This is a genomic window from Streptosporangium sp. NPDC050855 (assembly GCF_044456585.1).
In the GTDB taxonomy this organism is placed as follows: domain Bacteria; phylum Actinomycetota; class Actinomycetes; order Streptosporangiales; family Streptosporangiaceae; genus Streptosporangium; species Streptosporangium longisporum.
The window spans coordinates 1-115343 of sequence record NZ_JBITFY010000003.1 but is presented as its reverse complement, the minus strand read 5'-3'; the positions used below and the strand labels follow the sequence as shown (position 1 = coordinate 115343).

The following is a 115343-nucleotide window of genomic DNA, read 5'->3' as shown; positions in this document are numbered from 1 at the left end:
AACCGGGTACCCCGGCCGGCCGTCGCCAGCACGAGATAGGTCCCGTCCTCACTCACCGCGACGAGTCGGAGCTCCTGCATGCGAGTCCCTTCGTCGTCGTGCTCAATCTTCCCCCGGACCCTTGAGTCTCTCGCGTGTGCCGGTTGCCTGCCAGCACCGTACCCGGCATGTCCGAACATCGCCTTCCTGGATGGGGCTCGCAGCGATGTGACGCCGGTCACATTTGCTCCATTCATCTGATTACAGGGCACCTGTCTGGAGCAGCGACTTCGGGGTCCTGCAGGGATTCTCACGGATAACTCCGGGAACCGCTGCGGACTTCCGCCAATAACCGGGAGACGGCCGTGATGCCGGTCCGCCGATCCGGGCGGGACGGGACGCGGTCGCGGTGTCGCGGCAGGGCCCGTCGTCGCGCTCCGTGACGACGGACCGTGACGGGGACGGCGGGCATGGGCGGGGAGAGGGCGGGCATGGGCGGCGGGAGAGGATCATCTCCAGCGGACTCCCTCGGGGTCGAGTGGCGCGGGCCCCTGCGAATCTGCCCCCCGCGCGGGCCGGGGCAACGACGGACACGCGGACGCGTCGTTCTTCGAGTGAGCCTTTGCGCCGCCCTTTACCGAGACCTTGTGGGAGGGGCCGGTCCGCCCCGGGCGCGAGCACCGGTCCACCTCGGGCGCGAGCACCGGTCCGCCGGAGGTGAACGTGCCGGTCCACCGGGGAGAGCGCCGCTCCACCCGGGGCGGGAGCACAGGTCCGCCGGGGGCCGAGGCGGGGTCCGGACCCCGGCCCCGCTACGCCGCCGGGACCCGTCCCAGGACGGTGTCGAGATGGTCGTTGGCGAACGTGCCCGCCGGGTCCAGGGCGTCCCGTACCGCCAGGAAGCCGGCGAAGCGGGGGTAGACCGTGGCGAGGTAGGCGGCGTCGCGGGTGTGCAGCTTGCCCCAGTGCGGCCGTCCCCCCAGCGCCGTCATGATCTCCTCGACGCCCTCGAAGTAGGCGGGGTTGGGCGTCGGCCGGTAGACGTGGCAGGCGATGTAGGCCGACCGCCTGCCGTAGGCGGTGGACAGCCAGGCGTCCGAGGCCGGGGAGACCCGCACCTCGACCGGGAAACTGATCTTCCAGTCGCGCCGTGCCAGCAGGTCGCGGACCTCGGCGAGGGCCCGGCCGAGGTCCTCGTACGCGATGGCGTACTCCATCTCCAGAAAGCGCACGTCCCGCACGCTGGCGAAGACCCGGTGCGAGGCGTCGGTGTGGGTGGAGGCCGACAGCGCCGCGGCCGAGAGGGCGTTGAGCCGGGGGATGGCGCCGGGGAAGCGTGCGCCGATCCCGCAGAGCGCGCCGAACAGGGTGTTCTCCATGAGGTGGTTGTCGAGCCAGTACTTCAGCGCGCCCGGTGGCCGGGCCGGTCCGGGGCTGCGGTTGTTGCGCTTGGTCAGGCAGGTGTCGGTGTGCGGCAGCCAGAAGAAGTCCAGGTGCTCGTTGCCGTCGGCCAGTTCCTCCAGCGAGGCGAGGATCGAGGTCAGCGTCCTCGGCTCGCGGGTGCTGCGCAGCAGGAAGGACGGCTCGGTCCGGAACGTCACCGAGGTCACCACGCCGAGCGCGCCCAGGCCCACCCTGGCCGCGTCGAACAGGTCCCGCTCGGCCACCCCCCGGATCACGCCGTCGCCGTCGGCGCGGACCGTGACGACCTCCCCGTCGGCCAGCACCAGCTCCAGGGCCAGCACCTGGTCGGCCAGGCCGCCGACGTCCCGCCCGGTGCCGTGGGTGCCGGTCTGGACGGCCCCGGCCACGGTCTGGGCGTCGATGTCGCCCATGTTGGCCAGGGCCAGGCCGCGACGGTGCAGCTCCGCGTTGAGCGCGCGGATCGTGGTGCCCGCCCCGGCCGTCACCCGGCCGTCCCCGGCGGCGTGGATCCCGGCCAGCGCGCCGGGGCGCAGCAGCAGGCCGTCGGTCAGGGCCACCCCGGTGAACGAGTGCCCGCTGCCGATCATCCGCACCCGGCGGCCCGCCGCCGCGGCGTCGCGGACGGCTCGCGAGACCTCCGCGGCGTCGGCGGGGGTGCGGATCTCCGCGGGGGTGGCGGACTGGTTGCGGGCCCAGTTGCGGAAGGTCTCGGGCATGCTCGCTCCTGCCCCGCGGGTCTGGCCGGGCCCGGGGCGCGGGGCTCCCGGATGCGAGACGACCCGCCCGCGGCACGCGGGTCGTCGCCGGTCCACCGGCTCCGTCAGCGAATATGAAGAGTACTCACGATTGACCGTGGACGACAGGGGGACGCGGCCGGACGGGACCCCGGGCCGGCGGGTGATTTTCCCGGCAACGGTCTCTCCGGCGGCGCGCGGGAACTAGTGTGAGCGCAGTGTCACGTCTTCCCGGGTTGCGGTTCTTCGTCCCTGCGATGGTGATCCTGACCGCTCTCGTCGCTCTCGGCGCGGTCCTGCTCCTGCTGATCGTCCCCGGCGTCCCCCCGGCCCCCCGCGCCGCCGACGCCGGTGTCCGGGACCTGGCGGCGATCGAGCCGATCGCCACCGCCGCCCCCTCCACCCCGGCCGCGGAGCCGAGGACCGAGCCCGCCTCCGAGCCCGCCTCCGAGGTCGTCCCCACCCCGCCCCGGCTGATGGTCGTCTCCCGCTCGACGCTGACCGAGCGGACCCGGGCCGGCATCTCCCGGCTCAGGTACGTCCGCAAGATCGACGTCTTCGACGGGGGAGTGGTCAAGGTGGCCGGGGTGGGACTCAACCTCATCGCGGTGGACCCCGCCCGCTTCCGGGCCTGGACCCCCGACGGCGTCGCCGCCCAGCCCGCGCTCTGGAGCGCCCTCGCGGCCGGGGACCTGGTCGCCGACAGCTCGGCGGCACGCCGCCTCGGCCTGGTCCTGGGCTCGCACTACCAGGTGGACGGCGGTCCCCGGCTGCGCGCCGCGGCCGCGGCGTCCTTCGGGCTGCCCGGCGTGGACGGCATCGTGGCCGAGGAGACCGGTCGCCGCCTGGGCCTGCTGCCGGGAGTGGCGATGCTGGTGCACGGGCCGCAGAAGGCCACCGCCCTGCTCAGGAAGCGGGTGGGCAGGCTGCTGGGCCCCGGTTCCCAGGTGGTCGCCGTCGGCCGCGCGACCGGTGCCGCGACCGCCCGCAAGGCCGGTGGTGAGAAGGCCGCGAGCGCCGACGGCGGGACCGGGTCCACCCGCGACGACACGGGCGCGGGCCCGGCCGCGACCGGCGAGAAGGCCAGGCGGGTCGCGGTCGGCAGGCCTACGAGCTACCTGGAGCTCTACCGGAGGTCGGCCGGGGTCTGCCCGGGGCTCTCCTGGACGGTCCTGGCCGCGATCGGGCAGGTGGAGAGCTCGCACGGGCGCAACAACGGCCCGTCGTCGGCGGGCGCGCAGGGCCCCATGCAGTTCATGCCCGCCACCTGGAAGGCCTACGGGGTGGACGGCGACGGGGACGGCGTGGCCGACATCTGGAGCCCCTACGACGCGGTCCCCTCGGCGGCCAACTACCTGTGCGCCAACGGGGCCGGCCAGGGCGGCAAGAAGCTGGAGAAGGCAATCTGGTTCTACAACCACTCCTGGTCCTACGTGGCCAAGGTGATGGCCGTCTCCCGGGGGTACGCGGCCGCGTACCCCTGAGAGGCCGCCCGGGCGCGGAGTCCTCTCGCAGGTCAGCCGGGACGGCGCCGGGGCGCCGGGCAGCAGGTGGCCGGGCAGGCCAGGGGCTCCGGCTCGGCGATCAGCTCGCCGACCATCGAGACGAACCTCGGGTGGACGCCCGCCGTGGCCGCCCGCACCAGCGGCAGGCCGATCCGCTCCGCCGTCTCGGCGGCCTCCACGTCGAGGTCGTAGACGACCTCCATGTGGTCGGAGACGAAACCGATCGGCACCAGCACCACCGCCGGGGCGTCGATCTTCTCCAGGTGGTCGCAGACGTCGGGCTCCAGCCACGGGATGTGCGGCGCGCCGCTGCGGCTCTGCCAGACCAGGTCCCAGGCCCGGTCCCCGCCCACCGCGTCGGTGATCAGCGCGGCCGCCCGGCGCAGCTGCGCCTCGTACAGCCCGCCCTCGGGCCCGGCCGTCCCGGCCATCGAGACCGGGATGCTGTGCGCGGTGAAGACCAGCCGCGCGCCCTCGCGCACCCCGGCCGGAAGGCGGTCCAGCGCCTGGCGGGCGTGGTCGGTCATCGCCGCCAGGAACCCGGGGTGGTCGAAGTAGTGACGGAGCTTGACGATCTCCGGCGCCCCCTCCACCGCGGCCCGGGCACGCGCGATGTCGTCGCGGTACTGACGGCAGGCCGAGTAGGAGCCGTAGGCCGAGGTGACGAAGGCCGCGGCCCTGCGCACACCGTCGTCGGCCATCCGGCGGACCGTGTCCTCCAGGAACGGGTGCCAGTTGCGGTTGCCCCAGTAGATCGGCAGATCGACGGTGGACCGCACGGCCTCGATCAGGTCGCGGCACTGGTCGTTGATCGGGCTGGCGCCGCCGAGGCGCTGGTAGTGCTCCTCGACCTCCAGCAGCCGCTCGCGCGGGACGCCGCGGCCCCGCACCACGTTCTCCAGGAACGGCATCACGTCGTCCGGTTTCTCCGGTCCCCCGAACGAGACGACGAGAAGTGCGTCGTAATTCCCCATGGCATTCATCAAACCGCATGCCGGGGTGTCCTCTCGCATGCTCACCATGGGTAGTTCGTCACCCGGGGCCCGGCGGATGCATGCCGGAGATCCGAGGTTGAAGAACGATCGCCGGGTAGGTTCGAATCCGTGACTCCATTCAATGACATTCATGACTATGTCGGTGTACCGCGGCTGGTGTCCCTGCGGCTCTCCCCCGACGGCACGCGCCTGGCGGGCGTGGTCCAGGCGCTCAACCCCGACGGGAAGTCGTACGGAACCTCGCTGTGGGAGATCCCCCTGGGCGACGGCGCACCGCGCAGGCTGACCCGGTCGGTCAAGGGCGAGGCCGGGGCGGAGTTCACCGGAGCCGGTGACCTGCTCTTCGGCTCCCGCCGGCCCGACCCCACGGTCAAGGACGCGGACGAGGAGGTCCCGGCCCTCTGGGCGCTGCCGGCGGGCGGCGGCGAGGCCCGGCAGATCGCCTCCAGGCCGGGCGGCGTGACCGGGTTCGCCACCGGCGGGCGGACCGTGGTCTTCGGCTCCGACGTGCTCCCCGGCGACGAGGCCGACGAGGCCGGGCGGCGCAAGGCGCGCAAGGAGGGCGGGATCAGCGCGGTCCTGCACGAGGACTACCCGGTGCGCTACTGGGACCACGACCTGGGGCCCGGCGAGACCCGGTTGTTCGCGGGCACCCTGGGGGACGGCGAGCGGCTGACCGAGGTCAGGGACCTCACCCCGCAGCCGGGCCGGGCCCTGACCGACGAGGCCTCCTACGCGGTGACGCCGGACGGCTCCACCGTGGTGACCACCTGGAGCGTGCCCCTGCCGCACGGCGAGCGCCGGTCGGAGCTGGTCGCGATCTCCACGACCGCGGACGGCTCCCGGCGGGTCGTGGCCGGGCAGGACGGCCACGACTTCGAGGGCCCGGTCAGGATCTCCCCCGACGGCCGTATGGTCGCGTGCGTCCGCAGCAACCACGCCACCGTCGACCGCATCCCCGAGACCGTCCTGTGGATCGTCGACCTGGCCACCGGCGAGGGGCGCCCGGCCGCGGGGGCGCTCTGGCCGGGCGACCTCGTCTGGGCCCCCGACTCCCGCTCCCTGTTCGTCACCGCCGACCACCGGGGACGGAGGCCGGTCTTCCGGGTCGCGGCCGACGGCTCCGCGCCGGAACGGCTGACCCTCGACGACGCCGCGTACTCCTCGCTCAACGTCGCGCCCGACGGCGCCGTCTACGCGCTGCGCAGCGCCGTGGACGCGCCCGCCGCCCCGGTCAGGATCACCGCGGACGGCACGATCGGGACGCTGGCCTCTCCCGCCCCGCGGCCGGAGACGCCCGGCACCCTCACCGAGGTCACCGCGACCGCCGACGACGGCGCGGAGATCAGGGCCTGGCTGGTGCTGCCCGAGGGGGCCTCGGGCGAGGACCCGGCCCCGATGCTGCTCTGGATCCACGGCGGCCCGCTGGCCAGCTGGAACGACTGGTCCTGGCGCTGGAACCCGTGGATCATGGCCGCGCACGGGTACGCGGTGCTGCTGCCCGACCCGTGCCTGTCCACCGGGTACGGGCCGGAGATGATCCGGCGCGGCTGGGCCGACTGGGGCCCGCGGACCCACGCCGACCTGATGGCGATCACCGACGCCGCGCTGGAGCGGCCCGAGGTCGACGCCACCAGGACCGGCGCCATGGGCGGTTCCTTCGGCGGCTACATGGCCAACTGGCTGGCCGGGCACACCGACAGGTTCAGGGCCATCGTCACCCACGCCTCGCTGTGGAACCTCGACCAGTTCGCCGGCACCACGGACGCGTCCATGTACTGGCAGCGGGAGTTCGGCGCCCCGGGCGGCGAGCTGTACACCAGGCTCTCCCCGCACCTGTCCCTGGAGAACATCACCACCCCCATGCTCGTCGTGCACGGCGACAGGGACTACCGGGTCCCCATCAGCGAGGCCCTGCGCCTGTGGTGGGACCTGAGGCGCTCGGAGGTGGAGTCGAAGTTCCTCTACTTCCCCGACGAGAACCACTGGGTGCTCAAGCCGGGCAACGCCATCGTCTGGTACGAGACCGTCCTGGCGTTCCTGGGGCAGCACGTCCTGGGCCGCGAGTGGAAACGGCCGGAGTCGCTCTCGTGAGCCTCGCCCCTCGGATCGGGTGGGACGATGGTGATCCGCGGGGCGGGTGTCCCGGCGGGGGGGGGGGGGGGGGGGGGGGGGGGGGGGGGGGGGGGGGGGGGGGGGGGGGGGGGGGGGCCGCGCCCCCCCCCCCCCCCCCCCCCCCCCCCCCCCCCCCCCCCCCGGGGCGGGCGGGAGACGGGACGGCGCGGCGGGTGCCGTGGCGAGCCCGGTGGAACGAGCGAGGAGCGGTGAGCGGATCGTGGACAGTGCCGTGACCTTCGGCCGGCTGGCGGAGGAGATCGCCAGGGAGGCCGGTGAGATGCTGCTGGCCAAGCGGCCTGCCCGGCCCGAGGTGCTGGTCACCAAATCCAGCCCCACCGACGTGGTGACGGCCCTGGACCGGGCCTCGGAGGAGTTGATCAGGGACAGGATCAAGGCGGTCAGGCCCGACGACGCGATCCTGGGCGAGGAGGGCGGCACCACCGGCGACGGCAGGGTCCGCTGGATCGTCGACCCGATCGACGGGACGGTCAACTTCCTGTACGGGGTGCCGGAGTGGGCGGTCAGCATCGCCGTGGAGGTGGACGGCGAGGTGATCGCCGGAGTGGTCAACGTCGTGCCCCGCGCCGAGGTGTTCACCGCGGTCAGGGGCCGGGGGGCGTGGCTGGCGGGGGAGCGGCTGAGCTGCAACACCGGCGTGCCGCTGGAGCGGGCCCTGATCGCCACCGGGTTCGGCTACGGGAGCGGGCGCAGGGCGGTGCAGGCCGAGGTGCTGCGCCACGTGCTGCCCCGGGTGCGCGACATCCGACGGGGCGGCTCGGCCGCCTCGGACCTGTGCGCGGTGGCGGCCGGGCGGCTGGACGGCTACTACGAGCGCGGCCCCCAGGAGTGGGACTACGCGGCCGGGGGCCTGATCGCCGCCGAGGCCGGGGCCCGGGTCGGCGGGCTGGAAGGACGACCGGCCAATCCGGGCCTGACGCTCTGCGCGGCGCCCGGCCTGTTCGAGGAGCTGCACGACCTGCTGCTCGGGCTCGACCCGGAACGCGACGCCTGACCGGAACGGGACGTCCGATCCTGACGCGGCGCCCGATCGGGCCGGGACGCGGCGCCCGATCCGGGCCAGGTGCCCGACCGGGCCGGGCATCGGCCGGGCGTGGGCCGGGCATGGAAGAGCCCCCCGGCCCGGCCGGGGGGCTCTTCCCGCCATCAGCGCTGGAGGGGAACGCCGTTGTCTGTCGCCAGACGCTGGAGATCCTCGATCTCGGCGGTGAAGGTGTCGGCGAGGTAGTCGTCCCCGCTGGACCGGGCCTCCTGCAGGTTCCTGTAGGCCTGGTCGAGGCGGTGTTCGATTGTGGAGGTGAACTCGCCCATCTCACCTTCTTTCTCACGGGCTCAGGGGATGGAAAGTAGCGCGGTAGAGACTGGATCCGGCTGTACCCACGGTGAACAGCGCGCTAAACCTCCGTGTTTCCGACATCACGCGCAGTGCTCACATCGGGGACCCTTACCGTGTGCTTACAGGGGAGGGAGCGACAATGGGGAGCCGTTCCAGCGGCGGTCCGGGAAATGTGACGGGAGGTGCCATAGGCCGTGCGAGTGCTTGTGGTTGAGGACGAGCGGGTGCTCGCCGACGCGATCGCGACCGGGCTCCGGCGCGAGGCGATGGCCGTGGACGTGGCCTACGACGGTGCCGGCGCGCTGGAGCGGACGGGCTACATCGACTACGACGTCATCGTCCTGGACAGGGACCTGCCCAAGGTGCACGGGGACGAGGTCTGCCGCCGGCTGGTGGCCTCCCGTACCGCGTCGCGGATCCTGATGCTGACCGCGTCCGGCGACGTGGACGACAAGGTCGAGGGGCTGGGCCTGGGGGCCGACGACTACCTGGCCAAGCCCTTCGTGTTCATCGAGCTCGTGGCGCGGGTGCGCGCGCTCGGCCGTCGCTCGGCCCCCGCGCTCCCGCCGGTACTGGAGCGCTCCGGGGTACGCCTGGACCCGGGCAAGCGGCTGGTCAGCAGGAACGGTGAGGAGATCGCGCTCACCAAGAAGGAGTTCGCGGTCCTGGAGGAGCTGATGCGCGCCGAGGGGGCGGTCGTCAGCCAGGAGGACCTGCTGGACAAGGCGTGGGACGAGAACATCGACCCGTTCACCAACGTGGTGCGCGTCACCATGATGACCCTGAGGAAGAAACTGGGCGAGCCCCAGGTGATCGAGACGGTTCCCGGGGTCGGGTACAAGCTGTGAGCACTCCGGCAGGCGGGGGAGAGGACCGCCCGACCTTCGTCCCGACGGGCCAGGGCGGCGAGTCCGTGCCGACCCACCCGATGATCAGCCCGCACTCCGAGCGGAGCGGGTGGAAGAGCGAGCAGCTCGGCTCCGGGCCGGTGGACCCGCAGGGCAAGGCGCTCGTCGGCCACCCCCCTCCGCCGACCGGTCCGCCCGCCTGGGACGGGCCGCCCCCGGCCGACGCCTCCATGACGCCGCGCACCCTCCTGGACAGGGCGCGGTCGATCATCGACCGGGTCAGCATCCGCTGGCGGCTGACCATCACCTACGCCGTGCTGTTCTTCACGGCCGGAGCCCTGCTCGTGGTCGTGATCTACCTCGTGGTGGGCTGGTCGCTCTACTCGGCGTGGCCGGATTTCCCCATCACCGACCTGGAACAGCTCACCGGGCCGGAGCTGGCGGCCAACATCAAGCAGGAGTGGCGCTGGCAGCAGCACATCGCGATCACCGGAACCCAGCGGGAGCTGCTGGCCCGCTCGCTGCTGGCCCTGCTCGGCGTGGGCATCCTGGCCGTCATCATCGGCTACATCGTCGCCGACCGGGCGCTCAAGCCGATCCAGCAGATGACCGCCACCGCCCGCAAGCTGTCGGGCAGCACCCTCGCCCACGAGCGGATCGACCTCAAGGGCCCCGACGACGAGCTCAAGGAGCTCGCCGACACCTTCGACGCGATGCTCACCAGGCTCAATGTGGCCTTCGACACACAACGGCGGTTCGTGGCCAACGCCTCGCACGAGCTCCGCACCCCCCTGACCATCAACCGGACGGTCCTGGAGATCGCCCTGGGCGACCCCGAGGCGTCGGGCGACCTCAAGGCGCTGGGCCGCACCCTGCTGGAGGTCAACGCCCGTAACGAGCGCCTGATCGAGGGCCTGCTGCTGCTGGCCCGCAGCGAGCGCGAGCTGAGCGTGCGCAAGCCGGTGGACATGAAGGACGTGGCCGAGACGGCCGTCGACCAGCTCGCCGCGCGGGCCGAGGAGGCCGGGGTCACCGTGACCGCCGAGCTCCGGTCGGCCGAGACCGTCGGTGATCCGGTCCTGCTGGAGCGGTGCGTGGCCAATCTCGTGGAGAACGCCATAAAACACAACCTTCCCGAGTCCGGACGTTTGTGGGTGAGGACGGGAATGGTGGAGGGGGCCCTGGTTGTTCAGGTGGCCAACACGGGGCTGCACGTCCCCGCGTACGAGGTGAACAGCCTTTTCGAGCCGTTCCGGCGGCTCAACGCCGACCGGGTCGACTCGGACAAGGGGGCGGGGCTCGGGCTCTCCATCGTCCGCGCGGTCGTGCGGGCCCACGGGGGCAATGTGACCGCCCTGCCCAGGGACGGAGGAGGGCTGGTGGTCACCGTGCGACTTCGGCCACGTTGATCCGGCGGGGGGCGTCTCGTTCACGCCGTACATGTGGTTGGATGTGCCGTCGAACACGGTGGTGCATGCCGCCGATGCTGTGGTTTACGCCATATTTGGCTAACCGTGGCCATTGGCAGTACGTCCCTCACGTGTAGGGAGGTTCAGTGACCATTCCGGCGGGGTACCCAAGCAGGAATCTCTCTGGCGGATCGGGCACAAGCCGTGCCTCTCGAACGTTACACACGCGCGAGTGAGCGCAGACAGCTAGATGAGGGGGATGGAGCAGACCGATGGCTACCGACTACGACAGTCCACGCAAGACCGACGACGACCTCAGCGAGGACAGCCTGCAGGAACTGCAGGCGCGCCGTACCGACAAGTCCTCGGGCAGCATCGACATCGACGAGACCGATCTCGCCGAATCGCTCGAACTGCCGGGCGCGGACCTGTCCAACGAGGAGCTCTCGCTCCGGGTGATTCCTCGCCAGGCCGACGAGTTCACCTGCGCGCGCTGTTTTCTGGTGCACCACCGCAGCCAGCTCGCCGTGGAGAAGAACAACCAGCAGATCTGCCGGGAGTGCGCGGCCTGACGATGATTCCGACGGCCTGTCCGAGGTGTGTCCCTCCCCTTCGGGGTAGGGCCTTCGGACAGCCTTGAGGAGGTTCCGAGACATGACGTCAGAGAACAGGCAGACCGGTGCCGCGCCGGACGACTTCACGGCCGAGAAGTCGGCCGGCGCGCATGAACGAGAAGTCGCGGAGATCGTCGGCAGGCTCGCAGAACCGGGCGACATGGACGGGGCCGAGCGGCGGAAACTGCTCGGCCGTCTCACGAGATCGCTCGCCCAGGGGGCGAAGAAGGCCAAGGCGTCCGGGGCGGGCCGGGGCCGCTGGCTGACCGACGTCTTCATGGCGGTGGCGCCCCGCATCCCCATCCGCGACCTCGCCACCCTCTCCGACCACCACCACGGCCTCACCTCCGAGGCGCTCGCCGACGACCTGGTACGGACCGCGACCAAGGCCACCATGGCGGTCGGCGCCATCGGCGGGGCCGTCGCCGCGGCCGAGTTCGCCGCGCCGCCCCTGCTGCTGTCGGCCCCCGCCCAGCTGGTCGCCGAGACCCTCGTCGTCGCCGCGATCGAGGTCAAGCTCATCGCCGAGCTGCACGAGGTGTACGGCCTCCAGGTCCCCGGCACCGGCTCCCAGCGCGCCATGGCCTTCGCGATGGCCTGGTCCAAGCAGCGCGGGGTCGACCCCATGGCCCCCGGGACGATGACCGTGGCCCTCGGCACCGCCGCCAAGACCGCGCTCCGCAACCGGCTGATGCGCACCATGGGACGTCACCTCACCACCTTCGGTCCCTTCCTCACCGGAGCCGTGGCCGGCGGGTTCCTCAACCGCGCCGCCACCAACAAGCTCGGCGACGCCGTACGGGCGGACCTGAGGATCCAGCGCGGTGCCCTTCCACCTGGAAAGTCATAGAAGTTCGTTGAACGGGTAGTCCTTTACGTAAGCTCTCGACTACCTGGAGGATTCTGTGCTGGGCCGCAGCGCGTTCGTGATCGTCGCCAACCGTCTTCCCGTCGACCGGGTCGGGGAGGACATGTGGCGGCGCAGCCCCGGCGGCCTCGTCACCGCGATCGCCCCCGTCCTGCAGCGCAGGGAGGGGGCGTGGGTGGGCTGGCACGGCGCCCCGGACGAACGGCTGGAGCCCTTCGAACACGACGGCATGCAGCTCGTGCCCGTCCCGCTGTCGGAGGAGGAGGTCGAGCTCTACTACGAGGGCTTCTCCAACGGCACGCTCTGGCCGCTCTACCACGACGTGGTCGCGGCCCCGATCTACTCGCGCGTGACCTGGGAGTCCTACCGCGCCGTCAACGAGCGCTTCGCCCAGGCCGCCGCCGAGGAGGCCGCGGAGAACGCGGTCGTGTGGGTCCAGGACTACCAGCTCCAGCTGGTCCCGGCCATGCTCCGCAAGCTCCGCCCCGACCTGCGCATCGGGTTCTTCCTGCACATCCCGTTCCCGCCGGTGGAACTGTTCTCCCAGCTGCCGTGGCGGCGTGAGATCGTCGAGGGCCTGCTCGGCGCGGACCTGGTCGGGTTCCAGCGGCCCGGCGGCGCGTCCAACTTCATCCGGCTCTGCCGGATCCTGCTCGGCTACCAGCACCACAAGAACGACATCCAGGTGGGGGACCGGCTGGTACGGGCCGCGGCCTTCCCGATCTCCGTGGACTTCGGCGAGCTCGACTCGCTGGTCAGGGAGCCGCACATCATCGCCCGCGCCAGGGAGATCCGCGCCGAGCTGGGCGACCCGGAGTGCATGCTGCTCGGCGTGGACAGGCTCGACTACACCAAGGGCATCGGCCAGCGCCTCAAGGCGTTCGGCGAGCTGCTCTCGGAAGGGACGATCAAGCCCGGCGAGGCGGCGTTCGTGCAGATCGCCACCCCCAGCCGGGAACGGGTCGAGGAGTACATGCGGCTGCGCGACTCGATCGAGCTGCAGGTCGGGCGGATCAACGGCGAGCAGGGCGAACTGGGGCAGCAGCCGGTGCAGTACATGCACCAGTCCTACGGCCGCGACGAGCTGGCCTCGCTCTACCTGGCCGCGGACGTGATGGTCGTCACGCCGCTGCGCGACGGGATGAACCTGGTCGCCAAGGAGTACATCGCCTGCCGCAACGACCTGCGCGGCGCGCTGGTGCTCAGCGAGTTCGCCGGGGCGGCCGACGAGCTGCGCCAGGCGTTCATGGTCAACCCCTACGACGTCGACGGCCTCAAGCGGGCCATGCTGGCCGCGATGCGGGCCACCCCGCACGACCTGTCGCGCCGGATGCGCTCGCTGCGCCGCAGGGTCTCCACCTACGACGTGGACCGCTGGGCCAAGGAGTTCCTGGCCGCGCTGGAGGCGCGTCCCGCGTCCTGACTCCCGGGCCCGGCGGAGGCCGCGTCCCCGGCGGGGACGCGGCCGATCGTCAGCTCGTGACGTCCTTGGCGGCGGCCTTGACGGCCCTCCAGGCGTCGTAACGCTTCCTGGCGGTGCGGGCCACCACGATCTGCGTCACCTGCATACCGACGCCCATCACCACGGCGTAGCCGATCGCCTCACCGAGGTCGACCTCCAGCGACTCGTTGTCGACCGGGGCCTTCCTGCCCGTCGCCTTCTCCCAGGCGAAGCCGACGATCTTCCTCACGCCCCAGGCCGTGGCCAGGCCCAGCAGGCCGCCGATGGCCTTCCACGCCATGTCCTGTTTCTCGGTTGTGTCGGCCATGTGGTCCTCCCGTTCGCGGTCGCTCAGAACCCTAGTCTCTCCGAGCGCCGCCCTGTTCGAAGCCATACCATAGGGAGGCATGACACAACGGCGACCGCGCCCCGCGCCCATGCCCGAGAAACCCACTCTCGACGGCCTGGAGTCGGTATGGGCGAGCCGCTGGGAGGCCGAGGGGACCTACCGTTTCGACAGGTCGTGCACGCGCGAGGAGATCTACTCGATCGACACCCCGCCGCCGACCGTGTCCGGTTCCCTGCACGTGGGACACGTCTTCTCCTACACCCACACCGACACGATCGCCCGCTTCCGGCGGATGCGCGGGCGCGAGGTCTTCTACCCCATGGGCTGGGACGACAACGGCCTGCCCACCGAGCGCCGGGTGCAGAACCACTTCGGCGTGCGCTGCGACCCCTCCGTCCCCTACGACCCCTCGTTCGCACCGCCCGAGCGGCCCGACGCCAGGCGGCAGGTCCCGATCTCGCGCGGGAACTTCATCGAGCTGTGCGAACGCCTCACCACCGAGGACGAGAAGGCGTTCGAGGAGCTCTGGCGCCGCCTGGGCCTGTCGGTCGACTGGTCGATGACGTACGCCACCATCGGCACCGACGCGCGCGCCGCCTCCCAGCGCGCCTTCCTGCGCAACCTGGCCCGGGGCGAGGCGTACGCGGCGCAGGCGCCCACCCTGTGGGACGTCACCTTCCGCACCGCCGTGGCCCAGGCCGAGCTGGAGGACCGCGAGTGGCCCGGGGCCTTCCACCGGCTGGGCTTCACGCTCTCGCAGGAGCAGCGGGCCAGGGGGTTCGGCGACCGGGTCTGGATCGAGACGACCCGCCCCGAGCTGCTGCCCGCCTGCGTCGCCCTGGTCGCGCACCCCGACGACGAGCGCTACCGGCCGCTGTTCGGCACCACGGTCAGGACGCCGCTGTTCGACGTCGAGGTGCCGGTGCTGGCCCACCACCTGGCCGAGCCCGACAAGGGGTCCGGCATCGCGATGATCTGCACCTTCGGCGACGTGACCGACGTGGTGTGGTGGCGCGAGCTCGGCCTGCCCACCCGCCCGGTCGTCGGCTGGGACGGCAGGCTGCTGCCGGACGCGCCCGAGGGCGTGCCCGCGGAGCCGTACGCCGAGCTGGCCGGCAGGACCGCGCACGGGGCCCGCGAGCGGATCGTGGAGCTGCTGCGGGCCTCGGGCGGCATGGAGGGCGAGCCCAGGCCGGTGCGGCGCGCGGTGAAGTTCTACGAGAAGGGCGACCGCCCGCTGGAGATCGTCACCACCCGGCAGTGGTACCTGCGCAACGGCGGGCGCGACCTCGCGCTGCGCGAGGCGCTCCTGGAGCGGGGCGCCGAGCTGTCCTGGCACCCCTCGTACATGCGGGCCCGCTACGACGCCTGGGTGCGGGGTCTGGCGGGGGACTGGCTGATCTCCCGGCAGCGGTTCTTCGGCGTGCCGATCCCGGTCTGGTACCCGCTGGACGGCGAGGGCGAGCCCGACCACTCCTCGCCCATCACGCCGCCGGAGTCCGCCCTGCCGGTGGACCCCGCGGGCGACGTGCCGCCCGGATACACCGAGGACCAGCGCGGCAAGCCGGGCGGTTTCACCGCCGACCCCGACGTCATGGACACCTGGGCCACCTCCTCGCTCACGCCGCAGATCGCCGGGGGCTGGGAGCGCGACCCCGACCTGTTCGACCGGGTCTTCCCGATGGACCTGCGCCCGCAGGCCCACGAGATCATCCGGACGTGGCTGTTCTCCACCGTGGCCCGCAGTCACCTGGAGCAGGACGCCCTGCCCTGGAGCGACGTCGCGATCTCCGGTTGGATCATCGATCCCGACCGCAAGAAGATGTCCAAGTCCGTGGGCAACGTGGTCACCCCGTTCGGGCTGCTGGAGCAGTACGGCTCCGACGCGGTCCGCTACTGGGCGGCGCACGGCCGTCCGGGCACCGACACCACCTTCGACACCGGCCAGATCAAGATCGGCCGCCGTCTGGCCATCAAGATCCTGAACGCCTCCAGGTTCGTCCTCGGCCTCGGCGAGGGCGGCGGCGAGGTCACCGAGCCGATCGACCTGTCGATGCTGGCCCGTCTGGCGGAGGTGGTCGACGAGGCCACCGAGGCGATGGAGGGCTACGACTACACCCGCGCGCTGGAGCGGACCGAGCGGTTCTTCTGGGAGTTCTGCGACGACTACCTGGAGCTGGTCAAGGCCAGGGCCTACGACGGCGTGACCGGCGCCGGGCGCCCCGGGCGGACGGGACGCGCCGGTGACGCGGGCGAGGGGAACGGCGACGGCACGGCTCCCGGTGGCACGGGGGACGCGGGTCCCGGTGGCGCGGGCCCCGACGGCAGGGCGGACGCGGGTCCCGGTGGCGCCGGGGACGCGGGCGGGGCGACGGGCCCGGGTGAGGCGACGGGCCCGGGTGAGGCGACGGGCCCGGGTGAGGCGACGGGCCCGGGTGAGGCGAGCGAGGCCGCGCGTTCGGCGCACGCGGCCCTGCGCGAGGCCCTCGACGTCATGCTCCGGCTGTTCGCCCCGTTCCTGCCCTTCGTCACCGAGGAGGTCTGGTCCTGGTGGCGGGAGGGCTCGGTGCACCGGGCGTCCTGGCCCGAGCCGGACCGGCGCGGGGGCGATCCCGAGCTGCTGCCCGCGGTGGCCGCGGTCCTCGGCCGGGTCCGCAAGGCCAAGTCCGACGCGCGCCTGTCCATGCGCGCCGAGGTCTCCCGGCTGACCGTCACCGGCGCGGGGGTCGACCTGGTGCGCCAGGCCCAGGACGACCTGTGCGGCGCGGGCGTCATCGACGAGTTCGTGCTCCGCCCCGGCGAGGGCGAACTGCTGGTGGAGGTCGCCCTCACCTGACCGCGGCGCCCGCGACTCTGTCCTTTCCGTCGGGCCGCGCCGTCGTACGGTCGAGACACGACAGGTGAGGGGAGGACGGGTCATGCCGCCAGGATGTGGAAACTGCAGCTGCTACCTCGAGGACAGGGTGATCTCCCGCCCGCCGGCCGAGCGCTGAGCCCGGCCGGGCGGGCGCGGACCGACCGCACGGACCGGCACCCGCCCCACCGGGCGGGTGCCGGCTCCGGGCAGGGGCCCGGCCACGTCGCGGCCGGGCCCCACGTCCCGGCCCGGCCCCGGTCGTCTCCCGGCCAAGCCCCGGTGGCTCCCGGTCAGGCCCCGGCGCGTCCCGGACCGAACCCGGGCGCGTCCCGGACCGAACCCGGGCGCGTCCCGGACCGAACCCGGCCGTGTCCGGGTCGCCGCCGTGTCCGCCCGGTAACCCGCGCGCATTTTCCGTACCGGCGTGACAGGCTTGGATTCGTGATCTCCGACAGGGAACGCCTGACCGGCCTGGTACCCCGCACGCTGCTCCGCCTCGCCCTGTGGAGCCTGTGCCTGATCATCATCGGCTGGGCCGTCTTCTACTTCGCGCAGTTCATCGCGACGCTGCGCATCGTGGTGCTGCCGGTCGCCGTGGCACTGCTGCTGACCGCGTTGCTGTTCCCGATCACCCGGCGGCTGGGCGCGATGGGCCTGCGGCCCATCTACGCCACCTGGATCACCATGCTCATCGCGCTCACCGTGCTCGGCGGCACCGGCTGGATCATCGGGGTCCGCGCGAACGACGAGTTCCCCGGCCTCGTCGACCAGGTGCGCCAGACGGCCAAATCCGTCGAGAACTGGCTCTACACCGGGCCCCTGCACCTGCAGCCGAACCAGCTGACCAGCATGGTCGACGAGGTCAGCAAGCAGGTCACCGCCCAGCGCAACCAGATCACCCAGACGGTCCTGACCGGCGCCACGGTGGCGGTGGAGGTGCTGGCCTCCATCGTGCTGCTGCTGTTCGTGACGTTCTTCCTGCTCAAGGACGGCGACCGGATCTGGTCGTGGTTCCTCAAGGGGTTCGGGAGCATGGCACCGCGCGTCGACCGGGCGGGCCGGACGGCCTGGGTGACGCTCTCGCAGTACGTGCAGGGCACGGTCGCGGTGGCCGCCGTGCACGGCGTGATCATGGGCATCGTGCTCGCGGGCATGGGGGTGCCGCTCTGGGCGCCGCTGGCGGTGCTGATCTTCCTGGCCAGCTTCATCCCGATCGTCGGCATCTTCTTCGCCGGGGCGGTGGCGACGCTGGTCACCCTGGGCGCCAAGGGACCGATCTACGCCCTGATCTTCCTCGGCATCCTGCTGGTGGAGCAGCAGCTGGAGAACCACGTGCTGCAACCCCTGATCGTGGGCCGGGTGCTGCACTTCCACCCCCTGGCCATCATCCTGGCCCTGGCCGTGGGCGGCATCCTGGCGGGCATCGCCGGCGCGGCCGTGGCGGTGCCGGTCGCCGCCGTGATCTACCGGGCACTGCCCGAGCTCAGCGCCTCCCCGCCGCGCGCCCTGCCACCGGCCTCGCCCCACCCCGACCCGGGCCCCGGCGGCCCCGAAGGCCCCGGCGGTCCCGCGGAGCCCGTCCCGGGCCCGGCGGAGCCGCCCGCCGAGGCGGGAAAGCCGGTGAATGAGGAATCACCGCAGTCCAAGGGGTAACGTTCTGCCCCGTGACCCGTTCCACCGTGACCACCCCCCCGCCGGACGCCGTCCGTCCGGGGCCACTTCCCGGCGGGCCCGCCCCCGGTTCCCCGCTCGGTCCCCACTACAGCCGTTGTTTCGGCTGCGGGGACGACCACCCCACCGGCCTGCACCTGACCGCCACCACCCCTGACGGGATCACCGTCCAGGCCAGGTTCGTCGTGGGGGAGAGCCACCAGGGCGCGCCGGGCCTGGCCCACGGCGGCGTGCTCGCCGCCGCGATGGACGAGGTCATCGGCATGTCCGTCTGGCTCTTCCGGAAGCCCTACGTGACCGGGCGGCTGGAGACCGACTACCTCACGCCGGTCCCGGTCGGCACCGAGCTGTATCTGCGCGCCTGGTGCAACGGCATGTCCGGCCGGAAGGCGTACCTTGAAGCTGAGGGCCGGATCGGTTCCGCGGACGGCCCGGTCGCCGTGCGGGCCGCGGCGCTCTTCATCGAAGTGGGCATGGAGCACTTCGTGGAGCACGGCGGCCAGGCGATCATCGACGAGCACCACGAGTACGAGGTGAACCCGTGACCCACACCGTCGAGGTGTTGATCCACCGGCTCGACGCGGACCTGCCGCCGCCGTCGTACGCCCACCCGGGCGACGCGGGCGCGGATCTTCACGCGGCCGAGGACGTCGAGCTCCTGCCCGGCGAGCGGGTCGTGGTCGGCACCGGGGTGGCCATCGCGCTGCCGGACGGGTACGCCGCGTTCGTCCACCCGCGCTCCGGCCTGGCCGCCCGGCACGGGGTGACGCTCGTCAACGCGCCCGGCACCGTGGACGCGGGATACCGGGGCGAGATCAGGGTGACGCTGCTCAACACCGACACCAAGGACGCCGTACGGCTGCGCCGGGGGGACCGCATCGCGCAGCTGGTGATCCAGAAGGTGGAGAGGGCGGTGTTCCACGAGGTGGACCGGCTGCCCGGTTCGGCGCGAGGCGCCGGCGGGTTCGGGTCCACCGGCCGATGAGGGCGCCGACGGTGCCGTCGGCGCCGGGGACGCCGGAGGTGTCCGGGGCGACCGCGGTCCCCCGGGGAGCGAGGCCGGTGCGGTGGGTGCGGCGGATCCGGTGATCCGGACCCGCAAGGGCCCCGGCCCGTGACCGCCCGCCACCCGGCGGGATGAGTGACCAGTGAATCTTCAAGGAGCGTGAGGAAAGTGTTCCGACGTCGCCGTCGTGAGGAGTCCCCGGCCGTCAAGGCCGCGGTGGAGGAGGCTGAGCAGGTCCCGACCCGGGAGTCCGGCCCGTGGGACTCCGAGGAGCCGTACCCGGAGCGGGAGAGGGTCGATCTCGGCGGGATGCGCCTGCCGGTCGACGCCGGTTTCGAGATCCAGCTCAACCTGGCCGGGGACCAGATCGTCGGCGCGGTGGTGCTGTACGACGAGAGCGCCCTGCAGGTGCACGCGTTCGCGGCGCCCAAGCGCAGCGGCATCTGGGACGAGGTCAGGTCCGAGCTGGCCGAGGGCGTCAAGAGCGCCGGTGGCACCGCCGAGGAGCGGGAGGGGCCCTTCGGCGTCGAGCTGGCCGCCAGGATCCCGGCCGAGAGCGGCGGCGACCAGCCGGTCCGCTACATCGGCGTGGACGGGCCGCGCTGGTTCCTGCGCGCGGTGATCAGCGGTCGCGCCGCCCAGGGCGCCGACTCCGCCGCGACGCTGGAAGGTGTCGTCCGGGACATAGTCGTGGTACGCGGGGACGAGCCGATGGCACCCAAGGAGGCGATCGAGCTCCGGCTGCCGCCCGAGGCCAGGCAGGGCACGGAGCAGCAGGGCGGCGGCAGGGACAAGCCCGACCTGAACCCCTTCGGCCGGGGGCCGGAGATCGCCGAGATTCGCTGACGGGCCGGATCGCGTACGCTGATGCGACTCGTATGTGAAGGAGAGGGTCCGTGGGTTCTCAGGAACCGCATAAACAGGGCGGCCTGCGGGGCTTCCTCCGCCGCCTGACCGCCGGTCAGGCGGAGCTGGAGGCCGACGAGCTTCAGCAGGACCTCGACCGTCACGGCGCCACCGCCATCGTCTCGTGCGGCGGGCGCCGCCGGTTCTGCGTCACCGGCACCCTGCGGACGGTGACGCTGCGCCCCCGCGGGGGCGCCCCGGCGCTGGAGGCCGAGCTCTACGACGGCTCCGACGTGATCGACCTGATCTGGCTGGGCCGCAGGAGGATCGCGGGCATCGAACCCGGCCGCCTGGTGCTGGCAGAGGGACTCGTCAGCATGCAGGATGGACGCAAGGTCATGTTCAACCCCAGATACGAGCTGCGCCCGGCCGCCGGTGCGTGAGCGATCGACCACGAGACGGTGAACGAAGAGATGACCACCAGCGAGGAGACCGCCGCGCACGACACGGTGGAAGCCGTGCTCCGCAGCCAGCTCGCCAAGGCGTTCGGCGGGATACGCGGTGTCGTGGAGGCCGCCGTTCCGACCATCGCCTTCACCGGCATGTGGATCACCACCTCGGACCTGAGAAGCTCCCTCATGGTCAGCATCGGGACGGCGGTGCTGCTGCTCGTCGTGCGGCTGGTGCAGCGCTCAACGCCCCAGTTCGTGATCAACAGCTTGATCGGCATCGGCATCGGCGCGTTCTTCGCCTCGAGGACCGGCCAGGCCGAGGACGTCTTCCTGCCCGGCATCCTCTACAACGCGGGCTACTCGGTGGCCATGCTGCTGTCGATCGTCACCCGCTGGCCGGTGGTGGGCTTCATGATCGGGTCCGTCACCGGTGACCCGACCGCCTGGCGCTCCGACCCGGCCGTGGTGAAGCTCTGCACCAAGCTGACCTGGCTGCTGATGATCCCGTGCGTGGTCCGGGTGGCGGTGCAGCTGCCCGTCTACCTGATCGGCCGGGACCAGGCCGTCGCCGAGCTGGGCATCCTCAAGATCGTGATGGGCTGGCCGCTCCAGATCGCGGCACTGGCCGCCATGGTGTGGCTGCTGGCCCGCGGCCGGACCCCGGTGCAGCCCACCACCTCCTGACCGGGCCTTCCGGCACCGTCCCGAGAGCACCGTCCCGAGAGCACCGTCCCGAGCGCCTTCCCCGCACGGTTCTCCGCGGGGTCCCTCGCGGCTCTTCCGGTCCCCGGTTCTCCCGCGCGAGGGCCCGGGCCGGGGTCCGGCACCGCCCGGAGCGGCCCTTCCCCGGCACGGGGCCGGGGGGCGGCCCGGGGCTCAGCGCGGCGTGCGGTGCGGGTGCGGGGACAGCAGCTCCGCCAGCTCCTCCTCGACCTCCTGGCTGGCGACGAACATCAGCTCGTCCCCGGCCTCCAGGGGGTCGTCGGCGGTGGGCACCAGCACCCGTCCCTCGCGCAGGATCGCCACCAGGGCGGTGTCGTTGGGCCAGGGCACCGAACCGGCGCGCTGGCCGACGACCGGCGCGTCCTCGGGCAGGGTGAGCTCGACCAGGTTGGCCTGGCCCTGGCGGAAGGTCATCAGGCGCACCAGGTCGCCGACGCTGACCGCCTCCTCGACCAGGGCGCTGAGCAGGCGCGGGGTCGAGACGGCCACGTCCACCCCCCACGACTCGTTGAACAGCCACTCGTTCTTGGGGTGGTTGATCCTGGCCACCACCCGGGGCACCCCGTACTCGGTCTTGGCCAGCAGCGAGACCACGAGGTTGACCTTGTCGTCACCGCTGGCGGCGACGACCACGTGGCAGTCGGCCAGGCCCGCCTCGTCCAGCGAGGAGATCTCGCAGGCGTCCGCGAGCAGCCACTCCGCCCTCGGTACGGTGTCGATCTTGATGGCCTTGGGGTCGATGTCGACCAGCAGGACCTGGTGGCCGTTCTCCAGGAGCTCGGCGGCGATCGAGCGGCCGACCGCTCCCGCACCGGCGATGGTGACGCGCATCAGTGCTCCTCTTCGGGGCCCGAGGACAGCACCTTGTTGATGCGGTCCATGTCGGTCTCGACCGCCAGGACGTGCAGCACGTCGCCCTCCTGCACCACCGAGTCGGTCCGGGGCAGCAGGGTCTCGCCCATCCGGTTGACGAACGCCAGGCGGGTTCCCGCGGCCGCCTCCAGGGCCCGTGCGGGCGTACCGACCCAGCCCGGATGATAGGCCACCTCGGCCAGCACCACACGCCCGCTGGGGTCGCGCCAGAGCGGCTCGGCGCCCTCCGGCAGGACGCGGCGCAGGATCTGGTCGGCGGTCCAGCGGACCGTGGCCACGGTGGGGATGCCCAGCCGCTGGTAGACCTCGGCGCGCCGGGAGTCGTAGATCCTGGCCACCACGTTGTCCACGCCGAACGTCTCGCGGGCCACCCGGGCGGAGATGATGTTGGAGTTGTCGCCGCTGCTGACCGCCACGTAGGCGCCGGCGGCCTCGATGCCGGCCTCCTCCAGGACGTCCCGGTCGAAACCGATCCCGGTCACCCTGCGCCCGCGGAACCCCGCCCGCAGCCGACGGAACGCCTGCGGGTCACGGTCGATGATCGCGACCGAGTGGCCACTGTCCTCCAGGATGTGCGCCAGAGTCGAACCCACCCGGCCACAGCCCATGATCACGATATGCATGCTCCCCCGCCGGTCGCCGTAGGCGGATCTTGCTCCGATGTATTCAGCCAGTATGGCCCGCTCCGGGAGTGCCGCGTCAGCCGCCCCGAGATTAGGGGCTAGCATCGGCAGACGTGTCGAAGGTGACGGACCTTGTCAAACGCCTTTTCATCGGGCGAGCGCTGCGCAGCACGCAGCTGCACGAGCAACTGCTGCCCAAGCGCATCGCGCTGCCGGTCTTCGCGAGCGACGCGCTCTCCTCGGTGGCCTACGCCCCCCAGGAGATCCTCGTCATCCTCTCGCTCGCGGGGGTCTCCTTCTACCACTTCAGCCCCTGGGTCGCCCTGGCCGTCGTGGTGGTCATGCTCACCGTGGTGGCGTCGTACCGGCAGAACGTGCACGCCTACCCCAGCGGGGGCGGCGACTACGAGGTCGCCACCGTCAACCTCGGCCCCAACGCCGGCCTGACCGTCGCCAGCGCCCTGATGGTCGACTACGTGCTGACCGTCGCGGTGTCGGTCGCCAACGGCGTCGACTACGTGGGCGCCACCATCCCCTACGTCGCCGAGCACAAGCCGCTGGTCGCGATCGTGATCGTGGTGCTGCTGACGCTGGTGAACCTGCGCGGCATCCGGGAGTCGGGGGCGGCCTTCGCCATCCCCACCTACGCCTTCATGTTCTCCGTCCTCGGCCTGGTCCTCTGGGGCGGCTTCCGGGTGCTCGTCCTGGGCGACGAGCTGCACGCCCCCACCGCCGACTACGAGATCATCGCCGAGCAGTCCGACCTCACCGCCTTCGCCGCGGCCTTCCTGATCCTGCGCGCGTTCTCCTCGGGCTGTGCCGCGCTCACCGGCGTCGAGGCGATCAGCAACGGCGTGCCCGCCTTCCGCAAGCCGAAGAGCAAGAACGCCGCGAGCACGCTGCTGATGATGGGCCTGGTGTCGGTGACGATGTTCATCGGCATCATCACCCTCGGGCTGGCCTCGGGGGTGAAGGTCGCCGAACCCTCGGTGGCCTTCCGGGACGTGCTCATCGAGGGGCGGCCGGCCGGGCCCGACTACTACCAGCAGCCGATCATCGCCCAGGTGGCCGACGCGGTCTTCGGCGGCGGCTCGCTCCCCTTCTTCGCCATCTCCGCCGTCACCGCGCTGATCCTGTTCCTGGCGGCCAACACCGCCTTCAACGGCTTCCCGGTGCTCGGCTCGATCCTGGCCCAGGACCGCTACCTGCCCCGCCAGCTGCACACCCGGGGCGACCGGCTCGCCTTCTCCAACGGCATCGTGATCCTCGCCGCCACGGCCTGCCTGCTTCTGTGGGGGTTCGACGCGGACGTCAGCCGCCTGCTCAACCTCTACATCGTGGGCGTCTTCGTGTCGTTCACGCTGAGCCAGATCGGCATGGTCCGGCACTGGACCCGGCACCTGGCGACCGAGGAGGACCCCAGGGTCCGGCACCGGATGCACCGCTCGCGGACCATCAACTTCTTCGGCGGCGTGATGACCGGCGTGGTGCTGGTGGTGGTGCTGGTCACCAAGTTCACCCACGGGGCCTGGATCGTCTGCGTGGCCATGCCGGTGCTGTTCCTGATGATGAAGGGCATCCACGGGCACTACGAGAACGTCGCCGAGGAGCTCTCCGTCGACGAGGACGCCGAGCTGAGCGAGTCGATGCTGCCCGCCCGCAACCACGCGATCGTGCTCGTCTCCAAGATCCACAAGCCGACCCTGCGCGCCCTCGCCTACGCCCGCGCCACCCGCCCCTCCAAGCTGGAGGCGATCACCGTGGGGGTGGAGGGGCCCGAGGCCAGGGCGCTGCAGGAGGAGTGGGAGCGCCGCGGCATCCAGGTCCCGCTGAAGATGCTCGACTCGCCCTACCGCGAGATCACCCGGCCGATCCTGGAGTACGTCAAGTCGCTGCGCCGCCGCTCCCCGCGCGACGTGGTGAGCGTCTACATCCCCGAGTACGTCGTGGGCCACTGGTGGGAGCACCTGCTGCACAACCAGAGCGCGCTCCGGCTGAAGGGCCGCCTGCTCTTCCAGCCCGGCGTCATGGTCATCAGCGTGCCCTGGCAGCTGCACTCCTCCGACCGGCTCAAGGGCCGTCCGGAGCCCTTCGCGCCCGGTGCGGCCCGCCGACCGGCGCGAGGGGCTCAGGACGAGGACGTCAAGGCATAACCTTTCGTATGCGCTCTCGGGCGCGAGGAGGACCGACCGACGACGAATTCTGGGGGCAGCGGCCAATGGCGATCGAACTGACGGTGGGACCGGTTGCGCACGGTGGCTGGTGCGTCGCCCGTCACGACGGCCGGGTCGTCTTCGTACGGCACGCCCTGCCCGGCGAGCGCGTCATGGCCGAGATCACCGAGGAGACCTCCCGGTTCCTGCGGGCCGACGCGGTGGAGATCCTGGAGCCCTCCGCGGACCGGGTGACCCCGCCGTGCCCGTTCGCCGGCCCGGGCCTGTGCGGCGGCTGCGACTGGCAGCACGCCTCCCTGGACGCCCAGCGCCGCCTCAAGACCGACGTGGTGGCCGAGCAGCTCTCGCGCCTGGCCGGGATCGACTGGAAGGGGACCGTCGAGGAGGTCCCCGGGGCCCCCGACGGGCTCGGCTGGCGTACCCGGGTCCAGTTCGCCGTCGACCGCGAGGGCGGCCTGGGCCTGCGCCGCCACCGCTCCCACGACATCCAGCCGGTGGACCTGTGCCTGATCGCCCACCCCGAGGTGGAGAACGTCGGCGCCGAGGTCATGAACTGGCGCAACGCCTCCTCGGTCGAGGTCATCGCCTCCTCCACCGGCGACCAGGCCGTCGTGATCGCCCCCAAGCCCCGGCGCACGGTGGCCGTACCCGACCTCGACACGAGCGTGGCGGTCTTCGTCGACGAGGGCAAGGGCCGCAGCCGCGTCGTCCACGGCCGCAACCACCTGGTGGAACGCGTCGGCGAGCGGGACTTCCAGGTGACCGGCAGCGGTTTCTGGCAGGTGCACCCCGGGACGGCGGCCACCCTGCTGGACGCCGTCCTGGAGTTCGCCGCCCCGCAGCCGGGGGAGTGGGCGCTCGACCTCTACTGCGGCGTCGGCCTGTTCGCCGCCGGGCTGGCCGAGGCGGTCGGCCCCGAGGGGGCGGTCTTCGGCGTCGAGTCCGAGTCCGTCGCCGTCCGCGACGCCGAGCGCAACCTGCGCGACCTGCCCCAGGTCCGCTTCGCCAGGGGCCGGGTGGAGAACGCCCTGGAGCGCTTCGGGATCGAGCGCGCCGACCTGGTCGTGGTCGACCCGCCCCGGGCGGGGCTCGGCCGCGACGTCATCGCCGGCCTGACCGGCCTGCAGGCCACCCGGATCGTGTACGTCTCCTGCGACCCGGCCACCCTCGCCCGGGACCTGGCCTGGTTCGCCGAGCGCGGCTACTCCCTCGCCGACCTGCGCGCCTTCGACGCCTTCCCGATGACCCACCACGTGGAGTGCGTGGCGCACCTGGTCAAGGAGCCGGTCCAGGGTCCGACCAGCAGGGATGCTGTGGATGGTGTTTCGTCAAACCCCGGGACACACCCCGTCGAACCAAGATCATGACGCATGATCATGGAAACGCCCTGCCGCCGATCCGGCGCCCGCGGGGATGGTTCCCGAAAGAGGTCCGGGGTGCGCTTCGATCCGGCCCGCCCTGCGCCCTACGGGGCATCGTACGACCGCATGATGGCGGCCGCCCGCCAGGCGCTGCGCCGGGGTCGCGCGCAGGACCTCGAGCTGTCGCCGGCCGCGCTGGAACCCGCGGCCGAGACGGACATCGACCCGGCGGCGATCCGCACGCACATCCTGCTCACGCTCCACAGGGAGCTGATCCGCAGGCGGTGAGCTTCCGCCGGACATGCGCGCCCAGCGTCATCTGAGGTCCGGTGGAGCGGTGACCTCGCCCCTCGGAGGGGAGTGGGGGCGCAGAACACGAAGGGCCCCGTCCTGTGGGCGGGGCCCTTCCGTATGAGCGTGGAGGGACTACGAGTCGATGCCCTCGAGGCGGGCTACGACGCGGGCGAGCAGGTCACGGATCTCGATCTGGCCGGCCTTCAGGTCGGCGACGTCCTCGGTGACCCGGTTGAGCTTGGGCTCCATGGTGCCGAGGGTCCGCTCGATCACGCCGAGCCGGTCCTTGATCTCGGCGATGCCGGTCTCGACGGTGTCGATGCGCTCCTCGATGTACGGCATGAGGCCGGATAGGACGATCCCCCGCGTTCGCGGGCAGGCTTGCTGCCGATCGCCTGCCGGTGGGCCGGGCTAACACGGGCCGGACACTTCGACCAGTCGCCAGGGCGGGCGGGATCCGCCCCCCGGATGCGACCCGATCAGCACTCCTGCGCCACAAGAAGCCGCCGGGAGTGACATCTACCGTCAGGTGATGGCGAGGAAGAGACACCGAGTAAGCGAACACCCGCGGAGGCTTCCCAGCGGGAGGGTCATCAGGGTCCGTGCTCACAAGCGGGGCGGCAAAATCATGATCGCCGCCATCGCCATCGCAGCGGCGGTAGGAGCGGTGCTCGCCGTGCGCTCCGAGAGTCCCCCTCCGGAGCCCGCCCCGCCCCCGCCGGCCACCTCAACCGAATGACCCGTTCACCAGGAGATCCACGCCGCCGTCGCGTCGTCATGCCGCTTCGCGAAGGACGGTGCGCCCCGGCCCTGCTCCTCCCGTCGCACCCAGCGGATCAACTCCCCAGGGCCGTCGGTGGCGGCCGTGTCCACCAGCTGCTCCCAGGGGTGGCCGTACCACTCCATCAGTCGCGTGACGCCGTCCGTGAGGAGCAGGGCGCCGCTCACGGTGGACGCCTCCACCGAGCCCGACAGCGCCTCGTACGCGGCCTCCGGCTCGGTGGAGGCCACCCAGAACCCGCCCGGCCGGTTCCGGGACCGCCGCACCAGGTCGAGGCTGTACGGCCGGCCGCCGGGCAGGTGGCCGGTCCGGTCGTCGTCGACCACGGTGAGCGTGCCGTCCGTACGCCGGAGCGCGATGGGGGAGTCGCACAGCACCAGGTAGTCCACCAGGTCGTCACGCCGGCGCAGGACGGCCATCGTGGACGACGGGCTGTCAGGGTCGGTCAGGTCGCAGGTGTCGGCGTGGGCGGCCATCGTGGCCCGGATGGCGGCGGCGACGAGATCGGGCAGGCTCTCGCCCGGCCGGGTGGCGAGCCGGTGGGTCAGCGCGCTGCCGAGCTGTGCGACCAGCCAGGGCACGTCGTGCTCGCATCCCGAGTCCACCCCGGCCGGGGCGGTAGCCCCATCGAGCACGGCCACCCAGGTCGGCCCTGCGATGACGTGATCCTCGTTGTGCGGTCGACCGGGTGCCGCCACCGTCTCGTAGCTGATGCGCACTGAACGTCCTGGTCGGTCATGCTTCACGTCAGTCCATCGAGATTGTCGGCCGGTACCGCAGCTCATACGCATGTGCCCCCTTGGCCAGCACCGACACCTCCACCGGCCGTTCGCCGTCGGAGTGGACCACCCGGAACCGTCGCAACACGGTCACATCCAGCGGCAGCTCCAGCAGCTCCGCCTCCTCCGTCGTCGGCACCCACGACGACACCTGGTCCACGAACTCCCGCTCCGGGTATCCCCGCTTCAGCCGACACCGCCGGCGCGCCGCCCCGGATCTTCCCCGCCGAGCGCCTGGGCGACCTCGGAGGGCGCTTCCAGGTCGGGTACGACGTCCAGCAGGCGGTAGGTGACGCCAAGGTCGGCGGGGGCCTACTCAATCCTCGGCATGCGAGATCGCGACAACATCGTATTGATCATGATTGCCGGGCGGATCGTCAGTCCACAATCGAACCAACACGCGGAGCCCTTCGCGGAGCTTGAACACCGTGATGGTCGTATCGATAGCGTCTTTTTCCCACTTGAACCGACCTTTCATCGAGGACAGATCTTCGATTGCCTTGAGAAGGGCTGCGGCAGGAGCCGTCCGGAGATGCGGGGACCGGGGGTGAGGACGAGCGGGGCGTCGATGACGGCGGTGCTCAGAGCCGGCGCCCGGCGGGTGCGGTGATGCCCCGTATGAGGGAGATGATCGATGATCCGACCACCCTTCGTGAAGCATTGACCACCCAAGGCGGATGTCCCGGTATTCCTCGCATGGCTCGATCTACCTGTGAGAAGTCACCTTCTGGGAGGTGATCGACGCCCGGTCAGGGGCTGGGTCCATGGCGCAGGGTGGTCGGGGAATGCGGGAAGACGGCGGGCGGTAGGTGGGGCCGGTCAAGGTGATCGTGCGGCAAAGCGGATAATTTCCTCAGAGGGCATGAGGAAAATGAAGGGTCGGGGAAGATGAGTGAGCGCATGTCGGCGGTAGCGCAGCCGTGACCGCCTGCCCCGGCCCTGAGCGGATGCTGGTGGGGCTGTTGCAGGCCGGTCACCTGGCGGCTTTGGAGCGGTTGCCGGATCTGGTCGCCGAGCACGCCACGTCCGCGGGCCTGGACGAGGTGCTGATCTACCTGGCGGATCTGCAGCACAACGTGCTGCGCCTGCTGACCGGCGAGGGGCTGAGCGGCGGGGAGGGCGCGGACAGGGAGATCGCCGAGTTGAGCGTCGATGCCACCTTGGCCGGGCGGGCCTTTCAGGAGATCCGGGTCCTGGCCGCCCACGGCGGCGATGCCGAGACCGAGGCCGAGACCGGGGAGAGCGCGCGGCGGTGGTGGGTGCCGTTGCTGGACGGCATCGAACGCCTGGGAGTGCTGCGGGTCAGCACCAAGGCCGGCGCTGAGGCGCAGGTCCAGGACAACATGCGCGACCTGGCGTCGCTGGTGGCGCTGCTGGTGATCGACAAGCGCCCCTACAGCGATTCCTACGCCCGTCTGGTGCGCACCCGGCCGATGCACGTGGCCGCGGAGATGCAGTGGACGCTGATGCCGCCGCTGACCTTCGCCGACCACCGGGTGAGCATCGCCGCGGCGCTGGAGCCGGCCTACCAGGTCGGCGGGGACGCCTTCGACTACGCCCTGGCCGGCGACGTCGTCCATCTGGGGATCTTCGACGCGATGGGCCACGACGTCTCGGCCGGGCTGACCGCCGGCCTCGCGGTGGCCGCCTGCCGCAACAACCGCCGCCAGGGCGCCGACCTGGCAGCGGCCAGCGAGGCCGCCGAGCAGCTTTTGATCACCGAGTTCGGCCGGGCCACCCGTTTCGTCACCGCGATCCTGGCCGATCTCGACACCCGCACCGGGGTGATCTCCTGGGTCAACCGCGGCCACCACCCGCCGGTGGTGATCCGCGGCGGCCGCTGGGTCAGCACGCTGGAGTGCCGGCCCGCTCATCCGATGGGCCTGGATCTGGACCTGGCGATCACGACGTGCCACACGCAGCTGGAACCCGGGGATCGGGTGGTGTTCTACAGCGACGGCATCACCGAGGCCCGCAACGCCGCCGGCCAGGAGTTCGGCCTGAGCCGTTTCGTCGACTTCATCATCCGCCACACCGCAGACGGCCTGCCGGCGCCCGAGACCCTGCGCCGCCTGGTGCGCAGCCTGCTGAACCACCACGACGATCATCTCCAGGACGACGGCGCGGTGGTGCTGGTGCAATGGCACGGCAACCCCCACGAGCGGCCGCATCCGGCACAGGCGGCCCCCGAGTCGGCGACGCCGGTTCTTCGCTGACAGATCGCCGGGCCGCCGGGGGCATCGGGGCGGTTGACGGCCGTCCGCAGCGCCCGGTGGAATCACGCCGACGGCCAAGAGGGTCTCGCCGGATGCTTCGCAGGTGATCCGGACGCCCCTGGGGCGATGGCGAAGCGGATACGGCGGACGGCACCGGGGAGCGGACCGGAACACCGGGAGTCGTCTGAGATCGCACTCAAGGATCTGCACCGGTCGCCCCGGAGTGACTCTGCGCCGCGCCCGGGTTCTGACCGCTCACCCCGACCTGCAGACTGGGCTCTCATCGGTCCTGCATGAGACTCGCGAAATGGACGCGGCATGCAATAACCGGAACAATGGTCCCGGCAGAGCAGTGCGCGACCTCAAGGAGCTGGCGTCGTGCCAGGTGATCGGAGCATGGCACAGGTGCAAAGCCTGCGTGCGGGGCCGGTGCGGGTGCTGCGCGTCATCGGTGAGCTGGACGCCGTGACGGTCCCGGACGTGGCGGAAAAGCTCGATGAGGCGCTGCTCACCTTCGAGGAGGTGTTACTGGTCGTCGACCTCACCCAGGTGACCTTCATCGCCTCGGCCGGAGTGGGCGCCCTGGTGCGGATCCGCCAGAAGGTCCAGCAGCGCCAAGGACGCTTGATCATGATCCTCCCTCTGCAGGGACGCGCGCGCCGCCTGTTCGAGCTGACCCGCATGATCGATCACTTCGAGGTTCACCTGACGCTGCCCGGGGCGATGAGCGCCCTGCGACCGCATGAGGCCCACCGCCTTCTCTCTGAGAAGCCGGAGCCGACACCATCTCCTACTCCTACGCCGACCCCCCCGAGGCCCTGAGGGTGCCTGATCGACGAACCACCGTTCCGGTAAGCGCCCTGCCCGTTTTCCGCCTCTTCACCGAAGGCCCCTCCTGATGCCCTCCGCCGTTCGGCTCGCCTCCCACCTCGATCCCACCGTGCCCGACACCCTGATCATGGAGCTGGGCGGTGAGCTGGACTACACCAACACCGAGCATCTTCGCCAGCAGGTCCTGGACCTGCTGAAGGGCGGCCATCGTCATCTGGTGCTGGACGTGGGCGCTTTGAGCTTCTGCGACTCCACGGGCATCAGGATCTTCCTGATGCTGCGTACCCTGATCACCGACCGCGGCGGCATCATCGTCCTGAGCGACCTGCCCCCTGGGCTCGAGCGGACGTTCGCGATGACGGGGCTGGACTCGTACTTCACCTTCAAGCCCACCCGCAGCGACGCCCTGGCCCTGCTGCGCACCTCGTCTTCCTCCCCGTGAAGGTGCCTCATCCCGGTGCGGTGGTCGAAGCCGCGCCCCACCTTCGGCCGTCCACCTGCAGCGCTCCCACCGATCGGAATGATCACACCATTGCAGGAACGGTTCGGCGGACGAGCGCCGGATCGGGCAGCTCGTCCGCTCGCCGTCCAACGTCGTGCCACCACTCGCTCGACGCGGGTATCGGGTGATCGCGGTCGACCTCATCGGCATGGGCCGGTCAGGTCCGTCCGGACGCGGGTATCTGCTGGCGGACCACCTCGCCTACCTCGCCGCGTTCCTGGATGCTCCCGACGTACGCGAACTCACTCTGGTCGGCCACGACTGGGGCGGCGTGACGGCGCTCGCCCTGGCACGCCGGTACCCGGATCGCGTGAAGGGCGTGGCAGTCCTCGAGGCACACCTCCATCCGATCGAGAGCTGGTCCGATATGAGCGACGCCGACCGCGAGATGTTCTCGCGGTTGTGAGCCGGCGGGCCGGGGGAGCGAGCGATGTCCCTCGCGCCGATCGGGGACGGAACACACTTCCTGCCGGAGGATCGCCCCGGCGAGATCGTCGGCGCCCTCGCCGAATGGCTTACCGCCACCGGACCCATGCCGGGGCCGCCACACCTACCGGCAGAGCCCGGAGCAGATCACTGGACACCCGCCCGATGGGCCGGTGACGCGTTGAGCTTCACCGGCACCGGCCTCCTGCGAGTTCAGGACGGCCGCGTTGTGGAACACGAGCGGCATCCCTGCCGGGCTTCCGAGGGGGCGAGCGCACCTGCGGCCGGCGACACGTCTGCCTCGTCGAGTGCCGCGAGAACTGCGCCGACATGGAGCGTGCCCGAAGTCCTGTGCCACCGGCCGTGACGAACACCGCGAGCGTGGCGCCGCTGTCGGAGCGGTTGCCGACCATGTTCATCGACCTCACCGTGCCCCAGCCGCCCGCCGTTCCCGATCCCGTCCAGAACGGCATCCCGCTCACTTGCGGACCGTCCGTTCGCCGGCCGGGGCGGCATGTCCTGATGTCCGGCTCCTGTGAACCGTGAGACCGGGTTTGACCTTGACGCGACGTCAAGGTCTTGACTGTGGGCATGCGAATCGGAGAACTCGTCGATCTCGGGCTGAGTCCGGAGGCACGACATCACCAGGGACGACCGGGCCAGGATGTGCCCGAGATCATGCGGGAGGACAGATGACCCTGCTCATCGCCGGGGGAAAGGTGCCCGCATGACGACCACGACGCCGACCCTGCCGTTCGACCGGCCCGACCCCATGGAGCCGCCACCGGCCTATGCGCGGCTGCGCGCCATGACGCCCGTCGCGCGGGTCCTCACCCCGGCCGGGCAACCTGCCTGGCTGGTCACCTCCTACGACGCCGTCGCAGCGGTCCTGTCCGACCGCCGGTTCGGGCTGGCGCCACCCGGCGCCGACCTCCCCGGCAACGACACGTTGTTCCAGGACGGCGAGGCCCACGCCAGGCTCCGTCGCCTGGTGTCGAAGGCCTTCGGCTCCCGCGGTCTCGCCGTACTGCGCCCGCGCATCGAGCGGCTGGCCGCCGACCATGTGTCGGCGATCGCCGATGGCGGCCCGCCCGCCGATCTTGTCGCGGACGTCGCCACCCCGCTGTCGATCACGGTGATCAGCGAGCTGCTCGGCGTGGGGATCGACGAGCGCGAGCGATTCCGAGCCCTGGCCGACGCCGCGAGCGCCGTGGATTTCCTCTTCGGCGCGGAGGAGGACATGGCCGCGGCCGCACGGGCGTGGGAGGCGCTCGGCGGTTACGCCGCCGGACTGGTCGCGGCCAAACGCAAGGAACCCGGTGACGACCTGCTCAGCGGTCTGATCGCGGTACGCGACACCGACGACGGGCGGCTCAGCGACCCCGAGCTCATCGCCATGACCACCACGATCGTCTCCGCAGGCTACCTCTCGGCCACGAACGCCATCTCCGTCGGCACGATCCGGCTCCTTACCGAGGGGCGACTCGCCACGCTGGCCACCGCCGGCTCCGACCAGGCCGACGCGACCGTGGCGGAGGTCCTGCGCATGCAGGCCGGACTGACCGGCGAACCGTTTCCCCGCCATGCCCACGAAGATCTCGAGCTGGCCGGTGTCCCGATCAGCGCCGGCGACCTGGTCCTCGTCCGGCTCGAAGCCGCCCACCGGGACCCCGGGCACTTCCCCGAACCCGACCGGTTCCTCCCCGGACGAAAGTCCAGCCCGCCCTTGGTGTTCGGTCACGGCCTGCACTACTGCCTGGGCGCACCGTTGGCCCGCCTGGAGGTAGGCGCCGCCCTCGGCGCGCTCGCCCGTCGGCTGCCCGGCCTTCGGCTTCAGGATCCGGTCGACCACATCGAATGGACCCGTAACGCGGTCGACGTCGGGCCCGTAGCGCTCCGCGTCACCTGGTGAACGCCCGCGACGAACCTACGCCTGGAAACAACGCGGCGCAGGGACCGACGGAGGACGAAGAGGCGGCCGGACGCCGGATGCCCTTGGCCGGGGACGTCGGCGGCGGGTGACGGCTCCTCGACGGCCGTCGTCCGGGATCGGGGCCGAGGTCACCGCCGGACCGGGGGCAGGGAGCAGGACGCAGCCGGACCTCCGCCGGCCCGAGCTCCGGGTCGTGACCCTGCTTACCAGCGAGTAAAAACCTTTATTTCCTACTTCTTATGTATATTACGGATATCGCGAGTGACCCAGGAGACAGGATGACATCACCGGCAGATCCGTTCACCACCACTGGCGACCAGGAACTGGGCAGGCTTTTCCAAGGGTTTCAGCAGGATCTGGAGGCGCTGGAAGGACTGCGCGATCGGATCGACTCCGTCAGGGGCCGGGGCGAGGCGGCCGACGGGCGGGTCGTGGTGGACGTGACGCAGGCCGGGACGCTCGTCGGGCTCACGATCGATCCGCGCGCCATGCGGCTCGGCTCCGACCGGCTCGCGGCGGCGATCATCGAGGCCGCCGCACGGGCGGCGCGCGACGCCGAGCAGGAGGCGAGCGACCTGGTGGCACCGTTCGTCGCCGGCACGCTGCTGGACGGCGACCGTACCGATGGGGCCCGGCGGCGTTGAGGATCAGTCCCGGCCGCGCGAGCATCTACGGGTTCGGCACCCTCGGCATCGCCGCCTTCGTGTTCGAGATGCTGGCCGTCGACTACCCCGCGGGTGATCCGGACAAGGCGCGCCGGGCCGCCGCCGTCTGGGCCCGCCTGGCCGACCGCATCGAGAAGAGCCCCGACCACACCTACCCGGCCGCGGAGTCGGTGTGGCGCAGGAACAGCGGGGGCGGGGTGGAGGAGTTCAAGTCGGCGGTCACCGCCGAGCTGTACCCGCAGGCCGAGGAGAACGGGTACGCCACCAGGCTCGCGCGACGGTGCCGCGACAACAGCGCGGCCTGCACGGAGTTCGCCACGACGATCGAGTCGGCCCGGGACGCGTACTGGACGCTGGCGCTGGCGAACCTCGCCAGCTTCGTCTTCATCACCACCTTCCCCTGGCAGGCCGGGGCGGCGTACCAGATCACGCAGATCCTCATCCGGCGGGCGCAGGCCCGGCTGCTGGCGAAGCTGCTGGAACACAGCATCGCCAGGATCGTGCTGAGCAAGCTGACGGAGTACACGATCGGCAGTACCTTCTTCGCGGTGGGCGACGTGGCGGTCGTGGCGGGCGTCGAGGCGGCGCGCGGTGAGTCACCCGGCTCGCTGGAGGAGAACGCCACGCAGGCGCTGAAGGAGTTCACCGCCTCGGTCGCCTTCTACGGGGTCTTCGACACGGCCGCGCCCCTGGCCCGGAAGGTGACCGCGAACGCGGACGTCCAGAACTTCCTCAACCGCATGGCCGGCGGGTCGATCGGATACGGCCCCTCGTACGACGTCATGAACGGGCAGTCGGGGAAGGAGCTCGTCCCCACCTGGAAGGAGACCCTGGGCCGGGCGCTCCTGTACTTCACCATGGCCCACAAGCCGGCGGGAGGCTGAGAACGACATGGAGTTCGACAAACCACAGATCCGCTCGGCGGCGGCCGCGTTCGACGTCGAAAGGGAGGACCTGGCCGCGTTCGTCGCCCGGGCCACCGAGGACCTGAACGTCATCGGCGACTTCTGGGGCGACACCGCGGAGGGCGTGACGTTCTTCAAGGGCCAGGGCGGCGCCGGCGGCTACGAGGCGGTCACCGGCCAGATCATCGCGGGCATCAAGGTGTTCCTCGACGCGCACCACGAGATCGCCGGACGACTGCGCCTCATGACCGACAACGTCGAGGTGACCGACTGGAACACCGTGGCCGCCGTCCTGTCGACGCTGCCTGCCGCCGATCCCGGCCGGCCGATCTGGGGTGCGGACTGACCGCGCGGCCGGGGCGGCTGAGCCGATCGGGGTGACGGGATCGGTGATACCAGATCGGAAACACCGCGTTCCCGAATGAGAAGGGCGAAAGGTTTCCGGAAGTACGCTCACCACATAAACGATCTCCGAAGTCAATGTTCCTCGACATGTATGATCGCCCGATGGTCGACCCGCCGGGCGAGGCGAACTCCCCCCGCCGCCGATCCCTTCTTCTCACCGCGCTCTTCACCATCGTCACCGCGGTGGGAACCACGGCCGTCGCGTTTCTCACCTCCCGGGGCGGTCTGGAGAAAGCCGACCAGATCTCCTCTGTCATATCGTCCTTGACCGCCCTGGTCGCGCTCGCCGTCGCCCTTTACTACCTTGCCCGTAGCAGCATTCTGCAGAGACAGGAGCTCCTTCGCGCCGAACGCGCCCGGCAAGCCCTGCGGCAGGCGGAGAACACCCTGGGCGAAGGCGACCGGCTGGCCCTGCCGGCGCTGTGGGACGTGACCCACAAGCGGCTGGACTACTACCACCAGATCGCGACCAGCCAGGCCCGCCAGAGCTTCCGCAACGCCCAGATCGCCATGACCGTGGGCTTCGTGCTGCTGGTCGTCTTCGCCGTGCTGGCCCTCAGGGCCGCCACCCCCACGGCCAGTGTCGTCACCGGCGCCCTGGGCGCGGCCGCGGCCGCGTTCGCCGCCTACATCGGCCGTACGTTCGTGCGCTCCCAGGAAAGCGCGGCCGGCCACCTGCGCGCCTACTTCGACCAGCCGCTGGAGTTCTCCCGCTATCTGGCCGCCGAGCGCCTGCTGGAGGCGATGGACACCCTCGAGCCCGAGCAGCGCACCGCCATCGCCGGCGACCTGCTGCGCGCCATCGTCACCCCCGGCCAGCCCGCCGTCGGCCCCTCCGGCACCGACGGCGCCAAGGACCCCGCGTGAGCATGGACCGGCCCGCCGGAGGCGCGCGGCTCGGCAGGGGGTACGCGCCGCTCCGAGGCTCGACGCGTCGTCTCCGCGGGGTCCCCTCCGCCCGCGGAAGGCGTCTAGTCGCCGGCCAGGTCGGCCGGTATCTCGGCGGCGTGGTCGCTGCCGGCCTCGGCGAGCCTGCGCAGCTCGGCCACGTCGCCGCGCTCACCGGCGATCTCGGCCAGCTCCGCCACGGCGTCGCGGTTCCCTGCTTCGGCGAGACGGCGCAGCCCGTCCGGGTCCTGGGTGAGCACATCGAGGCGTCGTTGCCGGCCCGGACCGCGCGGACGGAGGACAAGCTACGCCGGCTGGTGCGCCGCGGACAGGAGAGCGGCCACTTCCGCGTCGAGGTGGATCCGGAGTGGGTCCTGGCGACGTCGACGTGGCTGATGGTGGCCGCGGCCGACAGCGTGCGGCTGGGACGGCTCACCACGGACGCGGCACGGCGTCATCCGGCGTTCACCGTCATGAGCACCCTCACCCGGCCCGACGCCTGAACAACGGCCGTCCCGGTGGAGGGGGGAAGACGACGCGCCCGGGCGGCGTCGCCGGTTCCCTGCGACGTTCCAAGGCCCGACGATCAGGAGGTGCCGTCCGATCGCATCGACATCAGGTGCCCGTGATCGCGGCGTTTCGGGCGGGTACGGCACCTGAGCGCCGGCTCACGGGAACGGGCGGGCGGCAGGTGCGGGAGCGGCGACCGCCTCGGTGGCCTCGTCCGCGACCGCGGGGGCGGTGTTCGCGGGGCCCCTGAAGGCGACGTGGACGAGCAGGACGCCCATGACGGCGACGCCCGCCCACATGGCCTGCTGCCAGCCGTCGACGAAGGACTGCTGGGCGGCGTGGAGCAGTTCCCGCGCGTACGGGCCACTGCTCTCCGCCGCTTCCACGGCGTTGGCGACACCCTCCCGGGCGGTGTCGGCGGCCTGTCGCGGGATGCCGTTCAGCCGGCCTTCGATGGCGCCGCGGTAGCCGTCGGCCACTAGCGCGCCGAGCAGGGCGATACCGAGCGCGGTGCCGAATTCGCGGGTGACGTCGTTGAGGGCGGAGGCGACGCCCTGCTTCTCCCGCGGCAGGGACCCGGTGATGGCCTCGGTGGACGGGGTCATCGACAGGCCCATGCCGACGCCCATGGCGAGCATGCCGGGCAGGATGGTCAGGTACCCCCCGCTGACGGAGACCAGCAGCGCCATGAGCGCCAGACCGACACCGGCCAGCGCGATGCCCACGGCCGTCGTCGAGCGGGCACCGATCCGTACGACCAGCGTGGGCGCCAGGCCCGAGGCCGCCATCATCATGACGGCCATGGGCATCAGCGCCGCCGTGGACAGCAGTCCCGACCAGCCGAGCACGGCCTGGAGGAACGGGAAGAGGACCACGGCGATACCCGCCTGGACGCCGAAGACCGTCAGCAGCGTGATCGAACCACCGGCCAGGCCGCGCTCACGGAACAGTCGCACGTCCAGCAGCGAGGCGTCGCGTCGGTGCAGTTCCCATGCCACGAAGCCGATGGCGGCGACGAGGCCGACGGTGAGACCGATCAGGGTCGCGGGGGCGCTCCAGCCGTGCTCGGGACCTTCCTGCAGGACGAAGATGAGGCTGACCACGGCGACGATGGACACCAGCGCGCCGACGGTGTCGAAGCGGTGGGCCGAGGGCTCGCGGGAGTCGGGGATCGATGTCAGCGTCATGGCCAAGGCCACGAGGGTCAGGACCACCGGCAGGACGAACAGCCAGCGCCAGTCGGCGACGTCGACAAGGAGGGCGGAGAGGAACATGCCCAGGACGCCGCCGCCCCCGGCGACACCGGTCCAGACGCCGATCGCCTTGCCGCGCCGCTCCTCGGGGAAGGTGGAGGTGATGACGGCAAGGGTGATGGGCATGATCATCGCGGCGCCGACACCGCTGACGACGCGCGCGGCGAGCATGACCTCGGCCGACCGGGCCAGCCCCGCGACAACGCTCGCGGCGCCGAAGACGCCCAGGCCGGCGATGAGCATGGGCTTGCGGCCCAGGCGATCGCCGACGGCTCCGAGCGGCAGAAGCAGCGCGGCCAGGGCGAGGGTGTAGATGTTGATGATCCACAGGACGGTGCTCTGTGAGGCGCCGAATTCCACGGCCAGGTGGGTCTGCGCGACGTTCAGCCCGGACACCGAGGCGATGACGGCCATCAGCGCGATGGAGACGGTGATCAGGATCATGCGCAGCCGACGCGCATCTGGTACGCCGCCGTCGGCTTGAGCGGCGTGCAAGGGCTGGTTCGTGTTCATGGGTTCCTCTCGAAAAGGGCATGCCGGGTCGGCGCCGGAGCAGGGGCCGGTCGCCGAGCGAGGCGGGCGGGGGCGGCCACCGCGCGCATCACCGGGTACGGTCGAGCGGCAGGCCGGTGCCGCGCCGGATCGTCAGGGGGCGGGTGCCTCGCTCGGGGCCTCGCTCCGGGCCTCGCTCCGGGCTGAGGCGAGGGCCGCGTCGGTGTCCGCGATGGCCAGCAAGGCGTTGATGTGGGAACCGGCCAGGGCGCCGGCCGCCGCGGAGGCGCCGACCTGGGCGGCGAGGTCGGTGGCGTTGCCGGCCACCCACACACCGGGCACCCCGGTGGTACCGGCCATGCCGGAGGCGAAGCGGCGGCCCGTGCCGCCGGGCAGGTCCTCCATCGGCAGCCTCAGACCTTTCAGGCCCTCGGCGCGGGCCTGTGTCCGCGTGGCGACCGCGAGGACGCGCCGGGCCACGACCTGCCCGTCGGCCAGGCGCACTCCGGCGAGGGCGCCGTCCTCGTCGTTGACGACCTCCCGCACGGGGGTGTCGACGACGCGGACGCCGCGGGCGGCGAAGCGCGCGCGGGTGTCCTCGTCCAGCTGAGTGCCGTGAGCGAAGTAGATCAGGTCCTCGGTCAGCTGGCGGAAGAGGAGTGCGTGATGGACGGAGGCCGGGCCGGTGGCGAGGATGCCGACGGGCTCGTCGCGCACCTCCCAGCCGTGGCAGTACGGGCAGTGCACCACACCGCGCCCCCAGTGCCCGGCGAGCCCGGGAAGGTCGGGCAGCACGTCCCGCAGGCCGGTGGCCACCAGCACGCGGCGCGTGATCACGTGTCGGCCGTCGGCCAGGGTGACGCCGAAGCGCAGGTCCCCGCCGGCCGCCGGGGGGACGGGCTCGGCCGAGGTCACCTCGCCGAAGACGACGCGACCACCGTACCGGCGCACCTGATCGCGGCCCCGCCGAAGGATCTCGGTGGGCGAGGTGCCGTCCAGGACGATGAAGCCGTGCACGGCCTCGGCCGGCATGTTGCGCGGGGTGCCGCTGTCGATCACGACGACCGAGCGGCGGGAGCGGGCGAGCATGAGCGCACCGTTCAGCCCTGCGGCACCGCCGCCGATCACCACCGTGTCGACGGTCTCACCGGGTAGTGCGTCACTCGCGTACGGAGAGATCGTCACAGCCATGTCCTCATCCCTTTCGTTCCTTTCGTCGAGGTGGCTTCCGACGTCGCGGACCACCTGCGCACGACGCTAACCCCGGCTTGCATCTGAGGCATACGAACTTGCTCTTAACGCAAGGAGATGAAGGGCCGGACGGCCTCGCACGCAAACGCGTCCGCGTCCTGCGAGCGGCGCGGGGCCGGCCCTGGAAGAGCCGTCACATCACCGCGAAAGCCGGACGTGTGGTCGATCGCGACCGTCGATACCCTGGCCGGCATGGCCATCGCTCGCATGCCCCTCCTCGCCGTCGACTGCCCCGATCCCGGTGCGCTCGCCAGGTTCTACGGCGCGATGCTGGATTGGAGGATCGACGTCTCCGCCGACCGGGCCTCGGTGTGCGCCGAGGACGGCCGGTGCATCTCCTTCCATCGGGTGGACGGTTACACGCCGCCGACGTGGCCGACCCAGGAGCGGCCCCAGCAGATGCATCTCGACATGCTCGTCGACGACCTCGATGCCGCCGAGGCGGCAGTGGTCGCACTGGGGGCGACCAGACACCCGGACCAGCCCGGCACGTCCTTCCGGGTCTTCCTGGATCCCGCGGGTCACCCCTTCTGTCTCTGCCTGAACTGATCCGGACGGGAGCTCAGGCGTACGCGCAGGGGTCGCCGGCCGAGCTGCGCGAGGCCGGGCTCGTCCGCCACCTGGGCCTGTCCAACGCCACGCCCGCACACCTGGCCGAGGCCCGTTCCATCGCCCCGGTGGTGTGCGTGCAGAACCCTTACGGCATCGGCCTTCGGCCCGACGGGCTCGTCCGGCCGCGTACCTGCGCGGAGCAGGGCATCGCGTTCGTCCCGTTCTTCGCGATCGCCGGCATCGGGCAGGAGGCGGGCGCGAGCGGCGCCGACAGCGAGGAGGTCACGGCCGTCGCCCGTACGCACCGGGCGACGGCCGCGCAGGTCCGGCTGGCGTGGACGCTGCAGCAGGGACCGAACGTGCTGGCCATCCCCGGCACCGGGAACCCCGACCGCCTGGCCGACAACGTCGCCGCCGGTGCGCTGCGGCTCTCACCACAGGAGCCGGCCCGTCTCGACTCCGCCCACCGGACAGGAGCGTGACCGGTCGGCCGAAGCACACCACCGGGCCGGCGTGTCAGCGGTGGGTGATCCACCAGACGGCCAGGGTGATGGGGGCCGCGGCGGTGGCCGCGGCGGCGCTGCGTATCGCGGCGGCCAGGGCGGCGCGGGCCAGACGGCGCAGGAACGGGCGGTCGATCATGGGCGGTTCTCCTTACCGTGAGCCCCGGTGCTCTGCTCGCCCGGGGCGGTGGCCTCATCAGGCCACTTCGGACGGTTTTCCGGATCCGCTCGCACCGGCGCGGCGGGGCGGGCAGGCTGGGAGACCTCGGGGAATGGGGTGAGGGACGACTTTTCCGGACGGTTTCGATCCGGATCCGGATGCGCGAGGAGCGGCAGGGTGAGCGGTGCCGGCGATTCGACGGGCGCGGCAGGGGCGCCGGGTGCGGTGGACGCGACCGGTCAGTACGCCGCCGCGCTGCGGGAATTGCATCAGGCCGCCGGGACGCCGACCGGGAAGAAGATCCAGCGACAGGCCGCCGCCCAGGTGCCGCCGTTGAAGGTGTCGCTCGCGTCGTGGAGCGATTGGCGCAACGGCCGCAACGTCCCGTCCGACCGGAAGGTCGCCGAGTGGCTGATCGCCTTCCTGCGCGGTCAGGCCCGGCAGAAGTCCCCCGACCATGTCGCGCCGTCTGCCGCGTGGTGGGAGGAGCTGCGCCGGCGGGCGCTGGCCGAGCGCCGCCAGGGCAGCGGGCGTGGTGGACGTCCTCCCACTTCCCACCCGTCGGTCCTCACCCCGCAGAAGCCGGTGGGGCGCTGGGTGGGGGTGGTGCCCCGGGCCGCGGACTGCTTCCAGCCCCGCGAGATCGCCGACCGGCTCACCGAGGCCGCCGCCGACGGTGAGCCGGTGCTGGTCTCGCGGGTGCTGGCCGGGATGGGCGGGAGCGGCAAGACCCAGCTCGCCGCCGCCTACGCCCGGCAGGTGTTGGATCGGCAACGGGTGGATGTGGTGGTGTGGGTGAGCGCGGCCTCCCGTTCGCAGATCCTGGCCGGTTACGCCCAGGCCGCCACCGAACTCGGCCTGCACACCGACCCCGGCGACGTCGAACAGGCGACCAGACGCTTCCTCACCTGGGCCCGTACCACGCCGACGGCGTGGCTGGTGGTGCTGGACGATGTGCAGGACCCCGCCGACCTGCGGGAGCTGTGGCCCTCGGGCACAGCGGGCCAGGTGATGGTCACCACCCGGCGCCGGGAGGCCGCCCTGGCCGGCCGGGACCGCCGGGTGGTGGAGGTGGGGGTGTTCACGAAGGCCGAGGCGCGCGCCTACCTGAGTGCCAAGCTCGCCGTCCACGACCGCACCGACAGCGCAGTTGAGATCAACGCGCTGGCCGCGGACCTGGGGTACCTGCCGCTGGCGCTGGCACAGGCGGCCGCCTACCTGATCAACGAGGACCTCGATTGTGCCGGTTATCGGGAGCGGCTGGCCGATCGGCTCCATACCCTGGCCGACGTGGTGCCCGAGAACAGCGGCCTGCCCGACGACCACCCCACGATCGTGGCCGCGACCTGGTCGTTGTCGATCGACCGCGCCGATCACGCCCGGCCTGTCGGGCTGGCCCGGCCCCTGCTGCAGGTGGCGGCGGTACTGGATCCGCACGGCATCCCGCAGGCCGCACTGACCGCCACCCCGATGCTGGCCTACCTCACCACCCGACGCCCTCCTCAGGTCACCAGGGAGGTGTCGGCCGCCGACGCCCGCGACGGGCTGCGGGTGCTGCACCGCTTCAGCCTCATCGACCACGACCCCACCGCCTCCTTCCAGGAGGTACGGGTCCACCGGCTCGTCCAGCGCGCCACCCGCGACACCCTCTCCGGCGCCGAGTCGGCCGCCGTCGCGCACGTGGCCGCCGACGCCCTGCTGGAGGTCTGGCCGGACGTCGAACGCGACCGGGCCGGCGCCGTCCTGCGCGCCAACGCCGCGAGCCTGCACGCCCTCACCGGCACGGCCCTGTGGGAATGGAACGACATGGCACACCCGATCCTGCTCCGCGCCGCGACCAGCCTCGGCGACAGCGGGCAGGTTCACGCGGCCGTCACCGAATACACCCGGCTGCATGCCGGCATGACCCGGCTTCTCGGCCCCGACCACCCCGCCACCCTGATCACTCGCAACAACCTGGCGACCTGGCAGGGGACGGCCGGTGATGCGGCGGGTGCGGCCGCGGCGTTCGAGGACCTTCTCGCCGATCGCCTGCGGGTACAGGGTCCAGACCACCCCGACACCCTGACCAACCGCAACAACCTGGCGCACTGGCGGGGGCAGGCCGGTGATGTGGCGGGTGCGGTCGCGGCCTTCGAGGACCTCCTCGCCGATCGCGTGGAAGTGCTCGGTGCCGACCACTCCGACACCCTGATCACGCGACACAACCTGGCGAACTGCCGGGGGACGGCCGGTGATGTGGCAGGTGCGGCCGCGATGTTCGACCACCTTCTCGCCGATCGCCTGCGGTTGCTGGGTCCCGACCATCCCGACACCCTGATGACCCGCAACAACCTGGCGTACTGGCGGGGAGCGGCCGGTGATGCGGCGGGCGCGGCCACCGTGTTCGAGGACCTCCTCACAGACTATGTACGGCTGCTCGGTCCCGGCCATCCCACGACCCTGGCCGTCGGCAACAACCTGGCGTACTGGCGGGGGCTGGCCGGTGACGCCGCGGGTGCGGCCGCGGCGTTCGACGACGTTCTCACCGACTGCCTGCGGGTGCTGGGCCCCGACCACCCCGACACCCTCACCACTCGGAACAATCTGGCGACCTGGCGGGGGTTGGCCGGTGACGCGGCGGGTGCGGCCGCGGCGTTCGAGGACCTTCTCGCCGATCGCCTGCGGGTGCTGGGTCCCGACCACCCCGACACCCTGATGACCCGTAACAACCTCGCGAGCTCACGGGGGCCGGCCGGTGACGCGGCGGATGCGGTCACCGCGTTCGAGGATCTTCTCACCGACTACCTGCGGGTGCTGGGCCCCGACCACCCGGACACCCTGACCGCCCGCAACAACCTGGCGTACTGGCGGGGGCAGGCCGGGGACCGGGCGGGCGCGGCCGCCGTACTCGACGGCGTTCTCGCCGATCGCCTGCGGGTGCTGGGGCCCGACCACCCCGACACCCTCACCACCCGCGACCACCTGGCGTACTGGCGGGAGCAGGCGGGGCTCGTATAGACGATCGACCGGTGAAGGCGGTCACAGGGCGCCCTCGGAGCACCGCATCGATCACCGGCTCGACGCCGGACCTCAGCGATCCCCCGGCGCGCTCGCGTCGTGGACCAGCAGGGCGATCTGGACGCGGTTGTTGAGATCCAGCCGGGTCAGGATCCGTGACACGTGCGTCTTCACCGTCGGCAGCGCCAGATGCAGCTCCCGCGCGATCTCCGCGTTCGAGAGGCCGCGTCCGACGGCCAGGGCCACCGCCAGCTCCCGCTCGGCCAGCAGCGCCAGCCGGGCACGGGCGGCGGCCCGGTCCTGCTGCCCCGGGCCGTCGGTCACCTGCTCGATGAGCCGGCGGGTGACGGCGGGGGAGAGCACCGGGTCCCCGCCGGCCACCGTCCGGATGGCCGTGACGATGTCCCGCGGGGAGGTGTCCTTGAGGAGGAACCCGGCCGCGCCGGCGCGCAGTGCCCGCAGCACGTGCACGTCGGTGTGGAAGGTGGTCAGGACCAGCACCTCCGGGGCGCCGGGCCGGGCCCGGAGCGCCCTGGTGGCGGTCAGCCCGTCGACGCCCGGCATCCGGATGTCCATCAGCACCAGATCGGGCCGGTGCGCGGAGACCAGCGCGGGCACCTCGGCCCCGTCCGCGGCCTCCGCGACGACCTCGACGTCCGGGGCGCCGCCCAGCATCAGGCGCAGCCCGGCCCGCACGATCGCGTCGTCGTCGACCAGCAGGACACGGATCACCCTCGCCCCCTCCTCACCCCTGGCCCGCGACGGCCACGGTGCCGGCAGCGGTGCCGGTCGCGGTGCCGGCAGCGGGCCAGGGAAGCCAGGCGCGGACCCGGAACCCGCCGTCGGCGGGCCCGGCCGTCAGCTCGCCGCCCGCCAGGCGGGCCCGTTCGGCCAGCCCGATCAGTCCCTGCCCGCCGCTCCCGCTCTCACTCCCGTCCTCGCCCGCGCCGGGGACCGGAGCCGGTCCGGGCGGGGGCGTGTTGCGGACCTCCACCGTCAGCCTGCCCGCGGGCTCCCCGGTCACCTTCACCGCGACCGCCGCGCCGGGCGTGCTTGCGCGCGTTGGTCAGCGCCTCCTGCACGATCCGGTACGCCGTACGCCCCACCACGGCGGGTGGCACCGGCCCTTCCGGTGGCCCGGTCAGCTCGATCCGGCCGCCCGTCGCCCTCGCCTCCGCCACCAGCCGGGCCAGGTCCGCCAGTTCCGGCTGTGGCCGCTCACCCTCCTCCGGCCCGGCCCGCAGCACCCCGATCACCTCGCGCAGGTCGCGCAGGGCCAGCTGGGTGCTCTCCCGGATCACCTCGGCGGCCCGTGCGATCTCCTCCCTGGGCGCACCAGGGTTGAACTCCAGCGCCCCCGCGTGCAGGCTCAGCAGTGACAGCCGGTGACCGAGCACGTCGTGCATCTCGCGGGCGATCTCCTCCCGTGTCTCCCGCCGGGCCCGTTCGGCGCGCAACTCCGCACCCGCCTCGGCCAGTTCGGCACGCTCGCGCAGCGAGGCGATCAGCTGCTGCCGGGAGCGCCGGAACAGCCCCCACCCGATGGCCCCGGCGATCAGCGCGAAGTACGTCAGCGCCGAGCTCGCGCGGTCCTCGGGCAGTTCCGCCAGCCCCCACAGGAAGACGGGCAGCGGGGCGAAGGCCAGCGCCGCCACCCAGGCCGTGACCCTCCACGGCCGGGCCGCGGCCACCGTGAACACCGCCACCATCGTCGGGCCGACCAGGTAGTGCGCCCGGGTGCCCGCCAGCAGCACCACCACCGCCAGCGCCACCGGCCAGCGCCGCCGCAGCAGCACCGCCGCGCACCCCAGCGCGCCGACCACCTGGTCGACGTCCCGCCACAGGGGATCGAGGTCCGCGGGGATCGGTACGGACTGCGCGCTGACGGCGGCGAAGCAGGCGGCGAAGAGGAACAGTGCCAGGTCGGCGACCCAGTCGCGGGGGCTGCGGCGCATACTCCGGAATCTACGCGCCCTCCGCTCGCGACCGGCTCCTCGCGCCGCGGCCGGATACTTAAGTACGACCCCCGCGCCCCCACCGGCCGACCTTGGTCACCACCCGGCCATCCTGAGCCCGATCCCGTGCCCTGAGCCGCGCGCCTACCGTCGGGCCATGACCTCCTCCGAACCCACGTCCCCCCTGAGGGCCCTGTCCGGCCTCGTGTGCTTCGTCCTCGTCGTCTGCGGCGCGAGCGGCCTCCTGCACGAGTGGCTCGGCTGGACCCCCTTCATGGGCTTCGTCCGTTTCCTCGCCCCCGACGGCTACGAGATCTACACCTACGTCATCATGATCGTCCTCGGTCTCGCGATCGGCACGGCCGGTGACGTGGTCACCCGGCGAAGGCGCCGATGACCCGCCACGCGGAGTGCGCGGCGCACCCGGCCGCAGAGCCGGTCTAGTCCCCGGCCCGCGAGGACGCGACGGGTGGCCCGTCACCGGCCCCGGGAGCCCCGGCAGGCCCGGCGGAGGCGGTGGAGCGGGCGTAGCGGGCCGTGAGACCGCGGAGGTGCTCGACGAGCTCCGGGGGCTCGGTGACCTCGAAGTCGAGGTCGAGCATGCCGAGGTACACGGCGATCGTGTTCAGGCTGTCCGCGCCGGTGTCCAGCACGCAGGTGCGCTCGTCCAGCGCCTCCACCACACCGACGGCCGGGTTGATGCGCTCGGTCACCACCTCGGCGGGCGCGTGGACGACGACCCGGGCCCGGTGGCGCCAGGCCGCGGCCGAGACCCCTCGCGCGACGTACGCGGCCGCGCCGCCCTCGGGCGGATCACGCGGCGGGAAGCGCGGGCCGGTGGGCGTGCGCGGCTCGACGCGGTCGACCCGGAAGGTACGCCAGTCCCGGCGCTCGACGTCCCACGCGACGAGGTACCAGCGACGGCCCCACGACACGATCCGGTGCGGTTCGACGATCCGCACGCCCGCGGACCCGTCGTGGGCGCGGTAGCCGAACCGCAGCCGCTCCCGGTCACGGCAGGCCGCGGCGAGCACGGTCAGCACGCCCGGGTCGACCACCGGGCCGGGACGGTCCGCGGGCACGGGCTCGGTGTACGTCTGCAGCGCGTTGACCCGGTACCGCAGCCGGGAGGGCAGCACCTGCTCCAGCTTGGTGAGCGCGCGCAGCGAGGTCTCCTCGATGCCCGCGACGCCGCCACCGGCGGAGGTGCGCAACCCGACCGCCACGGCCACCGCCTCGTCGTCGTCGAGCAGCAGCGGCGGCATGGCGGTGCCGGCGCCCAGGCGGTAGCCGCCGTCGGTGCCCCGGGTCGAGTCGACCGGGTATCCGAGCTCGCGCAGCCGCTCGACGTCGCGGCGCACGGTCCGCTCGCTCACGCGCAGCCGTTCCGCCAGGTCCGCGCCGGACCAGTCCCGCCTGGACTGCAGCAACGACAGCAGGCGCAGCAGTCGCGCCGAGGTCTCCAACATGGTCCCAAGACTGCCAGGACTTCAGGACAGAAGCTGACCGGAAGGGTCCGTAGTGTTCTCCTCATGAGCGAGAACACCGAGGTCAGGCCCTTCCGCATCGACGTCCCGCAGGCCCGGCTGGACGACCTTCACGACCGGCTCGACCGCACCCTGTGGCCCGACGAGCTCCCCGACGCCGGCTGGGAGTACGGCGTCCCGGTGTCCTACGTGCGCAAGCTCGCCGCGTACTGGCGTGACGGGTACGACTGGCGCGCCCACGAGGCCGGGATCAACCGGTACCCGCAGTTCACCACCGAGATCGACGGGCAGAACATCCACTTCCTGCACGTCCGCTCGCGGCACGAGAACGCCCTGCCGCTGATCCTCACCCACGGCTGGCCGGGCTCGATCGTGGAGTACCTGAAGATCATCGATCTTCTCACCGACCCCGAGGACCCGGCCCAGGCGTTCCACCTGGTGATCCCGTCGCTGCCCGGCTTCGGCTTCTCCGGCCCGACCCGGCAGAAGGGGTGGAACCGGTACCGCACCGCCGGGGCGTGGGCGGAGCTGATGCGCAGGCTGGGCTACGACCGCTACGGCGCCGCCGGGAACGACGGAGGCTCGTTCGTCTCGCCCGAGGTCGGGCGGATCGACCCCGAGCACGTCGTCGGGGTGCACGTCACCCAGATCTTCTCGTTCCCCTCCGGGGATCCCGCCGAGTTCGAGAAGATCACCCCGGAGGACCGGAAGGCGCTGGAGTCGCTGCAGTGGTTCTACGACAACAAGATGTCGTTCAACATCCTGCACTCGCAGCAGCCGCAGACGCTGTCGTACGCGATCTTCGATTCGCCGGTCGGGCTGCTGGGCTGGAACGCGCAGCTCTTCGGCGACACCGTCGACGTGGACGCCGACTTCGTGCTGACCAACACGATGCTCTACTGGCTGACCGGCACCGCGACGTCGGCCACCCGCTTCTACTACGAGGACGCGCACGCCGAGCACCCCGCGGAGCCCACCACCGTCCCGATCGGCCTCGCGATGTTCGGCGGCGACTTCGTCTCCATGCGCACGTTCGCCGAGCGCGACCACCGGAACATCGTGCACTGGAGATCGTACGACCACGGAGGCCACTACGCCGCCCACATCGTGCCCGACGTGCTCGCCGACGACCTTCGGACCTTCTACGGCGCCCTGCGCTGACCGGTCGCGCGCCGGGGCGGGCAGGGGCAGGGGCAGAGGAGGCGGGGTGGCGCCGGGGAGGGCGGGCCGCGGCGGTGGGCGGGGGATCGGCCCCCGGACCCCCGGGCCCCGGGCTCGGGCGACCCCCGGGCCCCGGGGCGACCGCCGCGGCTCCGCGCGGTCAGGCGGTGGCGGGGGAGTCCTGCTCGGAGCGCGTCTCCAGGCGCTCGTACCGCTGCCGGGCCGCCTGGGGCGTGCTCAGTCCCAGGCTGAAGGCGATGTCCTGCCACGTCATCCCGCGCCCACGCGCGATCTTCATCAGGGCGAGCTCCGTCGCGTCCTGCTCCGCGCGCACCTGCGGCAGGAGGGTCAGGGCGGCCATCAGATCGGTGGCGTCGATCTCCGGCTCTCCGGGTTCGGCGGGGACGGCGCCCCCCGCCATGACGGCGACCAGCCGCACCACCTCGTGCGGCGAGGGCACCGACGGGTGGACGTGCCGGGCTCGGCGCTCGGGAGTGCCCGCGTGCCGGTCGGCGAGACGCATCAGGGCGGTGTAGGTGCGCTCCGAGCGCTGCGCGGCCGGATCGGGACGGGTGAAGGGGTTCGCGTCGGACATGGAAGCATCATGTCGAGAAAACACTTTGTTTTCAACTTTTTGTTCAACTCAGATGGGGCGAACCGGGCGGGAGGGACGGGCGGGGACGGTGGAGGGCCCTCCGGGCCGGTCCCGGTGACGTCACGACGCCGGAACCGGGGGGCGTCTCCCGCGGAGGCCGGCATCCCGGTCCGCGGCCCGGTGCCGGCCGGGCCCGGAGGGGCGGGGGCCGGCTCCGCCGGGCCGGGAGACGCTCATCGCCCCGTCAGTCCTTGTGCCCCAGGAATCGCGCGCCCCATCGGACGGAATGCCCTTTTCCATTGCACACCCGACATTTCCCGAACGCGCCCTTGAAGGTCGTCGAGTGGGATTCCTTGGATTTGTTGCAGGCCTTGCATTTCATGTACGGATGGAACTTGCAGGAGGCGAGATAGAAGACGATCGCGATGACGGCGACGATCAGAACGGGGTGTACGGCGAGGTCGGAGCCTGCCTCACCTGCCGGGACGACGGTGGGGAGAGGTGGGATCGAAAGCACCCGACCAGATTTGCACGGGAGACGACGGCGCATCAGCCGTTTCCGCGCGCCGGTCCTTCGGAACGGGCGTTTCCTGTGCCGATGTACCGGCTGCTCCCCGCGGATTCCTCCCGTCGAGCCGAGGGCGGAACGGAGCCGGGCATTCCTCCGTTCTCACCGCCGTTCCCTCGACGCCGTTCCTCGCGGACGGTGGCGGGAGGAGGCGCGGGAGGTGCGGGAGGCGCGCACGATGGCCCCCACGCCGGCGCCCACCGTGACCCCGGCGACCAGCCCCGCGGGCACCCCGGAGCCCATGCCCACCAGGACTCCGGTGACCAGGCCCGCGAGCAGGCGCGCGAGCGCGCCCGCCACGGGCCGCGCCGTCACGCGCACGCCCGAGCCGAGCGGGCGCGCGTCGCGCCCCGGGATCGCGGCCCCTCGCGGGGGCGGGCCGCTCCCGCGGTGCGCGGGCGGGCTCTCCCCGGATCCCGCCCCCCGGGGAGAGCCCGCGGCCCGGGGAGAGGGGCCGCTCACGGCCGCTCCTCCTCCTCTTCCGTCTCCTGCGCGCCGAGGCGCTCCTCCAGCCGTTCGAGCCTCAGCACGATGGGGCGGAGCTCCTCGCGTACGGCCGCCGACAGGGCGCTCGCCGCGCCCGCGGGCAGGGTGAAGGGGGCCGGGGAGGCGGGAGGGGCGACGGGGGTCCCCTGGGTCTGCGCGCGCAGGTGGACGTACCCGACGAGGGCGGCCGAGACCGCGTGGCGGGTCAGCCGGTGCTCGGCGCCCAGCTCCCGGAGCACGCGTCCGGCCGTCCCGTCGGGCTCGGCGATCAGGCCGAGCAGCAGGTGCTCGCAACCGACGTAGTTGTGGCCGAGCGAGGTGGCCTCGGTGACGGTCATCTCCAGCGCCGCCGCCGCCGACGCGCCGAAGGTGAGCCCCGGCGCGGAGGTCCCGGCGTCCCCGGCCGCGGCGGGCGCGTTCCCGGTCGCGGGACCCGACCGGTCGAGCCTGCGCCGCACCTCCTCCAGGCTGATCTCCAGCACGCCGAGGACATGGAGGGCCAGGTTGGTGCCCTCGGCGAGCATTCCGCCCAGCAGGTGCTCGGTGCCGACCTCGGCCGCGTCCAGTGCGCGCGCCTGGTCCACCGCCAGTTTGATCACCTCGCGCGCGCGGGGGGTGAAGTTGGGCAGCCTCGCCAGATCGTCGAGGTCGGAATCGCCGAGCGCCGTCTCGCGGATGGCCGTCACCCGCCGCACCGCCTGCTCCAGGGCCCGCTGGCAGACGGCCGAGACCGGCACGCCCGCCTTCTTCACGGCCTCGGCGAGCTCGTCGGGCAGGTAAACGTTGATCTTGGGCATCGTTCCCCCTTGGGGTTAGAGGAGGGTTATAACCCATTCATAACCCCATAGGGGGGTGCTTGTCCAGTGCGACGCTCCGGTCGCCGGCGCAGCACCCGGGTCGCTAGCGCAGCGCTCCGGTCAGCAGACGGGTCATCTCGGGGGTGAGGGCGACACCCCGGGTCGAGAGCCAGGCCAGCCGGTTGCGGCTGGTGAAGGCGGCGAGCCTGCGCGCGTCGAGCCGGGTGAGCCGTCCGGGCCCGGCCAGCACCGGGGTCAGCGCGATCCGGTCCCAGGCGGTGGCCCGGCCGAGGGAACGGGCCACCTGCGGGTGCGCGGCGCGCACGGCCGAGGCGACGGGACGCAGGCGGGCCCCGGCCGTGGGCGCGCCGACGGGGGCCAGGAGGTTGACGGTGGAGATCTCGGCTCCCGCCGCCCGGGTGGCGCGGAGCATCTCCTGGTCGTGACGGGCCAGGCCCGCCCCGGTGACCGGCAGGGTGAAGCTCACCGCCAGGGAGCGGCCCTCGCGGGCGGCCTCCCGCTGCAGGACGGTGATCGCCTGGGCGCGCCGCCGCACGGTGGCCGCGGCGGCCGGGCCGTGAAGCTCGAAGTCGATGTACGCGGCGCCGAAGGCGGTGATCGCGCGACGGTAGGCGGCGGCGAGCCGTCCCGGGTCGGTGCAGGCCGAGGCGAGCTCGCGCCCGGACGGCCCGCCGAAGGCGAGACCCGCCTTCCCCCCGGCGGCGCGCAGGCGGCCGAGCCGGTCGGCCACCGGGGCGCCGTCCCGATCCCGGAGCCCTCCCCAGGTGGGGACGCAGCCCTTCTGCCCGGCGGTGAGATGGCCCAGCGTGAACCAGCGCACGCGGTCCCTCCTGACCGCCCTGGGCAGGTCGAAGCGCGGGTCGCTCGCGGCGTCCACGAACGTCACGAACCCCGACGGGCGGGAGACGGCCGCCTCGCGGTCCACCGCGGGCCGCCTCCCGGACGTGGCCGGGGACGGCGTACCCGAGGGGGTGGCGGCACCGGCGCGGTGGCCGCGCGCGCCCCACTCGCCGGTCGCGCCGGAGGGCAGCAGCCAGATCGCGGTACCGGTGCCCGCGACGAGAGCGATCGAGGCGAGCACCACCAGGGAGCGGGGCGGGGTGCCGGGCTCGCGGGCCCGCAGGGTGTCGGGGCGGTCGGTCGCCACGGGCATGAGTTCCCCTCCTCGACGGCGGGGGCGATCGCCGAGAGTGCCCGGCCCGCTACCCGATGCGTCAGAGGGCAGAACGTTAGCAAGCGTCCACGCCACGGCGCGGGCTTTCTGCGGATGCCGTCCGTAGTGCCCGGATAATGGTCTGCATGAAGTTGAGGATCTTCACTGAACCGCAGCAGGGCGCCACCTACGACGAGTTGCTCGCGGTCGCGCTGACCGCGGAGCGGCTGGGGTTCGACGCGTTCTTCCGCTCCGACCACTACATGCGGATCGGCAAGGGCGACCCCGGCCCCGGCCCCACCGACTCCTGGATCACCCTGGCCGGCCTGGCCCGGGAGACCTCCACGATCCGTCTCGGCACGCTGGTCACCCCGGCGACCTTCCGGCTGCCCGGACCGCTGGCGATCAGCGTCGCCCAGGTGGACCGGATGAGCGGCGGACGGGTGGAGCTGGGGCTGGGAACCGGCTGGTTCGACGCCGAGCACACCGCGTACGGCATCCCCTTCCCGCCGGTCGCCGAGCGCTTCGGCAGGTTCGAGGAGCAGCTGGAGATACTGGTCGGGCTCTGGACCACGCCGGTGGGGGAGACGTTCTCCTTCGAGGGGGCCCACTACCGGCTGGCGGACTCCCCGGCGCTGCCCAAGCCCGCGCAGAGCCCCAAGCCGCCGATCATCATCGGCGGTACCGGCGCCACCCGGACCCCGCGCCTGGTCGCGCGGTTCGCCGACGAGTACAACGTGCCGTTCCGCACCGTGGAGGACACCGCCGAGGCCTTCGACCGGGTCAGGAAGGCGTGCGAGGCCGAGGGCAGGGAGCCGGTCGCGCTCTCCGTCGCGCAGACCGTCTGCGTCGGCTCCAACGACGCCGAGCTCGCGCGGCGGGTCGAGGCGGCCGGGCAGGACCTCGCCGCGCTGCGGGTGGCCGGGCTGGCCGGGACCCCCGCCGAGGTGACCGAGAAGATCGGCCGCTTCGCCGAGCTGGGCGTCGAGCGGGTCTACCTGCAGATCCTGGACCTGGTCGACCTCGACCACCTGGAGCTCATCGCCGAGGAGATCATGACCGACGTGTAGGCCGGGGCGGTCCCGGCCGTGGCCCGGGGAGGTCCCGGCACCGGCGGGCCGGTTAACCCGTGGCCGTCCCGCCGGTCGTGCGGCACACTGAGCCGGTGCTGCTGACGATATCCACCACCGCACGGCCGGCCACGGACCTCGGATTCCTGCTGCACAAGCATCCGGACCGGGTCCAGGAGTTCGACCGCTCCTACGGCGTGGCCCGCGTGCTGTACCCGGAGGCGAGCGAGGAGCGCTGCACGGCCGCGCTGATGCTGGAGGTCGACCCGGTCCGGCTGGTGCGCTCGCGCGACCGCTCCACCGCGGACCACGCGCTGGGCCAGTACGTCAACGACCGGCCGTACGTGGCGTCGTCGCTGCTGGCCGTGACGCTGGCCGACGTGTTCCGCACGGCGCGCACCGGCCGCTGCGACGCCCGCCCCGACCTGGCCGCCCGTCCGATCCCGCTGGAGCTCACGCTGCCGGTGCTGCCCTGCCGCGGCGGGCCCGAGCTCGCGCACCGGCTCTTCGAGCCGCTGGGCTGGGGGGTCGAGGCGCGGGCCCTGCCGTTGGACGAGGGGTTCCCCGAGTGGGGCGACTCCCGTTATGTCCGGCTGGTGCTGCGCGGGCAGGCCCGCCTGGCCGACGCGCTCAACCAGCTCTACGTCCTGCTTCCGGTGCTCGACGACGCCAAGCACTACTGGGTGGCCCCCGACGAGGTGGACAAGCTGATCAGGGCGGGCGAGTCGTGGCTGGGCACCCACCCCGAGCGTGGCCTGATCACCCGCCGCTACCTGGGCCGCCGCCTGGCGCTGACCCGCGCGGCCTTCGCCAGGCTCGCCGAGATCGGCGACGACGTCGAGGACGAGCTCGACCCGCCGATCGAGCAGGAGCTCACCGTCCCGCCCGCGCCGCCCGACGCTCCGTCTCCCGAGCCGCCGGCCCGGCGGCCGTTGAACGTCCTGCGGCTGGAGGCCGTGCTCGCGGCGCTGGAGCGGGTGGGCGCGAGCAGCGTCATCGACCTCGGCTGTGGTTCCGGCCGCCTGGTCGGGGCGCTGCTGGAGCGGCCCCGCTTCACCAGGGTGACCGGTACCGACGTGTCCTCGCAGGCCCTGGCGATCGCCGCCCGGCGCCTGCGGCTCGACCGGATGCCCGAACGGCGGCGGGAGCGGCTGGAGCTGTTCCAGGGCGCGCTGACCTACACCGACGACCGCTTCGCCGGGTACGACGCCGCCGTGCTGATGGAGGTCGTCGAGCACGTCGACCCGGCGCGCCTGGAGGCGCTGGAGCGGGTGGTCTTCGGCACCGCCCGGCCGGGCCACGTGATCGTCACGACCCCCAACGTCGAGTACAACGTCCACTACGCCTCCCTCGTGGGCCCGCGCCACTCCGACCACCGCTTCGAGTGGACCCGCGCCGAGTTCCGGGCGTGGGCGGCGAAGGTGTGCGGCGAGTACGGCTACCGCGTCGGGTTCGTCCCGGTGGGGGACGACGACCCGCTGGTGGGACCGCCCACCCAGATGGCCGTGTTCGGCCCGGTGGACGCCGGCGACACGGGCCCGGACGGTGGCGGAGCGGACGGTGGCGGCGTGGACGGTGGCGCGGGAGGTGGAGATGACTGAGATCGTCGTACCGGAGATGTCGCTGGTCGTGCTCGTGGGGGTGTCGGGGAGCGGGAAGTCGACCTTCGCGCGCCGGCACTTCGGGCCGACCCAGGTGATCTCCTCCGACTTCTGCCGCGGGCTGGTCTCCGACGACGAGAACGACCAGACCGCCACGGCCGACGCCTTCGACGTGCTGAACTACATCGTCGGCACCCGCCTGCGGCGCGGGCTGCTGACGGTCGTGGACGCCACCAACGTCCAGTGGGAGGCCCGCAAGAAGCTCGTCGAGCTGGCCAGGTCGCACGACGTGCTGGTGGACGCGATCGTCCTGGATGTGCCCGAGGAGCTGGCGGCCGAGCGCAACCGGAGCCGGCCCGACCGGGACTTCGGCGCGCACGTGATCACCCGCCAGCGCAAGGACCTGCGCCGTTCCATGGCCAGGATCTCCCGCGAGGGGTTCCGCCGGGTCCACGTGCTGCGCGGCCCCGAGGAGATCGAGGCCGCCACGGTCGCCACGGAGAGGGCGTGGAACGACCGGCGCGAGCTGACCGGCCCGTTCGACATCGTCGGCGACGTGCACGGCTGCCGCTCCGAGCTGGAGACGCTGCTGCGCGCCCTGGGCTGGGAGATCGAGCCCGGCGGCACCGGCGCGGTCCACCCGGAGGGCAGGACCGCGGTGTTCGTCGGCGACCTGGTGGACCGCGGGCCCGACTCGCCGGGCGTGCTGCGGCTGGTCATGGGCATGGTCGCGGCCGGGACCGCGCTGTGCGTGTCGGGCAACCACGAGCAGAAGCTGGCCCGCGCGCTGGGCGGGCGCAAGGTCAGGGTGGCCCACGGCCTGCAGGAGTCGCTGGACCAGCTCGCCGCCGAGCCCGAGGAGTTCCGGCGGGACGCGCTGGCCTTCATGGACGGGCTGGTCAGTCACTACCGGCTCGACGGCGGCCGGCTCGTCGTCGCCCACGCCGGGCTCAAGGAGGCCTACCACGGCCGCGCGTCCGGCCGGGTGCGCGCCTTCGCGCTGTACGGCGACACCACCGGCGAGACCGACGAGTACGGCCTGCCGGTGCGCTACCCGTGGGCGCGGGAGTACCGGGGCCGGGCCATGGTCGTCTACGGCCACACCCCGGTCCCGCGGGCCGAGTGGGTCAACAACACGATCTGCCTGGACACCGGCGCCGTCTTCGGCGGGGAGCTCACCGCGCTGCGCTACCCCGAGAAGGAGATCGTCTCGGTCCCGGCCGAGCGCGTCTGGTACGAGCCGGTACGGCCGCTCACCGCCCCCGGCCACCGCGACCACGCCCACCGCGAACCCGGCGTGCTCTCGGTCGAGGACGTCCGGGGCACCCGGCACGTCGAGGTGCGGTACGGCGGCGGCGCCGTCAGGGTCCGCGAGGAGAACGCGGCCGCCGCCCTGGAGATCATGAGCCGGTTCGCGGTCGACCCGCGCTGGCTGGTCTACCTGCCGCCGACGATGGCGCCCGCGCAGACCTCGCGCCTGGAGGGCCACCTGGAGCACCCCGCGGAGGCGTTCGCCGAGTTCGCCGCCGCCGGGGTGGACCGGGTGGTGTGCGAGGAGAAGCACATGGGCTCGCGGGCGGTCGTGGTGCTGGCGGCCGGCCCGGACGTGGCGGCGGCGCGGTTCGGCGTCACCGACGGCACCGCGGGGGCGGTCTACACCCGTACCGGCAGGCCGTTCTTCGCCGACACCGGCGCGCTGGTCGACCGGCTCAGGAAGGCGTGCGCGCCGCTGATGCGGGAGCTGGGGTCGGACTGGCTGGTCCTCGACTGCGAGCTGCTGCCCTGGTCGGTCAAGGCCGAGGGGCTGATCCGCGAGCAGTACGCGTCGGTGGGCGCCGCGGCCCGCGCGGCGCTGCCGGAGGCGATCGCCGTGCTGGAGGCGGCGGCCGGGCGCGGGTTGGATGTGAGCGATCTGCTGGACCGCACCCGCCGCCGCTCCGTCAACGCTGCCCGTTTCAGCCAGGCATATGCACGTTACTGCTGGCCTGTCGCGGACCTGGACGGGGTCCGGCTGGCCCCGTTCCAGATCCTCGCCTGCGAGGGCCGGGCGACCGCCGCCACCGAACCGCGGACCTGGCACCTGGAGATGCTGGCGCGGCTCGACGACCCGCTGATCGCGCCGACCCGGCACGTGTTCGCCGACACCTCCTCGCCGGAGTCGGTCGAGGCGGCCACCGCCTGGTGGGAGGCGCTGACGGCCGAGGGCGGCGAGGGCATGGTGGTCAAGCCGGTCCAGGTGCCGGAGGGACGGAGCCGGGTGCAGCCGGGCGTCAAGGTGCGCGGCCGGGAGTACCTGCGGATCGTCTACGGACCCGACTACACCGAGAGCCTGGACGTGCTGCGCAACAGGTTCCTGGGACGCAAGCGCTCGCTGGCTCTGCGCGAGCACGCCCTGGGGTTGGAGGCGCTCTTCCGGCTGGCCGGGGGCGAGCCGCTGTGGAGGGTGCACGAGGCGGTCTTCGCCGTCCTGGCGCTGGAGTCCGAGCCGGTCGACCCCCGTCTGTGATTTTTCGACAAAGCCGGATGAAGAAGGAGACATCTCCCGCGCTGTGACGATAGCCGTATCCGCCCTGGTCCCTAGGCTCTGAGCACGCCGGCGGGGCGAGGGCGGGCCACCGACGGGCGGGCGGCGGCGCGCGGCCGCCACGGGAGCCGGAGGTTCGATGTCTCAAGCCCTTTTTCGGGGGAAAGGACTCTCATGGCCGGCACTGCCCCCTCGGGGACCTCCAGTGAGAACATCGGGCACGTCATCTTCATCACCGCCGCCGCGGCGATCGGCGGCTTCCTCTTCGGGTACGACAGCGCCGTCATCAACGGCGCCGTCACCGGGATCGAGAAGTACTTCAGAGTCGACGCGGTGCAGACCGGCTTCGTCGTGGCGATCGCGCTGCTGGGATCGGCCCTGGGCGCGTGGATCGCCGGAGGGCTGGCCGACCGCTGGGGCCGCACCAGGACCATGCAGGTGGCCGCGATCCTGTTCGCGGTCAGCTCCGTCGGCCAGGCGCTGCCCTTCACCGTGTGGGACCTGGCCTTCTGGCGGGTGCTCGCCGGCGTGGGCATCGGAATGGCCTCGGTGATCGGCCCCGCCTACATCGCGGAGGTCGCCCCGCCCGCCTACCGGGGACGCCTGGGCTCCTTCCAGCAGCTGGCCATCGTGCTGGGCATCGCCGTCTCCCAGCTGGTCAACTACGCGATCGCGGAACGGGCCGGGGGCGACGTCAACAACGAGCTGCTCGGTCTGCAGGCCTGGCAGTGGATGCTCGGCGCCTGCCTGGTCCCCGCCGTGCTCTACCTGATCTTCGCGACGATCATCCCGGAGTCGCCGCGCTTCCTGGTCGCGGTCGGCAGGTCGGCCGAGGCGCGCAAGGTGCTCGGCGAGGTCGAGGGCGAGAGCACCGACCTGGACGCCCGGATCACCGAGATCGAGAACTCGCTGCGCAGCGAGCACCGGCCCCGGCTGCGCGACCTGCGCGGCTCCCGGCTGGGCCTGCTGCCGATCGTCTGGATCGGCATCCTGCTCTCGGTGTTCCAGCAGTTCGTCGGCATCAACGTCATCTTCTACTACTCGGCGTCGCTGTGGCAGTCGGTCGGCATCAACCAGTCGGACTCGTTGCTGATCAGCTTCTCCACCTCGATCATCAACATCGTCGGCACGTTCATCGCCATCGCGCTGGTCGACAGGATCGGCCGCAGGCCGCTGCTGCTGATCGGATCGGTGGGCATGGCGGTGTCGCTCGCCGTGGCCGCGTGGGCGTTCAGCGCCGGTGTCCCGAACGGTGAGACGGTCAGGCTGCCCGAGACGCAGGGCACGGTCGCGCTGGTCGCCGCGCACGTCTTCGTGCTGTTCTTCGCCCTGTCGTGGGGCGTGGTCGTCTGGGTGCTGCTGGGCGAGATGTTCCCCAACCGGATCAGGGCCGCCGCGCTCTCGGTGGCGGCGTCCGCCCAGTGGGTGGCCAACTGGCTCATCACCGTCTCCTTCCCGTCGCTGTCGGAGTGGAGCCTGGCGGGCGCCTACGTGGGGTACACGGCCTTCGCCGTGCTGTCGTTCATCTTCGTGATGTTCAAGGTGAAGGAGACGAAGGGCCGGAAACTAGAGGACATGGGATAGCGCCCCGCCCTTGGCCCGGCGGGGTGGATCCTGGTAGAAGGTGGGGCACCGAGGAGGTGCCCGGTGGATATCGTTCCCCTGGAGTTCGAAGCGTTCGACCGCCGCATCGCGGGGGTCTCCGGCGACCGTAACGTCGAGCGGCTGCACCGGGGCACGCGCTGGGCCGAGGGGCCCGTGTACGTCCCCGCGGGCCGCTACCTGGTCTGGAGCGACATCCCGAACGACCGCATGCTGCGGTGGGACGAGATGACCGGCCGGGTGGGGCCGTTCCGGGAGCCCGCCGGGTACGTCAACGGCAACACCCTCGACCGCGAGGGCAGGCTCGTCTCGTGCGAGCACGGCGCGCGCCGGGTGACCCGGACCGAGCACGACGGCTCGGTCACCGTGCTCGCCGACCGGTGGCGCGGCATGCGGCTCAACAGCCCCAACGACGTGGTGGTGCGCTCCGACGGGTCGGTCTGGTTCACCGACCCGCCGTACGGCATCCTCAGCGACTACGAGGGGCACCGGGCCGAGCAGGAGATCGACGGCTGCCACGTCTACCGCGTCGACCCCGGCACCGGCGAGGTGAGCGTGGTGGCGGACGACTTCGCCCGCCCCAACGGCCTGGCCTTCTCCCTCGACGAGCGCCTGCTGTACGTCGCCGACACCGAGCGCCGCCACGTGCGGGTCTTCGAGGTCAGCGACGACGGCGCCCTCACGGGCGGCGAGGTGTTCGCCGGGCACGACGGCGAGGGGAGCTACGACGGCATGCGCCTGGACGAGACCGGCCGCCTCTGGGCCGCCGTCGGCCCGGCGATCCACGCCTACCACCCGGACGGGACGCTGCTGGGCAGGCTGCTCCTGCCGGAGAGCGCCTCGAACCTCGTCTTCGGCGGCCTGAAGCGCAACCGCGTCTTCGTCACCGCCACGACGTCCCTGTACTCGGTCATGGTGAGCGTCCGGGGCGCCGAGCCGGTGTGGGCGCGCCGATGACGCGCCCGGCCGCGCCCGGCCGCGCCCGGGTGGGGCCGGAAGGGCTCCCGGGTGAGGCCGGGAGCCCTTCCGGGGACCGGGAGAACTAGGAGAACGCCCAGGTGAACAGGTGCAGCTGCCCGTCCTCGGGGGTGGAGAACGTCAGGCTCCGCACCTTCCTGGCCGGGTCCAGGGCGACGGGCCGCGACGCGTAGACGTGGGCCGGCACGGGCTGGAGCGCCCACGAGCCCCAGAACAGCCGGTGCGGGGTGCGGGCCACGACCTCGTTGCCGAACCGGGGCTCGTCCGAGCCGAAGTCCAGGATCCAGTCGCTGAGGCCGAGCCGTCCCGTGCCGGTCGTGCCGTCGGTGTAGGTGACGGTGACGTCCGCCTCGGGCCAGCCGTTCACGCCCGTTCCCAGGAAGGAGACGCCGGTGGCGCCGTCCGGTGCGGCCACCTCCAGCGGCTCCGTTCCGGGGCGGACGTTGTCCCACTCGCCGCGCTTCCTGTCCGGCCAGGTGAAGGTGACGTCGCGCGACGTCACCCGCCCGCCCGGGGTGAGACCGGCCTCGGCCAGGGCCTGCGCCGAGAGGCTGAAGCCGGGCCCGTCGATGTTGGCCTCGCCGGGAGCGCCCATGTGGCCGATGCCGGCGTTGTTGTGGTGCCACTCCGGGGTGCCGCGACCGGCCACGTTGAGCCGTACCGAGGCGGTGAGGTCGCCCACGACGACCGGCACCGTCAGCATGCCGTGCGGCACGGTGCCGGACACCGAGATCCGCAGGGCCTGGCGGGCCTGCCCGCCCGCGGTCAGGGCGAGCGTGCCGCGCGCGGGCGACACGGTGACGCCGGCCGGGGGCCTGGCCTCCCAGGTGAGCGTGGCGGCCCGGCCCAGCGACCGGACCGCGAGGTCCGTGGTGAGCGTGCCACCGGGCTCGACCGGGCCGCTGCCGCGGCTGAACCCGGCCAGGTACGGCCTGGTCCCGGTGCCGAACGACGGCGGCGCGTCCTCGGGGTCGGTGCCGAAGTCCCGGTTCGGGGACGTGCCGCGGACGAAGCTCAGCCGTCCGCCGCCGGTCGCGAACGACTCCGGCAGCCACGCCCGGTCCGTCGCCGCGCCGTTCACGCTGAGCGAGCGGATGTACGGCCCGGAGCCGCGGGCGTCCACCACGATGTCGTCGGCGTCGCCGCCCGGCCGGTCGATCGTGACCCGCTCGAACAGCGGGGTGTTCACCAGCAGCTCGGCGCGGCCGGGGATCGCGGGGAAGAGCCCCATGGCCGACCACACGTACCACGACCCCATCGCGCCCAGGTCGTCGTTGCCGACCAGCCCGTCCGGGCCCGGCCTGAACAGCTCCTGCTGCACCCGCCGCACCAGCTCCTGCGTCCTGTACGGACGGCCGGCCCACGCGTACAGCCACGGCGACGTCATCGCCACCTCGTTGCCCAGGTAGGCGTACGGCTCGGCGGGCCCGGCGTTGAGCTTGGTGAAGTAGGTGTCGAGCCGGGGCACGACCTCGCCGGGGCCGCCCATCGCGGTGAACAGCCCGGCCGGGTTGTGCGGCACCAGCCAGTGGTACTGGGCGCCGTTGCCCTCCATATAGACGTCCGGGTGGGCCGGGTCGAACGGTGAGGTGAACGCGCCGTCGCCCTGGCGCGGCTGGATCCAGCCGGTGCCCGGGTTGTAGATGTGCTGCCAGGCCTGCGCGCGTCCCATGAACTCCGTGGCCGTGGCCCGGTCACCGAGCCGGGAGGCGAGCTGGGCGATCCCGAAGTCGGCCACGCCGTACTCCAGCGTCGCCGACGGGTCGTTCGGGACGTGCCCCTGGCGCATGTACGCGGCGTTGCCCGGCCGCTCGTCGTACTGCAGCAGCGGGTGCCCGATGTCGCGGGGGCCGGTCCGCCTGGCGGCCTCGGTCATCGCCCGCAGCGCCGCCCGCGCGTCGAAGCCGCGCGCGCCGAACGCGTACACGCTGGACAGGATCGAGTGGTACGGGTCGCCGACCATGACGCCGGTGACCGCGGTCTGGTGCGACCAGCGGTCCCACACGTTGCCGAGGGCCTGGGCGTTGTCGTACATCGACTGCGCGATGTCGGCGGCCACGTCCGGCGCCAGCAGCGCGAGGAGCTGCACCTGGCTGCGGTAGATGTCCCATCCGGAGAAGGTCGCGTAGTGGTGGCGGCCCGGCCGCACCCGGTGCGGCTCGTGGTCGCTGCCGGTGTAGGTGCCGTCCACGTCGTCGGAGACGTGCGGCTGCAGCAGCGTGTGGTAGAGGTTGCTGTAGAAGGTGCGCTGCTGGTCCTCGCTGCCGCCGCCGACCCGGACCCGGCCCAGGCGCTCGCGCCACACGCCGGCCGCCTCGCGGGCCACCTGGTCCACGCCCTTGCCGGCGATCTCGGCCTGGAGGTTGCGCCGGGCGCCGTCGAGGCCGACGTAGGACAGCCCGACCCGCATCTGCACCGGCCGCTCCGGGTCGAACTGCAGGTACGCCCCCGAGCCCGGCCCGTTGACGGTCACGTCCTCGCGGGTGACCAGGTCGCCCCTGACCCTGGCGGGTCCGGCGTTGGCGACGCTGCTCCCGCCGGGACGCACCTCGCCGTCCTTCCAGGTGCCGAACGCGGTGACCGGCCGGTCGAACGTGGCGTGGAAGTAGATCTTGTAGCGGGTCGGCGGGCCGCAGAACCCGCCGGTCTGCACCCAGCCCTCGACGGTGTTCCCGCTGATCCTGGTCTCACCGTCGTCGACGCCGTTGACCGAGCCGCTGGTGTTCAGCAGCACCGTGCCGGGCCTGCCCTTGGGGAAGGTGAAGCGGGCCACGCCCGTCCGCATGCCGGTGCTGAGCTCGGCCTCGACCCCGCTGTCGAGCGTGGTGCCGTAGAAGCCGGGGGAGCCCCGCTCGTTGTCGTGCGAGAACGTCTGCACGTAGTCCTCGCCGTGGGTGGCGGGCGAGCGGCCGATCGTCCCCGAGACGGGGATCACCGGGAAGTCCTGCGCGCCGGTGCAGCCGGGCCCGGAGATGTGCGTCATGGAGAAGCCGCGCAGCCGGTCGTCCTCCCACCGGTAGCCGCCGCCGGCGTCGGAGACCGTGTCGGGGCTCCACTGCATCATCCCGAACGGCAGGACGGCGCCGGGGAAGGTCATCCCCCCGCCCCCGCCGTGGTCGAAGTCGGGCGCCGCCTCCTTGGTGCCGTGGAAGACGTTGACCAGGGACACGGGGTCGCGCTCGGCCGGCACGGGCTGCGGGGCGCCGAGCGGCAGGGCGGTGGCCGCGAGCAGGGCGGTGACGACCGGCACGGACCAGTGAGGCAGGGACCAGAAAGACACGGCAGTCCTCCGAAGGTGGGGTCGCCGTATCGAACCCCGGCCCCGCGCGGCCGGTCAACGGACGGCAACGACGGCCACAACCGGCCACCGGCCCCGCCCGCGAACAGGGGTTGACGTCCCCGCGGCCGGATGCGGTCAGAGCTGTTCCCCGGTCAGGGGCTCGGGCAGGTCGGCGCGGCGCGCCACGCTGAGCTTGCGGTAGACGCGCGTCAGGTGCTGCTCCACCGTGCTCACCGTGATGAACAGCTGGGCGGCGACCTCCCGGTTGGAGTAGCCGTCGGCCACCAGCGTCGCCACCCGCCGCTCGGCGTCGCTGAGCGGCGGCCGCGCGCCGGGCAGCTCACCGGCCCACGCGCCGTCGGAGTCGTCGGGCAGCATCCGGCTCAGGGCTCCGGCCTGGCACTCCTCGGCCAGGGCACGGGCCCGGCGGCCCAGCACCGCGGCCCGGCGGAACTCGCCGACCGCGTGGTAGGCCCTGGTGAGGCCGGTCAGCGACCTGGCGAGCTCGTACCTGTCGCCCCCCTGCTGCAGCAGCTCGGCCGACTGGCGCAGCAGCATCACCCGGTGGCGCCTGTCGGCGGTGGCGGCCAGCACGCGCAGCGCCATCCCCTGGACCCGCCCGGAGCCGCCGGAGCGCGCGAGCTGCTCCTCCACCAGCAGACGGGCCTCCCGCACCTCGTCGAGGGCGATCAGGGCCTGCGCCGCGTCCAGCCGCCAGGCGATGAACTCGGCGCTGTCGAGCCGCCACTCGACCATGAGCTCGCCGCACAGCCGCAGGTCGCGCAGCGCCTGGCGGGCCTGGCCGGCCGCCAGGTGGAAGCGGCCCTTGCCGTGCAGGTACTGCAGCCCGAACCGGGTCTCCAGCATGGCCTCGGGCACCGGCCGGGTGACGGGCGGCAGGAACTCCTCCTGACGGCCCATCGCCACACCGGCCAGCAGCAGGCTGCCCAGCGGCCCGCCGACGGCCACCCCCCAGCTGTCCGGCGGGATGAGCTCCAGGGCGCGCTGCGCGTCGGCCGCGGCCCCGGCCGGGTCGCCCCGGCGCAGGCCGATCTCGGCGCGGATGGCCGACAGGCGGGCCTGCCGGCTCGGGGCCCGGCGCGAGACCGCCTCGGTGATGAAGGAGTCGCACCAGGGCGCGGCCAGATCGGCCCGGCCGGTGTAGGTCAGTGCCAGCAGCGCGCTCTCCACCGTGTCCATCGACATCTCGTCCAGCCGCGAGCCGCGCAGGATGCGCTCGGCCGCCGCCGCCGTCTCCGGCAGCGGGCCTCCCGTCAGCGCGCGCACCAGCGCGTCCGCCGACTCGGTCCGGCGGTCCGCGCTGAGGGAGTGGGCGGCTCCCCCCGCCTGCTCGTCGGTCAGCTCGGGCAGGTGCGGCAGGAACGACGGGCAGCTGCTGCGGAACCAGGCGTGCGCCACGGCCAGCTCCGCCACCGCGTCCCGGTCCAGCTCCTGGAGCCTCCTCAGGTGCGCCAGGACGTCCCTGGCGTCGTCGGCGTGGCCGTGCCACAGCAGCGCCTTGGCCAGCACCACGGCGTCGCCGCCGGTCAGGTGGCCCCGGCGCAGCGCCTCGGTCAGCTCGGCCAGGTGCCCGGCGAGCGTGCCGGGGTCGATCCGCCACTTGGCCCGCACCAGGACGGTGGCGATCCTGGCGCGCCGGCGCTCGTCCCGGCAGGACCGCAGGGCCAGCATGAGGTACTCGATCGCGGACTCCACGCCGTCCTGGCGCAGCGCCCGCGCCGCGGCCTCCTCCAGGACCGGCAGCGCCCACGGCTCGCCGGCCTGACCGGCCCGCAGCAGATGCCCGGCCACCACCGGGACCGGCGCGCCGTCGCGGTAGGCCAGCTCGGCGGCCCGGCCGTACAGGTCGACGCGCTCGTGCTCGTCCAGCCCGGCCAGCACGGCGGACCTGGCGGCCTCGTCGCGGAACCGGCCGCCGTCCAGCAGCCCGGCACGGGTCAGGTCCTGGACCGCCCTGACGACGACCGTGCCGTTCTCGCCGAGCAGCCGGGGGACGAGCCCGGCCTCGCCGAGCACGGCCAGTGCCCGCGCCACCCGGGGGGTGTCGTCCCCGGCGCGGTGCAGGCAGGCGAGCACGGCCTCGGCGTACCGCTCGCCCCGGCCGTCCCCGGTGCGGTGGTCCTCCAGCAGGGCGTCCACCAGCAGCCGGTTGCCGCCGGTCAGCGCGTGCCAGCGCTCCGGCGTGGCGCCGGCGTCCCCGGACGCGAGCCGCGTCACCTCCTCGGGGGACAGGTGCCCGAGGCGGATCGCGCGGTAGTGCGGCCGCCGCTGCATCTCCGCGTGCAGGCCGCCGAGGGTGTGCGCGTCCGGCACGCTGAAGGCCAGCATGACCCTGGCGTAGGCGATCCTGCGGGCCAGGTGCGACAGGCAGAGCTGCGAGACGCGGTCGGCGTGGTGCAGGTCGTCCACGACGACGAGCAGCGGGCGCCGCTCCGACAGCTCCAGCAGCACGGCGCAGAGCGCGTCCACGACCAGCAGGTCCGCCCGCTCGCCGGCCGGCGGGCCCTCCGGGTGCGCGCGGGCGCCCTCGCGGAGCAGGCCGGTGGCGGTGGCGCGGTCCGGCTCGGTCATGGACGCGCCGTGCACGAGCTGCGAGAGCACGCCGAGCGGGAGCGCGCTCTCGGCGGGCGAGCCCGTGGCGGTGAGCAGGAGGGCGTCGTGGCCGAACGCGTGCTCGCCGAGGCCGTACAGGAGTGCGCTCTTGCCGGTGGCGATCGCGCCGGTCACCATCGCGACGCGGCCCCTGCCGGCCACCGCCTCGTCCAGGAGCTCCCGCAGCGTGGTCATCTCGTGCCGCTGGACGTCCTCACCCATGGCGGTCCTCCGTTCGGTGGTCAAGCGGTCGGTCCGACGGAGCGCGCGGGCCGGGACGGTGGTCGGGACGGCGGTCGGGACGGGGCCGGGACGGGGGCCGGGACGGCCCGGCCCCCGCCCCGCGACGAGGCGGGTCACGCCGGTCTCCTCTCGCACGTCAGCCGGCGTTCGCCAGGCGGCGCGGCTCGTGCAGGAGACGGACAGGCCGCGCGCGGCCCGCGAGGCGGGCACCGGCCACGCGCACGGCGGAGAACGCGGCCGTGGCCACGTCGGCGCCGATGCCCGCACCCCACGCCACCTTCGCCGCCCCGGTCCCGCCGGGGGCGCCGGCGGGGGTGCACTCCGCGTAGACCACGACGTCGCGCGGGGAGCGGCGGGCGAGGGCGGGGCGCTCCGGGGCCGTCTCGCGCTCGTCCAGCGCCGGGGCGGTCGCGTGCACGGCCCGCACGTCGATGCCCCACGGGCCGAGTACGGCGCGCAGGTCGCACGCTCCGCCGGGGACGCGGGCGCCGTCGATCCAGAGCGTGACGCCGACCGGCTCGTCCTCGAGCGTGCGGGGCCCGCCGCGCGCGTCGTGGTCCAGGTACTCCGCGCGGAACAGCTCGCCGATCCGGCTCGGGGACAGCTCGCCGCCCTCGGCGTCGGCCTGCGCCTGCACCCGGGCCGCCAGGTCGACCTGCAGGCCGCGGGGCAGGTCGAGCCCGTGCCAGGCGCTCATCACGTACGCGACGCCGCCCTTGCCGGACTGGCTGTTGACCCGCACGACCGCCTCGTAGGTGCGCCCCACGTCCCTGGGGTCCACCGGCAGGTACGGTGTCCGCCACGGGAGCTCGCCGGCCGGCACCCCGGTACGGGCCGCGAGCCGCTCGTGCTCGTCGAAGCCCTTCTTGATGGCGTCCTGGTGCGATCCCGAGAACGCGGTGTACACCAGCTCGCCCGCGTAGGGGTGGCGCGGGTGGACGGGCATCTGGTTGCACTCCTCCACGGTGCGCCGGACGGCGTCGATGTCGGACAGGTCGACGCCCGGGTCGATGCCGTGCACGAACAGGTTCATGCAGAGCGTCACCAGGCAGACGTTGCCGGCCCGCTCGCCGTTGCCGAACAGGCAGCCCTCGATCCGCTCGGCCCCGGCCAGCAGGGCCAGCTCGGCCGCGGCGACCCCGGTGCCGCGGTCGTTGTGCGGGTGCACGGACAGGCACACGTGCTCGCGGCGCGACAGGTTGCGGTCGAGCCACTCGATCTGGTCGGCGAAGACGTTGGGCAGCGAGCGCTCCACGGTGGTCGGGAAGTTGAGGACGATCCCCCGGCCCGCCTCCGGCCCCCAGGCGTCCATGACCGCCTCGCACACCTCCAGGGCGAAGTCCGGCTCGGTCTCGTTGAACAGCTCGGGGGAGTACTGGTAGGACAGGTCGCAGTCGCCGAGCACGCGTTCGGCCTGGTCCATCATGACCCGGGTGGCCCGTACCGCCATGTCGCGGCACCCGGCCCGGTCGACGCCGAGCACCAGGTCCCTGAACTGCGGCGACGTGGCGTTGTAGATGTGGACCATCGCGCGGGGCGCGCCCCGCAGGCAGTCCACGGTGGCCCTGACGAGTTCCTCGCGGGCCTGGGTGAGCACGGTGACGCGCACGTCGTCGGGGATGAGGTCGCCCTCGATGAGCAGCCGCACGAAGTCGTGGTCGTCCCGGCTGGCGACGGGGAAGCCGACCTCGATCTCGGTGAAACCCAGGTTCACCAGGAGGTCGAACATCATGAGCTTGCGCTCGGGGGACATCGGGCGGGCCAGCGACTGGTTGCCGTCCCGCAGGTCGGTGGAGAGCCACCGGGGGGCCGAGCGGATGCGCCTGCCCGGCCAGGTGCGGTCGGTCAGATCGAGGGGCATGAATCCGGTGTAACGTCCGGCACCCTGCATGATGGTCTTCCTTTCGTGGGTGACCCTCGTTCTTCGGGAAGCTGGAAATAGGGGTTGGAAATCCGTGGCGTCGTTTTCTAGGGTGAGGATCATCCGCCCCGCGTTCATTCACCGGTGTTATGGCCGGACGCTATAGGGGCTCCGGCGGCCGGGCAACAGGGGGATCGGGAGTTCGCCGGGAATGACCCAGGGAAACGCACCCGGTATCGAAAGGAGTACCGTCCGCTACACCTTTCGGATCACCCCCTACCGGTGGCGCCGCCCCCGCTCACAATGCGAGTCATGGCAGCAATCTCCCCGCACGCCCTCGCCCTCTGCGTCATCGAGGCCCGCCCTTCGGTACTCGCCGTCTCGGCCATGCGTTACCTGACCGGTGTCGCGCTCGCGCTGCCGGCCGCCACGGTCGCCGTCCCCCTCCCGCGGGTCGCGCAGGGGACGGCCGCCTGGGTGCTGTCGATCCTCGCGGTCTACCTCTACAACGGTGTCACCGACGTTACGGAGGACCGGATAAACGCTTCCGGCCGCCCCATCGCCAGGGGGGACCTGGAGACGCGGACGGCCGCCGCCGTCGCCGCCGGCGCGGCCTGCCTGGCGCTCCTGGCGACGTGGGGCCTGCCGGGTCCGATGTTCGGGATCGTCGCCGCCAACCTGGCGCTGGGGTACCTGTACTCGGGGCCGCCGTCTCCGCTGAAGGACAGTTCGGGCGGTACGGTCGCGGTGCTGTGCCTGTCGGGCCTGCTGTCCTACCTGGCGGGATTCACCGTCGCGACGGGCGGCGGCGGCGTGGCCCTGCCGGCCGCGCTCGTGCTGTTCGCGGGCGTCGCCATCGGCTGGATGGTGCTCGTCGGCATGCCCGCCAAGGACCTGTCCGACATCACGGGGGACACGGCGGCGGGCCGGCGCACCCTCGGCGTCCTGCTCGGCGACCGGGTCTCACGGCAGGTCATGGTGGGGGCCGCGGTCGCGCTCCTGGCGGGGTTCGCCATGGCGGTCTCGGTGACGCACGTGCCGCTCGCGGGCGTCGTGCTCGCCCTGGCGGCCGGGGTGGTCGCGGTGGCGGTCGCGGCCCTGCCCGCGGCGCGGCGGCCCGGCGACGGCGGCCGCCGCCGCACCCGCCGTCCGTACGGGGCGTTCATGGGGACGCAACACCTTCTTCATCTCACCGTAATTTTGTCCCCGATCTGACTGAAACATTGCATGTGACTCTTGCTCGCGCCATAGTTTTGGGGAGCGCTCGGCGGCGGAGAGGGGACACCGGAGGTGACTCACGGGGCCGCGGGGGACCCGGCGGAATTAGTCGAATCGTGTCGTGAAGAAATACTCGGCGAGTTCGAATCGGCTCTGCGTTCCACCGGAAACGCCGTCTTCTCAGACCGGGGCGCCCGTGAGCAGGCACTGCGCACCGCCCATCACATACTCGACGACGTCACGGCCACGCTGCGCGCCGGGAAGATACAGGTGGGGGAGCTGTACCGGTTCCAGGCGCGGGAGCTGGGGAACGTGCGCGCGGCCGGGGGAGTGCATCCCAAGGCCTCGCTCGAGGCGGGCTCGCTGTTCTTCCGCGCGGCGCTGCGCCACCTGACCCGCCGGATCGCGGAGGCGTACGAGTCCCCGGCCGACGTCATCGTGCTGGCCATCGGCGGCATGGAGGAGAGCCTGTCCCAGCGCATCCGGGAGTCCGCCGACAGCTACCACAGCTTCCTGCTCAACCAGGTCCAGGAGAAGCAGGAGGACGAGCGCCGCCGCATCGCCCGCGAGCTGCACGACCACATCGGGCACGGCGTCAGCGTCGCCCACCAGCAGCTCGCGCTGTCCGAGGTCTACCGCCCCGTCGACGCCGCCCGCGCCGGTGCCAAGATCGGCATCGCCCAGCAGGCCATCAGGGAGACCATGGAGAACCTCCGGCAGATCACCTCAGAGCTGCACCCGCAGATCCCGGTCCGGAGCCTGGAGAAGTCCCTGCTGGGCTTCCTGGAGACCGTCGAGGACGAGGCGGTCTCCGTCAGGCTGGACGTGAACGGCGACGAGTCGTGGGCCTGGCCGCGGGTGCTCGACGAGGCGTTCCTCATCATCCGCGAGGCCGTGCGCAACGCGCTCGCCCACGGCCGGCCGAAGACCGTCCTCGTCCGGGTGAACATCGCGCCGCACGAGCTGTCGGCGTCCGTCCAGGACAACGGGTGCGGCTTCACCCCCGCCCGGGCGCGCGAGCGCGGCGGGGTGGGCCTCACGTCCATGCGTGAGCGGGCCGGGCTGCTCGGCGGGCGGTTGCTCATCTCCAGCGACCCGGGGAACGGCTGCCTGGTCGAGCTCTTCCTGCCCCTCCAGGGGCGGGCCGGCGGCGGCCGTGACGCCTGAGGCCGGCGAGGCCGGCGGGGCCGGCATCTCCGTGGTCCTGGTCGACGACCACGCCCTGTTCAGGGAGGGCCTGCGGGAGATCCTGGAGATGGCGGGCGGCATCGTCGTGGCGGGCGAGGCCGGCGACTCCGCCACCGCGGTGCAGGTGGTGGCGAGGACCCGGCCGGACGTGGTGCTGCTCGACGTGGAGATCCCCGGCGACGAGGTGACCGAGACCGTCGGCCGCATCCGCGAACTCTCCCCGGAGAGCGGCATCATCATCCTCAGCATGTACGACGGGCCCCACCTGCTCGCCCGGCTGCTGTCCGCCGGCATCCGCGGCTACCTGCTGAAAAGCGTGCACCGGCACGAGCTGATCTCGGCGGTGCGCAGCGTCCACGAGGAGCCCTCCCGCCTGGTGCTCGCCGTCTCCCGCAGCAGCCTGGCCCGGGTGGAGGCGCCCTCGGCCGGAGTGCTGTCGGGCAAGGAGCTGGAGGTGCTGCAGCTCGCGGCGCAGGCGCTGAGCAACGGCCAGATCGCCCGCCGCCTCGGGCTGGCGGAGGCGACGGTCAAGCGCCACATGCGCAACATCTTCGTCAAGCTCAACGCCGCCTCCCGTATCGACGCCGTCAACAAGGCCCTGGCCGCCTCGCTGATCCCGCCTCAGAGCAGGGGCGGCGAGGAGTGACCCGCGGCCCGGGACGGGAAGAGCGCGGACAGCGCCTCGCGGGTCTCGACCGGCAGCTCGACCGACGAGGCCGAGAGGTTCATCTCCAGGTGGACCGGGTCACGCGTGCTCGGGACGGGCACGACGTGGTCGTCCTGGGCCAGGAGCCAGCTCAGCGCGAGCCTTCCCGCGCCCACGTCGAGCCGCGCGGCCATGGCCTCCAGCGTCCTGAGACGGGTGGCGTCCGACCGCCGCGCCGCCGGGTCGAAACGGGGGTCGGCGCGCCGCCAGTCACCGGGCTCGAAGTCCGCGTGCGGCCCCACCCGGCCGGTGAGGAAGCCCCGGCCCAGCGGGCGGGCGGCGACCACGGCGATGCCCAGCTCGCGCACGGTGGCCAGCAGGCCGGGCGCGGGCCGGCGGCCCCACAGGGAGTACTCCACGGCCAGCGCCGTGATCGGGTGCACGGCGTGCGCCCGGCGCACCTGCTGGGGGGTGCCGCCGGTCAGTCCCAGGTGGCCGATCTTCCCGGCCGCCACCAGCTCCGACAGCCGCGCCACGCTCGCCTCGACGGTCGCGTGCTCGTCCTGGCAGTCCAGGTAGAACAGGTCGATGCGGCCGGTGCGCAGGCGCCGCAGTGAGGCGTCGCAGTCCCGGTCCAGCGAGGCGGGGCGCCCGTCGAACCCCTCCGTCCCCCGGGGACCGTGGCGGCGCACCCCGCCGCGCGTGGTCACCACCACCTCGTCGCGCCGCCCGGTGACGGCCCTGCCGATCAGGCTCTCCACCCGGCCCCCGGCGTAGAAGCCGGCCGTGTCGAACAGGGTCACACCGGCGTCGAGCGCCGACCGGATCAGCCGGTCCGCACCTGCGGTCCCGGAACGCCCGTAGACGCCGGTGAGGGCGAGCGAGCCGAGCCCGACACTGGAGATGACCGGCCCCGTCGGGCCGAGTCTCGTGTACCGCACGAGTCACCTTTCGTTCCACCGATCGCCGGTGCGTCTCTCCGGTTAAAGGCAGGGGAAATACAGAACAACCCCATACTCCGCAAATAACGGGATTCGATCGTCAGTCCCGGTGGATCTTTTCGCATGATAGGCGACCGCCCGCGCGCGCGGCCGTTCCGGGACCCCTAGGCGAACCCCTGAAATCGCTTCGAACGCATAAAAGATGATTAAGGCTCATTTAAAGAGTGTGGACGGTGGCCAATGTGTGACTTATTGCGATCAGAGAGGTTCAGGTGGTCGAGCGGATTCCGCCCGTGACGGGTCAGGGCCCCGGCGCCTTTACCGCCCCGTCCTCCGGAAGGGGACCGGAGACGGCCGGATTCGGGGTCGTGCTCATCGCCGAGGACTGCTCCAGGAACGAGTGGGCCGCCAGGTGCCGGCCCTCTTCACCGGCCCCCCGCGCAGATCGCCGGGCGGATCCGCGGCGACGGGTTCACCTACGTCACCGTGATGGACCCCGCCATGGAGGACTTCGCGAGGGTCATCGGACACCTCCGGTGACGGGCCGCCGGTGTGCGCCCACCGCCACCGCCGTGGCCGCCGTGCCTGTCGTCCCCGCCGTCCCCGCCGCCACCGTCGTGCCCGCTCTGCTCGCCGCCACCGTCGTGCTCGCCGTCGTCGTGCCCGTCGTGCCCGTCGTGCCCGTCAGGCCGTGCAGGCAGGCGATCAGGGTACGGGCCTGGACGTTCAGGTAGTAGCTGTGCCGCAGCAGCCCGTCGAGCTGGTGCAGGGCGAGCCAGCGGAACGACGGATGGCCGGGCAGCGGATCCTCGTCGGTCTCGACGACCAGGTAGCGGTTGCGCGCGTGGTAGAAGCGGCCGCCCTCCTCCGACAGGACGGTGTCGAAGCGCACCCGCCCGGGCAGCGCCCTCACCGTCTCCAGCACCTGGTCCAGCAGCACCGGCCGGGCCCGCGCGGGCAGGTGGTCGTAGTCGCCCGGCGCGCACTGCACGGTGGGGGCCAGCTCCACCACGTCGGTGCAGCCGGGCTCGGCGCGGGCGTGCACCAGCGCGTGCAGCACCCCGCGGACCGGCCTGACCAGGAAGGCGACGAGCCCCGTGCCCACCGGCTCGATCATCGGCTGCGTCCACCGGCCCACCTCGCGGCCGTGCGCCTCCACGCGCACGCCGACGACGTCGAAGAACCCGCCGCTCTCGTGCGAGATGCGGCCACCGGAGCGGTGCCAGCCGCGCAGCCGGTTGAGCGGCAGCGGCCTGACCTGGACGTCCACCGTGGAACGGACACCGCTGAGCCAGCTCAGGATCTCCGGCGTGCCGTGCGCGGCGCCCGCGCCCGGGTCGCGCGAGCGCTCCAGCAGGGCGCCGAACCCGCCACCGGACCCGCCACCGGACCCACCGGCGAGCCCGTCGCCGAACCTGTCGCCGAGCCCACCGCCGGACCCGCCGTCCGCCCGGCCGTCCCGCGCCGGCAGGCACGCCAGCACCGTCCGGACGTCCATGTTGACCAGATCGGGCACCGACAGCAGGTCCCGCACCCGCCGCAGCGGCAACCACCGGAACCCCTCGGCCGCGGCCACCTCCTCGCCGACCTCCACGACCATGTTGCGGTTGCGCTTGCGGTAGAACCAGGCGCCCTGCTCCGACTGGCGCACGTCGGCCAGCACCCGCCCGCGCGGCTCCCGGAAGAGGTCCAGGTACGGCACCGGCCGCCCCCCGTGCACCCCGGTGTAGTTGCTCCTGGTCGCCTGCACCGTGGGCGAGAGCTGCGGCCCGTCGATGTTGCCCGGCTCGTTCTTGGCCTGCATCAGCAGGTGCGGCACCCCGCCCACGCGCTTGAGCAGGATGCCGAGGATGCCCGTCTCGGGCTGGTTGATGATCGGCTGGGTCCAGGCCGGCACCGCCCACCCGGGCCGGCGCACGTCGAGGCCCTCGATCGTGAAGAACCGGCCGCTGCGATGGCGGATGTCGCCCGTCTCCGGGTCCTCGTACCAGCCGGCCAGCTCCTCCAGGGGCAGCCGGGTCACGCTCATGAACGTGTGCCCGGCCGTCTCGCGCAGCCACTCCTGTACGTCGGTGATGACAAGCTCCTCACAGCGCCGCCCGCCGTCCGCCGCCCGCCGGCCGTCCGCTCGTCGGCGGTCCGCCGGTGGCGACGCTGCCACGGGCCGCCGGGACCGCTCAACCCCTGCTCACGTGCGGTCCCCTGCCCCGCGAGGGGCCGAATCATAGGGGTTCTGCTCCCGGCCGCGGCGTTCCTACGCTTTCGGGGTGAACGCCATGACCGATCGCCGGGGAACGCGGGCCGGCGGGTGAGACACCGCGAGCTGGCCGTGGCCGGCGCCTTCGTGTTCGACCCCGAGGTCCGATCCGACCCGCGCGGCAGCTTCGCCTCGCCGTACCAGGAGAGCGCGTTCGCCGCCGCGACGGGCCGCCCGCTCTTCCCGGTCGCGCAGACCGGCCGGAACGTCTCCCGGCGCGGGGTGGTGCGCGGCCTGCACTACACGCTGACCCCGCCCGGCACCGCCAAGTACGTCTTCTGCGCCGGCGGTCGCGCCCTGGACATGGTCGTCGACCTGCGGGTCGGCTCTCCGACGTTCGGCCGCTGGGAGGCGGTGGAGCTGACCGCCGGCAACGGCCGCGCCGTCTACCTGCCGCCGGGCGCCGGTCACGCGTTCGCCGCGCTGGAGGACGACACCGTGATGTGCTCCCTGCTGTCCGCCGAGTACCGCGAGGAGGACGACCTCACCCTGTCGGTCCTCGACGAGGACCTCGCGCTGCCGCTGCCGGGCGGGCGGCCACCGGCGCTGTCGGAGCGCGACGCCGCCGCGCCCACCCTGGCCGAGGCGGCGGCGCACGGGCTGCTCCCGGACTACAGGCCCGCCCCGGCGCCGTACGCGGTGCGGTGACGACCCTCCCGCGTGTCCCGGGTGTCCCGCGCGCCGCGGTGAGCCGCCGTACGCGGCGGCCGCGGGACGACCCCTACCCCTGCCCCGGGGTGGACGTCGCGGGCGCGCGGCTCCCGGGGTCCGGCGGCCCCGGATCCCCACCCCTTCCCGGAGCGGGGGAACCCCTAGAAAAGGCGCGAACATAAGGGGCACGGTAGGGGAGACCGTCCCTTCCACCCCCCCTAGATTGGGCACCGCACGTAAAGCGCAAAGCCCTCGGGAGGATCCAATGACGGGGCGTTTTCTTTTCATGTGCCAACCCGACCACGGACACGTCATTCCCAGCCTCGCCGTGGTCGCCGAACTGGTCCGCCGGGGGAACCAGGTCACCTATCTCACCTCACCCGCCATGGCCGGGCCGGTGACGCAGGCCGGAGCCACCGTGCTCCCGTACGACTCGATCTACCAGGACGTGGAGCTGCGGAAGCTGGAGGACGATCCGCTCGGCCTGCTCTCGCTCTTCCTCGACGAGAGCGCGGAGATGCTCGCCGCCATCGGCCCCGAGCACAGACCGGACGTGATCGTCTACGACCTCTCCGTCCTGCACGCCGGGCGCGTCCTGGCCAGGAAGTGGGGGGTGCCCGCCACGCAGCTCATCCCCGTCTTCGCCTCCAACGCCCACTTCTCCTTCCTGTCCGCCATCTACGCGGAGGAGGACGGCGGGGCCGTCCCCGAGCTCCCGGGCTGGGTGGACGGCATGCTCGCCAGGACCCGCGACCTCGCCGAGGCCCACGGCGTGAAGGCCGACCCCGCCGAACTGTGGTGGGAGGTGCAGGACTCCACCCTGGTCGCCGTGCCGCGCGCCTTCCAGTTCGCCGGCGACACCTTCGACGAGCGGTTCACCTTCGTCGGCCCCTGCCTGGGCGAGCGCCGCTTCCTGAGCGGATGGGAGCCACCGGGGGACGGGCTGCCGATCGCGCTGCTGTCCTTCGGCACCGTGCTCAGCAGCCGCCCTGAGGTGTTCCGCACCTGCGTGCGAGCCTTCGCCGAGCTGCCCTGGCGGGCCGTGATCACGCTGGGCGACGGCATGGACCCGGCCGACCTCGGCGCGCTGCCGCCCAACGTCGAGGTCCACCGGTGGGTGTCGCACCTGGACGTGCTGCGCCACGCGTCGGTGGCGGTCACCCACGCCGGCATGGGAACCGTCATGGAGACGCTCTACCTGGGCCGTCCCTCGGTCCTGCTCCCCGCCACCGCCATCGACCGGCTCGGTGCCCGCCGCGTCGAGGAGCTCGGGCTCGGCCGGGTGCTCGACTCCGCCGTCCTCACCCCCGACCGCCTGGTGGAGACGGTGCTCTCCGTCGCCTCGGACGAGGGCGTGCGGCGGGCCGCGGACGGAATGCGGCGGGAGATCGAGGCGGCGGGCGGCACGGCCCGCGCCGCCGACGTGCTCGAACGCCGTCTGGCCGCCTGATGGAGCGGTCCGCGCCCGGCCGGGCGCCCGCGTTCGAGTTCCACGTGCTGGGCCCGCTCACCGTGTTCAAGGACGGTACCGAGCTGTCCATGAGCGCCAACAGGGAACTGGTCATCCTGGCCAGCCTGCTGCTCAACGCCAACCGCGTGATGAGCGTGGAACGGCTCGTCGAGGCCGTGTGGGCGGGCTCGGCGCCCCCGAGCGCCTGGCGGCAGGTGGCCATCTGCGTCTCGCGGCTGCGCCGCACGCTCGGCGCGGGCCTGATCGAGACCTCCAGCCCCGGCTACCTGCTGCGCGCCGCCCCGGCCAGCATCGACTGGCTCCGGTTCCGGGAGCTGGTGGCGCGCTCGCGCGGCCAGGCGGCCGCCGGTGAGCGCGAGGACGCCGTCCTGCTGCTGCGCGACGCGCTCGCGCTCTGGCGCGGCCAGCCGTTCGAGGACATCCGCGGGCTGCGCTACGACGCGGCGCGGATGGCCGAGTCGCGGCTGGAGGCCCTGGAGACCTGCCTGGTGCTGGAGATCGAGCTCGGCCGCCACCACCAGGTGATCCCCGAGCTGCTCGCCCTCGTGGCCGAGTCGCCCTTCCGGGAGCGGGTACGGGCGCAGCTCATGCTGGCGCAGTACCGCGCGGGCCGGCGCGCCGACGCGCTGCGGACCTACCAGGAGACCCGCCGCTACCTGCTGAAGCAGATCGGCCTCGAACCCGGCCCGGCCCTGCGGCGGCTGCACGAGCAGATCCTGCGGGACGAGTCGGCCCTCATGCGCCCGCCTCCGTCGCGGCCCTCCGCGGGCCGGCCGATGCCCTCGCAGCTCCCGCCGCAGGTCCTGCCGTTCGTGGGCCGCGACGAGGAGCTGGCCACGCTGGACGCGATCCTGGGCTCCGCCCGCGCGCCGGGCGCCATGGTGCTGTGCGGGGCCGCGGGCGTCGGCACGACCACGCTGGCGGTGCACTGGGCGCACCGCCGGGCCGACCGCTTCCCCGACGGGCAGCTGTACGCCGACATGGGCGGCACCGGGCCCGTACCGGTGATGGACCGGTTCCTGCGGGCGCTCGGGGTGCAGGACATGCCGGCCGACCCCGCCGAGAAGCTCGCCCTCTACCGGAGCTGCACGGCGCGCAGGCGGCTGCTGGTCGTGCTGGACGGCGCCGAGCACGGCGACCAGGTGCTGCCGCTGCTGCCGAGCGGGCCGGACTGCCGCGTCATCGTCACCAGCGCCGACCCGCTCGACGACCTGGTGGCCCGGCAGGGGGCCGACCGGGCGTTCCTGCGGCCCCTGACCGACGACGCGGCCAGGCACCTGGCGGACCTGCTGGTCGGCGGGGCGTTCGACCCCCAGGCGGTGTCGGACCTCGTGGTCACCTCGGGAGGCAACCCGCTGTCGCTGCGGCTCGGCGCCGCCCGCCTGCGCTCCCGCGCGGGACAGCCCGCCGCCTGAGGCCGCCGCACCGGCCCCGACGCCGATCCCGTACCCGCCCCGTGGACCCCCGGCCACCCGCCGGGGGGTCCACGCGTCAGTGCCTGGACAGGATCCGGCCGAGGGCCTCGGTGAGCGTCCGCGCCGAGGCCGGGCCGTCGGGGGAGCGCCAGGCGACGTGACCGTCCGGGCGGACGAGGACGGCGCCGGTGGGACCGAGCTCGTACTCCTTGGCCCAGGTGGGGGAGGTGAGCGGGCCCGGCGCGGCGGCCGGGGGACGGGAGGCGCCGGCCCCCGCGACGTCGGAGTCCGCGACCTCGGTGTCCGCGACCTCGGTGTCCGGGACGTCGGTTCCCGCGATGTCGGTGTCCGGGGCGTCGGCGTCCGAGATCTCCGTGACGGTGAGCGGGACACCGGTGAGGCGGGCCGTCTCCGCGGCCGCCGCGGGCCAGCCCGCGCCCGCGGCGGCGAGCAGAGTGAAGTGCGGGCCGAGCAGGTCCAGCGTCGAGACCCGCCCGTGCGGACCGTGCAGCCACACGTGCGGGGCCCGGTGCCCGGGCCGGGCGACGGGGACGTAGGTCCGGTACGGGTCGGCGGGGGCGGGGGGCGCGGTGCCGTCGGGCAGCACGGCGCCGGAGTCGTAGCCGAACCCCAGCACCAGCCCCTCGCAGCTCCGCCGCCCGGCCTGCCGCTCGATCGCCTCCCGCATGGACAGCCGGCCCTCCATCATCGCGAAGGTGATCAGCGCGTTGTTCAGGCTCTCGTCCACCGTGCGGACCGCGACGGGCCGGCGTTCGGCCTCGTAGGTGTCCAGCAGCTCCTCGCCCGCCGTGCCGCGCAGCACCGCGGCCAGCTTCCAGGCCAGGTTGTGCGCGTCCTGGATGCCGCAGTTCATGCCGAACCCGCCCTGCGGCGTCGCCACGTGCGCGGCGTCGCCCGCCAGGAAGACCGGCCCGGACCGGAAGGCGGTGGCGACCTTGGCCTGCTGCAGCCACGGCATCACGCCGAGGACGGTGACGGGCAGGCCGGGCACGCCGACGGCGGCGCGCACGGTCGCCAGGCAGACCTCCTCGGTGAAGTCCGCCGGGCTGCCGCCCAGCTCGGGCTCGTAGCCGGTCTGCACCATCCAGCGCCGCTCGTGGTCCACCGCCTCCACGGCGCAGGGCGGGTCGCTCAGGAACGACAGCGCGGCCCGCCGGTCGGGGGGCAGGAAGCCGAGGTCCGCCTCGAACATGATGCTGATCATGTGGCCGAGCGGCGGAGGCCCCTCGACGGCGATGCCGAGGTCCTCGCGCACGCCGCTGCGGCTGCCGTCGGCGGCCACCAGGTAGCGGCAGCGCACGACCGTCTCGCCGTCGGCGGTGGCGTTCATGCCGGTCGTCGTCCCGTCGCCGGTGCGTCTCACGGTCGCCGTCACGCCGTCGGCGGTCGCGCTCATGCCGGTCATCGTGGCGCCGAACCACACGTCGGCCTCCGGACGGGACTCGGCCAGCCGCCGGAGGATCACCTCCAGGCGGTCCTGCGCGCACAGGAAGGTGTAGGTGGGGCTCTGCGGGGCGTCCCGTTCCAGCTCGGCGGCCGACCGGACGAAGTCGTCGGCGGTCAGGGAGCTGCCGACGCCCACCGCGAGGTAGTCCTCCCGGGGCATGCCGGTGCGCTCCACCTCGTCGTGGACGCCCCAGCCGCGCAGGATCTCCATCGTCCTGGTGGTGATCAGGCGGGCCTTCGGGAAAGCCGACGTGTCCGGGCGCCTCTCCACCAGCAGCACGGATGTTCCGTGACGGGCGAGTTCAATGGCGGCGCTGAGCCCGACGGGCCCGCCTCCGACGACCAGAACGTCGACATCAACCTCATTCATGCGCCCAGACTCATATATAGAGAATATTCAGGTCAATTGCCAGATATCTGGATGATGTAGGCGTGATATCAGCTCTTAGTAGCTTATGCCTAAAGATCTATTAATCCTGCGGCGATTATCGAATTCCTGGAGAGATGATGCTCTTTGCCCCCGGCTCTGTGGCCGTGGTGACGGGCGGGTCCCGCGGGATCGGCCGGGCCGTCGCGCTCGACCTGGCCCGGGAGGGCGCCCACGTCGTCGTCAACTACGCCCGGTCCGAGAGTGACGCCAAGGAGGTGGCCGACCAGATCGCCCGGGAGGGCGGCAGCGCGAGCGCCGTACAGGCCGACGTCACCGACGAGGACGCCGTCAAGCGCCTCTTCCGCACCGTGCGGGCCGACCACGGACGGCTCGACGTGCTGGTGACCAGCGCCGGCGTCACCCGGGACCGCTACCTCATCGCGATGAGCCTGGAGCAGTTCCGCGCCCCCCTGGACACCAACCTCGTCGGCACCTTCCTCGCCTGCCGCGAGGCGCTCAAGCTGATGCAGCACCAGCGGAGCGGGTCCATCGTCACCATCTCCTCCTCCAGCGGGCTCGACGGCGGCTTTCCCGGCCAGACCAACTACGTGGCGTCCAAGGGCGCGATCATCGCCTTCACCCACGCGCTGTCCAACGAGGCGGCCCCGCACGGGGTGCGCGCCAACGTGGTCGCCCCGGGCTTCGTCTCCACCGACATGACCCGCACGGTGCCCGCCGACATCAGGAAGCGCTACGAGTCGCGCATCCGCCTGGGCCGGATGGGCCGGCCGGAGGAGATCGCCTCCATCGTCAGCTTCCTCGCCTCGGACAAGGCCTCGTACATGTCCGGCTCGGTGGTCGTCGCGCACGGCGGCGGCCTCCAGTGACCCGCCCGCCCTTCAGCACGGCGCACAAGGAGAACCCATGACCATCGACGAACTGCGGGCGAAGGCCGCCCACCGGCGGCAGACCTGCAGCCAGATCAAGAAGATGATCGTGTCGCGGCTCGACCTGGAGATCGAGCCCGACTGGATCACCGACGACCAGCCGCTGTTCGGACGCGGCCTCGAACTGGACAGCCTCGACGTGCTGGAGCTCTACGTCGCCATCGAGGCCGAGTTCGGCGTAGCGCTCTACGACAGCGACATGGCGGTGTTCGGCTCGGTGTCGCGGCTCGCCGACGAGGTCGACCCCGCGCTGAGGGCCCCGGCATGACGGTGACCCAGGCGGCGACCCCGGCGGCGACGCAGACGGCGGCGACGGCTTCTCCCGCGGCGACGGCGACCCGGGTGGCGACCCGGGCGGCGCAGCAGGCGCCGGCCGTCTCCGGCCTGACCCACGACCAGATCCGCGCCGTACTGCCGCACCGCTGGCCGATGCTGCTGCTCGACCGGGTCGTCAAGGTGGTCCCGGGCGTCAAGGGGACGGCGACCAAGAACGTGACCGGCACCGAGCCGTGGTTCCAGGGCCACTTCCCCGGCCAGGCGGTCCTGCCCGGCGTCGTGGTCGTCGAGGCCATGGCCCAGCTCGCCGGCGTGGTCTTCGCCCTGGCGGGCGCCAGCGAGATCGGCTACCTGGCGGGCGTCAGGTCGATGCGCTTCCGCCGCCCGGTCGTGCCCGGCGACCAGCTCGTGCTCACGGCCGAGCAGACCGGCGGCGGCGCGGGATTCGCCGAGTACCGGGTCTCGGCCCGGGTGGACGGCCGGGTCGCCGCCGAAGGAAACCTCACGATCGCCGATCCGGCGAACCAACGTCCCGCGCGAAAGGTGTGAACCATGGTCAACGTCCTCGCGACCCGGCATCCGGAGGGGACCGTCCACGGTGACGTGGGCGACTCCACCGTCCCGCTGCGCTTCTCCTCCCTCTCACAGGAGTACCGGGTGCTCAGGGAGCGCGCGGCCGTGCTCGACCTCGGCGGGCACGGGCTCGTCGAGATCACCGGCCCCGGCGCCGTGGACCTCGCCCAGCGGCTGCTGGCCCGCGACGTGGAGTACCTCACCTCCGACCGCTGCATGATGAGCCTCGTCCTGGACGAGTCCGGCCGGGTCGTGGACCAGGTCATCGCCTTCGGCCGGGAGGACGGGCTGCTCCTGGAGAGCTCCTGCGGCGCCGGCGCGCGCCTGCTGGACCACGTGCTGGCGCACGCCGAGGACGGCGTCGAGGTCGTCGACCGCTCCGCGGAGCTGACGGTCATCGGCCTGGAGGGCCCCTACGCGTGGGGCGTGGTCGGCCGCCTGATCGACGGCGAGCTCGCCTCACTGCCGTTCGAGTCCGTCGTGGACACCGTCTGGGACGGCGTGGACATGATCTTCGCCAGGACCGGCTACACCGGCGAGTACGGCTACCAGATGATCGTCCCGCGCGAGGCCGCGCCCGGCCTGTGGGCGGGCGCGCTGGAGCACGCCCAGCCCGCCGGGCAGGAGGCGCTGGAGCTGGCGATGCTGGAAGTGCGCCAGCCGATCCCGCGCCACGAGGTCACCCCGGGCGCCTCGGTGATCGAGATCGGCGCCAACTGGCTGGTCGACATCACCAAGGCCGACTTCGTCGGCCGCGACGCCGTGGTGGAGGCGTTCGAGTCCGGAGGCGGGCGGCGCACGGTCGGGTTCACCGGCGGCGACGGCGTCCCGGCACCGGGCACCCGCGTGCTCGCCGGCGGCCAGGACGTGGGCGAGGTCGTCCACGCCGTGCACAGCACCGGCCTCGGCGCCACCCTCGGCCTGGCCCGGGTGGACCCCGAACTGGCGGCGGCCGGCCTCGACCTCACCGTCGACGGTCTCGGCGTCACCACACTGACCAGCCCGTACATCGTGCCCAAGAGCTGGAGCATCCCGATCATCTGATCGGCCGGTCACGCTGAGAAGGAGGTAGAGCATGGCGCTGCGGCCCGTCGTCGTCACCGGACTGGGCATCATCTGCGCGGCCGGCAGAGACCCCGCGGAGTTCTGGACGCGGCTCACCACGGCCAGGGGCGGGCTCACCCCGATCGAGGACGAGGCGTTCGCCGTGTTCACCGCCAGGTACGCCGGACAGGTGCCCGACGCGTGGATCGACGAGCAGCTCCCCGCGGACGAGGCGGCCGGGGACCGCACCGCGCGGCTCGCGCTCGTCGCCGCCCGCCAGGCGGTCGAACAGGCCGGTCAGTCCGGTCAGTCCGGTCAGGCCGGTCAGGGCGGCCGGACCGGGCAGACCGGGCGGCCGGGGCAGGCCGATCCGGTACGGACGGCACCCGACCCCGGCCGGTTCGGCGTCATCCTCGGCAAGTGCCAGGCCACCCCCGGCCCCGGGGGGAGCTACCAGCCCATGCACCACACCGCCGACGTGATCGCCGAGCGGCTCGGCCTGGGTGGGCCGCGCATCCTCGTCTCGACCGCCTGCGCCGCCGGCGGCAACGCGGTCGGCCTGGCCAGGGACAAGATCCTCACCGGTGAGGCCGACGCGGTCCTGGCCGGTGGCGTCGACCCGCTGCTGTTCGGCACCTACGCGGGCTTCGCCGGGCTGCAGGCGCTCAGCACCGGCCCGTGCCGGCCCTACAGCCACTCCGACGGGCTCAACCTCGGCGAGGGCGCCGCGTTCCTGCTGCTGGAGCCCCTGGACCTGGCGCTCGCCCGGGGGGCCACGCCGCTGGCGGAGGTCGCCGGCTACGGGCTCTCCGCCGACGCCTACCACGCCACCGCCCCCGACCCCACCGGGCGCGGCGGGGCCGGCGCCATGCGCCGCGCGCTGGCCGAGGCCGGGCTCACCCCCGACGACGTCCACTACGTCAGCGGGCACGGCACCGGCACCCCGGCCAACGACACCATGGAGGCCAAGGTCATGCGCCTGGTCTTCGGCGACCGCGCCCCGCAGGTGCCCACCAGCAGCATCAAGTCCTTCGTCGGCCACACCCTCGGCGCGGCCGGCGCGGTCGAGGCCGTGGCGAGCGTGCTGGCGCTGCGCCACGGCGTGGCACCGCCCACGATCGGCTTCGACGACGATGCGCGCGACGATGCGCGGGCCGACCTGGACTACGTGCCGAACCGGGCCAGGAAGATGGCCGCCGACACGGTGGTCTCCAACAACTACGCCTTCGGCGGCAACAACGTCTCGCTCGTGCTGACCCGCCCCCGGGACCCGGCCCCGTACGGGCCCACGCCCCGCCGGGAGGCGGTGATCACCGGGCTGGGGCCGGTCACCGGCGCGGGCACCGGCATCGCCGAGACGGCCGCGGCGATCACCGCGGGCCGCCGCGCCGACGGGCGGGACCCGTCCCTGGAAGGCCGCACGTTCGCGCCGCGGTCGCTGTGGCGGCACATGAACCGCCTGTCACGCCTGGCCATCGCCGCCTCCCGCCTGGCCTGGGAGGACGCCGGCCTCAAACTGCCGCGCAAGGAGCTGGACGACGTCGCGCTGGTCTTCGCCACCGGCGCAGGGTCGGCCGAGAGCACCGGCGGCTTCGACGACAGCATCGCCCTCAACCCCAACAAGCCGGCCGTGCTGAGCTTCTCCAACGTGGTGCTGAACGCCACCGGCGGCGCGGTCTGCCAGACGCTCGGGCTGCGCGGCCCCACCACGACCCTCTGCAACGGCGCGGCCTCGGCGTCCATCGCCCTGGACTGCGCCCTGGAGATGATCGACGCGGGCAAGGCCGAGGTGGTCCTGGTCGTCGCCGCCGACGAGACCGCCGCCCGGCACGCCCCCGAACCCCCCGGCACCCCCGGCACCCCCGAACCCCCCGGCACTCCCGACGTCCTCGACGCCGCAGGGCCGGTGCCCTACGGGGCGCAGGCGGCAGCGGCGGTACCGGTGACGGCCGGATCGGCGGCCGTGGCCTTCGTCGTCGAGTCGGCCGAGCACTGCGCCGGGCGCGGCGGCAGGCCGTACGCCCGCGTGGCCGGCACCCGGCACGCGGCCGGACGGGGAGCCGAACCGGTGACGCGCAGCCTCGCGCTGCCCGGGACGGCGCCCGGCCTGGTCGTCGGCGCCGCCACCGGCCTGCCCCGCGACGGCGAGGAGGCGGCGGCGGTCCTGGCCCGCATGCCGGACGCGCTCCTCACCGCCTCGGCGGCCCTGATCGGCGACTGCCAGGCCGCCACCGGCGCGATGAACATCGCCCTGGCCGCGCTCGCCGTCCGCGACGGCCTCGCGCCGGCGCTGACCGGGCTCGCCGCGCCGCTCACCGGCGACCGGGGCTCGTACGTGACCCGTCCCGAGCTCGCCGCGCCGGTGGCGAGCGCGCTGGCGCTGACCGCGGCGCACGACTCGGTCCGCGGCGCCGTCCTGCTGGAGGCGCCGTGAACGCCATCCCCTCCGGCACGCCCCTCACCGCTTCCTCCGACACCGCTTCCGCCACCCCCTTCGACGTGGCCGAGACCGACCGGTTGCTGACCACCACCCGCTCCGTGCGCCGCAGGCTGGACCTGGACCGGCCCGTGGCCCGGGAGGTCGTGGAGCAGGCACTGGAGGTCGCCGTCCAGGCGCCCACCGCCAACAACCACCAGAACTGGCGTTGGCTGGTGATCACCGAGGCGGACGTCAAGGAGAGGCTCGCCGAGATGATCCGCTCGTCGTGGACCTTCCACCGCAACGACATGTGGACCAACGCCGGGCGGCGGCGCAACGACGCGCAGGCGCGCCGCAACTACGACTCCGCCCGGGCGCTCACCGAGACGATCGCGAGGGTGCCGGCGCTGGTCATCCCCTGCGTGCTCGGCCGGCCTCCGGACATCGCCGCCATCAACGCCCACTGGCGCGCGCGGATGGCCGACAAGGCCGACGAGGACCCGGGCCACCTCGTCCAGCACGGCGAGACGCGGGCCAGCATCTTCTACGGCTCCATCTTCCCGGCCATCTGGTCCTTCCAGCTGGCCCTGCGCAGCCGGGGACTCGGCAGCACGATCACGTGCCTGCACGTGCCGCACGAACGCGAGACCGGGCGGCTGCTCGGCATCCCCACCGGGGTCACGCAGGTCTGCATGATCCCGGTCGCCTACACGCTGGGGACCGGCTTCCGCCCGGCCGACCGCTACCGCGCCAAGGAACGGACCTACTGGGAGAGGTGGGGTCAGTGACCCGATCCGAGCGGCCCGACGTCGTCATCGTCGGCGGCGGCATCGCCGGCGCGTCCGCCGCCTGCAAGCTGTCCGCCGGTGGGCTGTCCGTGGTGGTGCTGGAGAAGCAGGACGCCTACCGGGACCTGGTCCGCGGCGAGTGGCTGGCGCCCTGGGGGATCAGGGAGGCGCAGCGCCTGGGCGTCGACGACTGCTTCTCGGCCGGCGGCGCCTGGGAGATCCGCGAGTGGATGACCTGGGACGAGGCCGTCGCCGACGACGAGGTCGAGGCGGTGGACATGACCAGGTTCATCCCCGGCATCGGCGGCCCCATGTCGTTCCCGCACCACGCCGTGTGCGAGCTGATGGCCGAGCAGGCCACGGCCGGGGGCGCCCACCTGGTGATGAACGCCTCGAAGATCACCGTCGTCCCCGGGGAACGGCCCGTCGTCACCTACCGGACGCCCGAGGGCCCGGCCGAGCTGCGGCCCCGCCTCGTGATCGGCGCCACCGGCCGGGGCTGCACGATCGGCCGCCAGGTCGGCATCACCATGCGCAACTCCATGCACCACTGGGGCGGCGGCATGATGGTCGAGGACATGGCCGGCTGGCCGCCCGACGTGCAGGCCATGGGCACCGAGGGCGACGTCATGTTCATGGTCTTCCCCCAGGGGTACGGCCGGGCCCGCCTCTACCTGAACTTCCCCACCGTCAACAAGCACCGCTACCGGGGGCCGGGCGCGGTCGAGCGCTTCCTGGCCGCGTTCGAGCTCCAGTGCCTGCCCGACCGGGGCAAGGCGGTCACCGAGTCGACGCCCGCGGGCCCGCTGTCGGTGTGGCCGTCGGTGTCCAGCGTCCCCGAGGGGCCCCCGCTGACCGAGGGCGTCGTCCTGATCGGCGACGAGGCGGGCAACGCCGACACCGTGCTCGGCACCGGCCTGTCGTGCGCCATGCGCGACTCCCGCACGGTCTGCGACATCCTGCTGGACTCCTCCGACTGGTCGCCCGCGGCGTTCGCGCCGTACGTGAGCGAGCGGGAGTCCCGCCTGGAGCGCCTGGCCTTCGGCGCCTCCATCATCAGCAGGCTGCACGTGGAGTTCGGCCCCGCCGCCGTCGAGCGCAGGCGCCGGGTGCGACGGCTCATGGCACGCAACTTCGCCGCGCAGGTGACCGGGCTGCTGAACATGGTCGCCCCGGAGGACGTACCGGAGTTCGGGTTCAGCGAGTTCTTCGCCGAGCGGTTGTTCAGGGAGACGGCATGACCGAGATGCCCAGGGAGACGGCGTGACCGAGAAGAGAACCGTACGCGTCAACGACGTGGACCTCGCCTACGTGGACGAGGGCGAGGGCGACCCCGTGATCCTGCTGCACGGCTTCCCCGACTCCTCCTACCTGTGGCGCCACCAGATCCCGGCGCTCGTCGAGGGCGGGTTCCGGGTCATCGCGCCCGACCTGCGCGGCTTCGGCGACTCCGGCAAGCCGCAGGAGGCCTCGGCGTACGGGATGCAGACCATCGTCAACGACATCGTGGCCCTGACGCTGCACCTGGGCGTCAAGCGCCCGCACCTGGTCGGCCACGACTGGGGGGCGGCGATCGCCTGGATGTACGCGTTCCTGATGCCGCGCAGGCTCGACCACCTGGCGGTCCTGTCGGTCGGCCACCCCGGCGTCTTCGCGACGCCCTCGCTGGAGCAGCGCGCGGCCTCCTGGTACATGCTCTTCTACCAGTTCCCCGGGGTGAGCGAGGAGCTGCTGCGGCGCAACGGCTGGCGGCTGTTCAAGGAGATCATGGGCCGCGAGGGCGACCACGACCGCTACCTGCGCGACCTGGCCAGGCCCGGCGCGCTCACCGCCGGGCTCAACTGGTACCGGGCCAACCGCTCGCCCGAGGCCGAGCTGCGCCCGGCCCGGCCGTTCCCGCCGGTGTACGCGCCGACGCTCGGCATCTGGGGCGCGGGCGACAAGGCGCTCCTGGAGGAGGGCATGTCCGCCTCCGGCAAGTACGTCAAGGGCCCGTGGCGCTACGAGCGCATCGACGACGCCGGCCACTGGCTCCCGCTGGACGCACCCGACGAGGTCAACAAGCTGCTGCTCGGCTTCCTCGGCACGGAACGGCCCGCGCACCAGGAGCGGCGCCCCAGGCGCCGGCTGTAGTCGGCGAAGGGAGACGACGACATGCTGGGCTATCTCTTTCCCGGACAGGGAACGGTCCGCGTCGGCATGGGCGCCTGGCTGCACCGCAGCCCGGTGGCCCGGCGGCGCCTCGACCAGGTCGACGCGTTGCTGGCCCGGCCGATCTCACCGCTGTGCGCCCGGGGGCCGCTGGAGCGCCTGGTCGCCACCGAGCACGCCCAGATCGCGGTCACGGCCTGCAACCTGGCGGCGCTGGCCGTGCTCGACGAGGCGGGGTACGAGCCCACCGTCGTGGCCGGGCACAGCGTGGGCGAGCTGAGCGCGCTGCACGCGGCCGGGGTGCTGGACCTGGCGGGCACGGTCCGGCTGGTGGAGCTGCGCGCCCGGCTCATGGCCGGGGTCGCCGCCCGCGGCGGGATGCTGGCGGTGATGGGCCTGCCGGTGGAACGGGTCGAGGAGCTGGCCGCGGCGGCCTCCGCGCCCGGGGAGCCGGTCGTGGTGGGGCTGGAGAACGCGCCCGGCCACGTGGTGGTGTCGGGCTCGCAGGCCGGGCTCGACCGGCTCGCGGAACTCGCCGCCGACGCCGACAAGATCGTTCCATTGAAGGTGGGCGACGCCTTCCACTCGCCGCTGATGGCCGGGGCCGAGCGCGCCTGGGCCGAGGCGGTGGCGGCGGCCCCCATGCGCGCCCCCCGCGTCGCCGTCGTCCCCAACGTCACCGGTGAGCCGACCGCCGACCTCGGCGTCCTGCGCCACGCGCTGGTCGCCCAGCTCACCGGCCGTGTCCGCTGGACCCGCACGATGGAGGCGATCACGTCCGCGCCACCGGACACCGCGCCGGGCATCGCGTCTGACACCGCGCCGGGCATGGCGCCGGACGGGGTGCCGGTCTCCGGGCCGATCCCCGCACCGATCCCCGCGCCGGTCTCCGGGCCGGTCCCCGCGCCGGTGTCCGTGGTCGAGGTGGGGGACAGCAAGGTGCTCACCGGGCTGGCCCGCCGCACCGGGGTGCGCTGCCTGAGCATGGCCGACCCCGCCACCCTCAGGCGGCTGGCGAAGGCGGTGGCGGCATGAGGCGGTGGGGCAGCGCGATCGTCGGCCACGCCGGGCTCACCGGCCCCCACGAGCTCGTCGGCGACATGCCGCTGGAGGTCGTCTACACGCGCGCCGAGCGCGTCAGGTCGTCGGGCGGGCGCACCCTGCAGCACTGGGCGGGACGGCTGGCCGCCAAGCACGCCGTCCTGCGCCTGCTCGGCCTGCCACCGACCCCCGAGCGCCTCGGCCAGGTGGAGATCCTGCCGCTCCCCACCGCGGCCTGCCGGGAGGACCGGGCCTGCCTCGGCGGGCACCCGCCCGCCGTACGCCTGCACGGCGACCTGGCGGCGCTCCCGCCGGCCACCGGTCCCGGCACTCCCGTGAACACCGGCGCTCCCGCGGACGACGCCGGTCCCGCGAACGCCGACGCTCTCGCGAACGACGCCGATTCCGCGGACGACCCCGGTCCCGCGGCGTCCGGCGACGCCGGGTGGATCCGGGTGTCGATCAGCCACACCGACGTCCGGGCGGTCGCCCTGGCGGTGCGCAGCGGGCGGCTGCCGGAAGACGGGCCGCACGAGGGGGAGACCTGATGGACGCCAGGAAGACGGCCGAGACGCACCTGGAGGCGTGGCGGGCCGGCGACGCCACGGCGGTCGCGGCCAGCACCGACACCTACACCGACCCCGACTGCCCCGCCCCGCTGGCCGGCGAGGCGCTGGCCGCGCACGCCGCCGCCACCCTGGCCCGCTTCAGGAACCTGACCTTCGAGGTCGGCCACGTCACCGGGGACGAGGACGCCGCCGCCGTGTCCTGGAGCCTCGAGGCCGACCACCGCGAGGCGTACCTGGGCATGCCCGCGGCAGGCGGCACCGTCACCGTGTCCGGCCTCGACATGGTCACCGCCGGAGTCGGCGGCGTGCACGTGCGGCGCGTGTTCGACCGGCTCGCGATCGCCGGGGCACTCGGCTACACGGCGCGCTTCGTGCCCGCCGCCGACGGGAGCCGCGAGTTCGGCGTGAGCGCCAGGGCCGCCACCGGCCGCACCGAGCGGCCCGGCGCGCTCGTCCTGACCTGGCTGGAGATCCGCGACGACGCCGAGTCCGCCGACGTGGACCTGCTCAGCGTGGAGATCGTCAAGTCGCTGCGCGCCTCGCGCGGCTTCCTCGGCGTGACCACGTTCGACGTCGGCGGGCGCAAGTTCACGCTCAGCGCCTTCGACCGGCCCGAGTCGCTGCGCGCGGTCCACGCCCGGCCGCACCAGCGGGCCATGCGCCGCTTCTTCAAGGGCGGGCTGTGCACGCGCGTCCACACCAGCGTCTGGTACCCCGCCACCGCGCGGGACCACGCCCGCTGCCCCGAGTGCGAGCAGGTCGTGACGGCGGGCACGGGCGCGGCCTGCGACTGCGGATGGACCCCCGACGACGCCTCGACGCTGTGACCGAGTGACTGGAGCCTTGACGATGAGGGAATTCACCACCGAGCACCGGCCCGGTGACCGAGCACCGGCCGTGGTGTTCATGTCCGCCCTGTTCGCCGGCGGCTGGATCTGGGACCACCCGTACGAGAGCCTGGCGCGGGCGGGCCGCACGGTGCTGCGCACGAACGAGGCGATCTGCGCCATGGACCGCCAGGTGGCCGGGTCCATCGAGCGGCTCGGCGACACGCTGCTGGACGCCTGCGACGCCGCCGGTCTGGACGACATCGTCGTCTGCGCCAACTCCCTCGGCGGCCTGGTCGCCATCGACCTGGCGGGCCGCCGTCCCGACCGGGTACGCGGCATCGTGGTGAGCGGCGCGCCCGGTCTCACCGCCGACCCGGACGTCGGGCTGAGCTTCGACCGGCGCGGCAGCATCCGGCCGACCGGCGAGGACTTCGGCCGGCGCATGGTGGCGGCGCTCTTCCACCGGGGATGCCACTTCTCGGCCGAGCGCATGGCCGAGGCGGGCGAGCTGATCAACCGCCCCGACTCGATGGTGTCCATGGCCCGCAGCCTCAAGGCCACCCGCGCCTACCGCGTCGGCCCCGCCCTGGACAAGGTGACCTGCCCCGCCCTGTACGTCTGGGGAAGGCACGACCGGATGACGCCCGTGGCCCCCTGGCTGGAGATCCTCGCCGGGCGGGAGGGGCACGAGACGCTCGTCGTCGAGGAGAGCGGCCACATCCCGATGGTGGAGCGCGCCGAGGAGTACACCGCGGCGCTCGCGCCGTTCGTCACCCGATGCGCCGGGGCCCTCGCGTGAGCCCCGCCGTCCGCGCCGGAGCCCCGCGCGAGGCCGCCCGTCTCCCGTACCGGAGCGCCCGCGTGAGCGCGCCCGCCGTCCTGGTGGGCGTGGACATCGTGGAGGCCGACCGGCTGGCCAGGGCCGTGGGCCGGGGCGGGGAGACCCTCGCCCGCCACGTCGCCACCGCGGCCGAGCGGAGCCTGGGAGCGGGCCGCGTCGCCTTCTCGGTCAAGGAGAGTCTCGTCAAGGCCGTCGGCGGGCGCCCGCCCGGCTTCACCTGGCACGACTTCGAGGCCGTGACCGCGCCCGCGGCGCCGTGGGCCGAGCCGCTGCTGGACGAGGCCGCCGGCGAGCTGGCCGCCTCCACCGGGCTGCCGCTGACCGCCGGGGCGGCGTACGCGATCCGCGGCGCCAGCGCCCGCGCGGCGCTGGCGCGGCTGAGTCCCGGCACGCCGGCGACGGTCGCGGCCGCCGCCCGCTGGGGCGAGGGCCGCGGGGTGTTCGTGTCGGTGGCCGTCGTCTACGCCGCCCCGCCGGCCACGCGGGAGAACGCGCAGGGAGATCCGCGGGGGAACGCGCGGAGGAACACGCAGGGAGATCCGCGGGGGAACGCGCAGGGGGAGGAGAGCTGATGTCCGAGACGAGAACGGTCCATCCGGGGGAGTCGATCCAGCGGGCGCTGGACGAGAGCGGCCCCGGCGCCCGGATCCTGCTGGGGGAGGGGACGTACGCGCAGAGCGTGTGGATCAGGCATCCCGGCGTGACGCTGACCGGCGCCGGGGCCGGGCGCACGGTGCTGGTGCCCGGCGACGGCGGGCCGCCCGACGTCCCCCGGCTGCACGACGCCGCCGAGGACGTGGTCAGCGGCCTCACCGTGCACGGCGACGCCGTGGGCGACGTGCGCGTGGAGGCGCTGACGGTACGCGGCTTCTCCGGCGCCGGCGTCTACGCCCACTCGGCCGCCGGCGTGGGCGTGCACGAGGTGGAGGCGCGCGACAACGCCGTCTGGGGGATCTACCTGCGCGAGTCCACCGGCTGCCGGGTGACGCGCTGCCGCGCCTCGGGCAGCCAGTACGGCGGCGTCGCCCTGAGCTTCTGCCCTCGCTCCGACGCCGAGATCACCGGCAACGAGTCCTTCGCCAACGCGTTCGGCATCTTCGTGGACAACTCCTCCGGGGCCGCGCTGCGGGGCAACGCCTGCCACGGCAACGCGATCGGCGTCCTGCTGCTCAACCAGGTCTACGAGGGCGAGCCCGAGGGCGGCGTGCGCGACTGCCTGGTTTCCGGCAACGACCTGTACGGCAACGTGCTGGCCGCCGGAGCCGAACCGGACGGCCTGGGCGCGGCCGGCCCGCCGATCTCCGGCGTCGGCCTCGCCCTGATCGGCACCCACCGGGTGGTCGTGGTGGACAACCACATCCACGACAACCACCCCGGCGGCGAGTCGATCATGGGCGCCGGGTTCGTCATGGGCTCCTCCGCAGACTTCGGCGGCGACGACGTCCTCGACTGCCACGTGCTGTGGAACCGCGTCACCGGCAACACCCCGCTGGACTACCAGCTCGGCGCCGACCCCGCCCGGCAGGTGTTCGCCGCCAACACCGCGGCCAAGGGCGACCCGCCGCAGGCACCGGGGTGGCGACGATGACCGCCACGACGACCGCCGCGACGACCGCCGCCCTGTCCTGCCTGGACCTCGGCAAGCGCTACGGCGACCTGGTCGCCGTGCACGACGTCGGCTTCTCCATCGCCCCCGGCCAGGCGTACGGCCTGCTCGGCCCCAACGGCGCGGGGAAGACCACCACGATCTCCATGCTGGTGGGGCTGCTGCGGCCGGACGCGGGCACCGTGACGGTCGGCGGCGTCGACCTGGCCCGCGAGCCGCTGCGCGCCAAGTCCAGGATCGGCTACGTACCGCAGGAGATCGCCCTCTACCCCGAGCTGACCGGCCGGGAGAACCTGCGCTTCTTCGGCCGGATCTTCGGCCTGCGCCGCCGCGCCCTCGCCGCGCGCATCTCCGAGGTGCTCGACCTGGTCGGCCTCGCCGACCGGGCCGACACCAGGCTCGACACCTACTCGGGCGGCATGAAGCGGCGCATCAACATCGGGGCCGCCCTGCTGCACCGCCCCGAGGTGCTCATCCTCGACGAACCCACCGTGGGCGTGGACCCGCAGAGCCGCAAGGCCATCCTCGACGGCCTGGAACACCTGGTCGGCGACGGCATGGCGCTGCTGTACACCTCCCACTACATGGAGGAGGTCGAGCGGGTCTGCGACCGGGTCGCGATCATCGACCACGGCCGCATCGTCGCCGACGGCACCCGCCGCGAGCTGGTCGCCCTGGTCGGCAGTGCCGACACCGTCGACCTCACGCTCGACGGCGACGTCGAGTCCGCCTTCGCCGAGCTGCGCGCCGTGAAGGGCGTGACCGAGGCCGCCAGGACCGGGACCGCGTCCGTGCGCCTGATGGCGGACGGCGGCAGGTACCTGCTGCCCGCGCTCATCACCGCCGTGCAGGGGCACGCCGTCGTGACCGCCGCCCAGGTCGTCGAACCCGACCTGGAGGCGACCTTCCTCCACCTCACCGGCACCACCCTCCGGGACTGACCATGTGGCGAGCCATGCTCACGGTGAGCGCACTCGAACTGCGCACCCGGCTGCGCGACGGCACCGCGATCGTCATCGCGATCCTCGTGCCGGTGACCCTGTCCACCCTGTTCGGGCTGGCCCTGGGCGGCGACGACCCGCCGCTGCGCGCCACGATCGGCGTCGTCGACCTGGACGGCGGCGAGTTCCCCGCCAGCGTGCGGCGCGAGGTGACGGCCGACGAGGAGCTGAAGGGCAGCGTGACGCTGCGCGACCTGCCGGCCGAGGCGGAGGCGCGGCGGGCGCTCGACGCCGACGAGATCGGCGCGGCCATCGTCTTCCCCGCCGGGTTCAGCCGCGGCGTCGGCGAGGGGGAGGGCGGCGACGTCACCGTCCTGACCTCGCCCCGCTCGCCGCTGGCCGGCGTGGTCGCGAGCGCCGTCGTGGACCGGATCTCGGCGGTCGTGGACGCCAGGACGCTGGCGGTGCGCGCGGCCCTGCTCGCCGGGGTGCCCGGGGACCGGGTCAAGGAGCTGGTGGAGCGCAACGGCGCCGCCGGGCCCGCGCTCGCGCTCACCGGCGACCCGCTGGCCGGCGGCAAGGTGGACCTCGCGGTCTACTACGGCTCCGGCATGGCGGCGCTGTTCGCCTTCTTCGTCGTGGGCGCGTCGTTCCGGAGCCTGCTCACCGAACGCAGGCTCGGCACCCTCGACCGGATGCGGGCCGGGCCGCTGGCCTCCTGGGTCCCGGTCGCCGGCAAGGCCCTGGTCGGGTTCGCCCTGGCCATGGTCGGTGTCTGCGCCACCTGGCTCTCCGGCACGCTGATCTTCGGTTCGAGCTGGGGCGACCCGCTCGCGGTGCTCGCCGTGCTGACCGCCCACGTGCTGGCCGCCGCCGCGATCACCATGCTGGTGGCCGTCCGGGTCAGGACCGACGCCCAGGCCGACGGGGTGATCATGGTCATCTCGTTCGTGATGGCGTTCCTCGGCGGCAGCCTCGTACCGCTGCACAACCTGCCCGGCGTGCTGCAGGGCGTGGCGCTGCTGACCCCGAACGGCTGGACCGCCACGGCGCTGGCGGCACTGGCCGACCCCGGCACGGGCGTGACCGCCGTCGCGGGCCCGATCGCCGCCCTGCTGGCGATCACGCTCGTCACGGGCGGCCTGGCCGTCGCCGGCCTCAGGAAGGGGATGCTGCTGTGACCGTCCCCGCGACCTCCACGACACCCGGGACGCCCATGCCCCCCGAGACGCCCGTGCCCCCCGGGACACCCGGAACGCCCGTGACCGCCGCGGTGCTCCGCCCGAGCCCGGTGACCGCGCTGGTGGCCGCCAACCTGCGCAGGCTCACCCGTGACCGCACCGGCCTGTTCTTCATGCTCGTCATGCCGTTCGTGTCCATCCTGTTCGTCGGGATGACGCTCGGCGGCGGCAGCGGCTCGTCCCGGCTCCCCGTGGGCGTCGTCGCCCCCGGCTCCGACGCCGTCACCGCCTCCCTGCTCGCCGAGCTGCGCCGCCACCCCGACCTGGCGGTACGGCCCATGGACGGGGTCGAGGACGTGCGGTCGGGCGTGCGGACCGGCTCGCTGGCCGCCGGGCTGATCATCGCGCCCGGCGCCACCCGCCTGGACCTCGTCGTGACCCAGACCAACGGCAGCGGCCTGGCCGCCCGCGGCGCCGTCGACGGCGCGGTCGCCAAGGTCGCCGCCGTCCTGGAGGCCACCAGGGCCGTGGTGACCGCGGGCGCCACCCCCGAACAGGCCGCGGAGTACGTACGCCGGGCACAGGCCGAGTCGGGCCGTGTCGGCGTGACCGGCTCGGCCGCGGCCGGCGGCGACCCGCGCGGCTTCGCGTACACCGCCCCGGCCAACCTGCTGCTGTTCACCTTCGTCAACTCGATGGCCGTGGCGGCCGCCATGGTGGAGAGCCGCAGGCTGGGGATGCTGCAGCGCGCGCTCACCGCGCCCGTACGGCGCCGGTCGGTGCTGCTGGGCGAGGCGCTGAGCCGCCTGTTCGTCGCGCTCGCGCAGGCCACGCTCATCGTGGTGGTCAGCGCGCTGATGTTCGGCGTGTCCTGGGGCGACCCGATCGGCGTGGCCGCCGTCGTGGGGACGTTCGCGCTCGTCTCGACCGGGGCCGCCATCCTCGTCGGAACGCTGCTGCGCTCGCCCGAGCAGGCCCCGGCGATCGGCCCGCCGCTCGGCGTGGTCCTCGGGATGCTCGGCGGCTGCCTGTGGCCGCGCGAGTCCTCCGGAGAGGTGCTGAACGCCATCGGCCACTTCTTCCCGCACGCCTGGGGGATGGACGCGCTGCTGACGCTCGCCGTCCCCGGCACCGGCCTCGCCGCGGTGCTGCCCCAGCTCGGCGTGCTCGCCGGAATGGCCGCCGTGCTGCTGACCGTCTCACTCGTCCTGTTCGACCGCCGTACCCGGACCCGCGCGTGAGCGCCGGGAGGAAGGAGGGGAGCGCGATGAAGGGCGTCCCGCCCGCCGTGGGACGGGGCGGGGCCGGGACGATCGATCCCGGCCCGGGCCCCGCCCGGCCGGCCGCCGGAACTCCCGGGGCACCGCCGCAGGCCGGCCGGTACGCCCGGCCCACGCACCATCGCCAGGGCGCACCGATCGCCTGTCCGGAGGAGATCGCCCCGCGCACGGGCCACACCGGCGCCGAGACCCGTCACCGGCTCGGCACCGAACCCGGTACGTCCGCCCACGGCCAGTACGTCATCTCGGGGGCCGAGCGGTTCGCGAACAGTAAGGAGCGACCATCATGTCCATGACGAGCCTGTTCACCGGCAGGCCGCCCTCCGAGGGCGAGCATGTGACCGATGTGTATCACTACGCCACCCGCAAGGGGGCCATCGAGGCGATCGACGTGGCCGCCGCCGACCTCGGGATCGACGCCCACCTGGTGAGCGAGGCGGTACGGCACCTGGTGGAGAACCGCCTGCTGCGTACCGACGACGGCATCGGTGGCCGGTTCGTGCCCGTCGACCCCGATCTGGCCGTCGCCTCGATGGTCTCCTCGGTCGAGCGGGAGATCTACCGGCGGCGCGAGCTCATCGACCAGATCCGCGAGCGGGCCGGCGCCTTCGCGACCCCGGCCGGTGGCGGCGACCCCGCCCCCAGCACCGTGGAGTACCTGGTCGGCGCCATGGAGGTGCGCGGCTTCCTCAAGACGGCCGGTGACGCGTGCCGCGACGAGCTGCTCGTCCTGCAGGCTGGTGTGAGCGAGGCCGGCGACCTGTCGCAGATGTTCCTGGTGCTGGTCGCCAGGGGGGTGACCGTGCGGGTCATCTGCCAGCACCGCAGCCGGGCCGACGTGACCACGCGGCTGGTGATGAAGCGGCTGACCGACGCCGGCGTGGAGGTCTACACCGTCAGCCACGTGCCGCGCTCGGCCATCGTCTTCGACCGCTCGCTCGTCGCCCTGTTCGGCGGTGACGGCGCCGACGGCGACGTCACCCTCGCCCGGGTGCGCAACCAGGGGATCGCCCGGTTCTTCCTGGACATGTTCAACCACCTGTGGGAGAGCGCGACGCCGCTGGAGGGCGTCGAGTTCGGCTACGGCACCGTCGCCGACGACCTCCAGCAGTCCATCGCCGCGCTCATGGCCAAGGGCTACACCGACGAGGTGGTGGCCCGCAAGCTCGGCATGTCGGTGCGCAGCTGCCGCCGGCACATCGCCACCCTGATGCGCGACCTCGACGCCACCAGCCGCTTCCAGGCGGGGGTGGAAGCGGCCAGGAAGTTCCTCAAGACGGGCTGAAGGGGGCGTGGCCGCCCATGGCGACGGCCACGCCCGCCAGGTCGCGGGCCCGTTCGACGATCAGGTCGAGACCGAGCACCAGGTCCTCGAACGGCATCCGGGCGTCCAGGCAGATCCGGACCGTGCTGTTGGCGTCCTGCGCGCTCAGGCCGACGGCGGTCAGCACGTGCGAGGGCTCCTGCGAGCCGGAGTTGCACGCCGACCCGGTGGCCAGCGCCACCGACGACAGGCTGGAGACCAGGCTCTCCCCGCGTACGCCGGGCAGGACCACGCTGAGCACGTGCGGCACGCCGTGGTGCGGGTCGCCGTTGACGCGCAGGTCCGGCAGCCCGGCCCGCAGCACGTCCAGCGCGGTGGCGCGCAGCTCGGTGACCCGCCGCCGCTCGGCGTCCATCCTGGCCAGCGCCAGCTCGCACGCCCTGCCCAGCCCCACCACCAGGTGCGTGGGGATCGTGCCGCTGCGCAGCTCGTACTGCCCGCCGCCGAACATGACCGGCCGCAGCCGGTGCCGGATCTCCGGCCGGACGTACAGCGCGCCGACGCCCTTGGGGCCGCGGATCTTGTGCCCGGACAGCGACAGCGTGTCGATCTCGGCCTCCCGCACGCGCAGCGGGATCCGGCCGGCCGCCTGGGCGGCGTCCACGTGCAGCACGGCCCCCACCTCGTGGCAGAGCGCGGCCATCGCCGCCACCGGCTGCACGGTGCCGATCTCGCTGTTGACCCAGGCGGTGGTCGCGACCCTGGAGTTCAGGTCGAGCAGGCCGGCCAGGTGCTCCAGGTCGACGCGGCCGTCCGGCCCGACCCGCATCGCCTGGACGTCCACGCCGCGGGCGGCCAGCGCCCGGCCGATCGCCAGCGACGACTTGTGGTCGGTCGGGCAGAACACCCCGCCGGCCGGTGCCCGGTCGTCGTGGCCGAACATGCCCAGCAGCGCCAGGTTGTTGCTCTCGGTCGCGCCGGAGGTGAACAGCACGTCGGCCGGGTCGGCGCCCAGGAGCGCGGCCACCGAGGCGGCCGCGTCGTCCACGGCCCTTCTCGCCCGCTTGCCGAGCACGTGCGGGGACGAGGGGTTGCCGTACTCCTCCCGCAGGTACGGCAGCATCGCCTCGAAGACCTCGTCGTCCACCCGCGTCGTCGCGCAGCCGTCCAGATAGATGACCTTCCTCACGGCGTCAGCTCCGGAACGTGCTGACGGTGACGAGCTTGCCGTAGATCTCCTGGGCGGACATCTCACCGCTGCCGCCGGGGTCGGCGATCACCACCCGCATGTCCGGCAGGTCGTACAGGCTCAGCGCGATGTCCACGCCGGTCTGCACGGGCATCAGGCACTCGCCCGGCGCGAAGATCAGGATCGATCGGTGGCCCGCCCGGTACACCTCGGCGATCATCTCGGTGATCTCGCCCGCGCAGCCGGTGATGCCGCAGCTGATCAGCGTCCGGTGGTTGCCCGCGGCGTCGAGGAAGGCCACCTCGCTGTCCCCGTTCCCGCCGGGCAGGTAGCGCTTCTCCAGGCGGCCCTGCTTGACCAGCCGGTCGGCGGACTTCTGGAAGCGGTACTTCAGCCAGGTCTCGGGGAAGGCCAGCGGGTGCTTCCTGCTCGGCAGCACGTCCGCGGCCGACAGGCCGAACTCGCACAGGATCTTCTCGTAGGAGGGGGGCAGCGCGGTGAAGCCCTCGAAGAACTCCGCGCGCAGCTCACCGGCGGGCCGGCCGGTCACCGGCACGTACTGCCAGTCGTTGACGAGCAGGAGCAGCCGGGAGGTCACCCCGGCCGCGGCGTACTCGCGCAGCAGGCCGGCCGACAGCTCCCAGGTGTAGCCGGGGAAGACGCCGACGCGGCCGCGGACGCGTCGGCGCATGGTCTCGCCGGTCTGCTCCTCGATGACGCCGGGGACGAGCCGTCCCGACGCCTCGTCCTCGAAGAGCATGAAGTGGCCGCCCATGACGACCAGGTCGGCGAGGTCCTCCGCGGGCAGTTCCCGGGCTATGGCGTCGCGGAGCTCCTGCTCGGAGGCGACCAGCCGGTGGTTCTTGGACACCTGGCCGGTGGATACGTGGTTCATGGGCGTCACTCCGAATTCACGGGGTTCTGGAAGGGGGCGTTCCGCGGGTCCGGGGCCAGCCGGGAGGCCAGCGCGCCCAGTGGTGCGGGCCCGGCGAGCTGGTCGAGGGTCAGGCCCTCCCAGCCGTGCCGGGCGAGTTCGGCCAGCACCTGCGGGATGCGCAGGGCCTGGCCTCCGGCGAGGGTGTAGCTGTCGGACAGGTCGGGGCCGGTGCCCAGGCCGGCAGCGGGGCCGCCGGGCTCGTGCGCCCGTCGTACGGCGTCGGCCAGCGCCAGGGCGGCGGGGCCGGTCGTGCCGTCCCAGGTCTCGATCGGGGTGGCGGCCGGTGCGGCGCGGGGCGGTTCGAACCCGGCCAGCCCGGCCGCCTCGCTCAGCGGCAGGCCGTCGTCGGGGGAGTCGGCAGGGTTGGCGTCGGGGGAGTCGGGGGCGGTGTCGTGGGCGGTGTCGTGGGCGAGCACCAGCGCCTCCATGCCGCGCAGGAAACGCTCCACGGCGACGGCGTCCATGACCGGCGACGCCGCGTGGAGCGCCACGGCGACGGCGTCACGCCACTCGTCCACGCGCAGGTAGGTGTCGGAGCCGGTGTGCGCCCACGCCTCCGGGACCGGGTTCCAGGTGAAGACGGTGCGCCGGCCGCCGTACTCGCGGGTGCGCTGCTTGATGAAGTTGACCTCCGAGCCCAGCCGTACGGCCGCGCCGCGCCGGGAGCCCTCCCGCGACACCATCTCGACGACCTTGTCGTAGGGCACGTACGCGTGCTCCCTGGCACGCTCGTACGCGGTCGCCGTCCGGCGCAGCAGCTCGCCGAACGACGGGTCGCCGGCGCAGCCGACCCGCACCAGCATCGGCGAGAACATGCACGTCAGCACGTCCGGGCAGGGGTGCGACTCGCGGTTGCTGACGAACGCCAGGTGCGCGACGTCCTCCTGGCCGGTGTAGGCGGCCATCATCGCGGTGTAGGCGGCCACGTGCACCAGCGACGGCCACACGCCGTGCCGGGCGGCGATCCGCCGCGAGGCCCCCAGCATCGCCGGAGAGATCAGCGTCGCGTGCCGGGCGGGCGGCTCCGGCCGGGTTCCCGGCGCCGCGTGAGAAGCGGACCGCTCCGGCCGGGTGCCCGGCGCCGCGTGAGGAGCGGGCGGCACCGCGCCGCGCCGTGCCGCGAACGGGTCCGCGGGCAGGGCGGTCACCTCGTCCTGCCAGTACGTCATGGCCCGCGACGCCACGATGGCGGCGTCGGCCGAGGCCTCGTACCGGGCCAGGTCGACGGGCCTGCGGCTCACCGGGAGCAGGGTCGCCGGGCGGCGGGCCGCGATGCCTGCGCCCTGCGTCCGCAGCTCCCGCTTGAGCTCGCCCAGCGTCCACACGTCCACGGCCAGGTGGTTGAACACCAGTACGCAGTGCCTCGGCGTGCCGCCCGTGGTGATCAGGCAGGCCCGGACGGGCCACTCGGTGGCGAGGTCGAAGGGCCTGCCGTCGAGCTCCTCGACCACGTCGGCGGGGGCGGCCGTGCCGTCCCGCTCGGTGGTGACCACCGTGACGGGGAGCGGCGCGGGCGGGTGCACCCGCTGCGCGGGCTCCGGGGCGAGGTCGAAGGTGGTGCGCAGGATCTCGTGCCGGCGCACCATGTGGGTGAGCATCGCCCGGCAGGCGGCGACCGTGAGCCCCGCGGGCAGGTCGAAGCGCAGGACCACGTGCGTCTCACGCCGGTGCCGGGGCGGCAACTGGTGGAATCGCAGCCACATGTGGCGCTGCCCCCAGCACAGGTTCGCGGATTTCACCGGTTCCCACCCCCAGCGGTCGTCGCATCACCCCGTACACGATGAGGATCGGCTTTTCCGGAAGGCGGCACAACCACTGCTCAATGGCAGGTTCCGGCCCAGAATAAACTGCCAGACATGCGTTCCCCATCGCCTTGACCGGTGCCCCGCCGTTCGGCAGCCTCGATATCGGCGACCATTGACCGCCGGAGGAGGAGGTAACGCGATGCTGGAAATACCCGACCGGTTCCAGAGTATTCTGCGCGCGCATCTGCCGTACGCGGAGACGGGCGGCCTGACCCCCCACGACGAGCTGTCCGCGCTCGGCCTGGACTCGATGGGCGTCGTACGCCTGCTCGTCGACATCCAGAACGGCTACGCGGTCGAGCTGCCCGACGAGATCCTGGACGAGGCCACGTTCGCGACCGTCGGCTCGCTGTGGCGGGCGCTGTCCACGCTGATGACGATCGGGCCGGACCGTCCCCGGCCGTTCTGAGGCCGTTGTCAGGGGGTCACGGGGTGCTGGGCGGCTCTGACGGGGGTCACCTGCCCAGCAGGCCCGCCAGGGCGCGCCGGTCCACCTTGCCGTTGGCGTTGAGCGGCAGCTCCGCCAGCAGCGTGACCGAGCGGGGCACCATGTACCCGGGCAACACCTGCGTGACGCCCTTGACCAGCGTCAGCGCGTCCAGGTCCGAGCCGGTGCAGGCGGCCGTCAGCTCCGGCTCGCCGTCGGGGCCGGGCATCGCCAGCACGGCCGCCTCCCGCACCCCCGGCTGCCCGCGCAGGGCGCACTCGACCTCGCCCAGCTCCACCCGGTGGCCTGAGATCTTCACCTGCTGGTCGAGCCGGCCCAGGTGCACCAGCAGCCCGTCGCGCCAGGCCACCCGGTCCCCGGTGCGGTACCACAGCTCGGGCGCGGCCGTCTCCCCGGTGTCGGCGGGGACGGCGGTGGCACCGGTGGCGCCGGTGGCGCCCTCGAAGGCGGTGAACCGGCCCGCGTTCACCGCGGGGTCGACGTACCCGGGAAAGCGCTGCACCCCGCGCAGGCACAGCTCGCCCTCCTCGGCGGGCCGTCCCCGGTCGTCGAGCACCAGGTGCTCGACACCCGGGTAGGGCAGGCCGATCGGCACCGTGCCGTTGGCCGTCTCGGGCCACAGGGACCGGTCGGCCGGTAGACGGTACTCGGTGCAGCTGAGCGTCAGCTCCGTCGGGCCGTACAGGTTCTCCAGGACGCTGCCCGGCGCGGCCACCCGCCAGGCGTCGGCCTGGCTCAGGGTGAGGGGCTCCCCGCAGAACAGGCTCCACCGCAGCGACGGCATCGCCGAGGGCGTCAGCCGGCGCAGCCGCATGGCCACCGACACCACCGACGGCACCGAGAACCAGTGGGTCAGCCGTTCCCGGGCGGCGAACGCGATCGGTTTGAGCAGGTCGTAGCGGCCCGGCACGACGAGCGTCGCTCCGCCGCCCCAGGTGGCGAACAGGTCGAACACCGACAGGTCGAACGTCAGGTCGAAGGTCTGGGAGACGCGGCAGCCGGGGCCGAGCTCGTAGCGGGGGATCACGTGCCGCAGGTAGGCGTCCACGCTCCGGTGACGCACCGGCACCCCCTTGGGCACGCCCGTGGAGCCCGACGTGAACAGCACGTAGGCCAGGTCGTCGGCGCCGGCCTCCCGCGGATCGCCCGCCTGCCGGAGGGCGGTTCGCGGGACGTCGGCCGGGTCCACCCGCAGGACGCGCGGGCCCTCTCCCGGCGGCCCGGCGAGCCCCGGTGGCCCGGTCAGGTCCGGCGGCCCTGCCAGGTCCGGTGGCCCGGTGGGACGCGGTGGCCCGGTGAGGTTCGGCGGCTCGTGGCCGGCGTCGGACAGCACGAGGTCGAGGCGGGCGGACGCGGCCACCAGGCGGTTGCGCGCGGCCGGCGCGGCCGGGTTCAGCGGGACCGCCGCCGCGCCCAGCCGCTGGATCGCCAGATACCCGGCATAGGCGAGGATGCCCTGGTTCGCGTGCAGTCCCACGCGCGCCGGCGGCCCGTCGCACGCGGCCGCGATCCGCGCCGCGAGGTGGGCGGACATCGCCTCCAACTCGGCGTAGGTGTACCGCTCGCCGCCCACCTCCAGGGCGGTACGGTCGCCGAAGCGCGCCGCGGCGGCGGCGAACCACTGGTGGAGGGTGTGTGCCATGGGGCTCTCCAGGTGACGGCCCGGCCGCTACCGGGGTGGTTCGGGCAGGCGGGACGGGAACAACGCCGGTGGCAGCTCCTCGCCCGCGCCCCACAGGTCCTTCAGCGCCCGGCCGGGGTCGGTCAGCGCGAGCTGCATCCCCAGCGGGATCGTCCGCATGATGTCGACCATCGCCGGGGCCGGCAGCACCTCGGGGTCGGCCAGCATGAGCACGCCGGTGCGCCCGCCGCGCACCTCGACCCGGACCCGGAACGCCTGCCCGTACGGCTGGGCCAGAGGTGTCCACGCCAGCTCGGCGGGCGTCTGATCGGCGGGATCGCTCGGCTTCCGGTCCACCTGGATGTAGTTGAACCAGGCCCGGAAGAGGTGGTTGACCCAGCAGCCGTGCTCCGGCACCGACCCGGCGGCCTCGGCCACCTCGGCGATCCGGTCGAGGTCGTAGGAGCCGTGACGGTACGCGCGGGTCCCCGCCCAGTGCAGGCGCCTGATGTGCTCGGCGAGCGTGGCCCGCGGGTCCACCTCCGTGACGACGGGGACGAGCTGGTTCATCGTGCCGATGAGGTGCTGGTCCTCCGGGGCGAACCGGTTGGACGACATCAGGCTCATCGTGACCCGGTCGGTGCCCAGGTGCCTGGCCAGACCGGCGGCCACGAACGCCATCACCACCGCCGGGGCGGTGACGCCGTGCGTGCGGGCCGCCTCCGCCGCCAGGCCGCCCAGGCGCCGCGAGTGCAGGGTCAGCTCCAGCCGCTCGCCCTTGACCCCCGCGGGCAGCGTCGGCAGCGCGTCCGTCAGCCCCTCGGCCAGCACGCTCCGCCAGTGGCGTTCCGCGCCCTCCTGCCGGGGCCGCCAGGCCGCCTCGCGCTGCCGCCGCGCCAGCTCACGCGGCGGGGGCGGGGGTGGTGACGGCGACGACGGCGACGGCAGGGCCGGCGCCGTCGTGCCGGGCCTGCCGGTGCCGGACGTCAGCGCCTTGAACTCGTCCTGCAGGTGGTGGATCGACCACAGGTCCACGATCAGGTGGGAGAACGTCAGCGACAGGTACATCGGGGCGCCGCCCGAGGAGACCAGCCGGCCGCGCCAGTTGAGGTCGCCGGCCATCGCGAACGGCAGCGCCACCAGCTCGGCCTTGGTCCGCTCGTGTTCCGAGGGGTCGGTGACGATCCGGTCGATCCACTCGATCGGCAGCTCCACGTCCTCGTGCACGTGCTGGACCGGGCGGGTGCCGCCCGGCTCGTAGGTGGTCCGCAGGGCCTCGTGCCGTTCGACGAGCCGCTCCAGCGCGGCCCTCACCCGCCCCATGGACAGGCCGCGCAGATCCCAGGTGGCCGGCAGGTTCGCCTCGGCCAGCCAATCCTCCGGATACCGCTCGATCTCGCGCCAGCTGAAGAGCTGGCCGTGGCTGAGCGGAGACTCGACGGGCATGCGTCCCTCCTCCCGCGGATTTCTCCGCCCGTCATTCATCCCGGACCCGGACAACGAGGTCAAGGCCCCGCCCGGTCGGAGGCGATGGCAATAAACGGCGGTAACAAGGTGCCGCCCGCAGACCATGTGCCCCGTGAGAACCGGCAATTAGGGTCGCACTCACTATGCAATAGCCGCAAACTCCTCCGGTTGCCGATAAATGCGTCGCAGCCGTTCGGATAAACGGCGTCCGATGGGCGCCCGAGGCTTGGGGTGGCGTATTAATGGGTGAGTCGAGACAGCAGGCCGAGAAGGGCGGGCCGGACGCTATCGCCGTCATCGGCATGGCGTGCAGGCTTCCCCAGGCCGACGATCCGGCGGGATTCTGGAGACTGCTGCGCGAGGGCGTGGACGCGGTCACCGACGCGCCCGCCGACCGGTGGCCGGACGCCACCGAGTACCGGCGGGGCGGGTTCCTGGACGACGTGGACGGCTTCGACGCGGCCTTCTTCGGCATCTCGCCGAACGAGGCGGCGTCGATGGACCCGCACCAGCGGCTGGCGCTCGAACTCGGCTGGGAGGCGCTGGAGAACGCCCGCGTGCTGCCCTCCGCCCTGCGCGGCAGCGTCGCCGGCGTCTTCCTCGGCGCCATCTCCCAGGACTACGCCGCACTGAGCGACAGGGCCGCGCGCCCGGGCCGGCACTCCTACACCGGCGCCAACCGGGCGCTGATCGCCAACCGCATCTCGTACGCGCTCGGGCTGCGCGGGCCCAGCCTCACCCTGGACGCGGGCCAGTCGTCGTCGCTCGTCGCGGTGCAGATGGCCGGGGCGAGCCTGCGGCGGGGCGAGAGCGACCTGGCGCTGGCGGGCGGGGTGAACCTGAACCTGCTCGCCGAGACCACCGCCGCCATCGGCGCCTTCGGCGCGCTGTCCCCCGACGGCCGCTGCCACGTCTTCGACGAGCGGGCCAACGGGTACGTGCGCGGCGAGGGCGGCGCGGTCGTGGTGCTCAAGCGGCTGGCCGACGCGCTGGCCGACGGCGACGAGGTGCACGCGGTGATCCTCGGCGGGGCCGTCAACAACGACGGCGGCGGCGAGGGGCTGACCGTGCCGAGCGCGCGGGCGCAGGAGGAGGTCATCAGGCTCGCCTGCGCCGACGCCGGGATCGCGCCGGGCGACGTGGGCTACGTCGAGCTGCACGGCACGGGCACCAGGGTGGGCGACCCGGTGGAGGCGGCCGCGCTCGGCGCCGCGTACGGGGCCGGGCGCGCGGAGCCGCTCCTGGTCGGGTCCGTCAAGACGAACATCGGCCACCTGGAGGGCGCTGCGGGCATCGCCGGGCTGCTCAAGGTGGTGCTCGCGGTCAAGCATCGCCGGCTGCCCGCCAGCCTGCACTTCCGGACGCCTCCGGCGCGGATCCCCCTGGACGACCTGCGCCTGCGGGTGGTGCGGGAGACCGGCGCCTGGCCGGAGGGCGGCCGCCTGGTGGCGGGTGTCAGCTCCTTCGGCATGGGCGGCACGAACTGCCACCTGATCGTCGCCGAGCCCCCTTCCTCCGGGTCCCCCTCCGCCGGGCCCGCCGCCCCGGAGACGACGCCCCGCGCCACCGGGCACGATGCCTCGCGACACGGCACGACGGGACACGGCACGACGGCACATGGCACGACGGGACCGGGTGGCGGGGGACCGGGCGTGCAGGCGCCCTGGGTGGTGTCCGGGCGGACGGAGAAGGCGGTGCGCGAGCAGGCCGGCCGGCTGGCCGCGCTCGCCACGGCCACGGTCACCTCCACGGTCACCTCCGCCGACACTGACACCTCCGCCGACACCGACGCCTCCGCGGAGACCGACACCGACACCTCCATCGACAGCGTCGACGGCGCGGGCGGGGGGATCAGTGACGTGCGGCCGGTGGACGTGGCGCTGAGCCTCGCCGTGACCCGTACGTCCTTCGAGCGCCGTGCCGTGGTGCTCTCCCAGGACCCCGCCGCGCGCCGGGAGGCGCTGCGCGCGCTGGCCGCGGGCCGCCCGCACGACGACGTCGTCACCGGCGGCACCGTCGTCACCGGCAATACCGATGGCGCCGATGGCGCCGCAGGCGGGGGATGCGCCTTCGTCTTCCCCGGGCAGGGTTCCCAGTGGGCGGGGATGGCACGTGAGCTGATCACCGCCTCGCCGGTGTTCGGCGCGCGGCTGGCGGAGTGCGCCGACGCGCTCGCGCCCTTCACCGACCACGCCCTGATGGACGTCCTCCAGGAGCGCCCCGGCGCCCCGGGCCTGGACCGGGTGGACGTGGTGCAGCCCGCCCTGTGGGCCGTCATGGTCTCGCTCGCCGAGACGTGGCGGGCCCATGGCGTACGGCCCGACGTGGTCGTCGGCCACTCGCAGGGCGAGATCGCCGCCGCCGCCGTCGCCGGGGGGCTCACCCTGTCCGACGCCGCCAGGGTCGTCGCGCTGCGCAGCCGCGCCATCGCCGGCATCGCCGGAAAGGGCGGCAGGGGCGGCATGATGTCGATCGCCGCCCCCCTGGAGGTGGTCGAGCGGGTCCTGCCCGACGGCGTGTCCGTGGCCGCCTTCAACGGCCCCCGCTCGCTGGTGGTCTCCGGTCCCCGCGAGGCGCTGGCCGAGCTCGCCGCCCGGCTGCCCGACCACCGCACCAAGATCATTCCTGTGGACTACGCCTCCCACTCGCCCGAGGTCGAGGCCGTGCGCGAGGAGGTGCTGGAGGCGCTCGCCCCCATCCGGCCGGTGAGCGGCACGACGGCGTTCGTCTCCACGCTCACGGGCGAGCCCATGGACACGGCCGGGCTCGACGCCGCCTACTGGTACCGCAGCCTGCGCCGCCCGGTCCGCTTCGGCCAGGCCGTACGGGCCGTCCTGGCGCGCTGCGCGCTGTTCGTGGAGTGCAGTCCCCACCCGGTGCTGGTCACCGGCGTGGAGGAGACCGCGGAGGACGCGGGCCGGGAGGTGGCCGTGATCGCCACCCTGCGCCGCGGCGAGGGCGGCGCAGGGCGGCTGACCCGGTCACTGGCCCAGGCGTACACCCAGGGCGCGCCGGTGGACTGGTCCCGGCTCTGCCCCGGCGGGCGGCTGGTGGACCTGCCCACCTACCCGTTCCAGCGCCACCGCCACAGCGCGACCGTCCCGCCGCCCCGGACCGCACGGCCGGACACGGCGGACGCGCAGGGCACACCGGGCACGCCGGGCACATCCGAGGCGCGGCCGGACACGGCGGGTGGCGTGGACGCCGCGGGCACCCCGGCACCGTACGGGAATCAGGATGCCGCGGGCACGACGGCGCGGGGCGCGGCGGGGAGCGGCAGGTCCAGGGCGGAGCTGCGCGAGCTGGTGCTGGCGGCGACGGCGCGGCTTCTCGGCCACGCCGACACGACCGGCGTCGAGCCGGAGCGCACGTTCAAGGACCTCGGCATGGAGTCGGCCACCGCCGTCGAGCTGCGGGACAGGCTGCGCGAGGCCACCGGGCTGCGGTTGCCCGCCGGGCTGCTGTACGAGCACCCCACCCCCGACCGGCTGGCCGGCCACCTGCACGCCCTGCTCACCGGCGACCGCACCGCGACCGCCCACGGCGGCGACGGCGGCTCGCGGGACCGGGCGGACGACGACCCGATCGCGGTGGTCGGCATGGGCTGCCGCTATCCCGGCGAGGTCGCCTCGCCCGAGGACCTCTGGCGGCTGGTCGACACCGGCACCGACGCGATCACCGAGTTCCCCGCCGACCGCGGCTGGGACCTCGGCACGCTCCTCGCCACCGGCCGCTCGGGCACCAGCGACACCCGCCACGGCGGTTTCCTGCACGACGCCGACCGGTTCGACGCCGCGTTCTTCGGGATCAGCCCCCGCGAGGCCACGGCCATGGACCCGCAGCAGCGGGTGCTCCTGGAGGTCTGCTGGGAGGCGGTGGAGCGCGCCGGCATCGACCCGGCCACCCTGCGGGACTCGGCCACCGGCGTCTACGTCGGCGCCATGGCCCCCGACTACGGACCCCGGCTGCACCTGCCGGACGGCGCGTCCGACGGGCACCTGCTGACCGGCACCGCGCTCAGCGTCGTCTCCGGCCGCGTCGCGTACACGCTCGGCCTGCGGGGACCGGCGATCACCACGGACACGGCCTGCTCGTCCTCGCTCGTCTCGATCATCCTGGCGATGCGGGCGCTGCGGCACGGGGAGTGCGCGCTGGCGCTCGCGGGCGGCGTGACCGTGATGTCGACGCCCGGCATGTTCGTGGAGTTCAGCAGGCAGGGCGGCCTGGCCCCCGACGGGCGGTGCAAGGCGTTCTCCGCCCGGGCCGACGGCACGGGGTGGGCCGAGGGCGCGGGCATGCTCGTGCTGGAGCGGCTCTCCGACGCGCGCCGCAACGGCCACCCGGTCCTCGCCGTGCTGCGGGGCGGCGCCGTCAACCAGGACGGCGCGAGCAACGGCCTCACCGCGCCGAACGGCCAGGCGCAGCGCGAGGTCATCAGGCAGGCGCTGGCCGACGCCCGGCTCACCCCCGCCGAGGTCGACGCCGTGGAGGCGCACGGCACCGGCACCCGGCTGGGCGACCCCATCGAGGCGGACTCGATCATCGCCGTGTACGGCGAGGGCCGGCACCCGGAGCGGCCGGTGTGGCTCGGCTCGCTCAAGTCCAACATCGGCCACACCCAGGCCGCGGCCGGGGTGGCCGGAGTGATCAAGATGGTGAAGGCGCTGGAACACCGCGTCCTGCCGCCCACCCTGCACGCCGACGACCCCACGCCGCACGTGGACTGGGCCTCGGCCGGGGTCAGGCTGCTCACCGGGCGGGTCGAGCTGACCCAGGACCGGCCCGCGCGGGCCGGGGTGTCGGGCTTCGGCATCAGCGGCACCAACGCGCACCTCATCGTGGAGGCCGCCCCGTCACCCGCCTCGCTTCCGGCCGCGCTTCCGTCCGCACTCCCGTCCTCGCTTCCGGACACGCGCGCGGACGGATCGCCGGTCCTGGACACGGCGGCCGGGCCGGTGGTGTGGGTGGTGTCCGCCAGGAGCGAGCCCGCGCTGCGCGCCCAGGCTGCTCGCCTGCACGCGTACGCCGACGGGCTCGCCGGTTCCGAACTCGCCGACGCCGGGCGGACGCTGGCCAGAAGGGCCGCGTTCCCGCACCGCGCCGTGGTGGTGGCCGGAGACCGCGACGAGTTGCTCGCCGGGCTCGCGGCCCTGGCCGCGGGAACCCCGCACGCCGCCGTCACCACCGGGACCGCACCCGCCGAGGCCCGGCCGGTGTTCGTCTTCCCCGGCCAGGGCTCCCAGTGGGCCGGCATGGCCACCGACCTCCTCGACGCCAGCCGCGCCTTCCGCGACCAGGTCGACAGGTGCGACCGCGCGCTGCGGCCGTACACCGGATGGTCGGTCGTGGACGTGCTGCGCGGACGCGAGGGCGCGCCCCCGCTGGAGGGCTCGGACGTCATCCAGCCGGTGCTGTTCACCGTCATGATCGCGCTGGCCGGGCTGTGGCGCTCGGTCGGCGTCCACCCCGCGGCCGTCGTCGGCCACTCCCAGGGCGAGATCGCCGCGGCGTGCGCGGCCGGGGCGCTCTCCCTGGAGGACGCCGCGCGCGTGGTCGTGCTCCGCAGCCGGGCCCTGACGCGGCTCGGCGACAGGGGCGGCATGCTGGCCGTGTCGCTGCCCGCCTCCGAGGCCGAGGAACTGCTGCGGCCGTGGGCCGGCCGCCTGTGGCCGGCCGTGTACAGCGGCCCGTCCAGCACGGTGGTGGCCGGTGACGCCGACGCGCTGGAGGAGTGCGCCGCCGCCTGCGGCGACGAGATCCAGGCCCGCCGGGTCGCCATCGGCTACGCCGCCCACACCCCGCACATCGAGGAGCTGCGCGAGGAGATCCTGCGCGACCTCGACGGGGTACGGCCCTGCGACACCGAGGTGGCGTTCTGCTCCTCCTACGCGGGCGAGTTCATCGACCCCGCCCTGCTGACCGCCGACTACTGGTTCGCCGGCCTGCGCAACCCGGTCCGCTTCCAGCAGGCGATCGAGGCGGTCGCGGCCACCGGGACGCCGGTGTTCGTCGAGGCCAGCCCGCACCCGGTGCTCACCGGCCACGTCGCGGACACGCTGGCGGCGGCGGGCGCCGCCGGAGGCGCCACGGGCACGCTGCGGCGCGGCGACGGCGGCGCGCCCAGGTTCCTCAAGGCACTCGGCCAGGCATGGGTGCTCGGCGCCGCGGTGAACTGGCCGGCCGCGCTCGGCCGCGCCGGCCACCACCACGACGACCTGCCCGCCTACCCCTTCGAGCGGCGGCGGCACTGGCTGGCCCCCGCCTCCGCCGACGGCCAGGGCGGCTCCGGGCACCCGCTGCTCGGCACCACGCTGCCGCTCGCGGCCGACGGCGGCTTCCTGCTGGCCGGCCGGCTGTCCACCGGAACCGATCCGTGGCTGGCCGACCACGCGGTGGACGGCACCGTCCTGCTGCCCGGCACCGCCTTCGTCGAGCTGGCGCTGCACGCCGCCGTCACGGCCGGCTGCGACGCCGTCGAGGAGCTGACCCTGGAGGCACCGCTGCCGCTGCCCGCCGAGGGCGGCGTCCAGGTCCAGGTCACCGTGGGAGGCCCGGACGAGCAGGGCCGCCGTGCCGTGGCCGTCCACGCCCGCCCGGCCGGTGACGCCGACGCCTCCTGGACCCGCCACGCCGGCGGCCTGCTCGGCCCGGCCCCGGACGACCTTCCCGAGCGCCTGACCTCCTGGCCGCCCGACGGCGTCCCGGTCGGCCTGGACGGGGTCTACGAGCTGCTCGCCGAGCGCGGGTACGCGTACGGCCCCGCGTTCCAGGGGATGCGCGCCGCCTGGCGCGCGGGCGGCGACGCCTTCGTCGAGGTGACGCCCCCCGAGCGGGTACGCGCCGACGCCGGACGGTTCGTCCTGCACCCGGCCCTGCTCGACGCGGTGCTGCACCTGATGGTGCTGGAGTCGGCCGACGACCCCGCCGCGCTGCTGCTGCCGTTCTCCTGGAGCGGCGTGCGGGTGACCGCGCTCGGCGCGGAGACGCTGCGCGCCCGCATGACGGATCTCGGTGAGGACCGCATCGCGCTGACCTTGTTCGACGAGACGGGCGCCCGCATCGCCACCGTCGAGACCCTGGTGCTGCGCCGCCTGCCCAGAGGCGCCGCCCGTCCCGCCCCCGCCGCCGTCTCCTACACCCTCGAATGGGCCGAACCGCCCGCCTCCGGGGCCGCGGCGGGCGACGGGAACGATGGCGCGGGCGACGGCCCGGACGGCGGGGACTGGGCGCTGGTCGGCTACGACGAGGCGGCCGACGAGCTGGGCGCGGAGCTGGAGCGTGCGGGGATCGCCGTGCCGCGCCACTACGACCTCGCCTCGCTGGCCGGCATGAGCGCGGGCCGGGTCCCGGGCCTGGTGCTGGCACCCGTCCACGCCGACGACGACGACCTCCCGTACACCGCGCACGACGCCCTGCGCGAGGTGCTCGACCTGGCACAGGGCTGGCTGGCCGACGAGCGGTTCGCCGAGTCCCGGCTGGTCTTCGTCACCCGTCCGGGCGGGCCCGAGACGGCGGCCGTGTGGGGGCTGGTGCGGTCGGCGCAGTCCGAGCACCCCGGCCGGTTCGTCCTCGCCGAGATCACCCCGGGCTTCTCCGGCTGGGAACGGCTGGCCGCCGCGATCGCCGCCGGTGAGACCCAGCTCGCCGCCGCCGGACGGGAACTGCTGGCACCGCGCCTGGCACGGCGTGAGCTGCTCGCCCGGACGCCTGGAACACCTGAGGAGACCCCTGAGACGCCACCGGTGTCGGGGACGGTGGTGGTGACCGGTGGTACCGGTGGGCTGGGGGCGTTGGTGGCGCGGCGGTTGGTGACGGGTCATGGGGTGCGGGATCTGTTGTTGCTGTCGCGGCGGGGCCTGTCGGCTCCGGGGGCGGGTGAGCTGGTGGCCGACCTGGAGGGGTTGGGTGCTCGCGTCGCGGTGGTGGCGTGTGATGTGTCCGATCGTGACGCGCTGGCCGCCGTACTGGACGGGGTGGTGCTGGGTGGGGTGGTGCACACCGCGGGGGTGCTGGACGACGCGGTCGTGGAGGGGTTGTCGGCTTCGCGGTTGGATGCGGTGCTGGCGCCGAAGGCGGACGCGGCGTGGTATCTGCACGAGCTGACGGCCGGCCGGCCGTTGTCGATGTTCGTGTTGTTCTCCTCCCTGGCCGGGGTGGTGGGCAATCCGGGTCAGGGCAACTACGCGGCGGCGAACGCGTTCTTGGACGCGCTGGCCGCTCACCGTCGCCGGGAGGGTTTGGCGGGGGTGTCGATCGCGTGGGGGTTGTGGGACACGGCCTCGCAGATGACCGGTGGCCTGTCGCCGGCGGACGTGGCGCGTCTGGCGCGTGCCGGGGTGGCGCCGCTGAGCGTGGAGCAGGGCCTGGAGCTGTTCGACGCGGCCCTGGCGAGCCCCGACCCGCTGGTGGTCGCCACCCGCTGGGACGCGGCCGGACTACGGGCCCGCGCCGAGGCCGGGGACCTGCCGCCGATGCTGCGCGGCCTCGTCCGCACCCCCCGCCGTGCGACGGCCACCGGGAGCGCCATCGGTGCCACCGGCGGCACCGGTGGTCCCGGCGGGCTGATCGACCGGCTGACCGGGCTGAGCGAGGCCGACGGCCGCGCCCACCTGACCGAGCTGGTCCGCGGCCACGTCGCCGCCGTCCTCGCCCACGGCAGCCCCGACCAGGTGGACGTGGACCGCGTCTTCAACGAGCTCGGCTTCGACTCCCTGACCGCCGTCGAGCTGCGCAACCGGCTCACCGCCGACGCCGGGCTCCGCCTGCCGACCACGCTCGTCTTCGACCACCCCACCGTCACCTCGCTGGCCGACTACCTGTTCACCGCGCTGGCACCCGAGGCGCCCTCGGCAGAGGACGCGCTGCGCGCCGCCGTGGACCAGGCCGAGTCGGCACTGCGGGCGGCCAACGGAGAGTCGGAGATCGTCCGTGGCCAGCTCGTCGCCATCCTGCAGAGCGCGCTCACCAGGATCGGCGCCTCCGCCGTCACCCCCTCCGCCGGTCCCATCGGCTCCGGCGGGGTCGAGGAGATCGGTTCCGCTTCGGACGAGGAGATCTTCGCCCTCATCGACAACCGGGCGATGACGTCCCCACTGTCTATGGAAAGGCCAGAGCGTGGCGAATGACGAGAAGCTCCGCGCCTACCTCAAGCGGGTGACCGTCGAGCTGGCGGAGACCCGCAGACGTCTCGCCGACGAGGAGGGTCGCCGGCACGAGCCGGTGGCGATCGTCGGGATGGCCTGCCGTTTCCCGGGTGGGGTGACCGGTCCGGAGGAGTTGTGGGATCTGGTGGCCTCCGGCGGGGACGCGATCAGTGGGTTCCCGGTCGATCGCGGGTGGGACCTGGAGGGGTTGTACGACCCCGACCCCGAGGCGCTGGGCAGGTCGTACGTGCGTCATGGCGGGTTCGTGCACGATGCGGGGGAGTTCGACGCGGCGTTCTTCGGGATGAGCCCGCGCAGTGCGCTGGCGACCGATCCGCAGCACCGGTTGTTCCTGGAGTCGTGCTGGGAGGCGCTGGAGCGGGCCGGCATCGACCCGGGCACGCTGCGCGGCAGCCGCACCGGCGTCTACGCGGGAAGCATGTACGAGCTCTACTCGAACCGGTTCCTCGACCGGTTGCCCGAGTCGGTCGAGGGCACCCTGCTCACCTCCAGCACGCCGAGCGTGCTGTCCGGCCGCGTCTCCTACACCCTCGGCCTCGAAGGGCCGTCCATCACGGTCGACACCGCCTGCTCCTCCTCCCTGGTCGCGCTCCACCTCGCGACCCGCGCGCTGCGCCAGGAGGAGTGCACGCTCGCGCTGGCCGGGGGCGTCACCGTGATCGCCACCCCCGACGTCTTCGTGGAGTTCTCGCGGCAGCGGGCGTTGTCGGCGGACGGGCGGTGCAAGTCGTTCTCGGCGTCGGCCGACGGTGCGGCGTGGGCCGAGGGGGT

Annotated in this window: 99 protein-coding genes and 1 pseudogene (1 of these 100 running past the window's edge); 66 read left to right on the top strand and 34 right to left on the bottom strand. The window is 73.3% G+C overall.

The genetic code is table 11. The features are described 5' to 3' along the window. Window positions 1-80, bottom strand: the beginning of a protein-coding gene (gene sepH, locus ACIBCT_RS08675) for a septation protein SepH (protein ID WP_399186778.1). Its footprint begins 2056 nt before the window's first position; 80 of the gene's 2136 nt are visible here — the first part of the coding sequence; the start codon lies at window positions 78-80; the stop codon falls past the left edge of the window. A gap of 711 nt (window positions 81-791) precedes the next feature. Further along, complete coding sequence (locus ACIBCT_RS08670) at window positions 792-2120, bottom strand: D-arabinono-1,4-lactone oxidase (RefSeq protein ID WP_399186777.1); 1329 nt, start codon at window positions 2118-2120, stop codon at window positions 792-794. 236 nt (window positions 2121-2356) lie between these two features. Here ACIBCT_RS08670 and ACIBCT_RS08665 point away from each other — a divergent pair, with 236 nt between their 5' ends. After that, the gene (locus ACIBCT_RS08665; protein WP_399186776.1) at window positions 2357-3622 is read left to right on the top strand and encodes a lytic murein transglycosylase; all 1266 of its coding nucleotides are present in this window, start codon (window positions 2357-2359) and stop codon (window positions 3620-3622) included. A 32-nt stretch (window positions 3623-3654) separates the two neighbouring features. Here the strand turns inward: ACIBCT_RS08665 and ACIBCT_RS08660 are convergent, their stop codons facing one another. Next, window positions 3655-4617: a ferrochelatase gene (locus ACIBCT_RS08660; protein WP_399186775.1), complete on the bottom strand. Its 963-nt coding sequence runs from the start codon at window positions 4615-4617 to the stop codon at window positions 3655-3657. 129 nt (window positions 4618-4746) lie between these two features. Here ACIBCT_RS08660 and ACIBCT_RS08655 point away from each other — a divergent pair, with 129 nt between their 5' ends. Then, window positions 4747-6732 carry a prolyl oligopeptidase family serine peptidase gene (locus ACIBCT_RS08655; protein WP_399186774.1) on the top strand — a complete coding sequence of 662 codons (1986 nt, stop codon included), beginning with the start codon at window positions 4747-4749 and terminating at the stop codon, window positions 6730-6732. A gap of 241 nt (window positions 6733-6973) precedes the next feature. Beyond that, window positions 6974-7768, top strand: coding sequence for an inositol monophosphatase family protein (locus ACIBCT_RS08650; protein ID WP_399186773.1), 795 nt, complete (start codon window positions 6974-6976; stop codon window positions 7766-7768). Window positions 7769-7920: 152 nt separating this feature from the next. Here the strand turns inward: ACIBCT_RS08650 and ACIBCT_RS08645 are convergent, their stop codons facing one another. Next, window positions 7921-8085 carry a hypothetical protein gene (locus tag ACIBCT_RS08645; protein ID WP_344901342.1) on the bottom strand — a complete coding sequence of 55 codons (165 nt, stop codon included), beginning with the start codon at window positions 8083-8085 and terminating at the stop codon, window positions 7921-7923. A gap of 219 nt (window positions 8086-8304) precedes the next feature. Here ACIBCT_RS08645 and ACIBCT_RS08640 point away from each other — a divergent pair, with 219 nt between their 5' ends. From ACIBCT_RS08640 to ACIBCT_RS08620, 5 genes are all read left to right on the top strand, one after another. Further along, entirely contained in the window at window positions 8305-8958 is a 654-nt protein-coding gene (locus tag ACIBCT_RS08640) for a response regulator transcription factor (protein ID WP_399186772.1), read from the top strand. Next, on the top strand, window positions 8955-10367 hold the full coding sequence (locus tag ACIBCT_RS08635; protein ID WP_399186771.1) for a sensor histidine kinase: 1413 nt from the start codon (window positions 8955-8957) through the stop codon (window positions 10365-10367). The genes ACIBCT_RS08640 and ACIBCT_RS08635 overlap by 4 nt, the downstream gene beginning before the upstream one ends. A 272-nt stretch (window positions 10368-10639) precedes the next feature. Continuing rightward, window positions 10640-10939: a DUF4193 domain-containing protein gene (locus ACIBCT_RS08630; RefSeq protein ID WP_344901336.1), complete on the top strand. Its 300-nt coding sequence runs from the start codon at window positions 10640-10642 to the stop codon at window positions 10937-10939. Window positions 10940-11021: 82 nt separating this feature from the next. Then, the gene (locus tag ACIBCT_RS08625) at window positions 11022-11831 is read left to right on the top strand and encodes a hypothetical protein (protein WP_399186770.1); all 810 of its coding nucleotides are present in this window, start codon (window positions 11022-11024) and stop codon (window positions 11829-11831) included. 55 nt (window positions 11832-11886) lie between these two features. Further along, on the top strand, window positions 11887-13272 hold the full coding sequence (locus ACIBCT_RS08620; RefSeq protein ID WP_399186769.1) for a trehalose-6-phosphate synthase: 1386 nt from the start codon (window positions 11887-11889) through the stop codon (window positions 13270-13272). Between the two features lie 49 nt (window positions 13273-13321). Here the strand turns inward: ACIBCT_RS08620 and ACIBCT_RS08615 are convergent, their stop codons facing one another. Further along, window positions 13322-13618, bottom strand: coding sequence for a DUF4235 domain-containing protein (locus tag ACIBCT_RS08615; RefSeq protein ID WP_399186768.1), 297 nt, complete (start codon window positions 13616-13618; stop codon window positions 13322-13324). A gap of 79 nt (window positions 13619-13697) precedes the next feature. Between ACIBCT_RS08615 and valS the strand changes: the two genes are divergently transcribed. The 7 genes from valS to ACIBCT_RS08580 all read left to right on the top strand — a co-directional run bounded on the left by valS (window position 13698) and on the right by ACIBCT_RS08580 (window position 21155). Continuing rightward, window positions 13698-16475, top strand: coding sequence for a valine--tRNA ligase (gene valS, locus ACIBCT_RS08610; protein WP_399186767.1), 2778 nt, complete (start codon window positions 13698-13700; stop codon window positions 16473-16475). A 462-nt stretch (window positions 16476-16937) separates the two neighbouring features. Further along, the gene (locus ACIBCT_RS08605) at window positions 16938-18149 is read left to right on the top strand and encodes an AI-2E family transporter (RefSeq protein ID WP_399186766.1); all 1212 of its coding nucleotides are present in this window, start codon (window positions 16938-16940) and stop codon (window positions 18147-18149) included. Between the two features lie 11 nt (window positions 18150-18160). Beyond that, a complete protein-coding gene (locus ACIBCT_RS08600) occupies window positions 18161-18712 on the top strand; it encodes a PaaI family thioesterase (protein ID WP_399186765.1) in 552 nt (183 codons plus the stop codon). After that, window positions 18709-19152 (top strand): dUTP diphosphatase, encoded by a 444-nt coding sequence (gene dut, locus ACIBCT_RS08595; RefSeq protein ID WP_399186764.1) that lies wholly within the window; start codon window positions 18709-18711, stop codon window positions 19150-19152. The genes ACIBCT_RS08600 and dut overlap by 4 nt, the downstream gene beginning before the upstream one ends. Before the next feature lie 180 nt (window positions 19153-19332). Continuing rightward, on the top strand, window positions 19333-20019 hold the full coding sequence (locus ACIBCT_RS08590) for a DUF3710 domain-containing protein (RefSeq protein WP_399186762.1): 687 nt from the start codon (window positions 19333-19335) through the stop codon (window positions 20017-20019). 50 nt (window positions 20020-20069) lie between these two features. After that, window positions 20070-20462 carry an OB-fold nucleic acid binding domain-containing protein gene (locus ACIBCT_RS08585; protein ID WP_344901310.1) on the top strand — a complete coding sequence of 131 codons (393 nt, stop codon included), beginning with the start codon at window positions 20070-20072 and terminating at the stop codon, window positions 20460-20462. Window positions 20463-20480: 18 nt separating this feature from the next. Beyond that, window positions 20481-21155, top strand: a complete 675-nt coding sequence (locus tag ACIBCT_RS08580; protein WP_399186761.1) for a DUF3159 domain-containing protein — start codon at window positions 20481-20483, stop codon at window positions 21153-21155. A 192-nt stretch (window positions 21156-21347) separates the two neighbouring features. Here ACIBCT_RS08580 and ACIBCT_RS08575 read toward each other — a convergent pair whose 3' ends face one another. Both ACIBCT_RS08575 and ACIBCT_RS08570 read right to left on the bottom strand, forming a co-directional pair. Beyond that, window positions 21348-22025, bottom strand: a complete 678-nt coding sequence (locus tag ACIBCT_RS08575; protein ID WP_399186760.1) for a potassium channel family protein — start codon at window positions 22023-22025, stop codon at window positions 21348-21350. Further along, window positions 22025-22690 (bottom strand): potassium channel family protein, encoded by a 666-nt coding sequence (locus tag ACIBCT_RS08570; RefSeq protein ID WP_386248228.1) that lies wholly within the window; start codon window positions 22688-22690, stop codon window positions 22025-22027. Before ACIBCT_RS08570 ends, ACIBCT_RS08575 begins: the two co-directional genes overlap by 1 nt. A 113-nt stretch (window positions 22691-22803) precedes the next feature. On the opposite strand from ACIBCT_RS08570, the gene ACIBCT_RS08565 reads away from it, so the two are divergent. The 3 genes from ACIBCT_RS08565 to ACIBCT_RS08555 all read left to right on the top strand — a co-directional run bounded on the left by ACIBCT_RS08565 (window position 22804) and on the right by ACIBCT_RS08555 (window position 26513). After that, the gene (locus ACIBCT_RS08565; protein WP_399186759.1) at window positions 22804-24843 is read left to right on the top strand and encodes an APC family permease; all 2040 of its coding nucleotides are present in this window, start codon (window positions 22804-22806) and stop codon (window positions 24841-24843) included. A 65-nt stretch (window positions 24844-24908) separates the two neighbouring features. Next, window positions 24909-26231 carry a class I SAM-dependent RNA methyltransferase gene (locus ACIBCT_RS08560; protein ID WP_399186758.1) on the top strand — a complete coding sequence of 441 codons (1323 nt, stop codon included), beginning with the start codon at window positions 24909-24911 and terminating at the stop codon, window positions 26229-26231. Between the two features lie 120 nt (window positions 26232-26351). Continuing rightward, complete coding sequence (locus tag ACIBCT_RS08555) at window positions 26352-26513, top strand: hypothetical protein (RefSeq protein ID WP_399186757.1); 162 nt, start codon at window positions 26352-26354, stop codon at window positions 26511-26513. 138 nt (window positions 26514-26651) lie between these two features. Here the strand turns inward: ACIBCT_RS08555 and ACIBCT_RS08550 are convergent, their stop codons facing one another. The 3 genes from ACIBCT_RS08550 to ACIBCT_RS08540 all read right to left on the bottom strand — a co-directional run bounded on the left by ACIBCT_RS08550 (window position 26652) and on the right by ACIBCT_RS08540 (window position 28218). Continuing rightward, complete coding sequence (locus ACIBCT_RS08550) at window positions 26652-26861, bottom strand: hypothetical protein (protein WP_399186756.1); 210 nt, start codon at window positions 26859-26861, stop codon at window positions 26652-26654. A gap of 402 nt (window positions 26862-27263) precedes the next feature. Next, complete coding sequence (locus tag ACIBCT_RS08545) at window positions 27264-28019, bottom strand: protein phosphatase 2C domain-containing protein (protein ID WP_399186755.1); 756 nt, start codon at window positions 28017-28019, stop codon at window positions 27264-27266. A 28-nt stretch (window positions 28020-28047) separates the two neighbouring features. Continuing rightward, window positions 28048-28218: a hypothetical protein gene (locus ACIBCT_RS08540; protein ID WP_399186754.1), complete on the bottom strand. Its 171-nt coding sequence runs from the start codon at window positions 28216-28218 to the stop codon at window positions 28048-28050. A gap of 189 nt (window positions 28219-28407) precedes the next feature. Here ACIBCT_RS08540 and ACIBCT_RS08535 point away from each other — a divergent pair, with 189 nt between their 5' ends. The 10 genes and pseudogenes from ACIBCT_RS08535 (at window position 28408) to ACIBCT_RS08490 (ending at window position 36829) form a co-directional block, all read left to right on the top strand. Then, window positions 28408-28689 (top strand): hypothetical protein, encoded by a 282-nt coding sequence (locus ACIBCT_RS08535; protein ID WP_399186753.1) that lies wholly within the window; start codon window positions 28408-28410, stop codon window positions 28687-28689. Window positions 28690-28999: 310 nt separating this feature from the next. Beyond that, a complete protein-coding gene (locus ACIBCT_RS08530) occupies window positions 29000-30295 on the top strand; it encodes a PP2C family protein-serine/threonine phosphatase (protein WP_399186752.1) in 1296 nt (431 codons plus the stop codon). Between the two features lie 396 nt (window positions 30296-30691). Further along, window positions 30692-31117 (top strand): STAS domain-containing protein, encoded by a 426-nt coding sequence (locus ACIBCT_RS08525; RefSeq protein WP_399186751.1) that lies wholly within the window; start codon window positions 30692-30694, stop codon window positions 31115-31117. Between the two features lie 76 nt (window positions 31118-31193). After that, on the top strand, window positions 31194-31568 hold the full coding sequence (locus ACIBCT_RS08520) for an STAS domain-containing protein (RefSeq protein WP_399186750.1): 375 nt from the start codon (window positions 31194-31196) through the stop codon (window positions 31566-31568). A 100-nt stretch (window positions 31569-31668) separates the two neighbouring features. Next, window positions 31669-32034, top strand: a pseudogene (locus ACIBCT_RS08515) (alpha/beta fold hydrolase); the annotation flags it as partial. Window positions 32035-32781: 747 nt separating this feature from the next. Next, window positions 32782-33966 (top strand): cytochrome P450, encoded by a 1185-nt coding sequence (locus ACIBCT_RS08510; protein WP_399186749.1) that lies wholly within the window; start codon window positions 32782-32784, stop codon window positions 33964-33966. A 299-nt stretch (window positions 33967-34265) separates the two neighbouring features. Continuing rightward, on the top strand, window positions 34266-34631 hold the full coding sequence (locus ACIBCT_RS08505) for a YbaB/EbfC family nucleoid-associated protein (protein WP_399186748.1): 366 nt from the start codon (window positions 34266-34268) through the stop codon (window positions 34629-34631). After that, window positions 34628-35536 carry a hypothetical protein gene (locus ACIBCT_RS08500; protein ID WP_399186747.1) on the top strand — a complete coding sequence of 303 codons (909 nt, stop codon included), beginning with the start codon at window positions 34628-34630 and terminating at the stop codon, window positions 35534-35536. The genes ACIBCT_RS08505 and ACIBCT_RS08500 overlap by 4 nt, the downstream gene beginning before the upstream one ends. A 7-nt stretch (window positions 35537-35543) precedes the next feature. Then, window positions 35544-35903, top strand: a complete 360-nt coding sequence (locus ACIBCT_RS08495; protein ID WP_399186746.1) for a hypothetical protein — start codon at window positions 35544-35546, stop codon at window positions 35901-35903. A 161-nt stretch (window positions 35904-36064) separates the two neighbouring features. Beyond that, entirely contained in the window at window positions 36065-36829 is a 765-nt protein-coding gene (locus tag ACIBCT_RS08490; RefSeq protein WP_399186745.1) for a hypothetical protein, read from the top strand. A gap of 104 nt (window positions 36830-36933) precedes the next feature. Here ACIBCT_RS08490 and ACIBCT_RS08485 read toward each other — a convergent pair whose 3' ends face one another. Next, complete coding sequence (locus tag ACIBCT_RS08485; protein WP_399186744.1) at window positions 36934-37110, bottom strand: hypothetical protein; 177 nt, start codon at window positions 37108-37110, stop codon at window positions 36934-36936. A gap of 12 nt (window positions 37111-37122) precedes the next feature. On the opposite strand from ACIBCT_RS08485, the gene ACIBCT_RS08480 reads away from it, so the two are divergent. Continuing rightward, complete coding sequence (locus ACIBCT_RS08480) at window positions 37123-37353, top strand: hypothetical protein (protein ID WP_399186742.1); 231 nt, start codon at window positions 37123-37125, stop codon at window positions 37351-37353. 165 nt (window positions 37354-37518) lie between these two features. Here the strand turns inward: ACIBCT_RS08480 and ACIBCT_RS08475 are convergent, their stop codons facing one another. Continuing rightward, window positions 37519-39126 (bottom strand): MFS transporter, encoded by a 1608-nt coding sequence (locus ACIBCT_RS08475; RefSeq protein WP_399186741.1) that lies wholly within the window; start codon window positions 39124-39126, stop codon window positions 37519-37521. A 132-nt stretch (window positions 39127-39258) separates the two neighbouring features. Continuing rightward, window positions 39259-40296, bottom strand: a complete 1038-nt coding sequence (locus ACIBCT_RS08470) for an NAD(P)/FAD-dependent oxidoreductase (protein WP_399186740.1) — start codon at window positions 40294-40296, stop codon at window positions 39259-39261. Window positions 40297-40548: 252 nt separating this feature from the next. Between ACIBCT_RS08470 and ACIBCT_RS08465 the strand changes: the two genes are divergently transcribed. Beyond that, the gene (locus ACIBCT_RS08465; protein ID WP_399186739.1) at window positions 40549-40905 is read left to right on the top strand and encodes a VOC family protein; all 357 of its coding nucleotides are present in this window, start codon (window positions 40549-40551) and stop codon (window positions 40903-40905) included. Further along, window positions 40887-41390 (top strand): aldo/keto reductase, encoded by a 504-nt coding sequence (locus tag ACIBCT_RS08460; protein ID WP_399187159.1) that lies wholly within the window; start codon window positions 40887-40889, stop codon window positions 41388-41390. Before ACIBCT_RS08465 ends, ACIBCT_RS08460 begins: the two co-directional genes overlap by 19 nt. A 34-nt stretch (window positions 41391-41424) precedes the next feature. On the opposite strand, the gene ACIBCT_RS08455 is transcribed toward ACIBCT_RS08460, so the two are convergent. Next, complete coding sequence (locus tag ACIBCT_RS08455; protein WP_399186738.1) at window positions 41425-41550, bottom strand: hypothetical protein; 126 nt, start codon at window positions 41548-41550, stop codon at window positions 41425-41427. A 198-nt stretch (window positions 41551-41748) separates the two neighbouring features. On the opposite strand from ACIBCT_RS08455, the gene ACIBCT_RS08450 reads away from it, so the two are divergent. Further along, entirely contained in the window at window positions 41749-44571 is a 2823-nt protein-coding gene (locus tag ACIBCT_RS08450) for a tetratricopeptide repeat protein (RefSeq protein WP_399186737.1), read from the top strand. A gap of 72 nt (window positions 44572-44643) precedes the next feature. On the opposite strand, the gene ACIBCT_RS08445 is transcribed toward ACIBCT_RS08450, so the two are convergent. The 3 genes from ACIBCT_RS08445 to ACIBCT_RS08435 are packed head-to-tail and all read right to left on the bottom strand — an operon-like array spanning window position 44644 to window position 46526. After that, window positions 44644-45303 carry a response regulator gene (locus ACIBCT_RS08445; RefSeq protein ID WP_399186736.1) on the bottom strand — a complete coding sequence of 220 codons (660 nt, stop codon included), beginning with the start codon at window positions 45301-45303 and terminating at the stop codon, window positions 44644-44646. A gap of 13 nt (window positions 45304-45316) precedes the next feature. Continuing rightward, a complete protein-coding gene (locus ACIBCT_RS08440) occupies window positions 45317-45565 on the bottom strand; it encodes a hypothetical protein (protein WP_399186735.1) in 249 nt (82 codons plus the stop codon). Further along, the gene (locus ACIBCT_RS08435) at window positions 45498-46526 is read right to left on the bottom strand and encodes a sensor histidine kinase (RefSeq protein WP_399186734.1); all 1029 of its coding nucleotides are present in this window, start codon (window positions 46524-46526) and stop codon (window positions 45498-45500) included. Before ACIBCT_RS08435 ends, ACIBCT_RS08440 begins: the two co-directional genes overlap by 68 nt. A 157-nt stretch (window positions 46527-46683) precedes the next feature. Between ACIBCT_RS08435 and ACIBCT_RS08430 the strand changes: the two genes are divergently transcribed. Beyond that, on the top strand, window positions 46684-46923 hold the full coding sequence (locus tag ACIBCT_RS08430) for a hypothetical protein (protein WP_399186733.1): 240 nt from the start codon (window positions 46684-46686) through the stop codon (window positions 46921-46923). Window positions 46924-46966: 43 nt separating this feature from the next. On the opposite strand, the gene ACIBCT_RS08425 is transcribed toward ACIBCT_RS08430, so the two are convergent. Beyond that, window positions 46967-47995: a helix-turn-helix transcriptional regulator gene (locus tag ACIBCT_RS08425; protein WP_399186732.1), complete on the bottom strand. Its 1029-nt coding sequence runs from the start codon at window positions 47993-47995 to the stop codon at window positions 46967-46969. 63 nt (window positions 47996-48058) lie between these two features. On the opposite strand from ACIBCT_RS08425, the gene ACIBCT_RS08420 reads away from it, so the two are divergent. Further along, window positions 48059-49174, top strand: coding sequence for an epoxide hydrolase family protein (locus tag ACIBCT_RS08420; RefSeq protein ID WP_399186731.1), 1116 nt, complete (start codon window positions 48059-48061; stop codon window positions 49172-49174). A gap of 160 nt (window positions 49175-49334) precedes the next feature. On the opposite strand, the gene ACIBCT_RS08415 is transcribed toward ACIBCT_RS08420, so the two are convergent. The 5 genes from ACIBCT_RS08415 to ACIBCT_RS08395 all read right to left on the bottom strand — a co-directional run bounded on the left by ACIBCT_RS08415 (window position 49335) and on the right by ACIBCT_RS08395 (window position 52794). Further along, window positions 49335-49769, bottom strand: coding sequence for a DNA-binding protein (locus tag ACIBCT_RS08415; protein ID WP_399186730.1), 435 nt, complete (start codon window positions 49767-49769; stop codon window positions 49335-49337). Between the two features lie 244 nt (window positions 49770-50013). After that, entirely contained in the window at window positions 50014-50286 is a 273-nt protein-coding gene (locus ACIBCT_RS08410; RefSeq protein WP_399186729.1) for a hypothetical protein, read from the bottom strand. 153 nt (window positions 50287-50439) lie between these two features. Further along, on the bottom strand, window positions 50440-50799 hold the full coding sequence (locus ACIBCT_RS08405) for a hypothetical protein (protein ID WP_399186728.1): 360 nt from the start codon (window positions 50797-50799) through the stop codon (window positions 50440-50442). Next, complete coding sequence (locus ACIBCT_RS08400; RefSeq protein WP_399186727.1) at window positions 50796-51620, bottom strand: Clp protease N-terminal domain-containing protein; 825 nt, start codon at window positions 51618-51620, stop codon at window positions 50796-50798. The genes ACIBCT_RS08405 and ACIBCT_RS08400 overlap by 4 nt, the downstream gene beginning before the upstream one ends. 103 nt (window positions 51621-51723) lie before the next feature. Then, window positions 51724-52794 carry a hypothetical protein gene (locus ACIBCT_RS08395; RefSeq protein WP_399186726.1) on the bottom strand — a complete coding sequence of 357 codons (1071 nt, stop codon included), beginning with the start codon at window positions 52792-52794 and terminating at the stop codon, window positions 51724-51726. Window positions 52795-52940: 146 nt separating this feature from the next. On the opposite strand from ACIBCT_RS08395, the gene ACIBCT_RS08390 reads away from it, so the two are divergent. The 5 genes from ACIBCT_RS08390 to ACIBCT_RS08370 all read left to right on the top strand — a co-directional run bounded on the left by ACIBCT_RS08390 (window position 52941) and on the right by ACIBCT_RS08370 (window position 60548). Continuing rightward, window positions 52941-53864 carry an LLM class F420-dependent oxidoreductase gene (locus ACIBCT_RS08390; RefSeq protein ID WP_399186725.1) on the top strand — a complete coding sequence of 308 codons (924 nt, stop codon included), beginning with the start codon at window positions 52941-52943 and terminating at the stop codon, window positions 53862-53864. Between the two features lie 95 nt (window positions 53865-53959). Beyond that, the gene (locus ACIBCT_RS08385; RefSeq protein WP_399186724.1) at window positions 53960-55465 is read left to right on the top strand and encodes a 3' terminal RNA ribose 2'-O-methyltransferase Hen1; all 1506 of its coding nucleotides are present in this window, start codon (window positions 53960-53962) and stop codon (window positions 55463-55465) included. Further along, the gene (locus ACIBCT_RS08380) at window positions 55458-57971 is read left to right on the top strand and encodes a polynucleotide kinase-phosphatase (RefSeq protein WP_399186723.1); all 2514 of its coding nucleotides are present in this window, start codon (window positions 55458-55460) and stop codon (window positions 57969-57971) included. The genes ACIBCT_RS08385 and ACIBCT_RS08380 overlap by 8 nt, the downstream gene beginning before the upstream one ends. A 192-nt stretch (window positions 57972-58163) precedes the next feature. Continuing rightward, complete coding sequence (locus ACIBCT_RS08375) at window positions 58164-59573, top strand: sugar porter family MFS transporter (protein ID WP_399186722.1); 1410 nt, start codon at window positions 58164-58166, stop codon at window positions 59571-59573. 63 nt (window positions 59574-59636) lie between these two features. After that, complete coding sequence (locus ACIBCT_RS08370; protein WP_399186721.1) at window positions 59637-60548, top strand: SMP-30/gluconolactonase/LRE family protein; 912 nt, start codon at window positions 59637-59639, stop codon at window positions 60546-60548. Between the two features lie 85 nt (window positions 60549-60633). On the opposite strand, the gene ACIBCT_RS08365 is transcribed toward ACIBCT_RS08370, so the two are convergent. The 3 genes from ACIBCT_RS08365 to ACIBCT_RS08355 form a co-directional block, all read right to left on the bottom strand. Further along, a complete protein-coding gene (locus ACIBCT_RS08365; protein WP_399186720.1) occupies window positions 60634-63849 on the bottom strand; it encodes a GH92 family glycosyl hydrolase in 3216 nt (1071 codons plus the stop codon). Window positions 63850-63984: 135 nt separating this feature from the next. Then, a complete protein-coding gene (locus ACIBCT_RS08360; protein WP_399186719.1) occupies window positions 63985-66684 on the bottom strand; it encodes an AAA family ATPase in 2700 nt (899 codons plus the stop codon). A 157-nt stretch (window positions 66685-66841) separates the two neighbouring features. Further along, window positions 66842-68566, bottom strand: coding sequence for a 2-isopropylmalate synthase (locus ACIBCT_RS08355; RefSeq protein WP_399186718.1), 1725 nt, complete (start codon window positions 68564-68566; stop codon window positions 66842-66844). A gap of 312 nt (window positions 68567-68878) precedes the next feature. Here ACIBCT_RS08355 and ACIBCT_RS08350 point away from each other — a divergent pair, with 312 nt between their 5' ends. The 3 genes from ACIBCT_RS08350 (at window position 68879) to ACIBCT_RS08340 (ending at window position 71618) form a co-directional block, all read left to right on the top strand. Continuing rightward, on the top strand, window positions 68879-69781 hold the full coding sequence (locus tag ACIBCT_RS08350) for a UbiA family prenyltransferase (protein WP_399186717.1): 903 nt from the start codon (window positions 68879-68881) through the stop codon (window positions 69779-69781). Window positions 69782-70054: 273 nt separating this feature from the next. Beyond that, window positions 70055-70951, top strand: a complete 897-nt coding sequence (locus ACIBCT_RS08345) for a sensor histidine kinase (RefSeq protein ID WP_399186716.1) — start codon at window positions 70055-70057, stop codon at window positions 70949-70951. Then, window positions 70941-71618, top strand: coding sequence for a response regulator (locus ACIBCT_RS08340; protein ID WP_399186715.1), 678 nt, complete (start codon window positions 70941-70943; stop codon window positions 71616-71618). The genes ACIBCT_RS08345 and ACIBCT_RS08340 overlap by 11 nt, the downstream gene beginning before the upstream one ends. Here the strand turns inward: ACIBCT_RS08340 and ACIBCT_RS08335 are convergent. Together ACIBCT_RS08335 and ACIBCT_RS08330 are read right to left on the bottom strand one after the other, a co-directional pair. Beyond that, window positions 71594-72559 carry an aldo/keto reductase gene (locus tag ACIBCT_RS08335; protein WP_399186714.1) on the bottom strand — a complete coding sequence of 322 codons (966 nt, stop codon included), beginning with the start codon at window positions 72557-72559 and terminating at the stop codon, window positions 71594-71596. The genes ACIBCT_RS08340 and ACIBCT_RS08335 overlap by 25 nt on opposite strands. Window positions 72560-73079: 520 nt before the next feature. Continuing rightward, entirely contained in the window at window positions 73080-74720 is a 1641-nt protein-coding gene (locus tag ACIBCT_RS08330; RefSeq protein ID WP_399186713.1) for an NDP-hexose 2,3-dehydratase family protein, read from the bottom strand. Window positions 74721-74867: 147 nt separating this feature from the next. On the opposite strand from ACIBCT_RS08330, the gene ACIBCT_RS08325 reads away from it, so the two are divergent. The 3 genes from ACIBCT_RS08325 to ACIBCT_RS08315 all read left to right on the top strand — a co-directional run bounded on the left by ACIBCT_RS08325 (window position 74868) and on the right by ACIBCT_RS08315 (window position 78353). Then, on the top strand, window positions 74868-75464 hold the full coding sequence (locus ACIBCT_RS08325; RefSeq protein WP_399186712.1) for a dTDP-4-dehydrorhamnose 3,5-epimerase family protein: 597 nt from the start codon (window positions 74868-74870) through the stop codon (window positions 75462-75464). 289 nt (window positions 75465-75753) lie between these two features. Beyond that, on the top strand, window positions 75754-76917 hold the full coding sequence (locus tag ACIBCT_RS08320; RefSeq protein ID WP_399186711.1) for a macrolide family glycosyltransferase: 1164 nt from the start codon (window positions 75754-75756) through the stop codon (window positions 76915-76917). Further along, window positions 76917-78353: a BTAD domain-containing putative transcriptional regulator gene (locus ACIBCT_RS08315; protein WP_399186710.1), complete on the top strand. Its 1437-nt coding sequence runs from the start codon at window positions 76917-76919 to the stop codon at window positions 78351-78353. The genes ACIBCT_RS08320 and ACIBCT_RS08315 overlap by 1 nt, the downstream gene beginning before the upstream one ends. A 76-nt stretch (window positions 78354-78429) precedes the next feature. Here the strand turns inward: ACIBCT_RS08315 and ACIBCT_RS08310 are convergent, their stop codons facing one another. Continuing rightward, window positions 78430-80190, bottom strand: coding sequence for an FAD-dependent oxidoreductase (locus ACIBCT_RS08310; RefSeq protein WP_399186708.1), 1761 nt, complete (start codon window positions 80188-80190; stop codon window positions 78430-78432). A 134-nt stretch (window positions 80191-80324) separates the two neighbouring features. Here ACIBCT_RS08310 and fabG point away from each other — a divergent pair, with 134 nt between their 5' ends. The 18 genes from fabG (at window position 80325) to ACIBCT_RS08220 (ending at window position 97962) form a co-directional block, all read left to right on the top strand. After that, entirely contained in the window at window positions 80325-81077 is a 753-nt protein-coding gene (gene fabG / locus ACIBCT_RS08305; RefSeq protein WP_399186707.1) for a 3-oxoacyl-ACP reductase FabG, read from the top strand. A 37-nt stretch (window positions 81078-81114) separates the two neighbouring features. Further along, window positions 81115-81405, top strand: a complete 291-nt coding sequence (locus ACIBCT_RS08300) for an acyl carrier protein (protein ID WP_399186706.1) — start codon at window positions 81115-81117, stop codon at window positions 81403-81405. Further along, the gene (gene fabZ / locus ACIBCT_RS08295; RefSeq protein WP_399186705.1) at window positions 81402-81962 is read left to right on the top strand and encodes a 3-hydroxyacyl-ACP dehydratase FabZ; all 561 of its coding nucleotides are present in this window, start codon (window positions 81402-81404) and stop codon (window positions 81960-81962) included. Before ACIBCT_RS08300 ends, fabZ begins: the two co-directional genes overlap by 4 nt. Before the next feature lie 3 nt (window positions 81963-81965). Further along, the gene (locus tag ACIBCT_RS08290; protein WP_399186704.1) at window positions 81966-83030 is read left to right on the top strand and encodes an aminomethyltransferase family protein; all 1065 of its coding nucleotides are present in this window, start codon (window positions 81966-81968) and stop codon (window positions 83028-83030) included. A 31-nt stretch (window positions 83031-83061) separates the two neighbouring features. Then, window positions 83062-85464, top strand: coding sequence for a beta-ketoacyl synthase N-terminal-like domain-containing protein (locus ACIBCT_RS08285; RefSeq protein ID WP_399186703.1), 2403 nt, complete (start codon window positions 83062-83064; stop codon window positions 85462-85464). After that, window positions 85461-86237 carry a nitroreductase family protein gene (locus ACIBCT_RS08280; protein ID WP_399186702.1) on the top strand — a complete coding sequence of 259 codons (777 nt, stop codon included), beginning with the start codon at window positions 85461-85463 and terminating at the stop codon, window positions 86235-86237. The genes ACIBCT_RS08285 and ACIBCT_RS08280 overlap by 4 nt, the downstream gene beginning before the upstream one ends. Next, window positions 86234-87478, top strand: coding sequence for an NAD(P)/FAD-dependent oxidoreductase (locus ACIBCT_RS08275; protein ID WP_399186701.1), 1245 nt, complete (start codon window positions 86234-86236; stop codon window positions 87476-87478). The genes ACIBCT_RS08280 and ACIBCT_RS08275 overlap by 4 nt, the downstream gene beginning before the upstream one ends. Window positions 87479-87500: 22 nt before the next feature. Continuing rightward, window positions 87501-88370: an alpha/beta fold hydrolase gene (locus tag ACIBCT_RS08270; RefSeq protein WP_399186700.1), complete on the top strand. Its 870-nt coding sequence runs from the start codon at window positions 87501-87503 to the stop codon at window positions 88368-88370. A 21-nt stretch (window positions 88371-88391) separates the two neighbouring features. Next, window positions 88392-89423, top strand: coding sequence for an ACP S-malonyltransferase (locus tag ACIBCT_RS08265; protein WP_399186699.1), 1032 nt, complete (start codon window positions 88392-88394; stop codon window positions 89421-89423). Beyond that, window positions 89420-89977 (top strand): hypothetical protein, encoded by a 558-nt coding sequence (locus ACIBCT_RS08260; RefSeq protein ID WP_399186698.1) that lies wholly within the window; start codon window positions 89420-89422, stop codon window positions 89975-89977. The genes ACIBCT_RS08265 and ACIBCT_RS08260 overlap by 4 nt, the downstream gene beginning before the upstream one ends. Further along, entirely contained in the window at window positions 89977-90825 is an 849-nt protein-coding gene (locus ACIBCT_RS08255; RefSeq protein ID WP_399186697.1) for an ester cyclase, read from the top strand. The genes ACIBCT_RS08260 and ACIBCT_RS08255 overlap by 1 nt, the downstream gene beginning before the upstream one ends. Before the next feature lie 22 nt (window positions 90826-90847). Then, window positions 90848-91627: an alpha/beta fold hydrolase gene (locus ACIBCT_RS08250; protein WP_399186696.1), complete on the top strand. Its 780-nt coding sequence runs from the start codon at window positions 90848-90850 to the stop codon at window positions 91625-91627. 62 nt (window positions 91628-91689) lie between these two features. Further along, complete coding sequence (locus ACIBCT_RS08245) at window positions 91690-92241, top strand: 4'-phosphopantetheinyl transferase superfamily protein (RefSeq protein WP_399186695.1); 552 nt, start codon at window positions 91690-91692, stop codon at window positions 92239-92241. Next, window positions 92241-93257, top strand: a complete 1017-nt coding sequence (locus tag ACIBCT_RS08240) for a nitrous oxide reductase family maturation protein NosD (RefSeq protein WP_399186694.1) — start codon at window positions 92241-92243, stop codon at window positions 93255-93257. Before ACIBCT_RS08245 ends, ACIBCT_RS08240 begins: the two co-directional genes overlap by 1 nt. Next, a complete protein-coding gene (locus ACIBCT_RS08235) occupies window positions 93254-94216 on the top strand; it encodes an ABC transporter ATP-binding protein (RefSeq protein WP_399186693.1) in 963 nt (320 codons plus the stop codon). Before ACIBCT_RS08240 ends, ACIBCT_RS08235 begins: the two co-directional genes overlap by 4 nt. A gap of 23 nt (window positions 94217-94239) precedes the next feature. Further along, the gene (locus ACIBCT_RS08230) at window positions 94240-95397 is read left to right on the top strand and encodes an ABC transporter permease (protein WP_399186692.1); all 1158 of its coding nucleotides are present in this window, start codon (window positions 94240-94242) and stop codon (window positions 95395-95397) included. A gap of 80 nt (window positions 95398-95477) precedes the next feature. Next, window positions 95478-96638 carry an ABC transporter permease gene (locus ACIBCT_RS08225; protein ID WP_399186691.1) on the top strand — a complete coding sequence of 387 codons (1161 nt, stop codon included), beginning with the start codon at window positions 95478-95480 and terminating at the stop codon, window positions 96636-96638. Window positions 96639-96963: 325 nt separating this feature from the next. After that, on the top strand, window positions 96964-97962 hold the full coding sequence (locus tag ACIBCT_RS08220; protein ID WP_399186690.1) for a hypothetical protein: 999 nt from the start codon (window positions 96964-96966) through the stop codon (window positions 97960-97962). Here ACIBCT_RS08220 and ACIBCT_RS08215 read toward each other — a convergent pair. From ACIBCT_RS08215 to ACIBCT_RS08205, 3 genes are read right to left on the bottom strand one after another with little or no spacing between them, the layout of a single operon-like run. Then, complete coding sequence (locus tag ACIBCT_RS08215) at window positions 97949-99130, bottom strand: cysteine desulfurase family protein (RefSeq protein ID WP_399186689.1); 1182 nt, start codon at window positions 99128-99130, stop codon at window positions 97949-97951. The genes ACIBCT_RS08220 and ACIBCT_RS08215 overlap by 14 nt on opposite strands. A 4-nt stretch (window positions 99131-99134) precedes the next feature. After that, window positions 99135-100025, bottom strand: coding sequence for a hypothetical protein (locus ACIBCT_RS08210; RefSeq protein ID WP_399186688.1), 891 nt, complete (start codon window positions 100023-100025; stop codon window positions 99135-99137). A 5-nt stretch (window positions 100026-100030) separates the two neighbouring features. Further along, the gene (locus ACIBCT_RS08205; RefSeq protein ID WP_399186687.1) at window positions 100031-101806 is read right to left on the bottom strand and encodes a condensation domain-containing protein; all 1776 of its coding nucleotides are present in this window, start codon (window positions 101804-101806) and stop codon (window positions 100031-100033) included. Between the two features lie 205 nt (window positions 101807-102011). Between ACIBCT_RS08205 and ACIBCT_RS08200 the strand changes: the two genes are divergently transcribed. Beyond that, window positions 102012-102281 (top strand): phosphopantetheine-binding protein, encoded by a 270-nt coding sequence (locus ACIBCT_RS08200; protein WP_399186686.1) that lies wholly within the window; start codon window positions 102012-102014, stop codon window positions 102279-102281. Window positions 102282-102327: 46 nt separating this feature from the next. On the opposite strand, the gene ACIBCT_RS08195 is transcribed toward ACIBCT_RS08200, so the two are convergent. Together ACIBCT_RS08195 and ACIBCT_RS08190 are read right to left on the bottom strand one after the other, a co-directional pair. Beyond that, window positions 102328-103962 carry an AMP-binding protein gene (locus tag ACIBCT_RS08195; protein ID WP_399186685.1) on the bottom strand — a complete coding sequence of 545 codons (1635 nt, stop codon included), beginning with the start codon at window positions 103960-103962 and terminating at the stop codon, window positions 102328-102330. A gap of 27 nt (window positions 103963-103989) precedes the next feature. After that, window positions 103990-105387 (bottom strand): condensation domain-containing protein, encoded by a 1398-nt coding sequence (locus ACIBCT_RS08190; protein WP_399186684.1) that lies wholly within the window; start codon window positions 105385-105387, stop codon window positions 103990-103992. 263 nt (window positions 105388-105650) lie between these two features. Here ACIBCT_RS08190 and ACIBCT_RS08185 point away from each other — a divergent pair, with 263 nt between their 5' ends. Together ACIBCT_RS08185 and ACIBCT_RS08180 are read left to right on the top strand one after the other, a co-directional pair. Beyond that, the gene (locus ACIBCT_RS08185) at window positions 105651-114533 is read left to right on the top strand and encodes an SDR family NAD(P)-dependent oxidoreductase (protein ID WP_399186683.1); all 8883 of its coding nucleotides are present in this window, start codon (window positions 105651-105653) and stop codon (window positions 114531-114533) included. After that, on the top strand, window positions 114523-115343 hold an 821-nt coding region (locus ACIBCT_RS08180; protein ID WP_399186682.1), incomplete at its 3' end, for a beta-ketoacyl synthase N-terminal-like domain-containing protein. The genes ACIBCT_RS08185 and ACIBCT_RS08180, both read left to right, overlap by 11 nt.

What these genes read in the sequence shown, in the direction of transcription:
- ACIBCT_RS08625 (WP_399186770.1), top strand. Translation starts at nt 11,022, where the DNA reads ATGACGTCAGAGAACAGGCAGACCGGTGCCGCGCCGGACGACTTCACG.
- ACIBCT_RS08435 (WP_399186734.1), bottom strand. Translation starts at nt 46,526, where the DNA reads ATGCGCCGCAGCCCCCGCGACTGGGTCGCCGACCTGGCACTGTTCCTC.
- ACIBCT_RS08220 (WP_399186690.1), top strand. Translation starts at nt 96,964, where the DNA reads ATGTCCATGACGAGCCTGTTCACCGGCAGGCCGCCCTCCGAGGGCGAG.
- ACIBCT_RS08185 (WP_399186683.1), top strand. Translation starts at nt 105,651, where the DNA reads ATGGGTGAGTCGAGACAGCAGGCCGAGAAGGGCGGGCCGGACGCTATC.
- ACIBCT_RS08645 (WP_344901342.1), bottom strand. Translation starts at nt 8,085, where the DNA reads ATGGGCGAGTTCACCTCCACAATCGAACACCGCCTCGACCAGGCCTAC.
- ACIBCT_RS08465 (WP_399186739.1), top strand. Translation starts at nt 40,549, where the DNA reads ATGGCCATCGCTCGCATGCCCCTCCTCGCCGTCGACTGCCCCGATCCC.
- ACIBCT_RS08520 (WP_399186750.1), top strand. Translation starts at nt 31,194, where the DNA reads ATGCCCTCCGCCGTTCGGCTCGCCTCCCACCTCGATCCCACCGTGCCC.
- ACIBCT_RS08210 (WP_399186688.1), bottom strand. Translation starts at nt 100,025, where the DNA reads ATGAACCACGTATCCACCGGCCAGGTGTCCAAGAACCACCGGCTGGTC.
- ACIBCT_RS08660 (WP_399186775.1), bottom strand. Translation starts at nt 4,617, where the DNA reads ATGGGGAATTACGACGCACTTCTCGTCGTCTCGTTCGGGGGACCGGAG.
- ACIBCT_RS08430 (WP_399186733.1), top strand. Translation starts at nt 46,684, where the DNA reads ATGACCTCCTCCGAACCCACGTCCCCCCTGAGGGCCCTGTCCGGCCTC.
- ACIBCT_RS08260 (WP_399186698.1), top strand. Translation starts at nt 89,420, where the DNA reads ATGAGGCGGTGGGGCAGCGCGATCGTCGGCCACGCCGGGCTCACCGGC.
- ACIBCT_RS08425 (WP_399186732.1), bottom strand. Translation starts at nt 47,995, where the DNA reads ATGTTGGAGACCTCGGCGCGACTGCTGCGCCTGCTGTCGTTGCTGCAG.
- ACIBCT_RS08250 (WP_399186696.1), top strand. Translation starts at nt 90,848, where the DNA reads ATGAGGGAATTCACCACCGAGCACCGGCCCGGTGACCGAGCACCGGCC.
- fabG (WP_399186707.1), top strand. Translation starts at nt 80,325, where the DNA reads ATGATGCTCTTTGCCCCCGGCTCTGTGGCCGTGGTGACGGGCGGGTCC.
- ACIBCT_RS08350 (WP_399186717.1), top strand. Translation starts at nt 68,879, where the DNA reads ATGGCAGCAATCTCCCCGCACGCCCTCGCCCTCTGCGTCATCGAGGCC.
- valS (WP_399186767.1), top strand. Translation starts at nt 13,698, where the DNA reads ATGACACAACGGCGACCGCGCCCCGCGCCCATGCCCGAGAAACCCACT.
- ACIBCT_RS08550 (WP_399186756.1), bottom strand. Translation starts at nt 26,861, where the DNA reads ATGCCGTACATCGAGGAGCGCATCGACACCGTCGAGACCGGCATCGCC.
- ACIBCT_RS08575 (WP_399186760.1), bottom strand. Translation starts at nt 22,025, where the DNA reads ATGCGCGTCACCATCGCCGGTGCGGGAGCGGTCGGCCGCTCGATCGCC.
- ACIBCT_RS08570 (WP_386248228.1), bottom strand. Translation starts at nt 22,690, where the DNA reads ATGCATATCGTGATCATGGGCTGTGGCCGGGTGGGTTCGACTCTGGCG.
- ACIBCT_RS08320 (WP_399186711.1), top strand. Translation starts at nt 75,754, where the DNA reads ATGTGCCAACCCGACCACGGACACGTCATTCCCAGCCTCGCCGTGGTC.
- ACIBCT_RS08240 (WP_399186694.1), top strand. Translation starts at nt 92,241, where the DNA reads ATGTCCGAGACGAGAACGGTCCATCCGGGGGAGTCGATCCAGCGGGCG.
- fabZ (WP_399186705.1), top strand. Translation starts at nt 81,402, where the DNA reads ATGACGGTGACCCAGGCGGCGACCCCGGCGGCGACGCAGACGGCGGCG.
- ACIBCT_RS08375 (WP_399186722.1), top strand. Translation starts at nt 58,164, where the DNA reads ATGGCCGGCACTGCCCCCTCGGGGACCTCCAGTGAGAACATCGGGCAC.
- ACIBCT_RS08395 (WP_399186726.1), bottom strand. Translation starts at nt 52,794, where the DNA reads ATGCCCGTGGCGACCGACCGCCCCGACACCCTGCGGGCCCGCGAGCCC.
- ACIBCT_RS08255 (WP_399186697.1), top strand. Translation starts at nt 89,977, where the DNA reads ATGGACGCCAGGAAGACGGCCGAGACGCACCTGGAGGCGTGGCGGGCC.
- ACIBCT_RS08390 (WP_399186725.1), top strand. Translation starts at nt 52,941, where the DNA reads ATGAAGTTGAGGATCTTCACTGAACCGCAGCAGGGCGCCACCTACGAC.
- ACIBCT_RS08535 (WP_399186753.1), top strand. Translation starts at nt 28,408, where the DNA reads ATGCGAGATCGCGACAACATCGTATTGATCATGATTGCCGGGCGGATC.
- ACIBCT_RS08200 (WP_399186686.1), top strand. Translation starts at nt 102,012, where the DNA reads ATGCTGGAAATACCCGACCGGTTCCAGAGTATTCTGCGCGCGCATCTG.
- ACIBCT_RS08525 (WP_399186751.1), top strand. Translation starts at nt 30,692, where the DNA reads ATGGCACAGGTGCAAAGCCTGCGTGCGGGGCCGGTGCGGGTGCTGCGC.
- ACIBCT_RS08265 (WP_399186699.1), top strand. Translation starts at nt 88,392, where the DNA reads ATGCTGGGCTATCTCTTTCCCGGACAGGGAACGGTCCGCGTCGGCATG.
- ACIBCT_RS08400 (WP_399186727.1), bottom strand. Translation starts at nt 51,620, where the DNA reads ATGCCCAAGATCAACGTTTACCTGCCCGACGAGCTCGCCGAGGCCGTG.
- ACIBCT_RS08380 (WP_399186723.1), top strand. Translation starts at nt 55,458, where the DNA reads ATGACTGAGATCGTCGTACCGGAGATGTCGCTGGTCGTGCTCGTGGGG.
- ACIBCT_RS08615 (WP_399186768.1), bottom strand. Translation starts at nt 13,618, where the DNA reads ATGGCCGACACAACCGAGAAACAGGACATGGCGTGGAAGGCCATCGGC.
- ACIBCT_RS08290 (WP_399186704.1), top strand. Translation starts at nt 81,966, where the DNA reads ATGGTCAACGTCCTCGCGACCCGGCATCCGGAGGGGACCGTCCACGGT.
- ACIBCT_RS08630 (WP_344901336.1), top strand. Translation starts at nt 10,640, where the DNA reads ATGGCTACCGACTACGACAGTCCACGCAAGACCGACGACGACCTCAGC.
- ACIBCT_RS08555 (WP_399186757.1), top strand. Translation starts at nt 26,352, where the DNA reads ATGATGGCGGCCGCCCGCCAGGCGCTGCGCCGGGGTCGCGCGCAGGAC.
- ACIBCT_RS08470 (WP_399186740.1), bottom strand. Translation starts at nt 40,296, where the DNA reads ATGGCTGTGACGATCTCTCCGTACGCGAGTGACGCACTACCCGGTGAG.
- ACIBCT_RS08455 (WP_399186738.1), bottom strand. Translation starts at nt 41,550, where the DNA reads ATGATCGACCGCCCGTTCCTGCGCCGTCTGGCCCGCGCCGCCCTGGCC.
- ACIBCT_RS08420 (WP_399186731.1), top strand. Translation starts at nt 48,059, where the DNA reads ATGAGCGAGAACACCGAGGTCAGGCCCTTCCGCATCGACGTCCCGCAG.
- ACIBCT_RS08190 (WP_399186684.1), bottom strand. Translation starts at nt 105,387, where the DNA reads ATGCCCGTCGAGTCTCCGCTCAGCCACGGCCAGCTCTTCAGCTGGCGC.
- ACIBCT_RS08285 (WP_399186703.1), top strand. Translation starts at nt 83,062, where the DNA reads ATGGCGCTGCGGCCCGTCGTCGTCACCGGACTGGGCATCATCTGCGCG.
- ACIBCT_RS08475 (WP_399186741.1), bottom strand. Translation starts at nt 39,126, where the DNA reads ATGAACACGAACCAGCCCTTGCACGCCGCTCAAGCCGACGGCGGCGTA.
- ACIBCT_RS08300 (WP_399186706.1), top strand. Translation starts at nt 81,115, where the DNA reads ATGACCATCGACGAACTGCGGGCGAAGGCCGCCCACCGGCGGCAGACC.
- ACIBCT_RS08490 (WP_399186745.1), top strand. Translation starts at nt 36,065, where the DNA reads ATGGTCGACCCGCCGGGCGAGGCGAACTCCCCCCGCCGCCGATCCCTT.
- ACIBCT_RS08315 (WP_399186710.1), top strand. Translation starts at nt 76,917, where the DNA reads ATGGAGCGGTCCGCGCCCGGCCGGGCGCCCGCGTTCGAGTTCCACGTG.
- ACIBCT_RS08495 (WP_399186746.1), top strand. Translation starts at nt 35,544, where the DNA reads ATGGAGTTCGACAAACCACAGATCCGCTCGGCGGCGGCCGCGTTCGAC.
- ACIBCT_RS08510 (WP_399186749.1), top strand. Translation starts at nt 32,782, where the DNA reads ATGACGACCACGACGCCGACCCTGCCGTTCGACCGGCCCGACCCCATG.
- ACIBCT_RS08310 (WP_399186708.1), bottom strand. Translation starts at nt 80,190, where the DNA reads ATGAATGAGGTTGATGTCGACGTTCTGGTCGTCGGAGGCGGGCCCGTC.
- ACIBCT_RS08355 (WP_399186718.1), bottom strand. Translation starts at nt 68,566, where the DNA reads ATGCCCCTCGATCTGACCGACCGCACCTGGCCGGGCAGGCGCATCCGC.
- ACIBCT_RS08415 (WP_399186730.1), bottom strand. Translation starts at nt 49,769, where the DNA reads ATGTCCGACGCGAACCCCTTCACCCGTCCCGATCCGGCCGCGCAGCGC.
- ACIBCT_RS08235 (WP_399186693.1), top strand. Translation starts at nt 93,254, where the DNA reads ATGACCGCCACGACGACCGCCGCGACGACCGCCGCCCTGTCCTGCCTG.
- ACIBCT_RS08195 (WP_399186685.1), bottom strand. Translation starts at nt 103,962, where the DNA reads ATGGCACACACCCTCCACCAGTGGTTCGCCGCCGCCGCGGCGCGCTTC.
- ACIBCT_RS08670 (WP_399186777.1), bottom strand. Translation starts at nt 2,120, where the DNA reads ATGCCCGAGACCTTCCGCAACTGGGCCCGCAACCAGTCCGCCACCCCC.
- ACIBCT_RS08560 (WP_399186758.1), top strand. Translation starts at nt 24,909, where the DNA reads ATGGCGATCGAACTGACGGTGGGACCGGTTGCGCACGGTGGCTGGTGC.
- ACIBCT_RS08505 (WP_399186748.1), top strand. Translation starts at nt 34,266, where the DNA reads ATGACATCACCGGCAGATCCGTTCACCACCACTGGCGACCAGGAACTG.
- ACIBCT_RS08360 (WP_399186719.1), bottom strand. Translation starts at nt 66,684, where the DNA reads ATGGGTGAGGACGTCCAGCGGCACGAGATGACCACGCTGCGGGAGCTC.